The organism is Actinobacillus minor NM305 (genome assembly GCF_000175195.1).
GTDB lineage: Bacteria > Pseudomonadota > Gammaproteobacteria > Enterobacterales > Pasteurellaceae > Haemophilus_A > Haemophilus_A minor.
This window is the reverse complement of sequence record NZ_ACQL01000085.1, coordinates 1-115,343: the sequence shown is the minus strand read 5'-3', so window position 1 is coordinate 115,343 and position 115,343 is coordinate 1. Positions and strand designations below refer to the sequence as shown.

General features: G+C 38.3%; 120 protein-coding genes, 1 tRNA gene and 1 pseudogene (1 of these 122 running past the window's edge). 56 read left to right on the top strand and 66 right to left on the bottom strand.

From position 1 onward, the window contains the following. From ilvG to AM305_RS04820, 8 genes are all read left to right on the top strand, one after another. Positions 1-1,198, top strand: partial view of an acetolactate synthase 2 catalytic subunit gene (ilvG, locus tag AM305_RS04855; protein WP_005823586.1) — the 3' portion only. The gene continues 458 nt to the left of window position 1, outside the view; only the last 1,198 of its 1,656 coding nucleotides appear in the window; its start codon lies off the left edge, out of view; it ends in the stop codon at positions 1,196-1,198. Beyond that, positions 1,198-1,425: an acetolactate synthase 2 small subunit gene (ilvM, locus tag AM305_RS04850; RefSeq protein WP_005823584.1), complete on the top strand. Its 228-nt coding sequence runs from the start codon at positions 1,198-1,200 to the stop codon at positions 1,423-1,425. The genes ilvG and ilvM overlap by 1 nt, the downstream gene beginning before the upstream one ends. A gap of 60 nt (positions 1,426-1,485) precedes the next feature. Continuing rightward, on the top strand, positions 1,486-2,088 hold the full coding sequence (gene rsmD / locus AM305_RS04845; RefSeq protein WP_035293964.1) for a 16S rRNA (guanine(966)-N(2))-methyltransferase RsmD: 603 nt from the start codon (positions 1,486-1,488) through the stop codon (positions 2,086-2,088). Positions 2,089-2,091: 3 nt separating this feature from the next. Further along, positions 2,092-2,403, top strand: a complete 312-nt coding sequence (locus AM305_RS12225; protein ID WP_005823581.1) for an HI1450 family dsDNA-mimic protein — start codon at positions 2,092-2,094, stop codon at positions 2,401-2,403. 112 nt (positions 2,404-2,515) lie between these two features. After that, positions 2,516-3,388: an SAM-dependent methyltransferase TehB gene (gene tehB / locus AM305_RS04835; protein ID WP_005823579.1), complete on the top strand. Its 873-nt coding sequence runs from the start codon at positions 2,516-2,518 to the stop codon at positions 3,386-3,388. A 49-nt stretch (positions 3,389-3,437) separates the two neighbouring features. Then, entirely contained in the window at positions 3,438-3,743 is a 306-nt protein-coding gene (locus AM305_RS04830) for a DciA family protein (protein ID WP_005823577.1), read from the top strand. Positions 3,744-3,763: 20 nt separating this feature from the next. Then, positions 3,764-4,141 carry a copper resistance protein NlpE gene (locus AM305_RS04825; protein WP_005823575.1) on the top strand — a complete coding sequence of 126 codons (378 nt, stop codon included), beginning with the start codon at positions 3,764-3,766 and terminating at the stop codon, positions 4,139-4,141. Between the two features lie 250 nt (positions 4,142-4,391). Next, positions 4,392-5,978, top strand: coding sequence for a carbon starvation CstA family protein (locus AM305_RS04820; protein WP_005823573.1), 1,587 nt, complete (start codon positions 4,392-4,394; stop codon positions 5,976-5,978). Between the two features lie 95 nt (positions 5,979-6,073). Here AM305_RS04820 and dnaG read toward each other — a convergent pair whose 3' ends face one another. Continuing rightward, positions 6,074-7,819: a DNA primase gene (gene dnaG, locus AM305_RS04815; RefSeq protein WP_005823571.1), complete on the bottom strand. Its 1,746-nt coding sequence runs from the start codon at positions 7,817-7,819 to the stop codon at positions 6,074-6,076. A gap of 128 nt (positions 7,820-7,947) precedes the next feature. Beyond that, a complete protein-coding gene (rpsU, locus tag AM305_RS04810; RefSeq protein WP_005817878.1) occupies positions 7,948-8,163 on the bottom strand; it encodes a 30S ribosomal protein S21 in 216 nt (71 codons plus the stop codon). Positions 8,164-8,374: 211 nt separating this feature from the next. Here rpsU and AM305_RS04805 point away from each other — a divergent pair, with 211 nt between their 5' ends. Beyond that, complete coding sequence (locus AM305_RS04805) at positions 8,375-9,637, top strand: O-antigen ligase family protein (RefSeq protein ID WP_005823569.1); 1,263 nt, start codon at positions 8,375-8,377, stop codon at positions 9,635-9,637. Between the two features lie 55 nt (positions 9,638-9,692). Here AM305_RS04805 and rfbC read toward each other — a convergent pair whose 3' ends face one another. From rfbC to AM305_RS04715, 18 genes are all read right to left on the bottom strand, one after another. Beyond that, positions 9,693-10,235: a dTDP-4-dehydrorhamnose 3,5-epimerase gene (gene rfbC, locus AM305_RS04800; RefSeq protein WP_005823567.1), complete on the bottom strand. Its 543-nt coding sequence runs from the start codon at positions 10,233-10,235 to the stop codon at positions 9,693-9,695. 14 nt (positions 10,236-10,249) lie between these two features. After that, on the bottom strand, positions 10,250-10,846 hold the full coding sequence (locus AM305_RS04795) for a Uma2 family endonuclease (RefSeq protein ID WP_005823565.1): 597 nt from the start codon (positions 10,844-10,846) through the stop codon (positions 10,250-10,252). A gap of 15 nt (positions 10,847-10,861) precedes the next feature. Continuing rightward, complete coding sequence (gene rfbD, locus AM305_RS04790) at positions 10,862-11,740, bottom strand: dTDP-4-dehydrorhamnose reductase (protein ID WP_005823563.1); 879 nt, start codon at positions 11,738-11,740, stop codon at positions 10,862-10,864. Then, positions 11,740-12,618: a glucose-1-phosphate thymidylyltransferase RfbA gene (gene rfbA, locus AM305_RS04785; RefSeq protein WP_005823562.1), complete on the bottom strand. Its 879-nt coding sequence runs from the start codon at positions 12,616-12,618 to the stop codon at positions 11,740-11,742. Before rfbA ends, rfbD begins: the two co-directional genes overlap by 1 nt. A gap of 6 nt (positions 12,619-12,624) precedes the next feature. Next, positions 12,625-13,695: a dTDP-glucose 4,6-dehydratase gene (rffG, locus tag AM305_RS04780; RefSeq protein WP_005823561.1), complete on the bottom strand. Its 1,071-nt coding sequence runs from the start codon at positions 13,693-13,695 to the stop codon at positions 12,625-12,627. A 76-nt stretch (positions 13,696-13,771) separates the two neighbouring features. Further along, a complete protein-coding gene (locus AM305_RS04775; RefSeq protein ID WP_005823560.1) occupies positions 13,772-15,490 on the bottom strand; it encodes a DUF262 domain-containing protein in 1,719 nt (572 codons plus the stop codon). A 27-nt stretch (positions 15,491-15,517) separates the two neighbouring features. Then, positions 15,518-16,837, bottom strand: a complete 1,320-nt coding sequence (locus AM305_RS04770; protein WP_005823559.1) for a sugar transferase — start codon at positions 16,835-16,837, stop codon at positions 15,518-15,520. Positions 16,838-16,898: 61 nt separating this feature from the next. After that, positions 16,899-17,600, bottom strand: coding sequence for an NTP transferase domain-containing protein (locus AM305_RS04765; RefSeq protein WP_005823558.1), 702 nt, complete (start codon positions 17,598-17,600; stop codon positions 16,899-16,901). 18 nt (positions 17,601-17,618) lie between these two features. Continuing rightward, entirely contained in the window at positions 17,619-18,539 is a 921-nt protein-coding gene (locus AM305_RS04760; protein ID WP_005823557.1) for a DMT family transporter, read from the bottom strand. Between the two features lie 2 nt (positions 18,540-18,541). Further along, positions 18,542-20,074, bottom strand: coding sequence for an NTP transferase domain-containing protein (locus AM305_RS04755; RefSeq protein ID WP_005823556.1), 1,533 nt, complete (start codon positions 20,072-20,074; stop codon positions 18,542-18,544). A gap of 6 nt (positions 20,075-20,080) precedes the next feature. Next, on the bottom strand, positions 20,081-21,031 hold the full coding sequence (locus AM305_RS04750) for a capsular polysaccharide synthesis protein (protein WP_005823555.1): 951 nt from the start codon (positions 21,029-21,031) through the stop codon (positions 20,081-20,083). 21 nt (positions 21,032-21,052) lie between these two features. After that, positions 21,053-22,531 carry a murein biosynthesis integral membrane protein MurJ gene (gene murJ, locus AM305_RS04745; protein ID WP_005823554.1) on the bottom strand — a complete coding sequence of 493 codons (1,479 nt, stop codon included), beginning with the start codon at positions 22,529-22,531 and terminating at the stop codon, positions 21,053-21,055. Next, positions 22,512-23,612 carry a polysaccharide pyruvyl transferase family protein gene (locus AM305_RS04740; RefSeq protein ID WP_005823553.1) on the bottom strand — a complete coding sequence of 367 codons (1,101 nt, stop codon included), beginning with the start codon at positions 23,610-23,612 and terminating at the stop codon, positions 22,512-22,514. Before AM305_RS04740 ends, murJ begins: the two co-directional genes overlap by 20 nt. Positions 23,613-23,614: 2 nt before the next feature. Next, positions 23,615-24,745: an EpsG family protein gene (locus AM305_RS04735; protein WP_005823552.1), complete on the bottom strand. Its 1,131-nt coding sequence runs from the start codon at positions 24,743-24,745 to the stop codon at positions 23,615-23,617. Positions 24,746-24,757: 12 nt separating this feature from the next. Continuing rightward, positions 24,758-25,780, bottom strand: coding sequence for a glycosyltransferase family 2 protein (locus tag AM305_RS04730; protein ID WP_005823551.1), 1,023 nt, complete (start codon positions 25,778-25,780; stop codon positions 24,758-24,760). Positions 25,781-25,785: 5 nt separating this feature from the next. Further along, positions 25,786-26,640, bottom strand: a complete 855-nt coding sequence (locus AM305_RS04725; protein WP_005823549.1) for a LicD family protein — start codon at positions 26,638-26,640, stop codon at positions 25,786-25,788. Continuing rightward, on the bottom strand, positions 26,640-27,815 hold the full coding sequence (cps2T, locus tag AM305_RS04720; RefSeq protein ID WP_005823548.1) for a beta 1-4 rhamnosyltransferase Cps2T: 1,176 nt from the start codon (positions 27,813-27,815) through the stop codon (positions 26,640-26,642). Before cps2T ends, AM305_RS04725 begins: the two co-directional genes overlap by 1 nt. Before the next feature lie 5 nt (positions 27,816-27,820). Beyond that, positions 27,821-28,957: an LPS O-antigen chain length determinant protein WzzB gene (locus AM305_RS04715; RefSeq protein ID WP_005823547.1), complete on the bottom strand. Its 1,137-nt coding sequence runs from the start codon at positions 28,955-28,957 to the stop codon at positions 27,821-27,823. 165 nt (positions 28,958-29,122) lie between these two features. Between AM305_RS04715 and erpA the strand changes: the two genes are divergently transcribed. Continuing rightward, the gene (gene erpA, locus AM305_RS04710) at positions 29,123-29,464 is read left to right on the top strand and encodes an iron-sulfur cluster insertion protein ErpA (RefSeq protein WP_005823546.1); all 342 of its coding nucleotides are present in this window, start codon (positions 29,123-29,125) and stop codon (positions 29,462-29,464) included. Between the two features lie 67 nt (positions 29,465-29,531). Here erpA and AM305_RS12550 read toward each other — a convergent pair whose 3' ends face one another. From AM305_RS12550 to tsaA, 3 genes are all read right to left on the bottom strand, one after another. Continuing rightward, the gene (locus AM305_RS12550; RefSeq protein ID WP_005823545.1) at positions 29,532-29,672 is read right to left on the bottom strand and encodes a hypothetical protein; all 141 of its coding nucleotides are present in this window, start codon (positions 29,670-29,672) and stop codon (positions 29,532-29,534) included. Positions 29,673-29,687: 15 nt separating this feature from the next. After that, on the bottom strand, positions 29,688-30,398 hold the full coding sequence (locus tag AM305_RS04705; protein ID WP_005823544.1) for an SIMPL domain-containing protein: 711 nt from the start codon (positions 30,396-30,398) through the stop codon (positions 29,688-29,690). Positions 30,399-30,461: 63 nt separating this feature from the next. After that, positions 30,462-31,199, bottom strand: coding sequence for a tRNA (N6-threonylcarbamoyladenosine(37)-N6)-methyltransferase TrmO (tsaA, locus tag AM305_RS04700; protein ID WP_005823543.1), 738 nt, complete (start codon positions 31,197-31,199; stop codon positions 30,462-30,464). A 69-nt stretch (positions 31,200-31,268) separates the two neighbouring features. Here tsaA and AM305_RS04695 point away from each other — a divergent pair, with 69 nt between their 5' ends. Beyond that, the gene (locus tag AM305_RS04695; protein WP_005823542.1) at positions 31,269-32,177 is read left to right on the top strand and encodes a 1,4-dihydroxy-2-naphthoate polyprenyltransferase; all 909 of its coding nucleotides are present in this window, start codon (positions 31,269-31,271) and stop codon (positions 32,175-32,177) included. A 71-nt stretch (positions 32,178-32,248) separates the two neighbouring features. Here AM305_RS04695 and AM305_RS04690 read toward each other — a convergent pair whose 3' ends face one another. The 3 genes from AM305_RS04690 to argS form a co-directional block, all read right to left on the bottom strand. Continuing rightward, positions 32,249-33,886: an ABC transporter substrate-binding protein gene (locus AM305_RS04690; RefSeq protein ID WP_005823541.1), complete on the bottom strand. Its 1,638-nt coding sequence runs from the start codon at positions 33,884-33,886 to the stop codon at positions 32,249-32,251. Between the two features lie 235 nt (positions 33,887-34,121). Next, on the bottom strand, positions 34,122-35,297 hold the full coding sequence (gene cgtA, locus AM305_RS04685) for an Obg family GTPase CgtA (RefSeq protein WP_005823540.1): 1,176 nt from the start codon (positions 35,295-35,297) through the stop codon (positions 34,122-34,124). Positions 35,298-35,388: 91 nt separating this feature from the next. Beyond that, positions 35,389-37,116, bottom strand: a complete 1,728-nt coding sequence (gene argS, locus AM305_RS04680) for an arginine--tRNA ligase (protein ID WP_005823539.1) — start codon at positions 37,114-37,116, stop codon at positions 35,389-35,391. A gap of 33 nt (positions 37,117-37,149) precedes the next feature. Between argS and AM305_RS04675 the strand changes: the two genes are divergently transcribed. From AM305_RS04675 to AM305_RS04665, 3 genes are read left to right on the top strand one after another with little or no spacing between them, the layout of a single operon-like run. Next, positions 37,150-37,755, top strand: a complete 606-nt coding sequence (locus tag AM305_RS04675) for a VOC family protein (protein ID WP_035293942.1) — start codon at positions 37,150-37,152, stop codon at positions 37,753-37,755. A gap of 22 nt (positions 37,756-37,777) precedes the next feature. After that, positions 37,778-38,242 carry an outer membrane lipoprotein gene (locus tag AM305_RS04670; protein ID WP_005823534.1) on the top strand — a complete coding sequence of 155 codons (465 nt, stop codon included), beginning with the start codon at positions 37,778-37,780 and terminating at the stop codon, positions 38,240-38,242. Between the two features lie 25 nt (positions 38,243-38,267). Continuing rightward, entirely contained in the window at positions 38,268-38,543 is a 276-nt protein-coding gene (locus tag AM305_RS04665; protein WP_005823533.1) for a hypothetical protein, read from the top strand. Between the two features lie 77 nt (positions 38,544-38,620). Here the strand turns inward: AM305_RS04665 and panF are convergent, their stop codons facing one another. From panF to metJ, 3 genes are read right to left on the bottom strand one after another with little or no spacing between them, the layout of a single operon-like run. Then, entirely contained in the window at positions 38,621-40,063 is a 1,443-nt protein-coding gene (gene panF / locus AM305_RS04660) for a sodium/pantothenate symporter (protein ID WP_005823532.1), read from the bottom strand. Further along, positions 40,053-40,289 (bottom strand): YhdT family protein, encoded by a 237-nt coding sequence (locus tag AM305_RS04655; protein WP_005823531.1) that lies wholly within the window; start codon positions 40,287-40,289, stop codon positions 40,053-40,055. The genes panF and AM305_RS04655 overlap by 11 nt, the downstream gene beginning before the upstream one ends. Positions 40,290-40,334: 45 nt before the next feature. Beyond that, positions 40,335-40,652 carry a met regulon transcriptional regulator MetJ gene (gene metJ, locus AM305_RS04650; RefSeq protein WP_005817935.1) on the bottom strand — a complete coding sequence of 106 codons (318 nt, stop codon included), beginning with the start codon at positions 40,650-40,652 and terminating at the stop codon, positions 40,335-40,337. Positions 40,653-40,801: 149 nt separating this feature from the next. Here metJ and AM305_RS04645 point away from each other — a divergent pair, with 149 nt between their 5' ends. Beyond that, positions 40,802-41,551 carry an MlaA family lipoprotein gene (locus tag AM305_RS04645; RefSeq protein WP_005823530.1) on the top strand — a complete coding sequence of 250 codons (750 nt, stop codon included), beginning with the start codon at positions 40,802-40,804 and terminating at the stop codon, positions 41,549-41,551. A gap of 93 nt (positions 41,552-41,644) precedes the next feature. Here AM305_RS04645 and hflX read toward each other — a convergent pair whose 3' ends face one another. After that, positions 41,645-43,015: a ribosome rescue GTPase HflX gene (gene hflX / locus AM305_RS04640; protein ID WP_005823529.1), complete on the bottom strand. Its 1,371-nt coding sequence runs from the start codon at positions 43,013-43,015 to the stop codon at positions 41,645-41,647. Positions 43,016-43,044: 29 nt separating this feature from the next. Next, positions 43,045-43,329 carry an RNA chaperone Hfq gene (gene hfq / locus AM305_RS04635; RefSeq protein WP_005817966.1) on the bottom strand — a complete coding sequence of 95 codons (285 nt, stop codon included), beginning with the start codon at positions 43,327-43,329 and terminating at the stop codon, positions 43,045-43,047. A gap of 175 nt (positions 43,330-43,504) precedes the next feature. Here hfq and AM305_RS04630 point away from each other — a divergent pair, with 175 nt between their 5' ends. Further along, positions 43,505-43,828 (top strand): S8 family serine peptidase, encoded by a 324-nt coding sequence (locus AM305_RS04630; RefSeq protein WP_005823527.1) that lies wholly within the window; start codon positions 43,505-43,507, stop codon positions 43,826-43,828. Here AM305_RS04630 and yccS read toward each other — a convergent pair. Next, entirely contained in the window at positions 43,807-46,038 is a 2,232-nt protein-coding gene (yccS, locus tag AM305_RS04625) for a YccS family putative transporter (RefSeq protein ID WP_005823525.1), read from the bottom strand. The two genes, AM305_RS04630 and yccS, sit on opposite strands and share 22 nt — an antisense overlap. A gap of 275 nt (positions 46,039-46,313) precedes the next feature. Between yccS and AM305_RS04620 the strand changes: the two genes are divergently transcribed. From AM305_RS04620 to AM305_RS04605, 4 genes are all read left to right on the top strand, one after another. Further along, a complete protein-coding gene (locus tag AM305_RS04620; RefSeq protein WP_005823523.1) occupies positions 46,314-47,291 on the top strand; it encodes a mannose/fructose/sorbose PTS transporter subunit IIA in 978 nt (325 codons plus the stop codon). Positions 47,292-47,313: 22 nt separating this feature from the next. Next, positions 47,314-48,108: a PTS mannose/fructose/sorbose transporter subunit IIC gene (locus AM305_RS04615; protein ID WP_005817952.1), complete on the top strand. Its 795-nt coding sequence runs from the start codon at positions 47,314-47,316 to the stop codon at positions 48,106-48,108. 18 nt (positions 48,109-48,126) lie between these two features. After that, complete coding sequence (gene manZ / locus AM305_RS04610; protein WP_005823521.1) at positions 48,127-48,954, top strand: PTS mannose transporter subunit IID; 828 nt, start codon at positions 48,127-48,129, stop codon at positions 48,952-48,954. 100 nt (positions 48,955-49,054) lie between these two features. Continuing rightward, positions 49,055-49,429, top strand: a complete 375-nt coding sequence (locus AM305_RS04605; protein WP_005823519.1) for a hypothetical protein — start codon at positions 49,055-49,057, stop codon at positions 49,427-49,429. A 30-nt stretch (positions 49,430-49,459) separates the two neighbouring features. On the opposite strand, the gene mgsA is transcribed toward AM305_RS04605, so the two are convergent. The 3 genes from mgsA to pgtP all read right to left on the bottom strand — a co-directional run bounded on the left by mgsA (position 49,460) and on the right by pgtP (position 52,158). After that, on the bottom strand, positions 49,460-49,918 hold the full coding sequence (gene mgsA / locus AM305_RS04600; RefSeq protein WP_005823518.1) for a methylglyoxal synthase: 459 nt from the start codon (positions 49,916-49,918) through the stop codon (positions 49,460-49,462). An 11-nt stretch (positions 49,919-49,929) separates the two neighbouring features. Beyond that, on the bottom strand, positions 49,930-50,715 hold the full coding sequence (locus tag AM305_RS04595) for a Cof-type HAD-IIB family hydrolase (protein WP_005823517.1): 786 nt from the start codon (positions 50,713-50,715) through the stop codon (positions 49,930-49,932). 108 nt (positions 50,716-50,823) lie between these two features. Beyond that, positions 50,824-52,158: a phosphoglycerate transporter protein PgtP gene (pgtP, locus tag AM305_RS04590; RefSeq protein WP_005823516.1), complete on the bottom strand. Its 1,335-nt coding sequence runs from the start codon at positions 52,156-52,158 to the stop codon at positions 50,824-50,826. 374 nt (positions 52,159-52,532) lie between these two features. On the opposite strand from pgtP, the gene thrC reads away from it, so the two are divergent. The 11 genes from thrC (at position 52,533) to AM305_RS04535 (ending at position 64,170) form a co-directional block, all read left to right on the top strand. Then, entirely contained in the window at positions 52,533-53,807 is a 1,275-nt protein-coding gene (gene thrC, locus AM305_RS04585) for a threonine synthase (RefSeq protein ID WP_005823515.1), read from the top strand. A 170-nt stretch (positions 53,808-53,977) separates the two neighbouring features. Then, positions 53,978-54,886 carry a glycine--tRNA ligase subunit alpha gene (glyQ, locus tag AM305_RS04580; protein ID WP_005823514.1) on the top strand — a complete coding sequence of 303 codons (909 nt, stop codon included), beginning with the start codon at positions 53,978-53,980 and terminating at the stop codon, positions 54,884-54,886. Between the two features lie 14 nt (positions 54,887-54,900). Then, positions 54,901-55,518: a glutathione S-transferase family protein gene (locus tag AM305_RS04575; protein WP_005823512.1), complete on the top strand. Its 618-nt coding sequence runs from the start codon at positions 54,901-54,903 to the stop codon at positions 55,516-55,518. A 30-nt stretch (positions 55,519-55,548) separates the two neighbouring features. After that, a complete protein-coding gene (locus tag AM305_RS04570) occupies positions 55,549-56,196 on the top strand; it encodes an FABP family protein (protein ID WP_005823510.1) in 648 nt (215 codons plus the stop codon). 20 nt (positions 56,197-56,216) lie between these two features. Continuing rightward, positions 56,217-57,494, top strand: coding sequence for a histidine-type phosphatase (locus AM305_RS04565; protein ID WP_005823508.1), 1,278 nt, complete (start codon positions 56,217-56,219; stop codon positions 57,492-57,494). A gap of 11 nt (positions 57,495-57,505) precedes the next feature. Further along, positions 57,506-57,772: a hypothetical protein gene (locus tag AM305_RS04560; protein ID WP_005823507.1), complete on the top strand. Its 267-nt coding sequence runs from the start codon at positions 57,506-57,508 to the stop codon at positions 57,770-57,772. 148 nt (positions 57,773-57,920) lie between these two features. Then, a complete protein-coding gene (locus tag AM305_RS11820; RefSeq protein WP_005823506.1) occupies positions 57,921-58,727 on the top strand; it encodes a GIY-YIG nuclease family protein in 807 nt (268 codons plus the stop codon). Between the two features lie 40 nt (positions 58,728-58,767). Beyond that, on the top strand, positions 58,768-60,837 hold the full coding sequence (gene glyS, locus AM305_RS04550) for a glycine--tRNA ligase subunit beta (RefSeq protein WP_005823505.1): 2,070 nt from the start codon (positions 58,768-58,770) through the stop codon (positions 60,835-60,837). A gap of 81 nt (positions 60,838-60,918) precedes the next feature. Further along, complete coding sequence (locus AM305_RS04545) at positions 60,919-61,209, top strand: DUF5377 family protein (RefSeq protein ID WP_005823504.1); 291 nt, start codon at positions 60,919-60,921, stop codon at positions 61,207-61,209. Between the two features lie 6 nt (positions 61,210-61,215). Then, complete coding sequence (gene xerC / locus AM305_RS04540) at positions 61,216-62,118, top strand: tyrosine recombinase XerC (protein ID WP_005823503.1); 903 nt, start codon at positions 61,216-61,218, stop codon at positions 62,116-62,118. Between the two features lie 174 nt (positions 62,119-62,292). Then, entirely contained in the window at positions 62,293-64,170 is a 1,878-nt protein-coding gene (locus AM305_RS04535) for an SLC13 family permease (RefSeq protein ID WP_005823502.1), read from the top strand. 87 nt (positions 64,171-64,257) lie between these two features. Here AM305_RS04535 and AM305_RS04530 read toward each other — a convergent pair whose 3' ends face one another. From AM305_RS04530 to AM305_RS04505, 6 genes are all read right to left on the bottom strand, one after another. After that, positions 64,258-64,878, bottom strand: coding sequence for a beta-phosphoglucomutase family hydrolase (locus AM305_RS04530; protein ID WP_005823501.1), 621 nt, complete (start codon positions 64,876-64,878; stop codon positions 64,258-64,260). Positions 64,879-64,927: 49 nt separating this feature from the next. Continuing rightward, entirely contained in the window at positions 64,928-66,142 is a 1,215-nt protein-coding gene (locus AM305_RS04525) for an aromatic amino acid transport family protein (RefSeq protein ID WP_005823500.1), read from the bottom strand. Between the two features lie 82 nt (positions 66,143-66,224). Beyond that, positions 66,225-67,439, bottom strand: coding sequence for an aromatic amino acid transport family protein (locus AM305_RS04520; protein WP_005823499.1), 1,215 nt, complete (start codon positions 67,437-67,439; stop codon positions 66,225-66,227). Positions 67,440-67,707: 268 nt separating this feature from the next. Next, a complete protein-coding gene (gene nudF / locus AM305_RS04515) occupies positions 67,708-68,328 on the bottom strand; it encodes an ADP-ribose diphosphatase (RefSeq protein WP_005823498.1) in 621 nt (206 codons plus the stop codon). Between the two features lie 9 nt (positions 68,329-68,337). Beyond that, positions 68,338-69,042, bottom strand: a complete 705-nt coding sequence (locus AM305_RS04510; protein WP_005823497.1) for a 4'-phosphopantetheinyl transferase family protein — start codon at positions 69,040-69,042, stop codon at positions 68,338-68,340. A gap of 4 nt (positions 69,043-69,046) precedes the next feature. After that, positions 69,047-69,475: an EamA family transporter gene (locus AM305_RS04505; protein ID WP_005823495.1), complete on the bottom strand. Its 429-nt coding sequence runs from the start codon at positions 69,473-69,475 to the stop codon at positions 69,047-69,049. Positions 69,476-69,617: 142 nt separating this feature from the next. Here AM305_RS04505 and nhaA point away from each other — a divergent pair, with 142 nt between their 5' ends. Then, complete coding sequence (nhaA, locus tag AM305_RS04500) at positions 69,618-70,787, top strand: Na+/H+ antiporter NhaA (RefSeq protein ID WP_005823494.1); 1,170 nt, start codon at positions 69,618-69,620, stop codon at positions 70,785-70,787. A 73-nt stretch (positions 70,788-70,860) separates the two neighbouring features. On the opposite strand, the gene AM305_RS04495 is transcribed toward nhaA, so the two are convergent. The 6 genes from AM305_RS04495 to AM305_RS04465 form a co-directional block, all read right to left on the bottom strand. Beyond that, positions 70,861-71,643 (bottom strand): glycosyltransferase family 32 protein, encoded by a 783-nt coding sequence (locus AM305_RS04495; protein WP_005823493.1) that lies wholly within the window; start codon positions 71,641-71,643, stop codon positions 70,861-70,863. Between the two features lie 2 nt (positions 71,644-71,645). Continuing rightward, on the bottom strand, positions 71,646-72,089 hold the full coding sequence (aroQ, locus tag AM305_RS04490) for a type II 3-dehydroquinate dehydratase (RefSeq protein WP_005817831.1): 444 nt from the start codon (positions 72,087-72,089) through the stop codon (positions 71,646-71,648). A gap of 46 nt (positions 72,090-72,135) precedes the next feature. Then, on the bottom strand, positions 72,136-73,143 hold the full coding sequence (gene bioB / locus AM305_RS04485) for a biotin synthase BioB (protein WP_005823492.1): 1,008 nt from the start codon (positions 73,141-73,143) through the stop codon (positions 72,136-72,138). A 55-nt stretch (positions 73,144-73,198) separates the two neighbouring features. Further along, a complete protein-coding gene (gene dapD, locus AM305_RS04480; protein WP_005823491.1) occupies positions 73,199-74,023 on the bottom strand; it encodes a 2,3,4,5-tetrahydropyridine-2,6-dicarboxylate N-succinyltransferase in 825 nt (274 codons plus the stop codon). Between the two features lie 360 nt (positions 74,024-74,383). Continuing rightward, entirely contained in the window at positions 74,384-74,818 is a 435-nt protein-coding gene (gene dtd / locus AM305_RS04470) for a D-aminoacyl-tRNA deacylase (RefSeq protein WP_005823489.1), read from the bottom strand. Next, positions 74,793-75,647, bottom strand: coding sequence for a virulence factor BrkB family protein (locus tag AM305_RS04465; protein ID WP_005823488.1), 855 nt, complete (start codon positions 75,645-75,647; stop codon positions 74,793-74,795). Before AM305_RS04465 ends, dtd begins: the two co-directional genes overlap by 26 nt. A gap of 162 nt (positions 75,648-75,809) precedes the next feature. On the opposite strand from AM305_RS04465, the gene AM305_RS04460 reads away from it, so the two are divergent. The 6 genes from AM305_RS04460 to AM305_RS04435 all read left to right on the top strand — a co-directional run bounded on the left by AM305_RS04460 (position 75,810) and on the right by AM305_RS04435 (position 81,369). Then, positions 75,810-76,142, top strand: coding sequence for a MaoP family protein (locus tag AM305_RS04460; RefSeq protein ID WP_005817821.1), 333 nt, complete (start codon positions 75,810-75,812; stop codon positions 76,140-76,142). Positions 76,143-76,216: 74 nt separating this feature from the next. Further along, a complete protein-coding gene (gene trmA / locus AM305_RS04455; protein ID WP_005823487.1) occupies positions 76,217-77,326 on the top strand; it encodes a tRNA (uridine(54)-C5)-methyltransferase TrmA in 1,110 nt (369 codons plus the stop codon). A gap of 98 nt (positions 77,327-77,424) precedes the next feature. Then, positions 77,425-77,514, top strand: a tRNA-Ser gene (locus tag AM305_RS04450). A gap of 167 nt (positions 77,515-77,681) precedes the next feature. Beyond that, positions 77,682-78,494, top strand: coding sequence for an iron uptake system protein EfeO (gene efeO / locus AM305_RS04445; RefSeq protein WP_005823485.1), 813 nt, complete (start codon positions 77,682-77,684; stop codon positions 78,492-78,494). Between the two features lie 9 nt (positions 78,495-78,503). Further along, positions 78,504-79,697, top strand: a complete 1,194-nt coding sequence (gene efeB, locus AM305_RS04440; RefSeq protein ID WP_005823482.1) for an iron uptake transporter deferrochelatase/peroxidase subunit — start codon at positions 78,504-78,506, stop codon at positions 79,695-79,697. After that, the gene (locus AM305_RS04435) at positions 79,654-81,369 is read left to right on the top strand and encodes an FTR1 family iron permease (protein ID WP_005823480.1); all 1,716 of its coding nucleotides are present in this window, start codon (positions 79,654-79,656) and stop codon (positions 81,367-81,369) included. The genes efeB and AM305_RS04435 overlap by 44 nt, the downstream gene beginning before the upstream one ends. Positions 81,370-81,421: 52 nt before the next feature. Here the strand turns inward: AM305_RS04435 and corA are convergent, their stop codons facing one another. Next, the gene (corA, locus tag AM305_RS04430) at positions 81,422-82,375 is read right to left on the bottom strand and encodes a magnesium/cobalt transporter CorA (RefSeq protein ID WP_005823479.1); all 954 of its coding nucleotides are present in this window, start codon (positions 82,373-82,375) and stop codon (positions 81,422-81,424) included. A gap of 346 nt (positions 82,376-82,721) precedes the next feature. Between corA and tatA the strand changes: the two genes are divergently transcribed. From tatA to tatC, 3 genes are read left to right on the top strand one after another with little or no spacing between them, the layout of a single operon-like run. Next, a complete protein-coding gene (gene tatA / locus AM305_RS04425; RefSeq protein WP_005819161.1) occupies positions 82,722-82,943 on the top strand; it encodes a Sec-independent protein translocase subunit TatA in 222 nt (73 codons plus the stop codon). 3 nt (positions 82,944-82,946) lie between these two features. Continuing rightward, entirely contained in the window at positions 82,947-83,543 is a 597-nt protein-coding gene (tatB, locus tag AM305_RS04420; protein WP_005823478.1) for a Sec-independent protein translocase protein TatB, read from the top strand. Then, complete coding sequence (gene tatC / locus AM305_RS04415) at positions 83,533-84,273, top strand: twin-arginine translocase subunit TatC (RefSeq protein WP_005823477.1); 741 nt, start codon at positions 83,533-83,535, stop codon at positions 84,271-84,273. Before tatB ends, tatC begins: the two co-directional genes overlap by 11 nt. Before the next feature lie 79 nt (positions 84,274-84,352). On the opposite strand, the gene rph is transcribed toward tatC, so the two are convergent. Continuing rightward, a complete protein-coding gene (gene rph / locus AM305_RS04410; protein WP_005818465.1) occupies positions 84,353-85,069 on the bottom strand; it encodes a ribonuclease PH in 717 nt (238 codons plus the stop codon). A gap of 81 nt (positions 85,070-85,150) precedes the next feature. Between rph and AM305_RS04405 the strand changes: the two genes are divergently transcribed. From AM305_RS04405 to AM305_RS04385, 5 genes are all read left to right on the top strand, one after another. Then, positions 85,151-86,014 (top strand): YicC/YloC family endoribonuclease, encoded by an 864-nt coding sequence (locus AM305_RS04405; protein WP_005823476.1) that lies wholly within the window; start codon positions 85,151-85,153, stop codon positions 86,012-86,014. 6 nt (positions 86,015-86,020) lie between these two features. Beyond that, positions 86,021-86,908, top strand: coding sequence for a CAF17-like 4Fe-4S cluster assembly/insertion protein YgfZ (gene ygfZ, locus AM305_RS04400; RefSeq protein WP_005823475.1), 888 nt, complete (start codon positions 86,021-86,023; stop codon positions 86,906-86,908). Positions 86,909-87,065: 157 nt separating this feature from the next. Next, a complete protein-coding gene (gene prfC / locus AM305_RS04395; RefSeq protein WP_005823474.1) occupies positions 87,066-88,655 on the top strand; it encodes a peptide chain release factor 3 in 1,590 nt (529 codons plus the stop codon). 207 nt (positions 88,656-88,862) lie between these two features. Continuing rightward, positions 88,863-90,728, top strand: coding sequence for an RNA polymerase sigma factor RpoD (gene rpoD, locus AM305_RS04390; protein WP_005823473.1), 1,866 nt, complete (start codon positions 88,863-88,865; stop codon positions 90,726-90,728). 59 nt (positions 90,729-90,787) lie between these two features. Then, positions 90,788-91,783 carry a DUF3298 and DUF4163 domain-containing protein gene (locus AM305_RS04385; protein ID WP_005823471.1) on the top strand — a complete coding sequence of 332 codons (996 nt, stop codon included), beginning with the start codon at positions 90,788-90,790 and terminating at the stop codon, positions 91,781-91,783. Between the two features lie 60 nt (positions 91,784-91,843). Here the strand turns inward: AM305_RS04385 and AM305_RS04380 are convergent, their stop codons facing one another. After that, positions 91,844-92,545, bottom strand: a complete 702-nt coding sequence (locus AM305_RS04380; RefSeq protein WP_005823470.1) for a tRNA1(Val) (adenine(37)-N6)-methyltransferase — start codon at positions 92,543-92,545, stop codon at positions 91,844-91,846. 75 nt (positions 92,546-92,620) lie between these two features. Here AM305_RS04380 and ppa point away from each other — a divergent pair, with 75 nt between their 5' ends. Together ppa and AM305_RS04370 are read left to right on the top strand one after the other, a co-directional pair. Continuing rightward, positions 92,621-93,148, top strand: a complete 528-nt coding sequence (ppa, locus tag AM305_RS04375; RefSeq protein WP_005823469.1) for an inorganic diphosphatase — start codon at positions 92,621-92,623, stop codon at positions 93,146-93,148. A gap of 70 nt (positions 93,149-93,218) precedes the next feature. Further along, on the top strand, positions 93,219-93,971 hold the full coding sequence (locus AM305_RS04370) for a M48 family metallopeptidase (RefSeq protein WP_005823468.1): 753 nt from the start codon (positions 93,219-93,221) through the stop codon (positions 93,969-93,971). 79 nt (positions 93,972-94,050) lie between these two features. Here AM305_RS04370 and AM305_RS04365 read toward each other — a convergent pair whose 3' ends face one another. The 6 genes from AM305_RS04365 to yiaK all read right to left on the bottom strand — a co-directional run bounded on the left by AM305_RS04365 (position 94,051) and on the right by yiaK (position 100,132). Next, positions 94,051-95,511, bottom strand: coding sequence for an FGGY-family carbohydrate kinase (locus AM305_RS04365; protein ID WP_005823466.1), 1,461 nt, complete (start codon positions 95,509-95,511; stop codon positions 94,051-94,053). A 258-nt stretch (positions 95,512-95,769) separates the two neighbouring features. Next, positions 95,770-96,759, bottom strand: a complete 990-nt coding sequence (locus AM305_RS04360; protein ID WP_005823465.1) for a TRAP transporter substrate-binding protein — start codon at positions 96,757-96,759, stop codon at positions 95,770-95,772. Between the two features lie 68 nt (positions 96,760-96,827). Then, positions 96,828-98,105 carry a TRAP transporter large permease subunit gene (locus AM305_RS04355; RefSeq protein ID WP_005823464.1) on the bottom strand — a complete coding sequence of 426 codons (1,278 nt, stop codon included), beginning with the start codon at positions 98,103-98,105 and terminating at the stop codon, positions 96,828-96,830. Beyond that, the gene (locus AM305_RS04350; RefSeq protein ID WP_005823463.1) at positions 98,102-98,584 is read right to left on the bottom strand and encodes a TRAP transporter small permease; all 483 of its coding nucleotides are present in this window, start codon (positions 98,582-98,584) and stop codon (positions 98,102-98,104) included. Before AM305_RS04350 ends, AM305_RS04355 begins: the two co-directional genes overlap by 4 nt. A 3-nt stretch (positions 98,585-98,587) precedes the next feature. Continuing rightward, entirely contained in the window at positions 98,588-99,055 is a 468-nt protein-coding gene (locus AM305_RS04345) for a NanQ anomerase/TabA/YiaL family protein (protein ID WP_005823462.1), read from the bottom strand. Positions 99,056-99,133: 78 nt separating this feature from the next. Next, positions 99,134-100,132, bottom strand: coding sequence for a 3-dehydro-L-gulonate 2-dehydrogenase (yiaK, locus tag AM305_RS04340; RefSeq protein WP_035293955.1), 999 nt, complete (start codon positions 100,130-100,132; stop codon positions 99,134-99,136). Between the two features lie 216 nt (positions 100,133-100,348). On the opposite strand from yiaK, the gene AM305_RS04335 reads away from it, so the two are divergent. After that, the gene (locus tag AM305_RS04335; RefSeq protein ID WP_005823460.1) at positions 100,349-101,149 is read left to right on the top strand and encodes an IclR family transcriptional regulator; all 801 of its coding nucleotides are present in this window, start codon (positions 100,349-100,351) and stop codon (positions 101,147-101,149) included. A 192-nt stretch (positions 101,150-101,341) separates the two neighbouring features. Here AM305_RS04335 and AM305_RS04330 read toward each other — a convergent pair whose 3' ends face one another. Beyond that, a complete protein-coding gene (locus tag AM305_RS04330) occupies positions 101,342-102,220 on the bottom strand; it encodes an NAD(P)-dependent oxidoreductase (RefSeq protein WP_005823459.1) in 879 nt (292 codons plus the stop codon). Between the two features lie 275 nt (positions 102,221-102,495). Here AM305_RS04330 and AM305_RS04325 point away from each other — a divergent pair. Next, positions 102,496-103,055: pseudogene (locus tag AM305_RS04325) on the top strand (NADPH-dependent FMN reductase). A gap of 74 nt (positions 103,056-103,129) precedes the next feature. Here AM305_RS04325 and AM305_RS04320 read toward each other — a convergent pair. Both AM305_RS04320 and AM305_RS04315 read right to left on the bottom strand, forming a co-directional pair. Beyond that, on the bottom strand, positions 103,130-103,552 hold the full coding sequence (locus tag AM305_RS04320) for a DNA polymerase III subunit chi (protein WP_005823457.1): 423 nt from the start codon (positions 103,550-103,552) through the stop codon (positions 103,130-103,132). Between the two features lie 246 nt (positions 103,553-103,798). Further along, positions 103,799-104,251 carry a DIP1984 family protein gene (locus tag AM305_RS04315; protein WP_005823456.1) on the bottom strand — a complete coding sequence of 151 codons (453 nt, stop codon included), beginning with the start codon at positions 104,249-104,251 and terminating at the stop codon, positions 103,799-103,801. Positions 104,252-104,362: 111 nt separating this feature from the next. Here AM305_RS04315 and lysM point away from each other — a divergent pair, with 111 nt between their 5' ends. The 6 genes from lysM to cysE all read left to right on the top strand — a co-directional run bounded on the left by lysM (position 104,363) and on the right by cysE (position 109,227). Beyond that, positions 104,363-104,806 (top strand): peptidoglycan-binding protein LysM, encoded by a 444-nt coding sequence (gene lysM / locus AM305_RS04310; RefSeq protein ID WP_005823455.1) that lies wholly within the window; start codon positions 104,363-104,365, stop codon positions 104,804-104,806. A gap of 151 nt (positions 104,807-104,957) precedes the next feature. Beyond that, on the top strand, positions 104,958-106,253 hold the full coding sequence (gene tig, locus AM305_RS04305; protein ID WP_005823454.1) for a trigger factor: 1,296 nt from the start codon (positions 104,958-104,960) through the stop codon (positions 106,251-106,253). 94 nt (positions 106,254-106,347) lie between these two features. Next, positions 106,348-106,794 carry a rhodanese-like domain-containing protein gene (locus AM305_RS04300; protein WP_005823453.1) on the top strand — a complete coding sequence of 149 codons (447 nt, stop codon included), beginning with the start codon at positions 106,348-106,350 and terminating at the stop codon, positions 106,792-106,794. A 9-nt stretch (positions 106,795-106,803) separates the two neighbouring features. Then, a complete protein-coding gene (gene secB / locus AM305_RS04295; RefSeq protein WP_005823452.1) occupies positions 106,804-107,292 on the top strand; it encodes a protein-export chaperone SecB in 489 nt (162 codons plus the stop codon). A 103-nt stretch (positions 107,293-107,395) separates the two neighbouring features. Then, a complete protein-coding gene (gene gpsA, locus AM305_RS04290) occupies positions 107,396-108,406 on the top strand; it encodes an NAD(P)H-dependent glycerol-3-phosphate dehydrogenase (RefSeq protein WP_005823451.1) in 1,011 nt (336 codons plus the stop codon). Positions 108,407-108,411: 5 nt separating this feature from the next. Beyond that, positions 108,412-109,227 carry a serine O-acetyltransferase gene (cysE, locus tag AM305_RS04285; RefSeq protein WP_005823450.1) on the top strand — a complete coding sequence of 272 codons (816 nt, stop codon included), beginning with the start codon at positions 108,412-108,414 and terminating at the stop codon, positions 109,225-109,227. Between the two features lie 13 nt (positions 109,228-109,240). Here cysE and AM305_RS04280 read toward each other — a convergent pair whose 3' ends face one another. The 7 genes from AM305_RS04280 to AM305_RS04250 form a co-directional block, all read right to left on the bottom strand. After that, a complete protein-coding gene (locus AM305_RS04280; protein ID WP_005823449.1) occupies positions 109,241-109,618 on the bottom strand; it encodes a YbaN family protein in 378 nt (125 codons plus the stop codon). Position 109,619: 1 nt separating this feature from the next. After that, a complete protein-coding gene (locus AM305_RS04275; protein ID WP_005823448.1) occupies positions 109,620-110,411 on the bottom strand; it encodes a glycosyltransferase family 2 protein in 792 nt (263 codons plus the stop codon). Further along, positions 110,408-111,112: a UDP-2,3-diacylglucosamine diphosphatase gene (lpxH, locus tag AM305_RS04270; RefSeq protein WP_005823447.1), complete on the bottom strand. Its 705-nt coding sequence runs from the start codon at positions 111,110-111,112 to the stop codon at positions 110,408-110,410. Before lpxH ends, AM305_RS04275 begins: the two co-directional genes overlap by 4 nt. Before the next feature lie 120 nt (positions 111,113-111,232). Further along, entirely contained in the window at positions 111,233-111,757 is a 525-nt protein-coding gene (locus AM305_RS04265; RefSeq protein ID WP_005823446.1) for a DUF1523 family protein, read from the bottom strand. 11 nt (positions 111,758-111,768) lie between these two features. Then, complete coding sequence (locus AM305_RS04260) at positions 111,769-112,557, bottom strand: TatD family hydrolase (protein WP_005823445.1); 789 nt, start codon at positions 112,555-112,557, stop codon at positions 111,769-111,771. A gap of 116 nt (positions 112,558-112,673) precedes the next feature. Beyond that, entirely contained in the window at positions 112,674-114,050 is a 1,377-nt protein-coding gene (locus AM305_RS04255; protein WP_005823444.1) for a rhodanese-like domain-containing protein, read from the bottom strand. Between the two features lie 9 nt (positions 114,051-114,059). Next, complete coding sequence (locus tag AM305_RS04250; RefSeq protein WP_005823443.1) at positions 114,060-115,076, bottom strand: YeeE/YedE family protein; 1,017 nt, start codon at positions 115,074-115,076, stop codon at positions 114,060-114,062. Between the last annotated feature and the right edge of the window lie 267 nt (positions 115,077-115,343).

The following is a 115,343-nucleotide window of genomic DNA, read 5'->3' as shown; positions in this document are numbered from 1 at the left end:
GTTAGTTGATATTCCTAAAGATATTCAAGTTGCTCCAACGTCAGCACAAGCGGTTAAATATGAGAAAGATCTTGCAAATTCACAAGATCCCACAAAATTAACCATCGCTTTTGAATTGCTCAAGCAAGCTACTAAACCGATCTTATATGTAGGCGGTGGTGTTGGTATGGCTGGAGGGGTACAAGCGGTCAGAAATTTCCTTGAAGTAACTCAAATGCCTTCGGTTTCAACCTTAAAAGGCTTAGGAACTATTTCACCAGAAGACCCGTTATATATGGGGATGATAGGCATGCACGGCACTCGTGCGGCAAACTATGCGGTTCAAGAGTGCGATCTATTGATTGCCTGTGGTGCTCGATTTGATGATAGGGTTACCGGTAAATTAGATACCTTTGCACCTCATGCAAAAGTCATTCACATTGATATTGATGCTGCTGAAATCAATAAACTTCGTCAAGCAAATGTGGCATTAAAAGGCGATTTAATTGAAGCGGTAAATGCCCTTACCCAACCGTTAAACATTGACAACTGGCGTGACCATATCCGCCAATTAAAAAGCAGACTTGATTTTTCTTATGTGGAAAACCAGGGGGAAGGCGTTATTGAACCAACCGCTTTACTACACACACTTTCGCAGCGTAAACCGAAAAACGCCGTCATCACAACAGATGTTGGTCAGCATCAAATGTGGTCGGCACAGCATATGCAGCATTTTGCGCCAGAGAATTTTATTACGTCTGCCGGCTATGGCACGATGGGATTTGGTCTACCCGCCGCCATTGGTGCGGTAAAAGCACGCCCAACTGATCCTGTGATTTTAATCACGGGGGATGGCTCTTTTATGATGAATGTACAAGAGCTTGGCTCAATTAAGCGTGGAAATCTGCCGGTGAAAATTTTACTGCTGGATAATCAGCGTTTAGGCATGGTAAGACAATGGCAATCTCTCTTCTTTAAAGCACGTCACAGTGAAACCATTTTGGATGATAATCCTGATTTTGTGATGTTAGCAAAAGCATTTGATATTCCGGCTGAACGCATTGAAAAGGCTGGTGAAGTGTCTGACGCTTTAGACCGCTTGTTAAATGCTAAAGGCGCTTATTTACTTCACGTTTGTATTCCGGAAGAAAGCAACGTTTGGCCGTTAGTTCCACCGGGTGCTTGTAATACTGATATGCTTGATGAGGAGAAAAACTAATGCAACAGTATCATTTAACCTTAAAAGCACATCAACGCCCAGAAACGTTGGAACGTATTTTACGAGTGGTAAGACATCGAGGCTTTGAACTTTGTACACTAAGTGCGGAGATTCAACAAAAGGTGCTGGTATTATCGCTTGTTGTACAAAGTAGCCGAGAGCTTTCTTTACTGGTTACACAGCTTGAAAAATTGATTGATATAGTCGAAGTGGATTATAATCAGTAGATGATATGGGGTATTACCTTATTTTGGGGTAATACCTTTTCACTTTATTTTTTCTATATTATGAAAGCAAAATCAACACAAAAACAACAATCTCTCGGCGAAGTAAGAGTTATTGCCGGTTTATGGCGAGGGCGAAAACTTCCCGTCTTAAATGCCGAAGGGCTAAGACCGACCACAGATCGTGTAAAAGAAACCTTATTTAATTGGTTAATGAGCGATATCGCAGATAGTCGCTGTTTAGATTGTTTTGCTGGAAGTGGTTCTTTAGGCATAGAAGCCCTTTCTCGCCAAGCACAAGCGGTGGTTTTTCTTGAAAAATTTACCAATGCGGCGGCACAGTTGAAAAAAAATCTTGAGAAGTTAAAAACAGAAAAAGGCGTGGTCTTTAATGTAGATACGCTTCAATTCTTAGCGAAACCAAATCAAGACAAGCCTTTTGATGTCATTTTTATTGATCCACCGTTTCATCATCAACTTGTTCCTAAAGTGTTAGCATTGCTCGCCCAAAATCATTGGCTCTCAGCACAAGCAATTATCTATGTTGAAACGGAAAAAGATCACCCACCTTTAGTATTACCGGAAGGTTGGCAAATAATTAAAGAGAAATCAGCAGGTATGGTAACCAGTCGATTAATTCAATTAATCCCTTTAAAAAGTGAGTAAGACATGACGAAATTAACCCCAGATGAAGCAATTGATATTGCTTATGATATTTTCTTGGAAATGGCAGGAGAAAACCTTGATCCTGCAGATATTTTACTTTTTAACTTGCAGTTTGAAGAACGTGGCGCCGTTGAAATGGTGGAAACCGCTGATAACTGGGATGAAGAAATCGGAACATTAATTGATCCGGAGGCTTTTGCCGAAGTATGGGTAGGTTTAGTGAATGAAAAAGATGAAATGGATGACGTTTTTGCTAAATTCCTCATTTCTCATGATGCTGAAAACCGTGAATATCACGTTGTTTGGAAAGAATAATAAAAATTTGACCGCTTGAAATTTAAATCCGACTTTTTTAGTCGGATTTTTATTGCCTTCAGAAGATAGAGTGATAAAATGCCAAATATCATTTATTTTTGAAGGAAAAAACATGGAAAATCTTATCTGCTATAAACAGATGCCCGTTTGGACAAAAGACACCTTACCGCAAATGTTCCAAGAAAAACATAATACCAAAGTGGGGACTTGGGCAAAATTAACCCTATTAAAAGGCTCGCTCAAATTTTATGAATTAACGGAAGAAGGCGAAGTAATCAGTGAGAGTCTATTTGATGCAGAATATCAACCTCCTTTTGTTGAGCCTCAAGTTTGGCATAGGGTTGAAGCCACTTCAGACGATTTAGAATGTCAATTAGCATTTTATTGTACGGCAGAAGATTTCTATGCTAAGAAATATAATTTAACGACAACCCATTCTGAAGTCATCAATGCTGTGAATTATGTAAAAGGCGGGAAAGCCTTAGATTTAGGCTGTGGACGTGGGCGAAATTCTCTTTACCTCAATTTGTTAGGATTTGATGTAACGGCTGTCGATCATAATCAAGAGAGCATTGATTTCTTAAATTATGTGATAGAAAAAGAAGCGCTAACGAAGATTGATACAGCGGTTTACGATATTAACCAAGCAAACATTGGCACAGAAAATGCTGAATATGATTTCATTGTTTCTACGGTGGTTATGATGTTCCTAAACCGTGAGCGTATCCCTGCTATTATTGAGAATATGCAGAAAAATACCAAAGTTGGTGGTTATAACTTAATTGTTTGTGCAATGAGTACCGAAGATTACCCTTGTCCAATGCCATTCTCGTTTACTTTTAGTGAGGGAGAGCTTGCAAACTATTATCAAGATTGGGAATTGGTTAAATATAATGAAGATCTTGGACATTTGCATAAAACAGATGCTAACGGCAACCGTATTCAATTACGTTTTGCAACTATGTTAGCAAAAAGAGTAAAATAATCTATTCTTTACTTAATCTTGGCACGGCAATTGCTGTGCCACTTTTCCGATGAAAAATCACTCAATTAAAAATATAACGGATATTTTACAGAACTCAAGCCTGACAAAAATTGTCCAACGAGCAAATGAATTAAATGATTTAAATCAAAAAATTCAGAAATTATTGCCTAATCAATATCGTGGGCTTTACCGCATTGTGAATTTAGTTGATAATCAACTTATCTTTGATGTGCCAAATGCGACAATACGTCAAGGCTTACAATTACAACAAGCTGAAATCTTGGCACTCATTCGTCACGATTATCCTCAAGTAAGCGAATGCCTATTTAAAGTTAATCCGAATTTTAAACATTGATAAATGAAGAGGAAAAAAAGATGAAAAAAATCGCAGTGATTACACTGGCTACATTGTTAGGGGCTTGTTCAATGCTACCGAAAAAGAATGTGGCAGGGACTTATCAAGGAGTATTACCTTGTGCAGATTGCGATAAAATTCAGGCTGAGTTAATTTTAAATGCCGATAATACTTACCAATATAACACTATTTATTTTAAAAACAGTAAAGAGTATGCTTTTACAGACAAGGGTAAGTTTACTTGGGATCAAAATAAATCAAATGTTATCCGCTTAGAACAAGATTCTGGTAGCTTAGCATTCCAAGTGACAGATGGTTATGCAGAAATTTGTGATACAAGTGGCAATGTAGTTAAAAATAGCCAGTTGAATTATAAATTATTGAAAGTCACGAAATAATTTCTATAAGCCTCTTTGAATAAAGAGGCTTTCTTTTTGCTAAATAAACTTAAAAATTAACCGCTTTCCTTTAATTACCACATAAAAAATAAAGTGAATCCCTCTCCAAATGGATTGTGAAATTGTGATCTTTATCACATTTTTTACAAATTTTTTCATATATAGTTATCTTGATTTACTTTTTTAACATAAATCACTAGAATAAGCCGCCTTTTGGCTCATTTTCTATTTTTTAAATTAGGAACTCTATATGTTGTGGTTTTTTTTCTGTGTGGCCATTCTTGTATTGGGCTACTTCATTTACGGGAAAATTATTGAAAAAATCTTCGTAATTAACCCAAAACGTCAAACACCAGCTTACTCTGTTAATGATGGCGTAGATTATATGCCAATGTCAAAAACCAAAATTTGGTTAATCCAGTTACTTAATATCGCTGGAACCGGTCCGATTTTTGGTCCAATTCTCGGGGCATTATATGGACCTGTCGCCATGCTCTGGATTGTGTTAGGTTGTATTTTTGCCGGTGCAGTGCACGATTATTTCTGCGGTATGCTAAGTATTCGCCACGGTGGAGCAACAATGCCTTATTTAGCCGGTAAGTTTTTAGGACGTCCGGTAAAAGCCTTTATCAATACTTTAGCATTAGTATTATTACTTCTTGTTGGTGTTGTTTTCGTTGCAAGCCCAGCGCAGCTAATGGGAACAATTACAATGGACGTTCTTGGTGCTTCTCAAGGCGCATTACAATTAGGTGATGCGGAAGCAGTACATAAAGCGGTGGAAGCAGGTGGTTTAACTGTCTGGGGAATGGATAAAGCAACGGTTGTTGCAGTGTGGACGGCTATCATTTTTGCATACTATATTTTAGCAACCTTATTACCGGTTGATAAAATCATTGGTCGAATCTACCCATTCTTTGGTGCATTATTACTCTTTATGTCTGTGGGCATGGTTTATGGTTTAGTAACCTCTCACTTTAGTGCAACGGACCCAATTGAGTTCTTCCGTACTATCAATCAAGATGGGCAAGGTTTAACTTGGGAAAAATTTGCACAAAACTTCCAAGTAAAAGGTGATGTACCTGTATGGCCATTATTATTCCTTACTATTTCTTGTGGTGCATTATCTGGTTTCCACGCAACACAAACTCCGTTAATGGCTCGTTGTGCGGAAAATGAGAGTGAAGGTCGTTTTATTTTCTATGGTGCGATGATTACTGAAGGTGTAATTGCATTAATTTGGTGTATGGTGGGTCTTGCATTCTATGAAAGCCCTCAAGCCCTTCAAGATGCCATTTCAGCTGGTTCACCATCTAAAGTCGTTTATGATAGCTCATTACACTTCTTAGGCTTTATTGGTGGCATCTTTGCTGTATTAGGGGTTGTCGTATTACCGATTACTTCTGGTGATACAGCTTTCCGTGCTGCGCGTTTACAATTAGCAGAAATTTTCCATATTGACCAACGCTCATTACCGAAACGCTTAATGATTGCAATACCATTATTTGTGTTAGGCTTTATCGTTTCAAGAATCGACTTTAGCGTACTATGGCGTTACTTCACTTGGGCAAACCAAATGACTGCAATGGTTATGTTATGGACCGCTGCCGCATACCTCTATCGTTATAATAAATTCCACTGGGTATGTTCAATTCCAGCGTGGTTTATTACAACAGTATGTGCAACTTACTTAGCATATAACAAAATTGGTTTTGGTTTAGACTACCAACTCTCTGTTTATATTGGTTTTGCGATTACTATTGTTTGTATCGTTCTTTTCTTTACTATGCTTAAACCATTAGGTGAGCGTGATGAAGAAGCTTATGTGAACAATTAAAGAAATAGACAAAATAGTTGCTAAAAAGAGGCTTAAAGCCCTATAAAACAATACTTTAAGCCTCCTTTTTAGGATATGAACAAAGTCTGAAGAACTTACTGCGAAACAAGTAAAACAAGTTCTTGCTTTTCTTCATCGCTTAGCCCTTTCGTCCGTTCTTTGGCAATTAGAACCTCCACACGTTTTTCAACCAATTTGGTATATAAAAAACTAAGGGTTTCAATAAATTCTTTCTCAAGGTTTTCATCACTCACTAAGTGATCCCAACCTGCTAATCGTTCTAAAATCGTGTAATTAGGCGTATCTCGCCAATGTTCCAACAATGCCCCCATACTCACACCAACTTGTTCACGACAAACCTGAACAAGCTCGACAAAGAGGTCAAAACCGGCTTCATCTAATTCTTTTAGTGGCGATAAATCCGGCACATGTTTAACCAAATCCGGATTTTGCAATAGTAATGCAATCAACAAACGCATCGGCGTACGTTTAATGCCCTGTGCTTTGGGGGTATCTTGTTTAACTTGCAAACGATTTGGCAATAAGGCTTCTAATTGACTCGGATCTAAAATCCCCAACTTTTGCCCTAAAATGTTCCGTAAATAAACACGCAACATTTCCCCCGGGATGCGGTTAATAAGTGGAATCGCCAAAGAGGCTAGTTTGGATTTTCCCTCTTTACTGGAGAGATCCACTTGAACAAGCAGAGAATCAAATAAGAAATCGCTTAACGATTTCGCATTTTCTTGCAAATAGTGCTCAAAACCGGATTTTCCTTGAGAACGAACAAAAGTATCCGGATCTTCACCATCAGGTAAAAAGATAAATTTTAGTTGTCGCCCATCATATAAATAAGGCAACGCATTTTCAAAAGCACGCCAAGCCGCATCACGCCCTGCTCTATCCCCATCATAGCAACAAATAATCTGCTCTGTTACCCTAAACATTTGTTGAATCTGCTCGCCGGTTGTAGCGGTTCCTAATGAAGCGACCGCATTTTCTACCCCAAATTGAGCGAGCGCAACAACGTCCATATAACCTTCTACAACAAAGAGGTATTGCGGATTTTCATCTACTTGAAGTGCTTGATATAAGCCATAAAGCTCATTACCTTTATGATAGGTTGCAGATTCAGGCGAGTTAAGATATTTAGGGCGCTCATCTCCCATGACTCGTCCACCGAAAGCAATCACTCGCCCACGTTTATCCCGAATCGGGAACATAATACGATTGCGAAATTTATCGTAAATCCGACCGCTTTCACTTTCAGAAAGCATACCAGTATCTCGCAATTTCTGGACTTCTTCAGGATTTTTTCCAAATTTTCTTAATACCGCATCGTAAGCATTTGGTGCAAAACCAATCTCAAAACGAGCAATAATTTCCGGCGAAAGCCCTCGTTGCTGCAAATAGCTTTGGCTTGGAATATCTTGTTGTAGATTTTGTTGATAGAACTGTGTGATCTCTGAAAGCAAGCCGTATAAATCACGTTTTGCTTTATAACTCACTTGTGGAGAACGAGAGTCGGATTGCCTCAAGTTTTCACGAGGTACCTCTAATCCATGCAAAGCCGCTAACTCTTCGATCGCTTCTGGAAATTCAAGTTTGTCATATTCCATCAGAAAGCTAATAACATTCCCATGCGCACCACATCCAAAACAGTGATAAAACTGCTTAGAAGGGCTTACTGAAAAAGAAGGTGTTTTTTCATGATGGAAAGGGCAACAAGCGTGATATTCTCTCCCCGCTTTTTTGAGTTTAACCCGATGATTGATAAGCTCAACGATGTCGGTTCTCGCAATAAGATCATCAATAAATGAACGTGGAATAGTGCCTTTCATTGTTCCTCCATTGCAAAATCTGAGAAAAATCTCACCGCTTGTAAATAGATTAAAGGGGTAAAAACACTAAAACCGTGATTCCTAGAGGTTTCACGGTTTCAGTAAATTGGCTAAATAGCAAAAGCTAATTAGTATAAACGAGTGTTACGTGCATTTTCACGAGCATTACGTTTAGCGTGACGTTTAGCTAAAGATGCTTTTTCACGTTTACGAATTGTCGTTGGTTTTTCATAGAATTCACGAGCGCGAACTTCTGCTAAGATACCCGCTTTCTCGCAAGAGCGTTTGAAACGACGTAATGCAACGTCAAATGATTCATTTTCACGAACTTTAATTACTGGCATATGCCATCACCTCAGAAAAATATGATTAAATTAAACCGCACACTAAGTTGGCGGCATAGAACTAAAAAAGGTGGTTAATTCTACCTTAGCTAAATTGGAAAGTAAAGAGCCGATTCACGTTATTTCTAAAGAGTTCCATCACATAAATTCACTATTGTTAGCGCTCATTTTTCGTTAAAATAGGGCTTCTTCCATCTTCTAGGATTCAGGTATGCTAAACATTCTTTCTAAAAAAATAGAAACAAAACATATTTCTTACTTACTCAATATTCTTATATCACTGTTTTTTATCACTGTTTTAATGTTTAAAAAGGGTTACAGCTACATTCCTATGACATTAGGCGTGTTCAGCGTTATCTATCTTTTGCTCTATATTTTTAAATTCAAAAACAAATGGATTTTAGATAAAGAAGATAAATGGCTTATTTTTGCTTTTTTAGCCTATTTTTCTACTTTCTTTATGTCTGCTATCGCACATAGTGATGGATTTAGAGAAGTAGATAATCCAAGTAGAATTCTACTTTTTATTCCTATTATTCTTTTACTGACACAACTTCTTTATCATATTAATTTTATCTTCTATGCGATTCCCATAGGTGCTATTACTACGGGCATACTGGCTCTTATTCAGAAATTTTATTTAGGCTTACCTAAACCATTCCCTGGTATTATGCATATTCAGGCTGGAGATATTTCTATTGCTTTAGCCTCTTTTAGTATTGCAATAGCCATATTTTGGGGAAGCAAAAAAAATCATAAATGGATGTCTATATCTATTCTTGGCGCAATATTAGGTATATTGGCGAGTGTATTATCTGGTGCTAGGGGAGGTTGGGTAGGATTTCCTTTAGTTGTTTTGGCAATTTTATTTTGTTATCGAGATTTTCTAAATAAAAAACTTATTGTCATTTCACTGTCTGTGATTGCTATACTCATTATTACCGTTGCAAGCATTCCTAAGTTTGGTGTTACACAACGCTATAATGCGGCTAAAACAGATATTATTCGCTACCTAGAAAAAGGACACAAAAGCACCTCTTTAGGTGCTCGTTTTGATATGTGGGAAAATGCAATTTTAGGCATTCAAGAAAAACCTATATTAGGGTGGGGAAGTAAAGGTTACATTGAGCTGAAAAAACAACAAGTTGCTAATAAAACAATGGCAAAATCCACATTACATTTTAATGATACACACAATCAGTATTTAGACGCTTTTGTAAAACGAGGGTTTGTAGGATTTCTTGGGTTAATGTTAATTATACTTGTGCCATTACAATTTTTCTTAAAAAGAATGAGCTCAGCTCATTTAGAAGTAAAAGCGATAGCTATATTAGGGTTTATACATATATTCTCTACTATATTTTATTTCCTGAGCCAAACCTATTTAGCGCATAATTCCGGATCTATATTTTATTTCTTCTTAGTTATTATTTTTTATAGCTTAATTAAAGTTAAAGAAAATTCAAACGTCTAAAAAAACAAAAGCAGAAAGTTTTGTACTTTCTGCTTTTTATTCCTTAAGCACAGAGTTATTCAAATATAATTGTTTCAGATAAAATCTTGCCAGCAATATCTTTTACAGATAACCCTGGTTCTCCATCTAAAGGCCACTCAATCCCAACAGTTGGATCATTCCAAATTAAAGAATGTTCTGCTTTTGGATTGTAATAATCCGTGCATTTATAAGTAAATTCTGCGGTTTCAGTTAGCACGTAAAAACCGTGTGCAAAACCTTCAGGCACCCATAACTGGCGTTTATTTTCAGCAGAAAGAATTTCGCCTACCCATTGACCAAATGTTGGTGAGCTTTTGCGTAAATCGACCGCAACATCAAAAACTGCACCCTGCACAACACGGACCAACTTGCCTTGGGTATTCTCAGTTTGATAATGTAAACCACGTAAAACACCTTTGATTGATTTTGAATGGTTTTCTTGTACAAAAGTACGATCTGCGACATTTTGTTTAAACCACTCATCACGGAAGGTCTCCATAAAAAAGCCACGTTCATCACCAAAAACTTGTGGCTCTAATAATTTGACATCAGGAATTTTTGTTTCAATAATTTTCATTTTTTGCTCTTTATTTACAAATCGTATAACCCTGTGGTTGAAAAACTTAAATTCGGGAATTTAACCGAAGTAATCACATCATCTTCTACCACCGGTGCAATCCCAATATATCGCCCATTTTCAAGCACATAGATATGAATATTACGTTCTTCAGGGCGAACCACCCAATATTCACTTACCCCATATTCTTGATAAAGTTCATACTTATCTTTCATTTCTCGCTTGGAATTCCCAGGCGAAAGAATTTCCACCACTAAATCCGGCGCACCAAGACAACCTCGTTCATCTAATTTATTAGGATCACAAATCACACATAAATCAGGCTGCACCACTGTCTTAACGTTACCGTTCTCATCAGGAAAACGTACATCAAATGGCGCTACATATAATTTACAACCACCATTCGGAAATACTTTCAAAAACTCCGATGTTAATTTAAGAGAAATATCTTGATGCAATCGATTTGGCGCAGGCGACATTGCCATAATCTTACCTTTGATAATCTCTACACGCTCTTTCAGCTTCCAAAGTAAATAATCTTTATAGCTGTAACTGCCATTTAGATCTAATTGGTCTAAGCGAGTAATTTCATTCATTGGAATTAAGCTCATATCGCCTCCATTTATTTAACCTTGATACGCCTTAATATTCTTTAAAGCCTTTTGCCAATTACTTGGTTCAATGTTAAACACTTGTTTAATTTTCGTCAAATCCAAACGTGAATTTGCAGGGCGTTTGGCTGGAGTTGGGTAATCGCTGGTTGCAATACTGTTTACAAGCGGTGACTTTTCAAGAATATTTTGCAATTCTGCTTCAGCAAAAATGGCTTTAGCAAACTCATACCAACTCACATAAGGCTTACCTGTAAAGTGATAAACACCAAAAGCATCTTCTTTTCCTGCAAGAATTTGATTAGCGATTTCAATTAACGTTTTTGCAATATCCCCTGCGTAGGTTGGGCCACCAAATTGATCGCCTACAATACCTAAACTATCACGATCTTTCGCTAAACGAAGCATCGTTTTGACAAAATTATGTCCGTGTTCGCCAAATACCCAAGCGGTACGCAAAATAATAGAACGAGAATTTGCTTGTTGAACGGCGATTTCGCCTGCTAATTTTGTACGACCATAAACGCCTTGCGGATTGGTTTGGTCGTCTTCTTTATATTCCCCCGAGCCAGTGCCTTCAAACACATAGTCGGTAGAAATATGTAAAATCATGGCACCAATTTCATTTGCTGCTTCGGCTAGATATTGTGGACCTTTTACATTGATAGCTTCTGACAGCTCAACTTCGCTTTCTGCACGATCAACGGCTGTATGAGCAGCTGCGTTGATAATCACATCAGGTTTAAAGGTTTTAACGATTTTTTTCACCGCACTTTGATCGGTAATATCCAGCTCATCACGATCTACAGCTAAAATCTCAGCTTTGCCTGTTAATTGTTCTGTTAAACAATGCCCAACTTGACCTTTTGCGCCTGTAATTAAGAACTTCGCCATTATTTACCGCCTTTGACTAAACGTAATAAATACTGGCCATATTCATTTTTTGCCATTGGTTTCGCAAGGGTTTCAACTTGCTCAGAAGTTAGCCAACCATTACGCCATGCAATTTCTTCTAAACAAGCGACTTGTAAATTTTGAACGTGCTCAATCGTTTTCACAAAGGAAGCTGCTTCATGTAAGCTATCGTGTGTGCCTGTATCTAACCACGCAAAACCACGACCTAGTAATTGAACATTTAAGGTTCCGTCGTTTAAGTACATTTCATTCAATGTGGTAATTTCTAACTCTCCACGATCTGAAGGTTTCACTTGTTTGGCAAACTCTACAACACGATTATCATAGAAATATAAGCCTGTTACAGCATAATTAGATTTTGGTTTAGCCGGTTTTTCTTCGATTGAGATTGCTTTAAAGTTTTCATCAAATTCAACTACACCGAAACGTTCAGGATCTTTTACTTGGTAACCAAACACTGATGCACCTTTGTTATTTGCATGTTCAGCTGCTTCTTTGAGTGCCGCAGTAAAATGCTGACCATAGAAAATGTTATCGCCAAGCACCAAACAGACACTATCATTTCCAATAAACTCTTCACCAATCAAAAAGGCTTGAGCTAAGCCATCCGGACTTGGTTGAATTGCATATTGCAGATGAATACCAAAATCAGAGCCATCGCCTAATAAGCGTTTAAATGCCTCATTATCTTCTGGTGTTGTGATAACCAAGACATCACGAATCCCCGCTAACATTAATACCGATAGCGGATAGTAAATCATAGGTTTATCGTAAACAGGGAGAAGCTGTTTGGATACACCACGAGTAATCGGATAAAGTCGAGTGCCTGAACCACCTGCAAGAATAATACCTTTCATATAAGCCTACTTATTTGTACCTAAACGTTCTAAATTATAAGAACCATCTAATACACGGCTCCACCATTTTTTATTATTTAAGTACCATTCCACCGTTTTACGAATACCGGTTTCAAAGGTTTCCTGTGGCTTCCAGCCTAATTCATTGCCGATTTTGGTCGCATCAATGGCATAACGCACATCATGCCCTGGGCGATCAGTCACATAAGTGATTAAATCTTCGTATTTCGCTACGCCAGCAGGTTTATTTGGCACTAACTCTTCCAATAAACCACAAATCGTACGAACCACTTCAATATTCGCTTTTTCATTATGTCCACCGATATTGTAGGTTTCACCTACCACACCTTCCGTAACCACTTTATATAGTGCACGAGCGTGATCTTCTACAAATAACCAGTCGCGAATTTGCATACCATTGCCATACACCGGCAATTTTTTTCCTTCCAATGCATTCAAAATCATTAATGGGATGAGCTTTTCAGGGAAATGGAACGGACCATAGTTATTTGAACAATTTGTTACAATGGTTGGTAATCCATAAGTACGCAACCAAGCACGAACCAAGTGATCGCTTGATGCTTTTGAAGCGGAATAAGGGCTAGATGGCGCATAAGGTGTTGTTTCAGTAAAAAGATCGTCTGTACCTTCTAAATCACCATAAACCTCATCAGTTGAAATATGATGGAAACGGAAAGCTGATTTTCGTTCTTCAGGTAAGTTATTCCAATAACCACGAGCCACTTCTAATAAAGTGTAAGTACCAACAATATTCGTCTCAATAAACGCAGCCGGCCCGTCAATAGAACGATCTACGTGACTTTCCGCCGCAAGATGCATCACCGCATCAGGTTGATACTGATGAAATACACGTTCTAATGCGGCCTTATCGCAAATATCTACTTGCTCAAAAGCATAACGAGGGTTATTTTCAACAGATTCGAGTGACTCTAAATTACCTGCGTAGGTTAATTTATCGACATTAATAACCGAATCTTGAGTGTCGTTAATGATATGGCGAACGACTGCTGAGCCAATAAAGCCCGCTCCGCCTGTAACTAGAATTTTTTTTGTCATTTTATTTTTCTTGATATAATCATTATTTTTAATTTGTCATATAACTTATTTAAGTAATATTAATTTATATAATAAGCTAACTTAATTGTGCAACTCGCCAAATTGTTTTAGCTTGATTTGCAAGCCATCTTTGCCAAGATGATATTGTCTGAGGTGTCCACTCAGTATATTGTTCTGCTAATTTTTGGGTTAATGCAAAATGACTTTCTTTAAGAACATTCCTCTTCTGAGAATATTCAGCAACGCCTAAATCTCTATTAACATTTGATTGTAATAAAGTCATATTTCCCAAACGATAAGTTAATGCATTCATTTCTTCATAGCTAAAATCCCCCCAATTATCGGGTGCATTTTGCGGTAAGATATGTTCAATATTAAAAGTATCACTTGAGAAATCGACTTCTATACTATTTGAAATATAGCGCTCAATTTCACATAAAATGAAACGTACTAATTGAGTGCTTCTAGAGTCTGTCGTTTTAATAACTTTTTCTGCAAAATCTCTGCTGAAACGTTGATCGTCAATATAAACTGATTTTAGCAAGCCTAATGCTTGATTTGAATTAGTAATTTTTTTCTTATTTATATGTTCAACAACATTATTATAAGCTCGTTCTAATTCAGCTGGGCTGTATGTACCTATCGTATTATATCTAAAAGAAATGACCATAATAGCATAAAGCAATTTAGTAAAATTCTCTCTATCAAATTCGCGTTTTGCACTTAGTAATAAGGAAAATGGCTGACGAACTCGGAAAAGTTTCAATATATTTACCAAGCGCTTATCTTCTAGCGACCAATCAGAAATATCAGGGGAAGATAAAGACAAATAGGTATCTAAATCCTCTTCCATTCCTCTCAATAATGCAAAAACAGCTGCTCTATCTCGAATATTATTCCGAATTACTTTGAACAACTCTGTATGTCGAGTAAATTTATTTCGACTATTCCAATGAATACGCAAAAAATCAGGAAATTTTTCTGATTGCAGTCGATTTACTATATTTTCCCAACGCTCTTCTAAATTTCTTAATTCGTGGGTATTTTCTTGATTTTTATCTAAAATAGAAAAAAGATAATTTTTTAATAAATCAGTTGAAGAAAGACGAACACCACGAGAATTAAGTGTTTCAAATACTTTATAAGCATTTAGTTCATCAGAAACAGTAATCACCGTAAAAAATAAGTTATCGCTAATATATTCAACTAATTGTGCTAACCGAACACCTTCATTACCCTCTTCTTGTTTTAAATATTGATCTACCTTTTGATAAAACCAATCAAATGCTTTACGCAATAGGTGTTCTGAGGCTCTAAGCCCCCTTTGCGGTAATTTCGCTAATGGAACCAAATAATTCTGAAAATAATCATTATTATTACGGTTCAAGGTTAATTTAGGGCGAGAAACTAATGTAACAGGATCGAGGTAACCTATATAGGTTTGACGAATTTGCTCTAGACGTTTTGTATTAGTAGCAGCATCAATATTTTCATCAATTAAATCTTGCAGCTTTTTCAAAACCGCTAAAATTATTAATGTTGCTGTTGTTAAACGTTGTTGCCCATCAATCACATCAAATGATTTATCGTCCGTAGATTGAAGAACTAAATATCCCATATAATGAGCAGAATCTGTTGGGTCTTCAATAATCCCCATAATATCTACCCATAAATCTTCCCACTGTTCAGCCTCCCAACTGTAATCTCTCTGAAAACGGGGGATTTTATAAGTTAAACCATTTCCAATAAGCTTTCTTAATGTATTATTCTCTGTTTTAAAATTTGTCGCTGCCATATTACATATACTCAAAGTTATTGATTATTACGAAGCGCCATCACGCTTTAAAACAACGCCGATTGTTTTTAACAATATCACAATATCATTCCATAAAGACCAATTTTTAATATACCACGAATCAATATTTAGACGCTCATCAAATGAAACATCACTACGCCCGCTTACTTGCCATAATCCTGTAATTCCTGGCTTTGTTGCTAAAATAATATCGGCAAATTTCCCCATTTTCTTTTTTTCAGTAATCATATATGGGCGATTTCCAACCAAACTCATCTCGCCTTTTAACACATTGAAAAGTTGAGGTAACTCATCTAAAGATGTTTTACGAAGAAAATGCCCAAGCTTAGTAATTCTAGGATCATTCATATATTTATGATAAGTATCGTAGTAGAGTTTTTCATGTGGATTGTCAATTAACCACTGCTGCATGAATTTTTGATCAGAAATCATTGTTCTGAATTTATAGCAATAAAATACTTTTCCATTATTGCCTAATCGCTCTTGTAAGAAGAACACATTTCCCTTAGGCTCTCTAATTTTCATCATTATTGCAACGATAAGAATAACTCCGCCCCAAAGGGGAAAAGACATTAGGGATAATGTATAATCTAATACCATCTTTAAAAAATTATTTTTTTTACTTAACAGCCTATTTTTTAATGCAAATAAATTTACTCTGGCATTAAAATTATGATAAAGAACTGCTTGTGTGAAATCATATTGCTTTAACACAGGTATAAATAAAATCTCTTTATGATTTTTTACATTTGTTTCGATAATTTTATTTAATTTTATAGGTTCCACATTAGAACTAGAAAGAAATAAAGCTTCATAATCTCCTCCTTTAGTAAGTTCATAACCTATATATGGAGAAGTAATTAGTTTTTTATCTAGCTCATCTACTTCCCCAAAAATCTTTATTTTTTTCCTCCATATCCCAACCTCAAATAACTTATTTTTAACAACCTTTCTAGTTATGGGCAAAACTAAAGAAGCAAAAACAAACGTTAAAATCAATACAGTTCTTGAGTAATATTCAATATTTTTTCCTAACGCTAAGGTTGCAAACACAATAATGAAAGAAACAAAACATATTTTAAAAATAAAAAACATCTCCTGCCAAACATCATAGCGTCTATAATATAAGCCAAAGTAGGAAAATAGTACAATAATCATAACATAAGGGAAGGGATATATTAGATAATCCCAATATGACACAGGCTCAAAAGGTATAAAATTATTCAAAATATTATTACGAATATATATAGAAATTAAGATAGCTATAAATATTGAGATAAGATCAGAGCTCAACAACACTAAAAATGAAATATATTTCTTACTCATATCAATCCTTTTTTAGTAATAATTCAAAGAAATCATAATAAAATATGTCATTAACTATTTTTTAGCATTTAGGAAAAGATGCATCACAACAATATTCCCTTAAATTTTGTAAATCATCCAAGTTATCTACTTCAAATATTGAGTTTGTAGGGATATCTCTTTTATAGACTGTTATATTTGATATATAATCCTTAACTAAATCATCCCAATATAAATCAGCAAACTCTCCTTCATAGAATTTTTCTTCCAAAATATTTTGTAAAAACTCACCTGTTCTCTTATCCCAGTAAGAAACCCCTGACATAATTGAACCTTCGCCACTGGAAACAATAATTTCTTTAACTCTATTTTTAGAATCTGTTTTTAGTAACCACTCATTTTTAAAACCAATTTTATATGCTGAGAAATAAGTTGAACAAGTTATTTTTGCATCCAAAAAGTTATCAAATAAATAATTATCAGCATCAATCACATAAGCGTCACTTAAGAACTCTCTAACTAAATACATAGTATAGAAATTATTATATACATTATATTTATCATTATAAATTAATTTTACACCATACTTCTCAGCTAAGAAACTGAATTTATCGGCTAAATACCCAGTTACAACAATAATCTCATCTATTCCAATTTCCTTTAGAAACAGAATTTGTCTTTCAATCAGAGTTATATTATTGATTTCAATTAAAGATTTGGGTGTTGTTAAAGTTAATGGACGTAGCCTCGTCCCCATTCCAGCAGCTAAAATAATTGCACGCATATTATTCCTACTTATAGTTTAATTCTTAATTACAAATAATGTACCAATAATAATAAGCATTCCACAAATAACTAATTTAATATCTAAATTCCCACCAAAAATAAATAATGAAAAAATAGCTGTCCAAATAGAGTACGTAACATTCATCCCTGTTGCTTTAACTGGACCGACCTTATCTATTGCAGAATAATAACAAAGATAAGACATTGTGCCAATCATAGCCACAGCTAATATTAAAAAGATTATTTGGGTTTCAAAGATTATTGATAAGCTATACGAAATATTTCCTTCAAAAGACATAAGTCCCAAATAGGCTAGACAACAAGTCCATTGGCGAATCAATAATGCCTGTTTAGGTTGTAATTTCTCTTTTATGCCATAAGCAATAATAATACTTTCGGCCGCCCAACTGCCTGCACAAAGAAATGCGGCAATCCCCCCAAAAAATAAATTATTTGAAATATCCAATTGACCGGATCCTAATGCAATAACAGCTAGGATTACCAAGCTTAACCCAACCCCTCCCCGCTTTGTTAAATAATCTTTAAAAAAGATAGCACCTAAAAGAGCAGCAAGAGCCGGATAAATTGCAGAAATTGTAGCTGTTAAGCCTGCTCCTATTGAATTTACCGCATATAGATAAGCTTGCATCCCGATTGGTCCCGCAAACAAAGCAGAGAAAGCTACAAAATAAGTACTCTTATTTCTTAATATAGCGATAAATAATTTCTCTTTTTGGCGTAAAACAATATCTCCCGTCAAAAAAATTGCCGAAAAGAAATCATGAAAAAAAGCTAATAGTAATGCTGATGATATCAGTCTAGGATCATCTAGAATGAAAGGGTTAAGAGTTAAAACTAAAGCATTTAAACTAGTATCTAACCCCCATAGCATTCCCGATAGTAAACCTTGCAATACGCCACTAAGAGTCTCCGTCATAATCATTTTTCTTCATCTAATAATTGTATTACCAATGCACTATACTCTCTTGCATAGCTGTATTGGCGATGAGCATATTCACCAAACTCAATACCTAGTATCCGCTTATACTCACACCAATTACTCCATAGTAAACCGCAAGCAGCAACATAAGCATAAATTTTCAAACGAACTTCTTTAGAGCATTTATTTTCAAAATAAATGTCTATCAGATGATCAATATTCTTTCTATCATACCCAGAATAAATTGCAAACATAGCAATATCGACATGAGGATCTTGCATACCTGCATATTCCCAATCAATTAAACAAACCTCTCCTTTTCCATCTTTTGAATAAAGCAGAAAATTATCAGGAATAGCATCTATATGCGAAAGAACTTTTTTCTCAGTATATTTTTCAATAAATGAAGAGAAATTAAAAATACAATTTTTTATCTTTTGATAATCTTGATAAATAGATTGTTTTTCTTTTAATAAGCCTTGATAAAATTCAATTTGACCAAAAATATCAAACTCATGATCAACATGTAAGTTTAATTGATGAAAGCATTTTAATTTCATCATACAATTTTGTACATCTTGTTCACAATAAGGATTACAACTCCTAGCTTCCTCTAAAAATCTAGTAATTTTATAACCATTTTTGGGGTTAATATAAAGCACATCATCACAAACACCAGTATTCATCAGTACTGAATAAACAGAGGTTTCCTGATGCCGATTAATAAGCATATCTGTTCCTTCACCTGGGATTCGCATAATATATTGATTACCATTGCAAGAAAAAAGGAAAGAACGATTTGTCATTCCTTTTTTTAGTGCTTTAATTCCTATAATACTACTTGGATTAACCTGAAAAACTTTACAAATCACATCTATTGCATCTGATTGTAAATGTTCTGATTTACTATCTAACGCTCTCAAATCTTCAAAAGTATTGATTTGATGAATCATTTGTTTGGAAATAAAGTACGGTGAAAGCCATAGTTTATTTTCATCATATAAAGCCTCCTCCCAAAAGGCGAGATTATTTACATCATCTATTGCAACAGCACGCATAGAATTTCTTAATTTCTCAGCATCTTCTTGAGCAATATAAGCAATACCAGTCATCATTTTCCAATATTCTTTCTCGCAATGTATTTGCTCATCATACATTATATAGAAGGAATGTTGATAATCTGCTATAAAAGGATTTTTCAAGCACCAAATATCACAAGGCAGAATAAATGTATCAGAAATGTTTTCAGCAACCAAAGATAACGAATAAAGGTTGTTGCTATCGCTATATTGAGGGCTCTCTACTAAATCAATATCATATTTACTTTCTAGATACTGAAACATTTCTTTCATATAGCCAACAACAACTTTTATATCTTTAATACCAGCTTCATGTAACTGACAAATTAATCTTTCAATTAAAACTTCGCCATTCACTGATAATAATGCTTTCGGTTGTGCCGTATTAATTGGTACCATTCTCATACCAAAGCCAGCGGCTAAAATAATAGCATTTCGTTTTGAGTGTTTCATATATAATTACTGTTTTATTCTGTTTTTAATTACTCTTTCAAAAAAAGTATCTTTTTTTTGAAAATTTTCCTCAGAAAATTTGTATGATAATTTATGGATTGATGTGAGTCTTAATATATTATTTAATCGTTCTTCTGAATATTTTTCAAAGAGTTCTAACTGTAATAAGTGTGGTATGGAATTTGAATATTTAGGTACATTACTCCACAATTGATTAAAATACTCTTTTGAAATATTCATAAAATGATGTAATAAGAAATAATCAATTAAAAAAGTATTTTTTTTCCAATATTCATATAGCATTTGTTGCGTTGCTAATAAAATGGGATGATTTCTTTTTGATACAATAAACCAACTAGAAATGGGAAGGCTATGACCATCAGAACTAGGCTTTAGTTCTTGATATAAAAATAAGTCTGCCCTCAAAATTTCATTAGGTATATTAGACTCAGATACAAAAACGGTTGAATCAATCCAAATCCCCCCATATTTGATTAACAATTCTAGTCTTAATAAATCGGATAAGTGTGTAAGCGTAATTTGTTTATTTGAGATTTTCTCTTCAATAAAATCAGGAAATTGAACATAATCTTTTCGATTATGTTCAGTTATTACAACAATATCATACTCCTTAAAATTACGGTAAATACTATTAACGCATACTTTTACAATATCAGGAGCATTATCTATCCCCTGAAACCAACAAATCCATATTTTATTAGAACTATCACCTAAAGTAGAACTTGAAGAAATATTCCTAAGCGCAGCACTATATCTTCTTTTTAACTTTTGCTGGATTTTCAAACTCACAGCTTCACGCAACAACTCTAAAGCTTGCCTTGACGTACCTAATCTCAATAATTCAGTAATTGCAAATAGTAACACTCTTGCCCTTAAATATTGTTTCATAATATCAAAAGCCTTATATTTTCTTAATATATTTAATAATATTTTCATTCTCACCATCCAAATTAATATCTATAATCTAATTTGTTTTATTCTAGTTCTTAATAATAAAGAGAGCATTACATATACCAATATTGATAATATCCCATATACTAATATAGAAATTATTGTATCCGCAATAATGTAAATAGACTTCATCCATTGAATAATCAAAACAGTACCTATCATCGAAAACAAATTCTTTCCTAATTCAAGAAGAATAAAATGAAACCTAATCCCTAAACCAAATCTCTTTTTAAATCTTAAGAGAATTGTACTCAATGAGAAAAAACCAGTCAAGGATGAAACTAGCACAATACCATATATGCCCCAAAATTTTACAAGAAATAAAGTAAGAATAATATTTAAGCTACTAGCTGTAATACTATTTCTGAATGTATCCTTTGTATTACCATGAGCATAGAAATATTTATAAATTAGATCAATAAGGATATAAAATTGCTGAGAAAAAATAAATACACATGCACAAAAATATAAAATATTGACATTATCCTGTGTAAACTTCCCTCCTAGAAATAACAATGATACAAATTCTAATCCTACATTTATAAAACCGGCAATAATTAACATTAAAATAGCATGAAATAATATACAATAATCCCAAAAATAACTGAGAATACAGATGTCTTCTAACTTGGCTAGAATTTTGGGATATACATATGTAGTCAAATTTCCAATAATTACAGCATTGACTAGAGTGATAATTTGTGATGAGTAACTTAATATCGTTACTTGTCCTTCAGGTAAATTTGTGGCAACAGTCGTCCCTATAACAAGTTGAAACTGATAAACGCTTGAAGCTAGCAATACAGGAAAGAATGTTTTCATCATGTTCATAAGTTCTTTATTTTTTATATCAAAACACAATGTATATCTAAACCCGATTGTAACTGCACATATGATATCTAAAATCAAGTTCATTAGTGCAGCTATAAGTAAAAGAGAGAAATAGGCGCGAATATTATTTATTTCACCAAATAACAAAGTGATAAGTACAAATAAATTAACTAAAAGAACGATAAACTTAGGGGTGTTATACCTATTTTCACATTGATAATAAGCAGCCGTCACTGCTAAAAAAGCAGTAATACCCTGAATAATAAATGATATAATTAAAAGAGTTGAGGCAATAGAAACAAAATTATCACCGCGCTCTGTGAAAAAGGAGATGAAAGGAATACGAAAATTTAGAATAATTAATGCGATTAGAATAACGCTACCATAGGTAATAGTAATAAACGTATTGACTACTCGTAAAGATACTTTCTTTACATATGCAGGAATAATAATAGTGGTAATTCCAGCTGTAACTAGAGAAAAAACAAACGAAGCTATTCCCAATGAAAAATTGTAGGCATCCATATAATCTGTCGCCCCAAAAGTCACAGCTGTAAACTTAGACTTATAAAGAGCGACAATTTGCGAACAGCTAGTTAACAAAATCATTGTTATTAACTGAAAAACTTTTTTCCTATTTGTAGATTCTTTCATTATTCTCGCAACCATCTCCCAATAGGAGTTCATCTAATTTAATAAAATGTTTATTAGCATTATTGCTAATTTCTTCAATATTATTAAACAAAAAATAATCCATTTTCTCTGGTTTCTTGTTAACTAATTCTTCCATTGAGATACAATAAGAGGATAAATTAAAATCATCAAGAAACTGGCTAAATTTTTTGTTGTATGCGATAGGAAATACAGGTACCCTTGCTCCCCCAGCCAATATCATCGCATGAAATCTTGAAGCAATTACTAACATGGAGTTTTGAATCGCATTGACTAACTCTTTCCAATTATCACCAGTATAATTCAAAATAGAAAAGTTTATATCGTTAGTAATTTTATGTCTTAATCTTTTTATAGCCTCCTCATCGCCCTCCATTTTACAAAACGAAGATAAAATTACATCGTAATCTAACTGGCTATAATAATTAATGCAATTAAGGATAAACTGTTCATATTGAGTGACTTTATCTTCAGAGACACCAGGCTTTCTTGAATAATCTATTACGGAAATAAAAACTTGTTTTTTCACTTCTTTATTAAATGAAATAATATTATTAAGCCCCAGTACTATATCTGGTGCAAATCTAATATTTGATAGTTCTGAGAATTTTTCTTGAGACCATTTATCACGAAAACATACGTCCTTCGCTAAAGATAAATAGTCCTGAACAAGTAATCGATACTTCTCTGTCGTATAAGGTCCAAAATTAGCTCCCAAAATATAAGTTGGATTTAAACAAGGCATTTGTGCTAATCGTTCATACGCCCCAAAATCATTCTCCCCCTCCTGAAAAATAGAGCCGCCAATTACAACATTTAATTGGCATTTTTTCTCAATTGTTGTATAAAAATCTTGACCATATTTGATTAGAATACGGTCTAAGGCACGTCTTATTTTGTGATATGAGTGAATAATTATATTATCTTGATCTCGAAATACACTAGTATATTCACTATTAAGAATCACATGGAATTTATGTTGAGGATAACGCTTTGCTAGCATATATAAAAATAAATCATCACCTAAATTAATATGAAAAAAACCACGAACAAAAATATCCATTATTATTCCTCTAGCAGCATTAGATATGGTATGGTAGCATCAATACCATTTATTACATAATATTGGTACCAATAAATACCAAGATAAATAATCAAATAACTAATCATTAAAAAACGCTTTGTTTGGCTACGACTAGTGTAACAAAGAGAAGGGTAGATTAACACCGAAAAGCACCCAAAAAAGCTTGCAACTCTTCCTAAGTACATATTGATGCTTCTAAGTTGTAAACATACTAACATCAAAACAAATAGCGCTAGGAAAAATCTAGCATTATATTCGTAAGAATTCCATTTTTTCCAATTATAGCAAATAAGTAAAAAAATTGGGGCATGATATGCTAGTTGATTAGGAAGAAAATAAAATTTACCTTCTAAATAATTCAAATAGGAATCGTAACCTATTAGACTTAATAACTTTGCAATTAAATTTATTGAAAATAGTCCACAAACTGCCAATAAAATTACGATAAAGACCTTATAAAGCTCTGAATAGATAATCGTCTTGTGGTGTAATGATTTCAATCTTATCCAGTAATAAAGCGCCACAATTACCAATAATATAAAAGCCGTTTTATGAAATAGTACCGCTATTAAGAAACTAATAATGAAATACTTCTTTTTATTTTCCAAAAAGTAAACAATAGCCAATAATATAAAAGAAATAGCTATAGATTGCCTAATCATATTCAAAGTAGAATTATACATCATTAGGTAAAAAACCAACATCCCCAACCAGGCTGGGTATTTATTGTATTTTTTAATAGCAATATAAATAGGAAAAATGATTAGCAATTGAAGAATGAATTTAGTCCATGTCACTCCAAAAGAATTTGCAATAAAATATACGAGTGTGGTGAATCCTATCTCAAACTCACTAACCAAAACAGGTCGCCATTCTCCAAACCATTCAAAATTCAAATACTCATCAAAAGAGGAAGTCTCAAGTGCCGCATTTATGATGGGATTTAAATAGACTTCAACATCAGTACCAATATTATTCGCCCTAAAAGCTGCAAGTACAGCAGGCAAAATTAGCGCTAGAATAACAATATAATTTCTTTGATTTACTTTAACTCTATCGGAAAAAAACAATAGCAGAGTAGATAAAAGAAATGTAATTATGTAAGGAAACATACCGTCCTCATACTATCTATTTTTTAGATTCAAATAAATCAACCTTATTTTTCCAATAACAGTTAATAATGACCATTTCTGATTTAATAAAATAGATAAACGTATTGATGATTTTGAATATCTAGTTTTAGTTAGGGCTGTTATTATATTTTCATCTATTTGCAATAAGGATGTTCTAATCCCACATTTAGACTCTTTAGAAAATATTTTCATCGTAATTAAATCAGCAGCTGTATTAAAAAGTTGCTTAATCATTCTTTCCGTTGCTTTTACCTTATAATAGAATTGCTTTTCTATCGGTAAAGCATTTGATATTAATTTTATCATAGCTTGGTACATTTTATTATTATTATCAATAATGATGTTAGGTTTATTAATTAAACGACTATTGGATGTTTCATTATCCAAATTATAAATATATGAACACTGAGGAATATAATACATTTTAGGTGATTGCAATAAAAGATGAATAAGAAAAACCAAATCTTCCCCTGTAATCATTGTATAATCAAATCTAATTTCTTTTTCTCTCAACAAACAACCTCTGATGAATTTACAATACGGCCCATTTAATGTACCATTCTCTACAAGCCTAGCAATAACTGTTTCCAGCTCAATTTCTTTCTTCGTCCCTCCAGAAAAAGCAAACCAATTTTGTTGTTTATTTGTCTTTAAATCTGTAAATAATAAATCATACTTTTGAGATAATAAGTATTTTGATAAATCTTTAATAGGAAGTAATATATCATCTGAGTCAACAAAAGTTATATATTCTCCTTTAGATAATTCAATACCGGTATTTCGAGCAATACTAACACCTTCATTCTGCTTTTTATAAAATTTAAAATTAGAATAATTTGAAACAAATTCACAGCACCAATTAGAAATGGATTCTGTAGAACCATCATCAATAATGATGCATTCTATATTTAACTCTTTATTAAAATTTATAAACTTAATAATTGAATGTAAGCAGACTCTTAATTTATCTATCGGAGTGTTATAGACTGGGACAATTATACTTAAATTAGTCATTTCTTTTACCTAGTATTCTTTTTATATATTTTATAACCATGATGAGCAACTCGATCCTTCTTATCTGGTAATTTCATATAATCCCCATAAATATGAGTTAAAATATCATCATATTTAGCTGGAACTTTATAGTTTCTTCCTTCCATCTCCACATCTATACTATCCTCAAACCATTTTCTTTGGAAGATATCTTTCTCTCCGCCAGATAGCCAAACAATACACCCTACATACTTTGAACTATCATATTCTTTGCATTTTTGTATTAACTCAAAAAGCTTTTTTTGAAAATAGTCTTTTCCTATTAATTTAGTAATAAGAAATAGTGGAAATTTTAATAATTTCCGATACCATTTTTTAGTAGTTTCTACTTTATATTTTAATCTTGTTGCTTGATAACATGCTGAAGAAAGTCTATCGCCTTTCAAACCAAGTGATAATGCGTCTTCTTTAGTATCTCCTAGACCATAAAATGGATAAATATCAATAAAAGCGCCCAAACCATAGCTTTGTTCATTCTCTACATCAATAATATATCTAGTATCGCTGATACGGGTAATCATATATGGATATTCTTTCACGGACTGAGGATTGAAAACTTTAATATTTGGAATTTCATTTTCCTGTAGAAACGCCAATAACTTTTCATAATCATTCTGTGGCATCATAATATCAATATCATCATCCCATGGAATTAGTCCCTTGTGTCTGATTGCACCAATTAATGTTCCATACATTAAATAATAGCGAAAACCTTCCGCTTCACAAATATTTACAATAATGTTCAAAATATTAAGAGAAACCAACTGATTTTCTCTTAGTGATAATTCACTGAGGTTATTAAATGTATTTAAGTTCACCATTATAATTTTCCTCTAAATAATAATTCATACTTATCTACAATAAATTCCCAAGAGAAGTGTTTTTTTACTCTTGCAAAAGCTTTAGATTGTAACTGACTAATTTCATCAATATCTAGCAACTCTGCGTTTTCAATAACCATTGATAAATTATCTTTCTTCCAATAAATTGCAGAATCTTCCGCAACTTCACGGTTAAAACCAACATCAAGTAACAAATTTAGTTTTGTTGAGGCTAGGGCTTCTAGTAAAGAAGGATTTGTTCCCCCTACCTCATGCCCATGAAAATAAGCAAAAGCATTTTCTCGAATATATTTTAGTAAATTTTGATCATAAACCGTTCCAACAAATTTAACTCTAGAGTCTTGATCAAACTTAGTTTCTGCTCTTAATTTTTCAAAAAAACTATTTTTCTCTACATTCGTAATTAAAACAAAGTCTTTCTTGCTATTCGACTTAATAAATTCTCTCAACATTGATGCATAATTATTCTCTGGAACAAAACGGCCAACAACTAAATAATAGCCGTTTTCAGAAATATTTTTCTCTTGAAACCATTTTCTTACTATTTCACTATCTGATGAAAATGTTGATTTACTTAGATCTGTTCCATAAGCAATATATGTAGTTTTAGGTCTAAATCTTTTATATTCGTCCTGAATATATAACTCAATATTTTTACTATCACATACTAATAGATCTGCATGCTTTACCATGAGAGATTCAGAAAATTTCCAATATTTTCGTACCGGTAGACTCCATTTTTCTCTCAACCACTCATGACCATCAGGATTAACAAGTAAACGTCCCCCAATAGATTGGATTTTTTTCTTGAAATAATGAATAAATGGTCCAATACGGCATGCAAGCACATAAAAATCTGGTGCCACATCATTATTCTCTATAGCTAATTTAATAGCTTTATTTAAAGCTACAACATCATAGTAAATAGCCTTTGCAGGACCTATGTTAGGCACATCAACATTAAAGCAAGTTGCACCATTATGTTCGAAAACATCCAAATTTATACCTGACTTTAACGAGTTTTCTCGCATACATGCTACATAATATTTGATATTTTTGCATTGTTGATATTCAGTTAATTTCTCAACAAATGTCTCAAATCCGCCATAGTTAGCAGGAATCCCTTTTGAACCAATAATATATACATTTTTCACAATATTTACTCTTTATCTTCTAGACGTCGGTTTTGCTTAAATAAATAATTCATAATTAATACTAACGCTGATAATAATCCGCCAGCGACAGCGCCACCAAGTAAGATAAATAAGCGTTTAGGCTTATCTTTTACCACAGGATAATCCGGACTCGCCTGATAACTAAACGCATTCGCTTTGGCTTCTTTTACTTTTACTAGTAACGGCTCTAATTCTTTTAATAACTCACTTACTTGATAATATCTTGGTGGGTAGATCACACCTTTTTGAGTTAATACATCAATTTGAGCTTGAAGATACTTTTCTCCCAACATAAATAAATATGTTCCATCACTTAATTTTGAATCCGATAATGGAATTTTGGTCTCAGACATTGCAATTGCTTGAAGAGCTGTATCATTTGTTGCACCAAAAGCTTTCGCATAATCTTTGATTCCTGCTTCTTTCGCTATGTTAAGTGCATTATGTAAATTTTCAAGTTGTACTGAACGTTGAATAGATAAGTCTCTTTCAAATTTTGTTTTCTCATACGTTAAGTCAGAAAGCACTTCATTTAAATTAATCAGAAAGTTTTCTAATTCTAATTGATAGGCTGATTGACTCGTAAAAGCGATAAATTTCTCTAACGTTAATTGCGCATCTTCAGGCGTTTCTGCTAAAAAACTGATTCGGCGACCGATTAAATCTGGCTCTTTTTTAGGATCAGGTTTTGTGATTGCAATATTTTCACGAGTAAGATTCGACAATATAGATCTTTGGGATTTTTCATCCTTTCCTTCTATAAGTTTTTTATATACATCAGATTGGACAAAAAACTCATTACGTTCATCTAATGACTCCGATAACAGGTTAAATTTAGCAAATAAACCATTTGCTAATGCTCCAGCATCAAATTCTTGCCCTAAAATACGAGCATATTCTTTACGCACATTAAAATAACTCCCTAAATCTGTTACTTTAGGCGCAATCACTTCAGCTTTAGAAGTCCATTGTTCTTTTGCGGTAAAGGCATAAATACCAGCAATTGCCGTACAGATGACCGTAGAAATAATAATCCAAATTTTCTTGTCCCAAAGAGTTTTTACAAGTTCAATTAAATCAATTTCATCATTGGCTGAATTCATTTTTGATTGAGAAGACATAACTAATCCTAGCTTGTTTGTTGTAAGGCTTAAAATTAATCTATTTTACTACAACACTTAAAATTTAGCTACATGCTTTGCAACCTTATTCATCAAGAATTCTATTGCTCACTTTCTTAGATTTAGCGATAATATATAGCTAATTTTTGTTTTATGAGATTAAACATGAGCGATATTCAAATCCCTTTAACCTTTACAGATGCAGCAGCAAATAAGGTTAAAAGCTTAATAGAAGGCGAAGATAACCCTAATCTTCGTTTGCGCGTTTATATTACCGGTGGGGGCTGCAGTGGCTTCCAGTATGGTTTTACCTTTGATGATCAAATCAATGAAGGCGATTTAACCATTGAAAATCAAAATGTTGGGCTTGTTGTTGATCCAATGAGTTTGCAGTATTTAATTGGTGGTACTGTAGATTATACAGAAGGATTAGATGGTTCGCGTTTTGTTGTACATAATCCTAATGCAAGTTCAACTTGTGGCTGTGGCTCTTCATTTAGTATTTAATTGTAAAAAAATGACCGCTTGTAAATCTATTGAAATTACAAGCGGTCATTTTCTTTTAGAATTTAACCTAATCAACAATATCAGGGGTTACAGCATCAACAACATCAACAGCTGTGCCAACGACACCGCCAACAACAGAGGTAACTAAACAGCCACTTAATGTTGCGCAAATTCCCAAAAGACCTATGACTTTTAAACATTTTCTCATTTTTGTTCCCTTTCACTATTCAAAGCGCACTTTACCTGATGCAACAGCTGAAATAGTTTCTTTGCCGGCTTCAAGCGGTATATTATCGGAGTAACTGCTTGCCATTTTTGCCATTCTCATTGGTGCAGCTTCAAAGCTATTATTGCCATTTGGTGTATTTAATTGCACATCAACCAACAAGTAGCGCTTTGCACTTAATCCCTTTTGAATCACTGCTGCTTTATGTTGGAATTGCTGAATGACCTCTAAAGTCATCTCATCTTCAAGTGCTTTCATTTTTTCCGGCGATACGCTAAAACTAATGTTTGCAACTGCAACATCTTCGCCTAAATCATTTAGCACTTTTGCAATTGCATCAAAATTTTTGCTTTTTAAATTGATATAACCTTCCGCTATCCAACCATCAACTTTTTGTTTTTCATTGTAATTCACATAGTTGGTAATGCCTTCTGCTTGAACTTCAATATCTTGGTGAGCCTTTGCTTGCTCAATAACTTTATTTAAATTCGCAGAAACATCTTTCTTTAATGCTTCTAGTGATTTGCCATTTTTTCGGCTGTAAACCGTTGCTTGCATTAAATCTTTTTCAACGGTACGGCTAACTTCCGTAGAGAACTGAAAGGTTGTCGCCTCATTGGTTGATTGCGCTTCAACAGGACTTTCCGCAGAAACGCTGAGAGTCGCGACTGCAAGCGGTAAAATTGCGAAGATTTTTTTCAATTTCATATGTTATTCCTTTTGAGTTTTAAATTATCTCGATAAAAGCCTAGCGTTAGGCATAATAACCCCTTAAAAGTTCAGAACTTTAATCTCTATTACAATTGCTTTACAAATCTCTTGTTCATCAATTTTCCAGCGAACATTACAGCCGGCTAAATTCATACCATAAATACGATCCGATTTTTTCTCTTGTTGGTAAGCCGGACGAGGATCTTGTGCAATCACATCAGAGATAAAGGCTAACGGGTCTTGAATACCAAATTTAGCAAAATTTTTCTGTTTTTTAACCGCTTGCTCAACCTCCGGTAAAAAACTTACCGTTAATTTTGCTTGTGGCTTTTCTTGCGCAAAACCCGAAAAGGCTTCCGGTTCACTATCGGCATAGGCGATGTAAGGTTTTATATCTAAAACCGGTGTGCCATTCACTAAGTCGACACTGCCGAGATAAAGCCGCACTTCGCCATCTTTACATTCTATTTTTTCTAATTTGACTTTCGATAAACCAATCGGGTTCGGGCGGTGGGTTGCTCGAGAAGCAAAAACACCAATGCGTTCATTTCCGCCCAATCTTGGTGGGCGAACTGTTGCGTGCCAGCTTCGTTCAGGGATTTGATGAAATTGGAAAATGATCCATAAATGGCTAAATTGCTCTAATCCTCTTACCGCATCAGGCGAATTATAAGGCGGCAATAAACGTAAAATGCCTTTACCTTCTGCCACTAAATTAGGCTGGCGAGGCACAGAAAATTTTTCATCATAGGGGCTTTCGATCACACCAATAGGGGATAAAGTGATTGGACTACACATAACTCATCAGCACAGCTTCGTTTTTCTGTTAAAATAAATCATTCTATTATTTTAAATGAAATACACACAATGAACAAAGATTCGACTTTCTCTATTTGGTTTAGTACGGCTCGCCCTAAAACTTTACCCTTAGCCTTAGCTTCTATTATTATCGGCTCTGCGTTAGCGCATTGGGCAGGGAAGTTTAACGTGATTACAACACTTCTCGCTTTTTTAACCACGATTTTATTACAGATCTTATCTAATTTTGCCAACGACTATGGCGATCACGTAAAAGGCTCTGATACACAGGAACGCATTGGACCACTCCGAGCCATTCAACACGGTGCAATCACTGGTGAGCAGTTGAAAAAAGCAGTCATTTTGCTCAGTGTTTTATCCTTTATTTCGGGGGCGACCCTCAGTTTTTATGCTTATGAAGGCATACAAGATTTATTGGTCTTTTTAGGCTTAGGTATCATTTCGATTGTTGCCGCCATTACTTATACTGTTGGCAAAAAAGCCTATGGTTACTTAGGATTAGGTGATCTATTTGTGCTGATTTTCTTTGGTTTTGTCGCGGTTATCGGCGTATTTTACCTGCAAGCGCATAGCTTACCTTGGCTTATTTTTATTCCGGCATTTGGTTGCGGTTTACTATCTGTTGCCGTTTTAAATATCAATAACTTACGTGATATAAATCAAGACAGACAAGCTGGCAAAAATACCTTAATTGTGCGTATTGGCTCAAAAAACGGGCGAATTTATCACGCCTTATTATTGATACTAGCGGTCGTTTCTTATCTGATTTTTGCCATTTCTGAATTTCAACATTGGTATAGCTATCTCTTTTTACTTGCTGTGCCACTTTTGTTTAAACACGGACGCTTTGTATATCTACATCAAGATCCTATCGAACTCCGCCCAATTTTAGGGCAAATGGCAGGGTTAGCATTGCTGACGAATTTGTTATTTAGTTTAGGGATTGTGTTGGGGTAACCCAAAGAGTATAAAAAGAAAAGCCTACCAGTACTGTGAACTGATAGGCTTTTATTGTAACTGTTGTTTATTTAGTCAGTTAATTTTGTACCGTATAAATAGGTGTAACCAAACGGACTTTGTTTATAGTCTTGAACACGTTTACTTGTCGGCGCAAAGTTAATTGAGTGTGCAACGTTAATCCATGGTGCTTGCTCACGTAATAATACTTGCGCTTGCTCATAAAGTTTCGTACGTTCCGCTTTATCGGATAAACCAATCGCTTTATCTAATAAAGCATCTAACTCTGGGTTATTGAAACGAGCATAGTTGCTGTTACCAATGTTGCTTGAACCGAATAATGGCGATAAGAAGTTATCCGGATCACCATTGTCGCCAGACCAACCATAAGTCCCTGCAGTTAATTCACCTGCTTTAGTACGTTTAATATAGTCGCCCCATTCATAGGTTACTAATTTTGCTTTCACGCCAATTTTTGCCCAGTCTGCTTGGATAATTTCAGACATACGGCGAGGGTTCGGGTTAGAAGCACGAACAACCGGTTGAACCCATAATTCTGTTTCAAAACCGTTTGGATAGCCAGCCTCTGCTAACAACTGTTTTGCTTTCTCAATGTTATATTCTGAATCCGGCAAGCTGTTGTTATAGCCCCAAATTGTTGGCGGTAGAGGGTTTTTCGCGGCTACACCTGCACCTTGATATACGATATCAATGATCGCTTTTTTATCTACGGCAAGATTTAACGCTTGGCGAACTTTCACATTATCGAAAGGCGCTTTTTCAGTATTAAAGGCAACATAAGCAATGTTTAAACCTGGATTTGAAAGTAAATTCACTTTCGGATCGGTTTTCATTTTCTCAATATCTGTTGCATTTGGGAAATCGATTAAATCACATTGCCCCGCTTGTAATTTCGCATAGCGAGTTGTTGCATCCGGCACGATTTCAAAGATCAAGCGGTCGAAATCTGCTTTACCGTTCCAATAATCTTTATGCGCAACATAACGGCTTGCTTGATCTAACACATAGCCTGTAAACGCAAATGGACCTGTACCGATAGGCGTGCTATCAATCGTTTCCGGTTTACCAGCTTTTAACATCGCATCGGCATATTCAGCAGAGTAGATTGACGTAAAATCCATACCTAAACTTGAAAGGAAAGTTGCATCTTTCTTGTTAAGGGTAAATTTCACGGTATTTTCATCAACTTTTTCGACCGATTTTAATAAAGCAGGGAATTTCATTGCTTTAAAGTACGGATAGGTTGCTTTTGATACGTTGTGATATGGGTGATTTGGATCTAACTGACGATTAAATGAAAAGACCACATCATCCGCATTTAAATCACGTGTTGGCGTAAATTCTTTATTTGAGTGGAATTTAACCCCTTTACGTAAATGGAAAGTATAAGTTAAACCATCTTCAGAAATGTCCCAACTTTCAGCTAAAGCCGGCTCGATTTCGGTTGAACCACGTTTGAATTCCACTAAACGGTTATAAACTTGTTGTGAACTCGCATTATATGAAATACCGTCCATTGCTAAAGCTGGGCTAAAGTATTGTGGCGAACGGCTTACGCAGTTTACAAATGTTTTTTCCACAGCGGGTTTTGCTGCAGTTTTGTTTTCTGTATTTTTATCATCGCAAGCGGTTAAAGCAAAAGCCGCCACTAAGCCTGCTGCAACGGCAGTTAATTTATTTAATTTCATAAGAACCTCAAATAAAGGGAAAATTTAACGAGAGATTACCTTTTATTAACATTTGAGTAAAGAATAAAAGGTATGCACTTATAACCAAAAGATATAAAAAATAGCATTATACATCGCATGTACAGCCACTTTTCTTACCTATATTTATAACATTCTTATTCTCTATCCGTTTTCATCCTCTATACAATACTTAATAGGGATATTCACTTAGTTAACCGCTTGCAGATCAAAGCATTTATCGAGTATAAACGAACTCTACGCCTTCTTCATCTTCTTCAGACCAATCATCATCAAAATCGTCCCAATCATCTTCTTCAATTGGATTTTGCATAGCTTGCTGATGATAATCATCCCATTTGAATTTCACTTCTTCCGCTTCTTTATTTTCTTCTTCAAGCTCACGAGGGTTTGCTTCAATAAAGTCCATAATATCACGGGTTAGCTGTTGGACATTTTGACCTGTTGCAGCAGAAATAAGGTAGTAATCGCCTTCCCAGCCAATTTGCTCTGCAATCTCTTTAGCACGTTTTTCCGCTTCTTCTTCGCCGATAGTATCAATTTTATTGAAAACTAACCAAGTCGGTTTTTCTGAAAGTTTTTCGCTATATTGGTACAGTTCGCTTTCAATTACCGAAATATTATGTGCCGGATCGCTTTCATCGATAGGCATAATATCCACTAAATGGATCAACACTCGGCAGCGTTCTAAGTGTTTTAAGAAACGAATACCTAAACCAGCACCTTCCGCCGCACCTTCAATAAGTCCTGGAATATCTGCTACCACAAAGCTACGATCTGCACCAACACGTGCCACACCTAAACTTGGCACTAAGGTGGTAAACGGATAGTCTGCTACTTTCGGTTTTGCTGCAGAAACACTACGGATAAAGGTTGATTTTCCAGCATTTGGTAAACCTAGCATCCCCACATCAGCAAGTAACATTAATTCGAGTAACAAATCACGTTTTTCGCCCGGTGTGCCGTTGGTTTTTTGACGTGGCGCACGATTTACCGATGATTTGAAACGAGTATTACCTAAGCCGTGATAGCCACCTTTTGCCACTAGCATTTTCATACCGTGCTTGGTTAAATCGCCAATCACTTCTTGGGTATCGTTATCAATTGCACGGGTTCCAACCGGTACACGTAAAGTAATGTCATTACCACGATGTCCGGTACAACCTGCACTACGTCCATTCTCACCACGCCCTGCGGCATAGCGCTTCTCAAAACGGTAGTCGATTAAGGTATTTAGGTTTTCATCGGCAATTAAGTAAACATCGCCACCATCGCCACCATCACCACCGTCCGGTCCACCTTTCGGGATATATTTTTCACGGCGGAAGCTCACGCAACCATTACCGCCATCACCTGCTTCGACACGAATCAGGGCTTCATCAATAAATTTCATTTTGCTCCTCTCGGACGCACGTTGTGCGTCCCTACAATAAATTTTGAATAATGTAACCGATAGGGACGCACAGCGTGCGTCCGCAAAATTATTACATTTTCTCTACGGTTTTAATTCCTAAGAGATCTAAACCTTGTTTTAGCGTTTTCGCTGTTAATGCGGCTAAACGTAAACGGCTATTTTTTACCGCTTCTTCTGCATTTAGAATTGGGCATGCTTCATAGAAGCTTGAGAATGTGCCGGCTAACTCATATAAGTATTGGCAAAGAATATGCGGCATTCCTTCTTTTGCTACACCGTTCAACGCTTCTTCAAATTGTAGCAATTTGACCGCTAATGCACGCTCTTTATCTTCAGTTAAAAGAATATTGCCTGTGAGATTATTAGCATCAATACCGGCACGCGCAAAAATCGAACGGATACGAGTGTAGGCATATTGCATATAAGGCGCTGTATTACCTTCAAAAGTGAGCATATTATCCCAATCGAACACATAGTCCGTGGTACGGTTTTTGCTAAGATCTGAATACTTCACAGAACCAATTGCCACAGCCTCAACCACTGCTGCTTTTTCTTCAGCAGTTAAATCTGTTGAGCGAGCTGAAATAAGTTTATCTGCACGTTCTACTGCTTCATCAAGAAGATCTTTTAATTTAACTGTGCCACCTGAACGGGTTTTAAACGGCTTGCCATCTTTGCCTAACATCATACCGAAGAACGGGTGTTCAAGACTGAATGAATCCGGCACATAGCCTGCTTTACGGGTAATTAACCACGCTTGTTGCATATGTTGTGCTTGGCGAGAATCGGAGAAAACTAATGCGCGATCCGCTTTTAATGTTTCATAACGGTATTTTGCCGCTGCAACATCCGTTGTTGTGTAAAGGAAACCGCCATCTTTCTTCTGAACAATAACCCCCATTGGGTCGCCATCTTTATTTTTGAATTCTTCTAAGAAAACAACTAATGCCCCTTCATCTTCAACGGCAAGCCCTTTTGCCTTGAGATCGGCAACAATTTCAGGCAACATTGGGTTGTAAAGGCTTTCGCCCATCACGTCTTTTTCCGTTAGCGTGACATTCAAGCGGTCATAATTTTCTTGGTTATGGCGCATCGTAATATCCACCAGCTTTTTCCACATCGTACGACAATATTCATCGCCACTTTGTAGCTTAACCACGTAGTTACGCGCTTTTTCAGCAAAGGCTTCATCACTGTCGTAGTGTTCTTTTGCCGCACGATAGAACGCTTCTAAATCGCTTAATTCCATTTGGCTAGCGTGTTCATTTTCCATTTTTTCAAGATAAGCAATCAGCATACCGAATTGTGTTCCCCAGTCGCCAACGTGATTTGCACGAATGACGTTATTCCCTAAGAACTCAAGTGTACGCACAACCGCATCACCGATAATGGTAGAACGCAAATGTCCTACGTGCATTTCTTTTGCCACATTTGGCGAAGAGTAATCCACCACAATCGTTTGTGGATTTGCAGTTTGAATACCAAAATTAACCGCTTGCAATGCTTGATTTGCATTCTCCGCTAACCACGCTTTATTTAAGAAAATATTGATAAAGCCCGGACCGGCAATTTCTAATTTATCAACAATCCCGTCTAAATTCGCATTATCTAAAATTTTCTGAGCAAACTCACGTGGGTTCATGCCTAATTTTTTTGCTGCCCCCATAGCACCGTTTGCTTGATAATCGCCAAATTCAGGCTTGCCTGATTGACGAACAAGCGGTTCAACATTTGAATCCGCGCCTGCACTTATCATTGCTTGCTTGATTTTTTCCGATAAAATATGCTGAATATTCACTTTTAATAACCTATCAATTCTGTTTACAAAAAAATGGACAAAATTATATCAGAAACTGCAAATTTTTTCGAGGAAATGACCGCTTGTTTTGGCGATTTATCGCAATTTGAGCAAAATATTTTACAAATAGCCCAATTAGCCAAAATTGATTTAGCTAAATTAGAGATTGATCATGTTGCAATACGAATGAATGGCATTGAAAAAGCTGAAAAATGGCGAACACTTTTGTTAAGAAATGCAAAGTTACTTAAAGAAAGTAAAGTAAACGGTCGTCCCATTGGGCTTTTTTTATTGCCTTATTCATTAAATTTATGTGGCCAGCTTGTTCCCATTTTAGAGCTTCCTTTTCCGAAAGGAAAAAACTACCCCAAAGAAGGCTGGGAACACGTTGAAGCTGTATTTCCAATGCTAGAAACGGAAAATACCGCACAATGGATTACACGAACGTTAGCGACATTTAGCTTAACGGAACATCCAGACTTAGCACTAAAAATAAGTCAGCCTGAAGTGGAAGGGGAACGTTTGCCCAATCCAACTATTGCAATAACTGTCAAGAATGCAACTTTTTGCAATCATTCTTGTCTTAAGTTACACCCTTATGGTATAAATGACGTTATCCGTTCAGAAAGTGATTTCTGAATTTTCTTTATTGGAGTAAAATATGAAAAAATTTGGATTAGCTGCAGCTTTATTATCTAGCTTTGTGATGGTTGGCTGTGCCAATACAGATATTTATAGCGGTAGTGTTTATTCTAGCGATCAAGCTAAGGAAGCACGCTCAATTAGCTACGGTACTATTGTATCGGTACGTGATGTTAAAATTCAAGCAGATAACCAAGGCATAATCGGTACCGTTGGTGGTGGCGTGCTAGGTGGTTTAGCTGGTTCAACAATTGGCGGTGGTAGTGGTCAGGCGGTAGCAAGTGCAGTAGGAGCAATTGCTGGTGCTATGATTGGTAGCACAGTTGAAGAAAAAGCGAGTCAAGTTTCTTCTTTAGAAATGGTGATTCGTAAAGATGATGGCAAAGAAATCGTCGTCGTTCAGAAGAAAGAAGATGGTTTTGTTGCCGGTAAACGTGTAAGAATCGTTGGTTCTAATGCAGATTTAAACGTTTCTTTACTTTAAACTCTCGTTCTTTTAAGGATACATAATGAAAAAATTTTCTCTCGCTCTATTAGTAAGCATGGTTTTAGCGGCTTGTACTGCCGAAGTTTATTCAGATAAAGGTAATGCCACTGTATTAAGTAGCAAAGATTTATCAAAAGATGTTGTTGAATTAACAGTTCAAAAAGACAATGGTGAAATTGTTACTATGACTCGTCAATACGATGCTCATGCAGCTGTTGGTGCTCGTGTGAATGTAACTGATAATTACGAACATAAAGACGCAGATTTAAAAACAATTACGCGTTACGAGTTTAAATAATCCACGTTAAATAATCTAAATAATCCGGTTAAATCATTAACCGGATTATTTTTTATGTCATTATAGCCATTTTTACTCTATAAAAAAATCTTACCTTTTTTCATTCCGAACACATTCCCAACCAAAAAGCCAATTAACCCTATCACTAATGCAGGTACAATTGCATGAAAACCGAAAATGCTGATTTTAAAAGTAGCAATAATCACATAACTCACTAATCCGCAAATCATTGAGCAAATTGCACCGCTTGCATTAGCTTTTTCCCAGTAAAGTCCTAACACAATAACCCATAAGAACGTTGCCTCAAGCCCACCAAAGGAAAGCATATTTAGCCAAATCAACATATCTGGTGGGTTAAATGATGCAAATACCAATAAAATCGTAAAGCTCAATGTAATGACCGTTGAAAGCCATTGTATCTGTTTTTCGTTTTTCGCTGCACTTGGTTTAAAAGAGAGATATAAATCTTTAATTAAAGTTGAAGATGACTGAATAAGTAATGAGTCAATGGAAGACATAATTGCTGCCATTGGCGCTGCAAGAAAAATACCGGCTGCTAATGGTGGGAGTACTTGCACCATCAAAGTGGGAATAACTTGATCCGGAATTTTTAAATCAGGAATAACCGCTCGCCCAATAGCTCCGGTTAAGTGCATACCTAAAGATAAAACAGACACAGCAAGTGTGCCAATAACCAATCCTTTATGTAATGAAGCACTATCTTTATATGCCATTCCTCTAACCGCTAATTGAGGTAAGCCAATTAAACCAAAGCATACCAACACCCAGAAAGAGGTCATAAAAGTAAAATCTAGTGGTCTTTCATCAATGCCGTATGGCTCAAGAAGCTGCGGATTGATGCTTTGAATAGTGTTCATCGCATTCTCTACACCACCTGCGGCATAAAGGACGCCACCAAATAAAAAGGCTGTGCCGATAATCATCACTAGTCCTTGAATGGTATCAGTCATCACAACTGCACGGAAACCACCAATAAAGGTATAAATACCAACCGTACAGGCAAAAATGATGACTGCCATACGATAATCAAGCCCTAATGTCGTTTCTAATAAACGCCCTGCACCAATAAATTGCACCGTCATCATCGCAAAGAAAGAAAGCAACAAAGCAACGCTTGAGATCCAAACAACAAATTTATTTTGATAACGTGAAAGCAGTAAATCGTTGATCGTTACCGCTTTATATTTACGGGCTAATAACGCAAATTTTTTACCTAAAACACCAAGAGCTAATAACACCGCCGGCACTTGGATCATTGCGAGTAATACCCAGCCCAAACCATATTTATAAGCCGCACCTGGACCGCCAATAAAGGAACTTGCGCCAAGATAAGTCGCTGCTGTCGTCATTGCCAACACAAAGCCAGACATTGAGCGGCTACCAATATAGTATTCAGATAAAAAGCTACTTCCGGCTCGTTGGCGGTAAGCATAATAAGCTACCCCAAAGACAAAAAGCAGATAGGTAATAAGCGGAATTAACATTTCTTTATTTGTCATCTTGCTCTGCCTCCAAATCCATTTCTTGGTAAACAGTTTTGATCACAACATATACTGCCAGAGTGAAGACAAGCGGTAAAAATAAACAAGAAAGTTCAAACCAAATAGGAAAGCCTAATATCCCGGCTTTAACAGGGAAAAAATACCCAAAGAAAATCCAACAAGCTAAATAAGCTAAAGAAAGCCCGATTGCCCAGCGTGCTTCTCGAATCAGTTGTTTTTGCATAAAAGTTCCTTTAAAAAAGCCTCACAATCGTGAGGCTCCTGTTAGTTAATATTGCCAATTTTCTGGATCAATACCTAATTCTCGCATCTGTTGTTTTGCTTCTTCCGGAATTTCATCACTACGCTCTTTCATCAAATCTTCATCCGTTGGGAGCGGTTGTCCGGTAAAAGCGTGTAAGAATGCTTCACAAAGTAATTCGCTGTTTGTTGCGTGCCGTAAATTCTTAATTTGACGGCGAGTACGTTCATTCGTCAGGATTTCTAACACTTTAATTGGAATCGAAACGGTAATTTTCTTTACCTGTTCGCTTTTTTTTCCGTGTTCTGCATAAGGGCTGATATATTCGCCGTTCCAATTTGCCATTACTCATTACTCCTATAAAAAGTGATGTTATTGTAATCAAATCTGAACTATATCGCAATCTAGACGTCTAGATTTCTATCTTAATTTTTATTGGTGTTTTTTCTATCATCAGCTAAAATGCTCAAAAATCATTTTTATGAGATTAAAGAATGAAATTAAAATATATTGCATTACTTAGTAGCGTGCTCATTATCAGCGCGTGTTCTTCCTCAATTGATCCCTCAACGGGCGAGCGTAAAGATCCACTAGAAGGTTTTAACCGCGCTATGTGGAAAGTAAACTACGAATACTTAGATCCTTATGTCGTAAAACCTGTTGCCAAAGGTTGGCGTGATTACGTACCAAGCCCCATCAAAACAGGTTTAGTCAATGTTGCCAATAACCTTGATGAACCGGCAAGTTTTGTAAACCGTTTACTCGAAGGTGAAGGTAAAAAAGCAATGATCCACTTTAACCGCTTCTGGATCAATACGGTCTTTGGCTTGGGTGGTTTAATTGACTGGGCAAGCTTAACGCCTGATTTAAAACAAGAAGGTTCTCGTGAATTTGGAGATACGATGGGCAAATACGGCGTAGGAAGTGGTGCTTATATTATGGTTCCAGGCTATGGTGCAACGACACCTCGTCAAGCAATAGGACGTGTTGTTGATAATGCCTACCCAACACTATCTCTTTTAACGACACCGTGGTCAATTACCAAGTTTGCGGTACAAGGTGTTGATACACGTGCAAGATTGCTCGATCAAGATGCATTATTGCAACGCTCTTCTGATTCGTATGTTACTTTCCGCGAAGCCTATTTCCAAAACTTAGACTTTAAAGTTAAAGATGGCAAAGTTGAAGATACTAACGATGGTAAAGAGACCTTATCGGAAGAAGAATTAAAGAATATTGACTAGCTATCATATATAGAGGGGGAAGCCTCCCCCCTATTATTTCCTATAATTTAGCTTTTCAACCATTGCAAAATTCTAACTAAATTTTACCGCTTGTTAAACCTCTAAATACCATTGCGCAAATGCAAGATATTCAGTTAGTTCAGGATATTGCTTCAACCATTTATGCCACTGAATTTTATTAACCTCAATATGTACAATGCGATCGCCAAATTCATTAAACTTTTCCGATTTCAGGCAATTTTGCTGTTTAAATAATGTGTAAATTGCACCAGCGGTTGGCGGAAGAAGTACGGTTTCAGCAATCATTTCATTGCGTAAACGCTCACGGATTGCCTCATACAGTAAATCTATTCCCTCTCCCGTGTGTGCAGAAAGATAAACGGCTGTCACTCGTCCTTCTTCATTTCGTTCAATAAAAGGCGCTATGCCTTCTAATCGATCTACTTTGTTGAAAACTAAAATACTCGGGATTTCTAATGCGCCAATTTCATCAAGCACTTGATTGACAGCAGTAATGTTCTCGTTTTTGCGATCATCAGAAACATCAATCACGTGGAGCAATAAACTTGCTTCTATCGTTTCTTGTAATGTTGCTTTGAAGGCGGAAACTAAATCATGCGGCAAGAAGCGAATAAAACCCACGGTATCCGCTAAAATCGTTGTACCAACATCTTGGATCTGCATTTTTCGCAATGTTGGATCGAGGGTTGCAAAAAGTTGATCTGCTGCATAAACACCGGCTTGGGTTATCGCATTAAAAAGTGTGGATTTTCCTGCATTGGTATATCCCACCAAAGAAACTGTTGGAATATCTGCTTTTTGGCGTGTTTTACGATTTTGCTCACGCTGTTTACTCACTTTTGCCAAACGGTTTTGGAGCTGTTGAATGCGCACTTTAATTAAACGGCGATCCGTTTCTAACTGGGTTTCACCCGGTCCACGTAACCCAACTGCACCACCTTTTTGCTGATCTTGATTGCCTAAACGGCGTACTAAACGGGTTGAAAGGTGTTTAAGTTGGGCAAGTTCAACCTGTAATTTCCCTTCGTGGCTTCTCGCTCGTTGAGCAAAAATATCTAAAATCAGCCCCGTGCGATCCACAACTCGGCACTGACAAAGAGATTGTAAATTTCGGGTTTGGGAAGGGCTAAGTTCATGATTAACCAAAACTACCGTTGCGTTTAAATCTTCAACCGCTTGTTTGATTTCTTCTGCTTTGCCTTGCCCAACAAAATATTTAATATGCGGAGCAGCGCGTGTGGTGGTAAGGGTTGAGAGAATTTCAACACCGGCTGATTCCGCTAATGTTTTAAATTCTGCTAAATTTTCAACATCTTTATGTGAAGAGAAAAATAAGTGAACTAAAATTGCGCGATCTTGATCATGAGAATGTTCAATAACATCCCCATCTTCAGAAGACACAAAGCCAAGCGACTGACTTTCGTCATCACTTGGCTGTAACATTGGAATGGAAGTTTGCGTAGTAATAGTGATTATTCCGCGACTTTTTCTGCAACAACATCTGATTGTTGAGCTGCTTGCTGATGACCATTACCATTATGGTTAGAATGAGAAATCGCACGTGCAGGTACAACCGTTGAAATTGCGTGTTTATAAACCATTTGACTCACTGTATTTTTCAATAAAATCACAAATTGGTCGAATGATTCGATTTGACCTTGTAATTTAATACCGTTCACTAAATAAATAGAAACGGGAATACGCTCACGGCGGAGTGCATTTAAATATGGGTCTTGTAAAGATTGACCTTTTGCCATTTTTTCTTTCCTTTTGTTATTGTTATATAGAGATTTCTGAATCATTTTTGTGTTAAAAGCAGTTAAATTCTACCATAAATAACACATTACCTCATCTGATCTGTAATAGATATGATAAGGACTTTACTAAAATTGTCTAGTAAATTATTAGACATTTTCTTCATAAGGAATAACGATGAAATTCAAATTTGTTTTTTCAACATTTATTTTTAGCATGATAAGTGCTTGCTCATCTCCAACAAAATCAATGGCTTCTGCTGAAAATAATGCATTTTCTCCCCGCAATCTCATTATTTTCTATGACACACAAATTGGAGCAAAACCATTATATGAAGCTATCAAACAATATCACGCAGAGCTTATTTATGATTACCAAACACTCAAAGGGGTTGCAATCCGCGTCCCAAATAATAAAACGATTGAAGAAGCCACAACTTATTTTGAAAAGGTAAGTGGCGTACTTGCCGTTAATCCAGATCAAATAATCTCTTTAGATTGAGACTTAGTCACGTCATCTAAGGCTTTTTCTTTTATTAGCTCTTGTAATTGAGGTAAGAGCTGTACAATTAAACGCAATTGTTGCACAAGAATAAGACTTAGCTCATCGCATTTATCTTGATGAGAAAGTTCAAATTGCGCTAAATCTTCATCAATTGACGTAAGTTCAGTCGTCAATTTTGCCATAGAACGTTTGCCTGTTGCCATTTGCTCAATGAGCAGTGCGACTTCTCTAGCATGCGAGAAAAAGAGTGCTGAAAAATCCACTTGCTGATTTAATATTGGGCTTGCCATACGATAAGCACCCAAGGCAGAAATATATCCTAATAACGTGTAATTCATACCCAATAAATTCGGTGCAATCTCTAATAGCGATTTATATTTCTTCGGTTCACTATACATACTTGAAATTGCCGAATTGAGTGTTGAAAGATTGTTATGCACCTCATGTCGAGCCAAACGATATGGCAGTTGATCGTTATAGCCAAATTGTAATTGAGCAATAATATGACGTAAATAAACGCTACTTGCGATCAGTGTATTTTTGAGATTGGTATAAATGTTCAAATACTTCCAATCCGGAAAAATAAAGGATACAGCAAACCACGCTAATGAAGTCCCTAATAAGGTATCTATAATACGAGGTAAAATACCTTCCTCTGCGCCAATACCTGTAATATCCAGGCTAATTAACACCAATAATGTAATGTAAAAAGTGGAATAGCCATAATGACGAAAGCGGAAAAAGGTATAAAGCGTTGCTGTTAAAACAATCAATCCTAATTCAGCTTCTAATTTTGCGGTAAGATAATACTCTCTCAGTAACATACCAACGAATACGCCGAGAATCGTCCCAACAACACGCTGAATCAAACGTTTTTTGGTTGCGGTATAGTTCGGCTGGCAAACAAAAATCGCGGTTAATAAAATCCAATAACCTTTACTATCTAACTGAAGTATTGGCACTAACAGCCCACAAATGCCTACCACAACCGAAAGTCGAATAGCGTGGCGAAAGAGTTGGGAAGACAACGTGCAGTGATTACGGATTGCTTGCCACATATTTCTTAAGCCAGACACATTTTCAGCCGTAAGGCGATAGGATAAGCGGTAAGATTTTGCAAAATCATTACCAATTTCTACCGCTTGTGTTTCCATTCCATCTTGTTCAATTTGGCTTAATTGCCGTTCAATATTACGTAAATTTTCCGCAATAGATTGCCAACGATAAGCATTTTTCAAGCCTTGTTCTTGATGATAATTTAATGAGTTCAATAAGCCCTGCATAGCTTTCTCACCACGAGGACTATGTTGATAATGCTCAGCATAACGCAAGGCGGTGGCGATTTGTCGGCATGCCTGTGCTTGTAATTCTAACACTCGCTGAAAACGAAACATCAGATCACTTTGATGCAACTGCTGAAATAGTTCTTGATAACGATAATGACTGGAACTCGCACGCTCCAAAATATCTTGCGCCGTAAAATAATAACGAAGCATCTTTTGTGTCCGAGTTTGTCGATTATAACGTTGCAAGCGATAAAATAATGAAACTCGGGTTTGAACAAAAGCCTGCATCACTGCACTATTTGCTTGTGCAAGCGCTTTCTGTTTGCTAGCTAAATCATCATCGTCCGGATCAAAAAATGCTGATTTAGCTAATAAATACGCACTAATTGCCTCATAAGATTTAGCCAAATTCTCTTGAACTGTTCGATTCGGAAAGAGTAAATGAATAAGCATACCGACTATACCGTAAAGCGAAGCTCCGGCTAAAATCATCAGCATATTGTGATACCAAGGGATATCTGGTATGTAAGTTAAAGAAGCATAAACCGAGACCACCAATGTCCCAAATGCAATGGTACTATATCGCTGCCCAATTGCGCCCAACATAACCAAAACAAAGGTACTGAACATTGCAAGCGGTATAAAAAGCCAACCAAAATGCAAAGAGAGGGTTGCTCCTAATGATGAGACTGCAAAAGCAATCAAGGTAATGACTAAATTCTTAAAACGCCCCGATAAACTATTGTCTAAATCAACTAAACCACCGGCAATAATCCCTAAAATTAATGGCATAGCATGTTCAGAAATATTAAGTAACCAAATCGCAACGGCGGCGATATTCGTTGTAATAAAAATGGGTAAAGTATTAATGACATTAGCTGTTAGCCAATGAGCAGATAATTTCTTAATTTGCGTTCTCATAGCATTTATTCATTTGTTTTTATCTATCGGATTTTACGCTAATCTTTTTATCAGACAAGGGGCAAAAAACCTTTTGTTATCCATAGAAAAAATCCTCGCTCAGAAATATGATCTAGATCTAATAATCTTCACTTTCCCTCTAGCTTCATTTGACATTAAATTTATTCTAAATTTAAAATCCGAAAGCCTTTCGCAAACGTTTGCGAAAGATAAAAAGGTGAAACAAAAAATAACCATTGTTTCGTATATACTCCATTTTATAGAGGTCATTAAAAATGGTGAATTTGATCGTTGCCACTCACGGAAAATTTTCTGAAGAGCTGGTTAATTCGGCAAAGATGGTCTATGGCGAGGTAGATAACCTTCATGTCGTAACCTTCTTACCCGGTGAAGGACAAGATAATCTGGTTGAGAAGTATGAAGCTATTATTGCCGGCTTTGAAACTGACACGCCGGTACTATTCTTAGTCGATTTATTTGGAGGCAGTCCATACAACGCTGCTGCACGTGTTGTGGCTAAACGCCCTCAAGATGACATTGTAACAGGTGTAAACTTGCCAATGTTATTAGAGGTGATGGATGCATCAGCAGATGAAGATAACGCTTCTGACTTAGCCGCCATTGCGAAAGAAGTGGGTAACTTAAGTGTAAAAACTTTCCATGCAAAAGAGGAAGAGGCTCCTAAAGCAGCACCGGCTAAAACAGAAGAGGAAGAAGAAGCGCCAGCAGAAGATTTATCAAAATATGATCCAAACGGGCGAATGAATGTTTCCTTGTTACGTATTGATGATCGTTTAATCCATGGTCAAGTCGCAACTTCTTGGGCGAAAGCGGTGAAATGCGAAGCAATTTTTGCAGTAAACGATGATGTAGCAAATGATGATCTGCGCCGTGAATTACTTCTCCAAATTGTACCACCAGGTTTAAAAGGCTATGTGATTCCTGTTGAAAAAGCGATTAAGGTTTACCACAACCCGAAATACGTGGGTAAAAATATTTTATGGCTTGTAACTAAACCTGCCGATGCACTCCGCTTATTAGAAGCCGGCGTAAAATTCGACAAAATCAACGTAGGCGGTATGACATATAAAGACGGCAACCAAATGCTTTCAGATGCGGTTACCGTAAGTAAAGCTGATGTTGAAGCATTTAAAGCATTGCTTGATAAAGGCATTGAGCTAACCATGCAAAAAGTGGCAACAAACCCGAAAGTGGAAGTTACCAAAGCAAAATTAGATGCACTTAAATTCTAAAGCATAGTTCTAAGGATTAAATATGACAACGATTGAAATTATTTTAGTGACACTTGTCGCTGCAATCTGTGGTATGGGTTCTGTACTTGATGAACGCCAAACACACCGTCCACTTGTAGCTTGTACCTTAATTGGCTGGGTACTAGGCGATTTACAAACCGGTATCATCGTAGGTGGTACACTAGAGATGCTCGCGTTAGGCTGGATGAACGTGGGTGCAGCAATGGCACCAGATGCGGCTTTAGCGTCTGTTATTGCGGCAATTTTAGTGATTAAAGGCGGTCAAGATAAAGGTACTGCGATTGCAATTGCAATTCCTGTTGCTGCAGCGGGTCAAGTCTTAACCATCTTCGTACGCACCTTAACCATTTTCTTACAACACAAAGCCGATAAATTTGCGGAACAAGCAAACTTCCGAGGTATCGAATTCTGCCACTTTGCAGGTCTTTCTCTACAAGCATTACGTGTAGCAATTCCAACTTTCTTCGTAGCGCTTGTTGCAGGTACAGATACAGTAACTGAAGCATTAAATGCAATTCCTGAAGTTGTGACTCGTGGTTTACAAATCGCTGGTGGCTTCATTGTGGTTGTAGGTTATGCGATGGTTATCAATATGATGCGTGCAGGTGCATTAATGCCATTCTTCTTCATTGGCTTTGTAATTGCCTCATTCTCGAACTACAACTTAGTAGGTTTAGGTTTCTTAGGTGCATGTTTAGCGATGATTTACATCCAATTAAACCCACAATTTAACCAATCAGCCGCTGCACCTCGTGCAACAAAAAAATTAGCAGATAACGAATTAGAAGGTCTATAAGGCTAGAAGGAACATATTATGTCTGAGAAAAAACAATTAACTGCAGCCGATATTCGTGCAACATACTGGCGTTCAACATTCTTATTAGGTTCATTTAACTTCGAACGTATGCAATCTATGGGGTTCTGCGTTTCTATGATCCCAACGATTAAACGCCTTTACACTAAAAAAGAAGATCAAGCTTCTGCATTAAAACGTCACTTAGAATTCTTCAATACTCAACCATGGGTTGGTTCTGCCATTATGGGCGTAACTGCTGCGATGGAACAAGAACGTGCAAATGGTGCAGATATTGATGATGCAGCAATTAGTGGGGTAAAAGTTGGTCTAATGGGGCCTCTTGCCGGTGTGGGTGACCCAATCTTCTGGGGAACATTACGTCCGGTATTAGCTGCATTAGGTGCAGGTTTAGCGATTAGCGGTAGCTTATTAGGTCCACTTCTTTTCTTTATCGGTATTAACTTATGCCGTGCATTAACCCGTTGGTATGGCTTCAAATACGGTTACGAAAAAGGAACTGAAATCGTAAGTGATATGGGCGGTGGTCGTTTACAAAAACTCACGCAGGGGGCGTCTATTCTCGGCCTCTTTGTTATGGGCTCGCTTGTTTCGAAATGGACAAGTATTAACATTCCACTTGAGCTTTCTCGCTATACTAACCAAGCAGGTCAAGAAGTGGTTACCACAGTACAAAGCGTGTTAAATGACTTATTACCAGGCTTAGCTGCATTATTGCTCACCTTCTTATGTATGTGGTTACTCCGCAGAAAAGTGAACGCAATGTATATTATCTTTGCCCTCTTTGGTGTGGGGATTTTAGGTTATCACTTTGGTGTGTTAGCATAGTACTGATAAGCGGACACTCGCGTTGTGTCCCTACAAAATAAATGGTAGGGACACCACGCTGGTGTCCGCTAAGCGGTCTAATTTCAAGGAAATTTTGCAAATGAACTTCAAACAAGCACTCAAAGCACCTGAACAGCAATACATTAAAAATAGCTCAATGTTGGTCACCGGTTTATTTATCATCGCTGGTGTGCTGTATTACCCAACCAATGGATACGGCTCAGTTATCGCACTTGCTTTAGCCATCTTTGTGCTTATGGGACAAAAACTCTTGATTTCTCAAACCAAGAAATATTTTGCCGAAATGTATGCTGCCAAACAGCAATTTGTGGAAACACAAAATCCAGACTATCTAGAATTTATCCGTTTACGTGGAACACAGATGCTGGCAGATAACAAAGTATTATCAGACAAAGCAAAGCAAGAAATTCAGACTCTACTTAAATTTGTCAGCGAACAACAAAGTCAATCGTAATTTTTTATAAAAAATAGACCGCTTACTCTCTTATTTTAAACGTTCCTGTAAATAGCGTTCATAATCAGGGATTTCAATTTCTACGGGCTGTTGTAATAATGCCGTATGTAATAAGAAATCTGCCGAGGATTGATTGATCGCAACCGGTATATTCCATACCGTTGCAATTCGCATTAATGCTTTCACATCTGGATCGTGCGGAGCTGCATTCATTGGATCCCAAAAGAAAATCAGCATATCTATTTTCTTTTCAGCGATGAGTCCACCTAATTGTTGATCTCCCCCCATTGGACCACTAAGTAATGCCTTAATCTCTAATCCTGTTTCTTTTGCAAGTAAATTTCCTGTTGTACCTGTTGCATAAAGTTGATGAGGACTTAAAGCCTCACAATGCTTTTTCGTCCAAGCGACTAAGCTTTGTTTACAACTATCGTGTGCCACTAAGGCAATATGTTTACGTACGGGAATCGTTCTGGTTGTTCTATACATTTTTCTTTCTTTTAAAATAATTCATTTAAGACGATAGCAATACCATCTTCATTATTCGATAACGTAACTCGTTTTGCTACACGTTTAATTTCATCTGGTGCATTTCCCATGGCAACGCTTAATCCTGCATACTCAAGCATATCTAAATCGTTAAAGTTATCGCCAAAAGCAATCACTTCTTCGCCTTTTACAGCCAAAATACTTTCCATAAAACGAATTGCATTCGCTTTCGTTGCACTTTTATGCATAATTTCTAAATATTCTGGTAAGGAGCGATGAATCGAAAGTTGCGGAAATTGGACTTTAAGTTTAGTTTCTAACGCCAAAATTTCACTTGCTTCGCCCATAATTAATACTTTATTAGCTTGAATAAGTTCATCTGGCTTTTTCACGGATTTTAATTGGGTAATGCGTTCTTCACGCTGTACTGAAGGGAGGTTAGGATCGTTACTGTACCACTCACTTTGAACATAGTGGTTAATCCCCATATGTTGATAATCTTTCAGCACCTCATCTAAAGCAATTTGATCCGCTTTTTCAATCACCACATTATAGAGCGGTTCTAGATCTGCATTTAAAATTAATGCACCACTAAAGCAGATAATCGCACTTTTATTGCCTAATTGATCCATATAAGGGGTAATGGCAAGAGGTGGTCTTGCTGAAACAGGTATAAATGGAAGCCCTTTTGCTAAAACATTTTTAATTGCTAATTCTGTTTTAGGCGAAATTTTGTGATCGCTCGTAATCAATGTGCCATCAATATCGCTAAAAATGGCTTTGTAGTGAGTTTGCATAATACTCTCCTATTAACATACTTTAGTGTGATGATATGCCATTTTTCAATACGGTTTCAATAAAAAAAGCGGCTTAATTTCTAAGCCGCCCTTCATATAAACAAATAATTATTCTTTTGCTTTTTCAGGTCTATGGAATAAGGTAAAGGCAATAAAACCGAAACCTAAGAAGCAAGATGCGATTAAGGCATAGAAGCCACCGTCCCAACCATAAACGTCCACTAATTTACCCATTACCCAACCTGCACTTGCAGAACCAAGTAAGTAACCGAATAAACCAGTTAAACCTGTTGCTGTACCTGTTGCAACGCGTGGCACTAAATCTGCCGCTTGTAAACCGATCATCATTACTGGGCCGTAGATTAAGAAACCAATCGCTACTAAGCAGATGTTATCAACTAATGGGTTACCTGCTGGGTTTTTCCAGTAAACCACGATAGCAATTAATACACCCACTAGGAATAATAACATTGGCGGTGCACGGTGACCTTTGAAAACTTTATCGCTTAAGTAACCGCTTGCAAGCATACCGAAAATACCTGCGTATTCATAAAGGAAGTACGCCCAACTTTGTTTATCCACAGTAAAGTGTTTTACTTCTTTTAGGTAGGTTGGCGCCCAATCGATAATTCCATAACGGATGAAGTAAACAAACACGTTCGCAATTGCAATCGCCCATAGGAATTTATTGTTAATGATGTATTTGTAGAAAATATCTTTAGAAGAAAGGGTGTGTGCTGATTCCACTTTTTCTAATACTTTCTCTCCACGCCATTCATCTACCGGCGGTAAACCTTGTGATTCAGGTGTATCACGCATCAAATAGAACATAATAAAGGCTAATATAATTGCAATTAATGCCGGTAAATAGAAAAGCGATTGCCAAGCACCAAATAAAGATAAACCTAAAATTGCCAATGGACCAATTAATCCGCCACCAATATTATGAGAGACGTTCCACCAACTCCACCAAGCTCCACGCTCTGATTTAGAAAACCAGTTTGTCATCGTTTTTGCACCCGGTGGATAGCCCATACCTTGGAACCAACCATTTAACCCAGCAAGAATAATCATAAGTGGAATTGAAGAAAGCACACCCGGTACTAAACCGAAAATCAAGCTGATGATTGCAGAACCTAATAGACCAATAGTAATAAAATACTTAGGGTTTGAGCGATCTGAGACATTTCCCATAATGAATTTACTAAATCCATACGCTAAAGACAATGCAACACCCACAGTCCCTAGATCAGCTTTAGTAAAGCCATATTCATCAATTAAATAAGGAATCGCAAGTGAAAAATTCTTACGAATAAGATAATAAGCGGCATACCCAATGAAAACCCCAGCAAAAACTTGCCAACGTAATTTACGGTATTCTGCATCTGTACGAGAACTGTCAATTCTCGCAACAGGGGCAGATGCTTTTAAAAATGAAAACATATAAGCTCCTTTAAAATTTAATTAAAATTCATTTTTAACATCATATATGCGATTTATTATCAATTGGAGCAAATATATTGAACAACTATCTTTTGTAAATTTTATGATCTAAATCTAAGTTTTAAATATTAAATGCCTATAAAAACAACAACTTAGTTACGCAAACGGTTACGCAAATTCACATAATGAACAATAAATTTTCATTTTTAGTATGATATTTATCCTTCATTCATTTGTTAAAAATAAGTAAAATTATTTAATTTTTACAAAATCTTCAAAAAATCCAACCGCTTTTCTTGATGTTTGCATTGACTAACAAAGGGGAATAGCTAAAATCAGATTATTTCTCGATTAGCATATAAAGGACAACATTAATGAACCTATACAACATCAAACATCCTGAAGAACAAGTGAATTTTGCCCAAGGCGTTCGCCAAGGGTTAGGTAAAGATCAGGGCTTATTTTTCCCTGAAGTGTTACCTAAATTTGACGATATTGACGCTTTATTAGCATTACCGCTGGTTGAGCGTAGCCAAAAGATTTTATCGGCATTGATTGGCGATGAATTACCGCAAGAAACCTTAAATGCAATGGTAAAAAATGCCTTTACCTTCCCTGCTCCGTTAGCGAAAGTGAATGATGATATTTATGCGTTAGAGTTATTCCACGGACCAACATTGGCGTTTAAAGACTTTGGTGGTCGCTTTATGGCACAGGCATTAAGTGCGGTGCGTGGTGATGGCAAAATTACCATTTTAACAGCGACATCAGGCGACACAGGTGCGGCGGTAGCTCACGCTTTCTATGGTTTGGAAAACATCAATGTGGTAATCCTTTATCCGAAAGGTAAAATCAGCCCGCTACAAGAAAAATTATTCTGCACCTTAGGTGGCAACATTCGTACCGTGGCGATTGAATCAGACTTTGATGCTTGCCAAGCGTTAGTGAAACAAGCCTTTGACGATGCGGAACTTCGCCAAGCTATCGGCTTAAATTCAGCGAACTCTATCAATATCAGCCGTTTACTCGCTCAAGTATGCTACTACTTTGAAGCGGTGGCTCAGTTACCAAAAGAGAAACGTAGCGATGTGGTAGTTTCTGTACCAAGCGGTAACTTCGGTAACTTAACTGCAGGCTTAATTGCCAAAACCTTAGGTTTACCGATTAAACGTTTTATTGCATCAACCAATGCGAACGATACTGTGCCACGTTATCTTAAATCAGGTAAATGGGAGCCAAATGCAACGGTTGCAACATTATCAAATGCAATGGACGTTAGCCGCCCGAACAACTGGCCTCGCGTTGAAGAGCTATTTAAACGTAACGGTTGGAGCTTGAATGAATTAGGTTCAGATGCCTTAAATGATGCAGAAACCGAAGAAGCATTAAAAGCACAATATGCGGAAGGCTATTTATGTGAACCGCACGGGGCAATTGCTTACCAAGTGTTGAAAGATCAGCTACAAGTCGGCGAAACAGGTATTTTCCTTTGCACCGCACACCCTGCGAAATTCAAAGAGAGCGTAGAGCGTATTTTAGACATTGAACTGCCATTGCCTGAAGCCTTAGACAAACATAACAGAATGGAGCTGTTGTCGGACACAATGGCGGCAGATTTTGCAACTTTACGTGCATATCTACTGAAATAGTCATAAAAAAACAGAGGGACGAGAAATCGTCCCTTTCCTTTCTACCTAAATAGCATCCTATTGATGTAACACCATCTCAAATTTAAGAAAATTTGCAAAAAAATCACAAAAACCGACCGCTTACAGGCTATAATAGCCATATTTTTTAGAATGATTTTAGGAAAAAGACAATGACAGCGAAATTTAATGTTAAAACTTTCCAAGGTATGATTTTAGCCCTGCAAGATTACTGGGCAAACCAAGGTTGTACTGTGGTTCAACCATTCGATATGGAAGTGGGTGCGGGTACATCTCACCCGATGACCTGTTTGCGCGCGCTTGGCCCTGAGCCGATGGCGTTTGCTTACGTTCAGCCTTCACGCCGTCCGACTGACGGTCGCTATGGCGAAAACCCGAACCGTTTACAACACTACTATCAATTCCAAGTGGTAATCAAACCTTCGCCAGACAACATTCAAGAACTCTATTTAGACAGCCTAAAAATGTTAGGTTTCGACCCAACGCAAAACGACATTCGTTTTGTGGAAGATAACTGGGAAAACCCAACGTTAGGGGCGTGGGGCTTAGGTTGGGAAGTGTGGCTAAACGGTATGGAAGTCACCCAATTCACTTACTTCCAACAAGTGGGCGGTTTAGAGTGTAAACCGGTAACGGGCGAGATCACTTACGGCTTAGAGCGTTTAGCAATGTACATTCAAGGCGTGGATAGCGTGTACGATCTTGTTTGGTCGGACGGTCCGCTTGGCAAAACCACCTACGGCGATGTATTCCACCAAAATGAAGTGGAACAATCGACTTACAACTTTGAATATGCAAATACCGATTTCTTATTCTACTGTTTCGATCAATACGAAAAAGAAGCACAAGAGTTATTAGCATTAGAAAAACCGTTACCATTGCCTGCTTACGAGCGTATCTTAAAAGCAGCCCACAGCTTTAACTTACTTGACGCACGCAAAGCGATCTCTGTGACCGAACGCCAACGCTACATTTTACGCATTCGTACCTTAACCAAAGGCGTGGCAGAAGCGTACTATGCAAGTCGTGAAGCGTTAGGGTTCCCAGGTTGTAAAAAATAAGGAAGGAGGGAAAAATGAAACTTTGGTACTCAACAACGAGCTCATTTGCACGCAAAGCGGTGGCAACATTGAAATATCACCAACTAGAAAATCAAGTGGAGATGTTGCGTATTACCAACTCATTTGACCCCGACTCGCCACATAATAAAGATAATCCGTTAGGGCGTATTCCTGCGTTACAAATGGAAAACGGTGAATGGCTGTTTGGCAGTTTTCTAATCAGCCAGTATTTAGATGAAATGGGTTCACAACCAACGTTATTTCCAAAAGACGAAAAGCGTTGGCGTGTATTAAGTTTGCACGCATTGGTCGAAGGTATCTTGGAAAACACCACACCAACCATTGTTACCGAACGCCGTTTTCGCCCTGAAAATGAGTGGTGGAAAGCACGTCATCAACAGTTGATGGAGCGAAATATTCGTAGCTTTAAACAACTTGAAGAGAAGCTGGCAGAATTTGGCGATGAATTAAATATCGGCACGTTAACCGCCGTTTGTTTAATTGATTGGTGGCAGTTCCGCCCAGATAATACAGGCTATGATTTAGCAAAAGATTTCCCAAATCTGACCGCTTGGGCGGCAATGATGAATGAGAAATATCCTGCATTGCAAGCCACTAAACCGACTTTATAAGTCCAGATAAAAGAACAAAAAGAGGAAGAGATGGCAGATTATCAATATCCAAAAGATATTTATACAGAAGCGGAGCCGGATGTAAACACCTTAGCCAATTTAGGTCCTTTAACGGCAATGGCTGGCGTGTGGGAAGGTAAACGTGGGCTAGATGTTAATCCAAAAGCCGAAGGCGCAGAAAAAGATCCTTATATTGAGCATATTGAATTACAGCCTATTGATGCTCAAACAAATGGTCCTCAGTTGTTTTATGGCTTACGCTATCATACTCGTATTGTGCAGCCAAATGAGGTTGAAACCTTCCACGATCAAGTGGGCTATTGGTTGTGGGAACCCGCGACAGGTAACATTCTTTTTACGATCAGTATTCCTCGTGGGCAAACGCTGATGGCAACAGGAAATGCACCAGCTGATGCAAAAGAATTTACCGTGAAAGCCGTACGTGGCTCGCTGACAAATGGCATTATTTCAAACCCATTTATTGAACAGAACTTTACGACTGAAAGCTATACCATTAAGGTAAAAATCAATGATGACGGTACTTGGTCTTACGAACAAGATACAGTAATGACTATCCCAAATTATCCTGAACCGTTCCATCATACGGATCGTAACCGTTTGACTAAAATTGCTGAGCCTACGCCAAACCCAACAGCATTGGCGGCGAAATCCGAATAGAATAAATGAGGAGCCTAATGATGAAATGTTATCCTGCAAAAGTATTTCGATATTTAACCGCTATTTTCTGCACATCTGTGTTTGCAAATAGTGTCGTAGCCGAACAGCTAAATGATTTATCATTAGATGAATATGAGTTGGATAAAGTATTGATCTTTAGCCGGCACGGATTACGTTCACCAGTAGAAAAAGATCCTAAAGAAATGGAGAAATATTCTCCTTATTCATGGGCTAAATGGGATGTACCTTCGGGCTATTTAACGGCTAAAGGAACCATTTTAGAAACTTACTTTGGGCAATATATTGGACAATGGCTATCTCAACAAGCATTACTGACAACAGAACGCTGTGCAACGGGTAAAGGAATTTGGGCTTATGCTAATAGCGTGCAACGTACTGTTGCGACTGGGCAAGCTATTATTGCTGGAGCGTTTTCAGGTTGTTCTGTTAATTTACAACATCAAGGCGAAGTGGGGACAGAAAAAGATCCCATTTTTGATGCTGTGGCTCATCAACCAGATGAAATACTTATTGAACAAGCTAAGCGTAATATTGATTTAACTGCATTACAACAGCAACTGAAACCACATTATGCCTTATTAAGTGAACTGATTGATTACCGCCATTCAACGAATTGTCTCCAAAAAAATCAGTGTGATTTAGGCGAAAAATCCGGTGAATATAGTATCCAAGATAATAAATCGGTAAAAATTACAGGGTCAATTAGTACCGCAAAGAAAATTGTGGGTGCATTGCTTCTTGCTCATTATGTTGGTAAACCTAGTGCTGATATTGCCCATGGGAATATCGATACTCAAGAGAAATGGCAAGCGATTAACGAAATCAAAAATGCTTATTATCGAACCTTATTTAAAGGAAATCAGGCTCTAGCACAAAATGTTTCTCAGCCACTTTTACAACTTATTCAGCAACAATTAAACAGCGAAAATAAAATTATTTTACTGGTGGGACATGACTCTAATATAGTGGCTTTACTTGCAGCATTAAATGTAAAGCCTTATGAATTGGAAAATTCATTGGAAAATATTCCAATCGGTGGAAAATTATTCTTTGAGGTTTGGAAACATAAGAATAGCGGACAGAGAAAATTTCGCTTAGAGTACGTTTATCAAACAACAGAACAACTAATAAACCTTACTCCGTTAAATTTATCTACACCTCCTTATCGAGCAAGATTAGAATTAACGGATTGTTCATTGGATAGTAAAGGATTATGTGAATATGACCGCTTCCAACAAATTTTGCAGAACAGTTTAAAGGCTAAAGTGGAAAAATAATGGAGTTCAAGATGACCAAACCCGTTTTATATTTCGCCCACTGGTGTCCCGATACTGCCCCGTTTGTCGCTGAATTACAACGTCTTGGTATTGACTACGAAGAACGTGAAATGACAACAGGCGGTGTAAATTTAAAAGCTTTTTTAAAACTGCGTGATAACCACCCTGCGTTTGATAACGCCAAAGCAAATGGCTATATCGGCATTCCTGCGTTGCTGTTGGAAGATGAGAAAGTGGTGTTGGATTTAGCTGAGTTACCCCTAGCACTGACGTACTAGGTTAAGCATAGTGTTGTCGCTCTGCGACAAGCTAAACAGGTTGCGGAGCAACCGCACTATGCGTAACCCCATACGTCAGTATGGGGATATCAAGGTAAGATTTAGTGGTCGTGAAAATAAAGTGAGAGAATAATTAAGGAAAAGAATAATGGCAGGTTGGGTATATATTATTTCAAATAAGGCAATGCCTGATATATTAAAAATAGGCTATACCGAGCGAACACCTTATATTAGAGCATATGAGCTTTATAATACTGGTTGCCCATATCCCTATAAAGTTGATTATGCTATCTATGTGGATCGCCCTTATGAAGTAGAACAAAAAGCTCACGAGTTACAAAGAGCAAATAATGTTGGGAAAGAGTGGTTTAGCTGTTCCTTTGAAGAAGCTGTTTCAACAATTAATAAGGCTATCAATCTATTAGGAGCTAAAATAGAACCTGATAAAAAACCAGAAGCCCCAACGCCAGATGATATACGAGGTATTATTGCAAATAACCCAGATGCTGCAGTTATTATTGAACAGCCAAAAATTAATGTTGATGCTGAAATAGATAGAATAAAATCGGAATACCAAAATAAACGAAAAGAACTAGAGAGAAAAGAACTAGAAGCAGCAGATTCTTTTAAAATGATACTATCTTGGTTTTTTTTGCAAATAATTGGTGTTTATATACTATATTTATTATTTGGAGATAAATTAATAATTAGAGAAGGTATTTTAAGCACAACTATTTTTTTGATTATTGGAGGCTTTATCCTAGTATATCCAATTATGTTTATCATTCTTTTCATTACTATGATATGTCCATTTTTAGAAAATTGGTACGATAGACTTCTTTGTCTATTAAATAAAATATGTAGATATAAATCTATACTGAAATATCGATCAAATATGTCTTTATTGTATAGTGAAGAAAAATTTCAGCTAGAAAAACTCAATAAAGCTAAATGATTTTAAATCATATACAATATTTCCTTAGAGAGAACACAAAATGACAACACAAAACTTCCTAGCCGAGATCGGCACAGAAGAGTTGCCACCGAAGGCACTCAAAAAATTAGCGACTGCGTTTGCGGAGAATGTTGAAGCGGAATTAAACCAAGCGGGTTTGAGCTTTGACAAAGTGGAATGGTTTGCAGCACCTCGCCGTTTAGCGGTGAAAGTATTGGGGCTTGCGACTAGTCAGCCAAGCAAAGAAGTGGAAAAACGTGGTCCGGCGGTGTCGGCGGCGTTTGATGCGGAAGGTAAGCCGACCAAAGCAGCGGAAGGCTGGGCGAAAGGTTGTGGCATTACCGTTGAGCAGGCGGAGCGTATTGCTACCGACAAAGGCGAATGGCTGGTTCACCGTGCGGTGATTGAAGGTCAGCCGACCAAAAACTTGTTAGTCGGTATGATTAGCAATGCGTTGGCGAAATTGCCTATCCCGAAAACAATGCGTTGGGGCGATAAAACCGAGCAGTTCGTGCGTCCTGTTCACACGGTGACCTTATTGTTGGGCGATGAGCTGATTGAAGGCGAAATTTTAGGTATTGCAAGCGGCACGACTATTCGTGGTCACCGTTTCTTAGGCGAGCGTGAGTTCCAAATCAGCCACGCTGATCAATACCCTGCGCTGTTGAAAGAAAAAGGCTCAGTGGTTGCGGACTTCAATGAGCGTAAAGCGTTAATTCTTGCAAAAGCCCAAGAAAAAGCGACCGCTTTAGGTGGTGTGGCGGATATTGAAGAAGACTTGTTAGACGAAGTGACGTCTTTAGTGGAATATCCGAACGTGTTGGCGGCGAAGTTTGAAGAGCGTTTCCTTGCCGTGCCTGCGGAAGCCTTAGTTTACACAATGAAAGGCGACCAAAAATACTTCCCGATTTATGATAAAGAGGGCAAATTGCTACCGCACTTTATCTTTGTGTCGAACATCAACCCTGAAGATCCAAGCAAAATCATCGAAGGGAACGAAAAAGTAGTTCGTCCACGTTTGACCGATGCGGAATTCTTCTTCAAAACCGACTTAAAACAACGTTTGGAAGATCAGTTACCACGTTTAGAAACCGTGTTGTTCCAACAACAACTTGGAACATTGCGTGACAAAACCGCTCGCATTGAACAGCTTGCAGGCGAAATTGCAAAACAAATTGGTGCCGATGAAACCAAAGCGAAACGTGCCGGTTTGTTGTCAAAATGTGATTTAATGACCAATATGGTGTTTGAGTTTACCGATACGCAAGGCGTAATGGGTATGCACTATGCCCGTCACGATGGCGAAGATGAAGAAGTGGCAGTGGCGTTGAACGAGCAATATATGCCACGCTTTGCAGGCGATGAGTTACCGAAATCGTTGGTGGCAAGTTCTGTTGCGTTAGCGGATAAATTTGATACGCTCACGGGGATTTTCGGTATCGGTCAAGCGCCAAAAGGCAGTGCCGACCCATTCGCTTTACGCCGTGCAGCACTTGGTGCGTTACGCATTATTGTAGAGAAAAACTTACCGCTTGATCTGAGCGATTTAGTGGCAACTTCAGCGAAATTGTTTGGCGACAAGCTTACCAACAGCAATGTTGTAGAAGAAGTGGTGGACTTTATGCTCGGTCGTTTCCGTGCGTGGTATCAAGATGAAGGCATTGCGGTGGACGTTATCCAAGCGGTTCTCGCTCGCCGTCCAACTCGCCCGGCGGACTTCGATGCGCGTGTGCGTGCAGTGTCGCATTTCCGCACCTTAGACAGTGCAGAAGCATTGGCAGCAGCGAATAAGCGTGTGAGTAATATTTTGGCGAAAGTAGAAGGCGAAATTTCATCAGAAATCGACCGCACTTTATTAGTGGAAGCGGAAGAAAAAGCCCTTGCAGAACAAGTAATTACATTACAAGCAGAGCTTGCGCCACTATTTGAAAAAGGCGAATATCAAACCGCACTTGACCGCTTAGCCGGTTTACGTGAAGTGGTGGATAACTTCTTCGATAAAGTGATGGTTAATGCCGAAGATCCAAAACTTCGCCAAAACCGTCAAGCAATTCTAAACAACTTACGTAACTTGTTCTTACAGGTGGCGGATATTTCGTTGTTGCAATAATCTAAATAAATTAGACCGCTTGTTTAAGCGGTCTATTTCTAGTCATTTTTTGCAAATTTAACATCATCTTTAGAGGTAAACATGTCAATTAAAACCGAAGTTTTATTTAGTAATCATTGGAATGTTCGCGTGAGTGATCCAGGCGAAGAAGGCAATGTAAATCATTTTTTTGAAACCGTTTATATTACTCTTGAGGCAAAAATCTCAGAAACAAAAGCAATCTATTCATTTGTACGTAAAGTAGAAGATGATATTAAAGTGCAACGTGAATTCACAGATTTAGATGAATTATTTGAATTCTTGGGTCAGTATCTAAGCCCTGTGGCATTAGGTAATGTGGGCGTGAAAATTGGGCAATTAGGTTTAGCTTAATTTGTGATGGACAATACGCTTTACACTCAAATACAGCCTTATTGGGATTATCTTCGGGCAGAAAAACAAGTAAGTCCTCATACGTTGAGTAACTATCAACGCCAGCTACAAGCTGTCTGTGCGATGTTAAAGCAGCAGCAAATCAGCTCGTGGCAAGAGGTGGACGCTTCGGTTATTCGCTGGATTTTGAGCCAAAGCCATAAACAAGGTTTAGGCGCTAAAAGTATCGGTGTAAGGCTCGTTGCATTACGACAGTGGTTTGCTTATTTAGTCAAAAATGAACAACTGCAGGCAAATCCTGCTCTTGGGATTAAAGCCCCAAAAGTAGGGCGACATTTACCTAAAAATGTGGATGCTGAGCAGGTTGCTCAATTACTAAATACAGAAGCGACCAAGCCTTTAGAAATTCGTGATTTGGCGATGATGGAGCTGATGTACAGCTCGGGGTTACGGCTTTCCGAATTACAAGGGTTAGATCTTGACCGCATGGATTTATCCACTCGAGAAGTACGTTTACTCGGTAAAGGAAATAAAGAGCGTATTGTGCCAATTGGCTCGAAAGCACTTGAAGCGATACACCGTTGGCTTGAGGTGCGTATGCGTTTTAATCCTCAAGATAATGCGGTTTTTCTTAATAATCGAGGGGGACGCTTGTCTCATCGCTCAATTCAGCTCATTATGGAAAAGTGGGGGAGAAAGCAAGGATTGGAAACGCATTTGCACCCCCACAAACTTCGACACTCTTTTGCGACCCATATGTTGGAAGGCTCGGGCGATTTACGTGCCGTGCAAGAATTGCTCGGGCATAGTAGTTTGGCGACCACGCAAATTTATACCCATTTGGATTTTCAACATTTAGCAAAAGTGTATGATGCGGCTCATCCTAGAGCGAGAAAGAAAAAGGCATAGATTTTAAGCGTAGGTTGCTGACAAAATTGATTTTGCTGACCTAGCACGAGCCGTGCTAGGTTCGTTAAGCCCAGCCCCACTGGGGCTGAAAAAAGAGCCCTATACGGCTCGTATAGGGTTTGTCATCAATCTAAAGCGGTCTAATTTTTCTGATATTTTGCAATTGAGGTGGCTATGAATACCTTAAATTCTCTTTTTTCTTACCTGCCTGATATGGTATTCCAACCTTTATTTATTGTGTTGGCACTCCTTGCTATCGCTATTATTCTTTTCATTCAAAATAAGCTCAGAATGGATGTGGTGGCATTATTAGTGATGCTTGGTTTTAGTTTAAGCGGCATTTTAACCACTCAAGAAATCTTTGCCGGTTTGAGCGATCCAAATATCGTGTTATTGGCGTTGCTGTATATTATCGGCGAGGGCTTAGCCCGTACCGGTGTGGCAAATGGAATCAGCGATTGGTTAATGCGGGTTGCCGGCGCAAGCGAAACAAAAGTTCTTGTCTTATTAATGCTATCCATTGGTGTGCTGGGTTCTTTTATGAGCTCAACGGGCATTGTGGCGATTTTTATTCCTGTCGTTTTAGCGATTTGTGCCGGTATGAACATCTCCCCTCGCCGCTTAATGATGCCATTAAGTGTGGCAGGGTTAATCAGCGGTATGATGACATTAATTGCGACCGCACCAAACCTTGTTACCCATTCAGAATTGGTAAAGGCAGGTTATCAAGGCTTTCATTTCTTTAGTTTTACGCCTATCGGTATCGTGATTCTTGGGTTGGGGATTCTGTATATGTTAGTTGCTCGCCGTTGGTTAGATGATGGTGTTGCAAACAACATAAACAATAACAACGAAGATTCGATGGCGAAATTGATCGAAGAATATGGGCTTAATGGTCGAGCAAAAATGGTTATTTTGCAAGAAGATTCCCCTCTGATTGGCAAAACGATTGATGAATTAAAGCTTCGTTCAGTTTATCAGATGAACATTATTGCGATTCAGCGTTTTAAGAATTTCCGTCATATTACGATTGCCGCTTATGGCAATGATCAATTACAGAAAAAAGATATTTTATTGATCGATATTGGTGTCGATGAAGTGCGTTTTCTTGAATTATGCGAACTCTTTAAACTTCAACAAATTGAATTAAAAGGCAGCTATTTTTCAACACAAGCAAAATCCGTAGGCATGGCAGAACTTGCAGTTATGCCGGAAACAGAGACCATTGGCTGTACGATTCCTGAATTACGTTTTCGTTCTTCTTATGGATTAAGCATTATTGGCATTAAGCGTGAGAAAACGATTTTACATAACGATCTATTAAATGAAACGATCCAGTCAGGCGATATCCTGTTGGTCATGGGGATTTGGTCGAAGATAGCAACACTTGCTAAAGAGCGTAAAGACTTCTTTCTATTAGGGTTACCAAAAGAGAGTAAATTGGCAGTACCGGCCGCAAGCCAAGCGCCACATGCACTCTTTTCCGTATTCTTGATGGTGGTATTGATGATTACCGGCGTTGTACCGAATGTCATTGCGGCGTTAATAGCCTGCCTTTTACTCGGTAAGTTCCGTTGTATTGATATGAAATCTGCTTATGATTCTATTCATTTCCCAAGTTTGATTTTGATTGTGGGAATGATGCCGTTCTCCATCGCCATGCAAAAAACGGGCGGAGTAAGTCTGATGGTGGAAGAATTTATCCGCATAACCGGTGGAGCACAGACGAATGCTTATTTTATTCTATTAGGCTTATTTGCTTTAACCGCAGTGGTTGGCTTATTTATTTCAAATACAGCAACAGCCATTTTGATGGCACCGATTGCCATTGAAGTAGCCAAACAATTGGGCTATTCGCCAACGGCATTAGTAATGGTTATTGCGATTGCTTCTTCTGCCGCCTTTATGACCCCAATTTCTTCGCCGGTTAATACGATGGTAATAGGACCTGCCGGTTATCGCTTTATGGATTTTGTTAAAATCGGCGTGCCATTTACCATTTTGGTCATGCTTGCCACTGTATTCCTTGTGCCAGTTTTCTTTCCATTATAAAAATTCGACCGCTTGGTATATCTTTTACAAGCGGTCGTTTTTTCTAACATTTGCGATTTAGATAAAATCTATTTTTGGCCATCTGTTTCATTTCTGATCAAAGTATTTTCCAGCCTTCGTAATCTTCAGTGTTCTAACATCAAACACATCCATTCCGCCGGCTAATGCTGCTTGCACACCTAAATCAGCATCTTCAAAAACTAAACAATGCTCTGGCTTCACGCCTAATTTTTCTGCGCAACGTAAAAATGTTTCCGGATCAGGCTTGTGCTTTGTAACATCTTCGGAATCCACCACAACTTGAAAGTAAGGTGTTAATTGAAAACGATTAAATAGCAACTCGACTAATTTTCGATGAGAGCCTGTGCCTAATGCCATTGGTTTTTTACCAAATTGATTTTTCACGATATCAAAAGCGGGTAACAAAGTCGAATTTTCCAAAATCATTTGTGTTGCGATTTCTCGTTTTATTTGCACAAACTGTTCTAAATAATGTTCAGGCACTTGATATTGCTCCATAATCGCTTTTGCAATAGTAAAAGAGGTTGCCCCACCTAATTGATACATCACATCACCTTTTACATCATAGCCGAATACTTTTCCTGCTTTTTCCCAAGCAAGTGCATGGCTTGACATCGTATCAATCAAAGTGCCGTCCATATCAAAAATCAATGCTTGGTATTGTTCTAAAATCTCTTCTTTTAACATTTTTTCTGCCTCATAAAAAAGCCCCTCGCAAGGGGCATATTCAATAAAATTAACCGGCAACGCTTGGCAAAATACCTGCTTGAATTAGGAATGGGATCACAATAATGATAATCCCCATAATAAGAGCCAAAACTAAACCGATATTTCCACCTGCAACACGATAAGGCAAGTTAGGGTGTAATTGACGCGTTCTCCAGGCTAAGCCAATCGGTAAAATTAAGCCGTAGAAAGCAAAGAGTAAACCGGCGTAACCTAATGCGGCAATAAAGCCGTTTGGATAGAATAACGCAAAGACAAGCGGTGGAATAAAGGTTAACGGCGTAAGCATAAAGCGGTTATGCGGTAATCTTACGCGTTTTAATAAATCGCTGACCCCTTCAAAAATCCCCATAGCAACACCAAGGAAAGAGGTAATTAACGCAAGTGCGGAGAAAATTCGCACCATTTCGCCTAAGATTGTGCTACCTGTAATTTGGCTTGTTGCTTTTACTAAGCCGTTTAAGGTTGGATCTTGGTTTAGTAAGCCGACAAATTCATTTTGGCTTAATACCCCGTGGGTAGCTAATTGCCATAATAAATAAGCTGAAAGTGGGATCATTGTACCGATTAAAATTGCTAAACGAATTTTACGAATATCTGCTTCAAGGTAGCTGTTGATACTGCCCATAATCACGTGGAAACCAAATGATGTAAAGAAAATCGGCACTGCTGAAATCACAAGTAAATTATCTAATGGCACGGCGGTTAGATTTTCTAATTTTGCTTTTGGCAACATCATCAGTAAGACAAAGATAAAGGCAACGATTTTACCGATAAATAACAAGCGAGTTAACCCATCAACCCCTTTAATACCCACCACAACGAAGGCGCCTAAAATAAAGGTAAATAATAAAATCCCGATTTTAAGATTGGTGTCTCCTTCCGCTTCAGGGAGTAATCCAGATACTAACGAGCCACCGCCAGTGATATAAGCAGCTAATAAGGCATATAACAAAATCAGCAAACTGACTGTGGCTAAAACACGCCCTGCCATACCAAAGTATTGTTCTGCTAGACTTGCCACCCCAACATCAGGGCGTTTAGCAGTTTGATAGGCTTCCATAAAGAGCAAGCCTGTATAAGTAAGCAATAGCCATAACCCCACTAACAACACTAATGTCATACCAAAGCCCATACCTGCTGAAGTTAAAGGCATAGCAAGCATACCGGCACCAATGGTCGTGCCTGCAATCATTAATGCACTACCCAAAATTTTATTCTTCATTTTTTCTCCTACATTTTATTTTGTGCAGGCGGTCGAATTTTGCAGAAATTTCCCCAAATTCCACCGCTTGAAACCATAATCATTAACCCACAACCTGCGGTAACCAACCTTGTTCAATTAAGAATGGTACAATCACAATAAATACCCCGATTGCTAAAGCAATAATCAGCGAAGCATTGCCGCCTTTCACGCGATACGCTAACTCAGGCGATTGATTACGCAATTTCCAAACCATCGCAATCGGTAACACAATCGCATAGAAGGCAAACATTTGTCCTGCATAGCCTAACGCGGTAATAAATCCTTTTGGATAGAAGAATGCAAAAAGCATTGGTGGAATAAAGGTTAATAAGCCTAATGTTTTACGCCCTGCATTGATTTTCACTCGTTTGAGCAAATCTTCTAATGCTTCAAATAAACCCAATGCCACACCTAAGAAAGAAGTGACCAACGCTAAAGCAGAGAAAATTTTTACCACGACGCTAATCATCGTGCTGCCCGTAATTTGGCGTACTGCTTCGGCTAAACCATTTAAGGTTGGATCTTGTTCTAAGATTTTCAAAAATTCTGTTTGGCTTAATACACCGTGAGTAGCTAATTGCCACAAAATATAGGCGATAAGCGGAATAGACGTTCCCACTAAAATAGAAATGCGTAATGCTTTCACATTCCCTTCCAAGTATTTATTTAAACTTGGGATCGAGCCGTGGAAGCCAAACGCCGTGAAAAACACGGGGCTTGCAGAAATCAATAACGCATTGTTAATCGGCATTTCCAATAAGTTATCAAGAGAGACTTTTGGCAACAGCAAAAATAACACCAACACAAACGCCAAAATTTTTGTGGTAAACAAAATACGGTTGATTACGTCCACGCTGGTTGTGCCAATTACAATAAACGAGCCAAAAAACACCGTGAAAATCACACCGGCAATTTTGGTTGTGGTTTCTGCATCAACAATAGTTGGCAATATACTTGCCAAAATGGAGCTACCACCCGACACATAAGCGGACAAAATCGCATATAAGAAAACGATCAACACGGTTGTCGAAACAATACGCCCAAAAGTACCGTAGTATTTCTCCGCTAAAGTCCCAATCCCTGCATCACTTTCTACGGTTTGATAAACTTCCACAAACAACAACGCACTAAAGCACAACAATAACCATAAGGCAATTAACAACGCCACAGTAAAACCAAAACCCATCCCGGCTGAAGTCAGCGGCATAGCAAGCATACCCGCACCAATCGTTGTTCCTGCAACGATTAAGGTGCTTCCTAATGTTTTATTTTTCATATAAACACCTGTCAATAAAAATGAACAACCCGATTTTAATAGAAAAAAGCGTTTTTTCCACAAAAATATGAGAATTTTGTAAAATATTTTTGGTAGTGTAAAGATTAGTTTACAAATGGGGAATAAAAAAACCTGCATTGATATGCATCAAAGCAGGTTAAAATTCATAATACCGTACTACTCGTATCGTAATAACAAATAAATACTGTAATGATATTAAATTGAATAGAAAGCGAGTTTCTCCTGATATTCGCTCACTCTGTCGTCATTATTGATAACGCTGATAATTTAACTGTAACCACTGTAAACCAAGTACCGCAATTACATTATCAATTTTACCTTCTTGTACCCATTGATATGCCTGTTCACGACTAATCACGTGCACTAAAATGTCTTCATTCTCTTCTTCCAAGCCGTGAACCTCGCCGTTTCCTACTTTTGAACTATCCACTAAACCGAGGAAAAGATGTAAACGTTCAAGCTGTCCGCCAGGGCTGTCCCATACACTTAAGGCATATTCTACATTTTCGACAACCAAACCTGCTTCTTCTTTTGCTTCTCTGATCGCAACTTCAGCCGGGTCTTCATTTTCTTTATCAATCATTCCTGCCACTAGCTCTAGCAACCAAGGCGAGCGTGTTGAATTTGGCTCATAAGCACCGATACGAACCTGCTCCACTAATACCACATTATCTCTTACCGGATCATAAGCAATAAGTGCTGATGCTGCACCTTTTAGCAAAAGCTCGCGAACCACCTCACCGCTTACGCCACCAGAGAATAATTTATGGCGAAAATGGATTTTCTTTAACTCAAAATGCCCTTTATATACCGTTTCTTCTTTTAAAATTTCTAAATCCTGATGCCCGAATTGAAGCACATTACTCATATAAACTCCCTAATTAACACGATAAACAAGCGGTTGAAATTGCTCAATTTTTTGCAACTTTCCCGCTTTCCATTGAAATAAATGATGGATACTTTGTTCGCTTTCTTGCATAAAATAAGCCAAAAAGAAGGGAAATTGATGATAAAACATCAAATACCCTGATGGGCTATATGCGGTGTTGATTTGATAATCTGCCGGCAGATGTTGCACTTCGGATAGCTTAACGATGCCGACCCCTTGCGATTTTAATACAGCTTCTCGCAAGCACCAACTCAAATAAAAACGAGAGGCTAATTCCGGCAAAATAGTTATATTGGTTTCAAGCAGCTGCTCTATTTCCTCTGGATTAGCATAATGACGAATTAATGCTTCAAACCGCCGTATCTTTTGCGGATGCTCTAAATCAATGCCAACAGCTTTCTTTTCATTCGTAAAAGAGTAAGAAAAAATGACCGCTACCCAATCACCTGAATGGGTAATATTAAAATCAATATGTGGCAATGTTACATAAGGACGCCCACTTTCTGTACGCTGAATATTGACTAGCCAACACTCATCTAAATGATGCTTCTCAAATAATTTTCTCAACAAGAAATCCGCCATTTGACGGCTTTTCCAACGTTTTAATTGCCGTTCGGTTAAATTCGCAGGCGGTAAATTTGTAGCATCAATAGGCTCATCGTGATGAGCAAATACAACATCAAAAATGGTCATAAGTTTACCGTTTTAACGCTAACGTTAGCACACCAGCCGCCACTAAACCGATACCCAGCCAATCTTGATTACTCGGTCTTTCGCCTAAAAATATTACCGCAAAAACCGCAACTAAAACCAAACTGAATTTATCAATTGGCGCAACTTGTGAGGCATTGCCCATTTGTAAGGCTTTAAAATAAGCTAGCCAAGATGCCCCCGTGGCTAACCCTGAAAGCACCAGAAAAAGCCAGTTTTTACTACTTAATGAACTTAACGGTTGCCATTTTGACGTGTAGGTTAAAAATAAAATAAGCGCCAAAATAATCACAACGGTTCGAATAAACGTAGCAAAATCCGAGTCTACGCCTTGTAAACCTACTTTCGCAAAAATTGCTGTGAGTGAAGCAAATACTGCAGAAGCTAATGCCCAGTAAAGCCATTGGTTCGACATAATTCATCCCTAAGATGCATAAGAAAATAACGGTCGAGTGCTAGTTTAGCAAACTTTATACCTGAAATAGCTGATATTTTGCTAAAAAAATGTTATAAGATAAATTAAATTCATTGATGAATAAGCATAAAAAGGAGTGAAAATGATCAGGCAAATTCAAAATTTTCTTAAAATGGAATCCTCAGGAGGGATTTTATTATTAGTATCTGCCATTCTAGCAATGATTTTTGCAAATAGCAGTTTAAGCCCACATTACTTTAGCTTTTTACAAACTGAAGTTATCTTAAAAATCGGTGCATTTAGCATTGATAAGCCACTTCTTATGTGGATCAATGATGGCTTTATGGCGGTTTTCTTTATTCTTGTGGGATTAGAAGTAAAACGTGAGCTTTTTGAAGGATCTCTTTCTAGTGTGCAAAAAGCAGTTTTTCCTGCTTTCGCTGCTGTTGGTGGAATGGTTGTTCCGGCGCTGATTTATTGGTTCATTAACCAAAATAATCCAGAATACTTGAGTGGTTGGGCAATTCCAATGGCAACCGATATTGCCTTTGCTTTAGGTATTGTTGCTTTATTAAGCAAACAAGTGCCGCCAGCATTAAAAATGTTCTTACTTGCCCTAGCGATTATTGATGACTTAGGGGCAATTGTGGTTATTGCGCTTTTCTTCTCGCACGAGATGAGTACCCTTGCGTTAAGTATTGCCGCAATTGCTATTCTTATTTTATTTGCGATGAACCGCTACAAAGTGACGGGTCTAATCAACTATGCCATTATTGGTTCTATTTTATGGGCTTCGGTACTTAAATCGGGGGTGCACGCCACCTTAGCCGGCGTTATTATTGGTTTTTGTATTCCGTTACGTGGGAAAAATGGTGAAACGCCACTTTATCACTTAGAACATATTTTAGCACCATGGTGCTCGTTTGTGATTTTACCGCTCTTTGCCTTCTCAAATGCAGGCGTATCTTTTGAAGGGATGAGCCTTGAAAAACTAACTTCACCATTACCGCTAGGGATTGCATTAGGACTTATTATTGGTAAACCGGTTGGTGTTTTCCTTTTCAGTTATGCTTCTGTTCTACTGAGATTGGCAAAACTCCCTGAAGGAATCAATTTCAAACAAATTTTTGCGATTGCCGTTTTATGTGGTATCGGATTTACCATGTCCGTCTTTATTGCTTCTCTTGCTTTTGGCAATAATCAAACTGATGAAACCTTGTTGCCAATGGCTCAGTTAGGTATTCTTATTGGGACAAATATCTCGGCTATTGTGGGGTATTTCTTATTAAAATACACAACTAAGAAAGCTTAAAACGCTAAAGTTCCATAAAGTGAAACGGTCGGAATTTGCAATAAATTAGCCCATTCCGACCGCTTGTTTTTACCTACTTTAAAAGCTCTTCATTCTTCTTGTAGTTCCACTTACTACGAGGTTTATCAATATATTGAAAATGCTCGTTCGTAAATGTCCCTTGCGCACAAGTTACTTTATCTCGGCGTGTATTCACTTGTTGATTACCGATTGCGCTATTAAGTGTATCAGGTCCGGTCATCACAAAAACACCACCTTCAATTCTGCGATTTTCAATGTTACTGACGATAATTTCCAAGGTCTGTTGCATAATCGGATGACCTTTTTCACACGCTAAAAAGAAATTTGTGTATTTATCACGGCGTTTAATTAACACTTCGCTATCATTCGGCTGAATAATTTGTGAAAGAGGGAAAACTAAATGCCCATCGATATCAATATAAATACCGCCTTCTTTCCATAAAGTAAATACTCGCCAAAAATCAGCCTGAGCTGCGCCATCAGTTAATTTGCTATATGCGTTAAAAATGCGTTCATCAGCATTTTGTTTGATATAGGCTTCACGCGCTTCTGTACTCACATAGCGATAGTCATAACTCAATGACATTAAACGGTTAAACAAGTAGTTACAATACATTGGAAGTGTAACTTTATTTGAATAATTCGTTTGCCAAATGATTGGCGTAATTTTATCCGTTCTTTCTGATTTTAGCTTCGCAGGGCTAAATTCCGGAATGGTAAAACGTTTTTTGGGAAAAACCGCGTGAAATGGATAACTTAAAATTTTGACAATATTGCCTAATAAACGGAATAAGCCATTGCATACCACAATCAACTTTTCATATTTTACTGCCATAATTATTTCTCTTTTTCTAATTGGGAAATCACAAAATCCAGCGCATATTCATACCCTTTTGCCCCTAAGCCACAAATCACGCCTTTTGCCACATCGCTTAAATAAGAGTGATGACGAAACGGCTCTCGGGCGTGAACATTTGATAAATGCACCTCGACAAAAGGAATTGCAACCGCTAATAAAGCATCGCGAATAGCAACACTTGTATGAGTAAAAGCACCAGGGTTAATAATAATAAAATCGGTATTTTGGAATGCTTGATGAATACGGTTAATAATCGGCTCTTCCCCATTTGCTTGAAAATACTCTAGGCAATAACCTCTCGCTTCGGCTAATTGTTGGAGGTGGTTTTCAATATCGGCTAAGGTTTGTGATCCATAAATATGAGGCTCTCGCTTACCGAGCATATTTAAATTAGGGCCGTTTAATAACAAGATTTTTTTCATTGTATTTCCTTACAAGCGGTTAAAAATGAGCAAGATTTTGCAAGTATCATTCAGCATTCGAACAGCTTAATGGGTATAAATTCAATTTTTCCATTAGTACTCTATCGCCATCTTCTTCTGGGTTTTCGGTCGTTAATAATTTATCCCCGTAAAAGATTGAGTTTGCGCCGGCCATAAAACATAAGGCTTGCATAGCTTCCGGCATATTGCTGCGTCCAGCTGAAAGGCGAACATAACTTTTTGGCATCGTAATGCGCGCAACGGCAATGGTTCTCACGAATTCTGTCCAATCTAGGTCTTCTGCATTCTCAAGTGGTGTGCCTGCCACTTTAACCAATTGGTTAATTGGTACGCTTTCCGGTTGAGGATCAAGATTGGCTAAACTGGCGATAAGCCCTGCTCTTTCCGCTCTTGTTTCATTCATACCCACAATACCGCCGCAACAGATTTTTAACCCTGCAGAGCGCACTTTACCTAATGTATCCATTCGATCATCGTGAGAACGAGTATGAATGACCTGATGATAACGTTCCGGATCGGTATCTAAATTATGATTGTAGTAATCTAACCCGGCTTCTTTTAAATCTTCCGCCATACCTTCTTCTAACATACCGAAAGTACCGCAGGTTTCTAAACCTAGGGATTTGACCGCTTTAATGATGGCGGAAACCGTTTCAATATCTTTAGGTTTTGGACCTCGCCACGCAGCACCCATACAAAAACGGCTTGCGCCTCGAGCCTTGGCAATTTGGGCTTTCTCAACAATATAGTTCACATCAAGCATACTTTGCTTTTCAACACCCGTGTCATAGCGGGCAGATTGTGGGCAATACTCACAATCTTCAGCGCAACCGCCCGTTTTAATGGAAAGTAGCGTAGAAAGTTGAATGGCATTTGGATCAAAATGTTGTCGATGAATTTCTGCCGCCCGAAAAACTAAGTCCATAAAAGGCAAATCAAAAAGTTCTTCAACTTGGCATTTACGCCAATATTGTGCCGTTGGATGCGGCGTGAGCTCATTTTTGGCTTTTAAACGTAGCGAATAGGTCGTCATACAAGATCTCCAAAAAAGAGGCACAAGCCGTTGCTTGTGCCATTCAGTGCGAAAATTACTCTTCGATAGAACGTAATAAGTCGTTAAGACCCACTTTACCTAAGGTTTTCGCATCCACTTTTTTCACGATCACTGCACAGTATAAGCTGTGTGAACCATCTTTTGCAGGAAGGCTACCTGAAACCACTACAGAGCCGGCCGGTACACGTCCGTAGTAAATTTCGCCTGTTTCACGGTCATAAATTCGTGTTGATTGACCAATGAATACACCCATTGAGATCACACAACCGTCTTCAACAATCACACCTTCTACGATTTCAGAACGCGCACCAATAAAGCAGTTATCACCGATAATCGTTGGGTTTGCTTGTAACGGCTCTAACACACCGCCGATACCCACGCCACCTGATAAATGCACGTTTTTACCGATTTGTGCACAAGAACCCACTGTTACCCAAGTGTCCACCATTGTACCTTCGCCAACATAAGCGCCGATGTTTACGAATGATGGCATTAACACCACGTTTTTCTCAATGTGTGAACCTTGACGAACAACAGCACCCGGTACAGCACGGATGCCGTCAGCTTTAAATTGTTCTTCGGTATATTGACCATATTTTGTTGGCACTTTATCGTAATATTTTGTTTCTGCGCCATCGATCACTTCATTATCATTGATACGGAATGAAAGTAATACCGCTTTTTTCACCCATTGGTTTACAACCCATTCGCCATCAATTTTTTCTGCAACACGTAAAGAGCCGTTATCTAAACCTTTGATAACCTCTTCAATCGCAGTACGTGTTTCTGCATCAACTGTTTTTGGTGTAATTTCAGCACGGCGTTCAAATGCCGCTTCAATAATTGCTTGTAAAGACATTGTTGTGTTCCTTAATAACAGATAAATAAAAGGGAAAAGACGCCTAGTTTAGGGTCTGTTTAGCTTTCAATAAAAAGCTGCGTTGTCGTCTAAAAAAGCCCTCGGCTAGGCGTAAAACGCCGTTAATAGCGGGACTATTGACAAGTTTTACAACGACGGCGAGGGCTTTTTTAGGCACAACCCGAAGGGACGGGCTTCTTTTTTGCCCACTCTGCGTTAAAAAAACTTTGTTTAGAATAACTAAACGGCAGTTTTTTCGCCTTGATTGGGCAAAAAATAAGCTCCGTCGCTGCCTTTTATTGAAAGCTAAACAGACCCTAACATAGAACGCCATTCTTTTCCACTAGAAATTCAATCTCACTAAACCTGTAACCAAAAAGTTACAGGTCCATCATTTTGCAAACTTACTTGCATATCTGCCGCAAATTCGCCTGTTTGTGTTGTAATTTTTTCTGCAGATTGGCGGCAAAAGTACTCATATAATGCATTTGCCTCACTCGGATGCGCACCACGTGAAAAACTTGGGCGTAGCCCTTTCTGCGTATCTGCCGCTAACGTAAATTGAGAAACGACCAATACACTGCCGCCGGCTTGTTGAACATTCAGGTTCATTTTACCTTGATCATCAGCAAAGACACGATAATGTAGCACCTTTTCTAATAAACGGTCGGATTTTGCCTGATCATCGCCTTGCTCTACGCCCAATAAAACCAATAAACCGTGATCAATTTCGCCCACAATTCGGTCTTCTACCTCAACCTTTGCCCATTTAACACGTTGAATTAATGCTATCATTTTTGTCTTTTTTCTCCTGTTTAATCATTTCGAGTTCTTTTAATACGGCGGCAAATTGTCCGCCTAATAAGACCACTTGCCAGCTGAGGTGTATCCATAGCAACATAATGGGCAATACCGCTAATGCACCATAAATCGCCTGATAAGAAGGAAATGTTGTGATATACCAAATAAAGGCTTGTTTCCCTAACGTAAAGAAGATCCCTGCAAACAATGCTCCCATACAAGCGTGTTTAAATTTGACCGGTGTATTAGGAACAAATTTATAAATCAAAGTAAATAATAACCAAATCAGTAAAAAAGGCGTGTAGTTCAGTAATGTTGTGGTTAGCGAAAATGTTGCTACTTCATTAAATAAACTTAACGACATTATGTAAGAGGTAATTGCAATGCTAACCCCTGCAACAAGGGGAGCAAGCACTAAAATCACGGCATACAGTAAAAATGAAATGAAAATCGACCGCTTGCGTGGTTCGTGCCATAGCCCATTTAATGCTTTATCTACGTTGTGGATCAACATTAATGCGACCACCACTAAACCAATGGTACTCACAATTCCCATTTGCTTAGAATTATTCACAAAGCTATCTAAATTTTGTTGAACAACATCGCCTATATTCGGTGCAAAATTATCATAAATAAAAGATTTAAGTTGCTCGGTCGCCTCGGTAAAAAATGGAAAAATGGTAAACACTGAAAAAACCACCATAATCAACGGCACCATCGCTAACATTGTATTATAGGTTAAATACCCTGCCGTAACGGGTAATTGATTTTGTTCTGCACGTTTTATAAACACCCTGAAAAAGAGGAGCAAAGTATATTTCATAGAATAATTTAACCCTGAATTTCAACAAATAATGGCATTATATGTAAAATTTTAAGAGAAAACGACCGCTTACCAACATTAAATCTTGACCTTGTTTTTATTCCTTGCTTTAATGGACGACCGATTTTAGATTTTTGCATTTGTATAAAAAAGAGGCACATTATGGCAGAAAGTTTTAGCGTAACTCGTCGTTACTTCGATGATAAAAATTACCCACGTGGTTTTGCTCGCCACGGCGATTATACTATTCGTGAAGCGCAAACCTTAGAACAATATGGTCAAGCGTGTTTAGCATTAGAAACTGGGGAACGTAAAGCTAAAACCGCTGAAGAAGAACGTTTTGTTGCTGTGATGAAAGGCGATGAAATCGCAGAAAGCATCATTGAGAAAGCGTGGTTAAAATATCGTTCTCTAACCAGTAAATCTAAACGCATTTACACCCTTTCCGGTAACGCTGGTAGCGATGCTGGAGATGATTTCAGCGCAGCTGAATAAATTTGTTTTTCTTGAAGATAGGGTGCATTTTTGCACCTTGTTTTTTTATTAAATACCGCAATTCCATTTTTAATATGATCTTAGCAACCGAACAATACGCCGATTTACTTGCAAAAAAAGTAGCAAATTTAACCGCTTTACTTTCTCCTTTCCAAGCACCTGAGTTAGAAGTTTTTGCTTCAAAACCACAACATTTCCGCATGCGTGCTGAATTTCGTGTTTGGCACGATAAAAATGAAAAAGGGGAAAACGAGCTATATCATATTATGTTCGATCCTGAAACCAAACAGCGCTATCGTGTTGATCAATTCCCGATTGCTAATGAACTCATCAACAAAATGATGCAATCGCTTTTAGCTGAAATTCAAGGCAATGAATTACTAACCCGTAAACTGTTTCAGATCGATTACCTCAGCACTTTAAGCGGAGAAATTGCGGTTTCTTTGCTTTATCACAAAGCGCTTAATGAAGAGTGGGTTGAACAAGCCAAATTGCTGAAACATCGCCTCACTGAACAAGGATTTCGTATTCAACTGATTGGTCGTGCAACCAAACAAAAAATTGCTCTTGATTACGACTATGTTGAGGAAGTGCTACCTATTCACGGCAAAAATTATGTTTATCGCCAAGTTGAAAATAGCTTTACTCAACCTAATGCGGAAATGAACATTAAAATGTTGGAATGGGCAAGAAGTTGCACACAAAATAGTCAAGGTGATTTGCTTGAGCTTTATTGTGGAAATGGTAATTTTTCAATTGCATTAGCTGAGAATTTCAGAAAAGTGTTAGCCACCGAAATTTCAAAATCTTCGGTTCAATCAGCCCAATATAACATTGAGCAAAATGGTATTGATAACTTACAAATCATCCGAATGTCTGCCGAAGAATTTACTCAAGCGATGAATGGTGTGCGGGAATTTAATCGCTTAAAAGGTATTGATCTCAAAAGCTACGATTGCAATACGATCTTTGTTGATCCTCCAAGAGCAGGGCTTGATCCAGATACTCTTAATATGGTGCAAGGTTACGAGCGTATTTTATATATCTCTTGTAACCCAAATACGCTGGCAGAAAATTTACAACAACTTTCTCAAACTCATCGCATTGAACGCGCTGCATTATTTGACCAATTTCCATTTACTCATCATATTGAAAGTGGTGTTTGGCTCATAAAACGAAGCTAAGCTTATTAAAAGCTCAAAAAAATAGCAATTAGATAAACTTTATCAAGTTTTACTTGACCTGCGTGAAATAAATCGATAATATTTCGCTCGTTTTCAACGGAGGAATGGTCGAGTGGTTGAAGGCACCGGTCTTGAAAACCGGCGAGGGTTTACGCCCTCCGTGAGTTCGAATCTCACTTCCTCCGCCATCAAATTCTAACCGCCTTGTTATTGCAAAATAACAGGCGGTTTTTCTTTTGTCTCTTTTATCTCCTTCCGCTTTATTTTTATTCAATTTGCTTGCAAACGTTAAGTAAAAACCTTATTCTTATTGAGAATAAATTTCATTTCTTGATTGTAACTAAAGGAGCTTTCTATGCGTTTAAAATCTCTCACCCTTGCGATTTCAAGTTTATTTGTTGCTAGTTCAGTCTTTGCAACGGATTTATCGAAAGAAACCCAAACTTATAAGGAATTTGTCGTTGGGCAAATCGATCAATTAGTGACAGATACCGAGAAATTTGTGGAATATTTAAAAACCGGCGATGTGCAAAATGCGAAAAAAATCTATCCGCTTGCACGTATGTACTTTGAGCGTTCAGAGCCAATTGCAGAGAGTTTTGGCGATTTAGACCCGCGTATTGATGCCCGTCTTGCCGATTTAACTGAAGAAGGGAAAACCGAGAAAGATTGGTCGGGTTTCCATAAAATTGAAAAAGTGCTTTGGGAGCAAAATACCACAAAAGGCACAGAAGCGACCGCTGATCAGTTAGTTAAAGATGTGAAAGAGTTACGTGCGAAAATTCCAACGGCGGAAGTCACCCCTGATTTAATGATTACCGGTGCGGTGGATTTGTTAAATGAAGTCTCCACCACAAAAGTAACGGGCGAAGAAGAAATTTTCTCAAAAACTGACCTTTATGATTTCAAAGCCAACATTGAAGGGGCGGAAAAAATTTATGAGATCTTTAAGGCAAAATTAGAGAAAAAAGATGCAAAATTGGCAAAAGAGATTGCTGATCGCTTCCAAGATGTGAATGTGTTATTGGCGAAACATAATAAATCAAAAGACGGCTATGATTATGTGCCTTATACAGATTTAACCGATAAAGACATTAAAGCACTGGCGGAAGCGGTGAATAAATTAGGTGAGCCTTTAGCGCAAATGGGTATTCTTTTGGGTAAATAAGGATAAACAATGAGCGAAAAATTAACTGATCGCCGTGTGTTTCTTAAACAAGTGGCATTAGTGGGTGCTGGTGTAATGGCGAGCCCTGCTTTTGCCCTAGAACCACGTACCACACCGAAAATTAAAAATATCTATCCATTTTACGGAACACATCAACAGGGCATTGCCACGCCGGCACAAAAAAACATCTACTTTATGGTGTTAGATCTACATTCTACCGATCTCAATAAAATCAAAGAGATGTTTAAAATATGGACGGATTATAGTGCCAAATTAACGCAGGGGCTGAATGTAAAAAGCTATCCTGATAATGCCTACATTCCGCCAACGGATACGGGCGAAGCGGACAGCTTAAATCCGTATAATCTCACGCTAACCTTTGGTGTCACGGCATCTTTCTTTGATAAGCTAGGCATTGCTCAATTCAAGCCAAAACAGCTTAAAGATCTACCGCACTTTCCGCGTGATCAGCTCAAAGAGCATTACACGGGAGGCGACATCTGTATTCAAGCCTGTGCCGATGATCCACAAGTGGCATTCCACGCCGTGCGTAACTTGGTGCGAGCTGCTCGTGCGAACATTACGATGCGTTGGAGCCAAGCCGGTTTTAATTCCTTTGAAGGAGGCGACACGCCACGCAATCTGTTTGGTTTTAAAGACGGTACGGGTAATCCGCAAGGCAAAGCTCTTGATGAAACTGTCTGGTATCAGGACGATAACTGGTTGAAAAACGGTACATTTTTAGTCGCTCGCCGTATTCAGATGCACTTGGAAACTTGGGATCGCACAAATCTTAACGGGCAGGAAGAAACCTTTGGCCGCCATCGGGATAGCGGTGCGCCGATTGGTAAAAAACAGGAGTTTGATACGGTTAATCTTGAGCAGAAAGATGAAAAAGGCAATCCAGTAATTCCTGAAATTTCCCATTTGCATTTGGCGAAAAAGACAGGGTTACAGATGTTAAGACGTTCCTTCTCTTATGCTAGCGGTGTTGATCCGAAAACAGGGCAGTTTGATGCAGGCTTGTTGTTTATCTCGTTCCAAAAAGATCCGCAACAATTTATTACCATTCAAAACAGCCTTGGCAATATCGACAAGATGAACGAATACATTACCCATATCGGTAGCGGATTATTTGCGTGCTTTGCAGGAGTTAAAGATGAAAATGATTACTTGGGTAAATCATTGTTTGAACAACTTTAACCGCTTTTTTGTTGTATTTACGTTCAGCTTAACGCTGGGCGTTGCTTATGCAAAGGTGGAAACCGGCCACTTATTTGTGCATTTATCCGATGCAATGGCGGAAGTGAAAAAAGGGGAAAGTGCAAAATCTCAGCCCTATTTGACCGCTTTACAGCAAGATTTTGAAGCGATCCCAAGCCATCAATCGCAAGCAGGACAAGCGGTCAGTTCTTCGCTGAAAATTGCGATTGCTCAACCTGATTTAGCCCATTTTGAGCAACTTTCCAAGGATCTTTATGCTTTTGAGAAAGAGCAAAACCCCGTAGATTACGAACAGAAGCGTCAGCAATTTGCCAAACGAGTGATGCCTGTTTATCAGAAACTGTTACAAGCGGCACAGCAACAGGATTTAGATGCGGTTCAACAAGCCTATAAACGGTTTAACCAAACCTGGACGCTGAATGAAAAAGTGGTGCGAGAAACCAGCCTTGGACATTACGGGCAGATTGAAACGGCGATGACCTTATTGCGAATTGCGATGTTGTCTGAACCGGCAAATTTCCCTGAAATGCAAACACAAGCGGTCAAATTAGGCGATGCTTTAGCGGATTTTAAATCGGGCAAACAGTTACAACCGCAAGCGGTGCAAGCCGATGCCCCTACCACATTGAAAAACGGCATTGCGTTGCTGGAAAAAAGTTATCAAGCCTTTAGTGAGAACCAAATTTCGCAAGGGCAAGCGAACATTACGCTCTTTATTCAGCAATGGGCAGTCTTTGAAGGGGAAGTGCGAACACGGGACGGTGCGTTATATAATCGGGTGGAAAGCGATTTACCAGTCATTTTGGTGAAGGGCAATCAGGCGGAAAATCTAGTACATTTCAGAACCTTACTTGACGATTTACAACGGCTCGATTTAGCTTCAAGCTATGGCATTGTTGATGCAATGTTGATTTTATTGCGTGAAGGAACGGAAGCCTTACTGATTATTATGGCATTGCTTACCACCCTAAATGTTGCCAACCAACCCCAAGCAAGACGCTGGGTTTATGTTGGGGCTGGATTGGGCATTGTGGCAAGTATTGTCGGAGCTATTGCCTTGCAACAACTTTTCCCAGCCATTTCTGCAGGTACAAACCGTGAAATTCTCGAAGGTGCGGTGGGAATTGTGGCAGTTTTAATGATGCTCTTTGTCGGGGCGTGGCTGCATAGTAAGGCTTCGCTCAAAGGTTGGCAAAACTTTATCAATAAACAGGTTGCCCAAGCCCTTGCTACTGGGAGCTTATTCTCAATGTTGGCGTTGAGTTTCTTGTCGGTCTTTCGAGAAGGGGCAGAAACGATTTTATTTTACGCAGGAATGTTGCCGTTAATGACGATGCAAGATTTCTTGCTGGGCATTTTATCTGCCCTTATTTTGTTAGCGATAATGGCGTGGGCAATGCAACGCTTTTCCCACAAATTGCCGATCCATCATCTATTCAAAGTGATGACAGTCTTGATTTACGGGCTTGGCTTTAAAATCCTTGGAGTTAGTATTCAGGCCTTGCAACTGACACAAATGCTACCACGCCATATTATTGACGGGCTACCGAATATTACTGCTATTGGCTTTTATGCGTCAATGGAAGGACTGGCGGCACAGCTGGTTTATTTGGCGTTAATTCCTGTGGTGGTAAAAGTGATGGGAAAATAATTACCTTCCATAAAAAAGCCTGCTGAATTTTATTTCAGCAGGCTTTTATGTTTTACAACCACCCTTTCCGTCTAAAATAAATATATGGCGTTGCCGCAGCACAAATCATCAATCCAATTGCCATCGGGTAACCATATTTAAAATGTAATTCCGGCATAAATTCAAAGTTCATACCGTAAGTAGAAGCTACCAATGTTGCCGGTAAGAACATAACTGATACGACCGAGAAGAATTTCATAATTTTATTCTGCTCAATATTGATATAACCCATTGCCGCTTGCATTAAGAAGTTTACTTTTTGGAATAACGATTCATTATGCGGTTGGAGGGATTCAATATCTCGCATAATATCTCGGGCTTGTTCTAACTGGTTATTTGGCAAACGTGTTTTGCGAAGTAAGAAACTTAGCGCTCGTTGGGTATCCATCAAACAAAGGCGAACTTTAGAACTCACATCTTCTAATTCTGTTAAATCAGAAAGTGCTTCATTGAGGCTGTTACCTTCTTGTTTGCCATCTAAGATAATGTGGCTGAAATTTTCTAAATCTGCATAAACGGTTTCGATAACATCCGCCAACTGCTCAATTTTAGTTTCAAAAAGATCGAGTAATAATTCGTAAGCGTTGCTATCCAGCAATTTTGCTCGGCGAGAACGCATACGATATAAGCGAAAAGCCGGCAAATCACGTTCACGTAAAGTAAATAAACGCCCATCACGAATGGTAAATGCCACCGTTGCAATATCGGCATAATCGTCATCATCTAAACAGTAGAAAAATGAGTGAAGGTGTAAACCATCTTCATCTTCAAAAAAACGTGCGGAAGCTTCTAAGTCTTCCAATTCGTGTTCTTCTGCGAGGGTTTGGTCTAATCCGAGTTTTAAGACACTCCGTTCATCATCACTTGGATCAATCAAATCAATCCAAATAGAATCATTGAGTTGGTCTTTAGAAGTTTCATCAACACTGACTAAGCGTGCGTTATCTAATGCAAATGCACGAATCATTTTGTTTCTCCATGAGATTAGGAGGCGATGAACAAAAAGGAACAAAAAGATACTAGACAAAAGTTACCGACCAAGCCGGCAACCTGAGGGTTGGACAAGGCGGGTTAATTCATAAAGAAAATTGACGAGTATCGACTATGACTGTCCAAAATGTGTAATCCTCAAGTAAAAATAGTGTGCGAATGGTACAGATTTCAAGAGATATAGTCAAGCAAGCATTGGCTTACACAGGTGCTTTCCTGATATTTTTACCCCATCTACCAATTTCAAGGAGATTTCTTTTTTTTGAATTAGGGGTATAATGGACAAGATTTAATTTTAACCGACCTAAAAAGAGGAATTTATTATGGGTGGCATTAGCATCTGGCAACTACTGATTATCGTTGCAATTATTGTATTACTTTTCGGTACAAAAAAATTACGTACATTAGGTACGGATTTAGGTGAATCTGTTAAAGGCTTTAAAAAAGCAATGGCTGATGATAAGAAAGATGCTGAATTTGAAAAGGTTGAATCAAAAGCAGCAGAATCAACAGAACAAAAAGCAAAAGATAAAGAGCAGGCATAATCCGTGTTTGATATTGGTTTTTCTGAATTAGTGCTGATATTTATTGTGGGCTTGGTCGTTCTTGGCCCGCAAAAAATGCCTATTGCGATTCGCACCGTAATGGGGTGGATTCGCACCGTTCGGGGGCTGGCAGCTAATGTGCAAAATGAATTAGCGCAAGAGCTTAAATTGCAAGAGCTTAAAGAGAGCATCAAAAAAGCAGAGGAATTAAACTTATCTTCCCTTTCGCCTGAATTAAGCAAAACGGTCGAAGAACTCAAACAATCTGCTCAACAGATGCAAGAAAGTTTAAATACAGCTAAAAACGATATTACCAAATTAACAGACGAGCAAGTGGCAGAAATTCAGGCAAAAATTTCGGCTGAAAGTGAGCAACTTAACCAAATTTCTGAAAATCAAGTCGCAGAAAGTGCCTTGCAAAAAAATACAGAAAACTCACCGCTTGCATCAGAAAATGAAGCCAAAGAATTTTCACCGGCAGAGCAGGCTGAAATGGCTGAATTAGATGAAGAAAAATTAAGCGAGCAACTCTCTGCTTATTATCCGCCTGATGATGAAATTTCTCCGGCAACAGAAAAGGAGAAGAGCAATGCAAGCTGATCAATCCCAACCACTCATTAGCCATTTACTTGAATTACGAAATCGTTTATTGCGTTGTATTGTTTGTGTATTAGTTGTTTTCTGTACATTAGTGTATTGGGCAAATGATATTTATACTTTGTTAGCAACACCGCTTACAAGCAACTTACCGGAAGGGGCAACAATGATTGCAACCAATGTTGCAACACCGTTTTTTACCCCAATTAAATTGACGATTGTAACGTCTATTTTTCTCTCGGTGCCTTTTATTTTGTATCAGATATGGGCCTTTGTTGCACCGGCTCTCTATAAACACGAAAAGCGTTTAGTTTATCCACTATTAGTTTCTAGCACTTTATTATTCTACTGTGGTGTCGCCTTTGCTTATTATGTTGTTTTTCCGTTAGTTTTTGGTTTCTTAACCAGCACAGCCCCAGAAGGTGTGCAAATGGCAACAGATATTAGTAGTTACCTTGACTTTGTTTTAACCATCTTTATGGCATTTGGTATCTGCTTTGAAGTGCCTGTTGCGATTATCTTGCTCTGCTGGGCAGGTATAACAACACCGGAAGATTTACGTTCCAAACGCCCGTATATTATCGTGGCAGCATTCGTGATCGGTATGTTACTTACCCCTCCGGATGTGTTCTCTCAAACACTGCTTGCCATACCAATGTGCTTATTATTTGAAGTAGGTGTAATTTGCGCTAAATTCTATAAGCCAAAAGAAGATAGCGAGGAAATCGCTTAATTTACGATAGGTATCGTTTAGAAACAAGTTATTTAAAAGGCATAGTAAATACCGCTATGCCTTGTTATCTGTTCAAACACTATTCAGCTAACGCTTTGCGCTGTGCCTCAATCAATTGCTCAATCCCTTGATGCGCAAGATCTAATAATTGAAGCAATTCCATGTGAGTGAAAGGTTCGCCTTCTGCCGTACCCTGCACTTCCACTAAGCGACCATCATCAACCATTACCACATTCATGTCGGTTTCAGCGTTAGAATCTTCAACATATTCTAAATCACATACCGCATTGTTATTCACAATCCCTACCGAAATTGCCGCAACTAAACCTTTTAATGGATTGGTTTTTAATACGCCATCTGCCATCAATTTGTTAATCGCATCGTGTAATGCCACACAAGCACCGGTAATTGATGCGGTACGGGTGCCGCCGTCTGCCTGAATAACATCGCAATCAATGGTAATCGTACGCTCGCCTAATGCTTTAAGATCTACAATTGCACGCAATGAACGGGCAATAAGGCGTTGGATTTCCATTGTTCTGCCCCCTTGCTTGCCTTTCGCTGCTTCACGCTGGGTACGTGAATGGGTTGCACGTGGCAACATGCCATATTCAGCCGTTACCCAACCTTGTTGTTGTCCTTTTAAAAAACGGGGTACGGTTTCTTCAACAGTGGCGTTACATAGTACTTTGGTTTCGCCAAACTCAATTAACACTGAACCTTCCGCATATTTTGTATAATGACGGGTAATTTTTACGGGGCGGACTTGATTAAGTTCTCGATTATTCGGACGCATGGTTTTTCTTCCTTTTTACTAAAATTATTCTGCATTTTACAGTACAATAGGGCAATTTTCATTAAAAACAGGATAATAACAATGATTTATAGTATGACGGCATTTGCTCATTTAGAAATAAAAAAAGAGTGGGGAAATGCAGTATGGGAAATTCGTTCTGTTAATCAACGCTTTTTAGAAACCTATTTCCGCTTACCGGAACAATTCCGCAACCTTGAAATGACTTTACGTGAACGTTTACGAGCTTCTCTTACCAGAGGAAAAGTAGAATGTAGCTTACGCATTGAATTGGCACAAAATGAAAATAAAGCGTTAGTGCTAAATAACGAATATGCACAAACCGTCATTGCTTCATTAAAAACATTAAGAGAAATTGCCGGCGAAGGCGATATCAATTTAGTCGATGTGTTACGTTATCCGGGCGTAGTGGATAATCAAGCTCAAGATTTAGATCAAATAGGGCAAGATCTCCTTGAAGGATTTGAACAGATTTTAGCGGACTTCATCGCTATGCGTGGACGTGAAGGAGCGAATTTACAAACCTTAATTCAACAACGTTTAGATAGCATTGCGGAGATCGCACAAAGTGTTCAAACTCAAATGCCGGCTATTCTTCAATGGCAAAAAGAGAAATTACAACAACGTTTTGACGAGTTAAATTTACAACTCGATCCACAACGTTTAGAACAAGAGATGGTTTTAACCGCACAACGTGTTGATGTTGCGGAAGAATTAGACCGCTTGCAACTCCATGTAAAAGAAACCACTTCTATTTTGAAAAAAGGTGGGGCTGTCGGTCGTAAATTAGATTTTATGATGCAAGAGCTTAACCGTGAATCCAATACGTTAGCCTCAAAATCGATCAATGCTGATGTAACAAATTCAGCGGTTGAATTAAAAGTGCTGATTGAACAAATGCGTGAACAAATTCAGAATTTAGAGTAGGTTTTTATGAAATGTGAATGTAACCAAATCAGTAAACAATATCCAAATCTTTGTATTTTACTTTCACAATATCGTTTGATTGAAATTGCAGGGATTGATGCAGAGAAATATCTTCAAGGTCAATTAACTTGCGATGTATCAAAACTTGCCATAGGCGAACATACGCTAACAAGCCATTGTGATCCGAAAGGCAAAATGAGTGCTTTACTTCGTTTATATCGAGCTGAGGCAGAGCGCTTTTTTGCCATTATTCATCAAGATCTGCTACCTGAAGCGCTCGTCCAACTCAAAAAATATGCGGTATTTTCTAAAGTAACCTTTACCGAAAAAGAAACCGCTTTATATGGTGTAACCGATTTTGAACGACTTGCAAAACAGCAAGAAAATTCGACCGCTTTAGCACTCACTCAAGGGCAAAAACGGGCGATTGTTTGGGGCGAAGAATTTGCACCAAATGCAGATACAACATTATGGGATTTAATGGATATTCAAGATGGTTTGCCAATTCTATTAAAGGCTAACCAATTTGAATTGATCCCACAAGCTGCAAATTTACAAGCGGTTGAAAATGCAATCTCTTTTACCAAAGGTTGCTATATTGGGCAAGAAACTGTTGCGCGAGCGAAATACCGTGGCGCAAACAAACGAGCCATGTTTACCTTGGTTGGCAAGGTTGCCGAAGAAGTGGATTTACCACAGCCTGCAACGAGCATTGAAATGCAATTAGGCGAAAACTGGCGTTCAACGGGGACAATTATGACCGCCGTTCAACACCAAAATCAGTTATGGGTGCAGATCATTTTAAATAAAGATATTGAGCCAAACAGCCGATTCAGATTGAACGATATTGAATTAGCCATTTGTGATTTGCCTTACTCTTTAAGTGAAGAATAGTTAAACAGCCTTCCTAAATCATGATTTTTTCCAAGATTGGACTGACTTAAGGTTTTGTTGGTCTTTTTAAAAGCGGTTCAATTTTGGGAGATTTTTTGCAAAATCCCTCAATTTCAAGGATAATACGCCCATTTTTGCAGACGAATTAAGAGAAAATATGTCATTAAATAATTACCCTCAAGAAGTCAATAAACGCAGAACTTTTGCGATTATTTCTCACCCCGATGCCGGTAAAACGACCATCACCGAAAAAGTGTTACTTTACGGAAACGCCATTCAAACCGCAGGTTCGGTAAAAGGTAAAGGCTCACAAGCGCACGCTAAATCCGACTGGATGGAAATGGAAAAGCAACGTGGGATTTCGATTACCACCTCCGTAATGCAGTTCCCTTACAATGATTGCTTAGTCAATCTACTCGACACACCAGGGCACGAAGACTTCTCGGAAGATACCTATCGTACCTTAACGGCTGTGGACAGTTGTTTGATGGTGATCGACAGTGCAAAAGGGGTTGAGGAACGTACCATCAAATTGATGGAAGTAACTCGCTTGCGTGATACGCCGATTTTGACCTTTATGAACAAGCTCGACCGTGATATTCGTGATCCGATGGAATTGTTAGACGAAGTTGAGAGCGTGTTGAAGATCAACTGTGCACCGATCACTTGGCCAATTGGTTGCGGTAAGTTGTTCAAAGGTGTTTATCATCTCTATAAAGACGAAACCTATCTTTACCAAACGGGGCAAGGGCATACCATTCAGGAAGTGCGTATTGTCAAAGGGTTAAATAACCCAGAGTTAGATCAAGCTGTAGGCGATGATTTGGCTCAGCAACTGCGTGATGAATTAGAGCTTGTACAAGGGGCAAGCCACGAATTTGAACTAGACGCCTTCTTAAACGGCGAATTAACCCCTGTTTTCTTCGGTACGGCGTTAGGTAACTTTGGGGTCGATCACTTCTTAGATGGCTTAACCGAATGGGCGCCCGCTCCGCAAGCCCGTGAAGCTGATTTACGCAAAGTAGAGGCAAGCGAAGAAAAATTCAGTGGCTTTGTGTTTAAAATCCAAGCGAATATGGATCCAAAACACCGCGACCGTGTTGCCTTTATGCGTGTGGTATCGGGTAAATATGAAAAAGGAATGAAGCTCAAGCACGTCCGTATCGGCAAAGATGTGATCATCTCCGATGCTTTAACCTTTATGGCTGGCGACCGCTCCCACGCAGAAGAAGCCTATGCCGGCGATATTATCGGCTTACACAATCACGGCACGATCCAAATCGGCGATACCTTTACGCAAGGCGAAAACTTGAAATTTACCGGTATTCCGAACTTCGCCCCTGAGTTGTTCCGCCGTATCCGCCTAAAAGATCCGCTCAAGCAGAAACAGTTGCTTAAAGGCTTGGTGCAACTGTCGGAAGAAGGTGCGGTGCAAGTGTTCCGTCCATTGATGAATAACGACTTAATCGTTGGTGCGGTCGGTGTGCTTCAGTTTGATGTGGTGGTTTCACGCCTGAAAACCGAATATAACGTGGAAGCAATCTACGAAACTGTCAATGTAGCGACAGCACGTTGGGTGGAATGTAAAGATGCGAAGAAGTTTGAAGAATTTAAACGCAAAAACGAGCAAAATTTAGCCCTCGATGGTGGCGATAACTTAACCTATATCGCCCCAACAATGGTTAATCTCAACTTGGCTCAAGAGCGTTATCCGGATGTGGAGTTCTTTAAAACACGCGAGCATTGATTTCCTCGTTTCTACAAGCGGTCAATTTTTGATGCCATATTACAAATCATCGAAAAAAATTGACCGCTTAACTTTTTATGTTTTCTTGAAAATTTCCTTAAAATACCTATATAAAACGCACTTATTGAGATAAATCTTGCCAAAATAGGCTGAAAAAATGGTATAATCCACTACTATTTTTTTGCCTGCTCGAAAACGGAAATCATTATGGAACAACACGTAGATCAACAATTAGAACAACAATCTCAAATCGAACTTCTGATTGCTCAAGGTCGTGAACAGGGCTACCTTATTTTATCTGAAGTCCACGACCACTTACCTGAAGAATTGGTTGATGCAGAGCAAATTGAAGATATTATTCAAATGATTACGGATATGGGGATCCAAGTTTTAGAAACTGCCCCAGATACCGATGAGCTAATGCTTGCCGAAAATATTACCGATGAAGACGTGGTAGAAGAAGCTACAAAAGTGCTTTCTACCGTAGAGTCTGAGCTCGGTCGTACAACTGACCCAGTGCGTATGTACATGCGTGAAATGGGTACTGTTGAACTTTTAACTCGTGAAGATGAAATTCAAATTTCAAAACGTATTGAAGAAGGGATTAACGAAGTACAATGCGCTGTGGCTGAATATCCAGAAGCATTAGTTGGCGTATTAGAATGTTATGCGCAAGTTGAAGCCGGTGAAATGCGTTTAGTCGATCTTATTACAGCCTTCGTTGATCCTAACGCACAGGAAGAAGCACCAATTGATGAAGATGCGCATTTAGATGATGAAGAGAGCGACATTGTTGCCGATGTTGACGATGAATCTGAAGATGAAGATGGTGATAGCAGTTCAGATAACGCTGATGATAGCTCAATCGATCCAGAACTGGCCCGTGAAAAATTTGCGGCATTAAAAGCACAGCATGAAAAAGCATTACTAGCAATTCAGAAACATGGACGCACTCATGCAAAAGCTAGAGAACAAATTAATGCACTTTCTGATATTTTCCGTGAATTCCGCTTAGTTCCTAAACAGTTTGATTTACTTGTGGGTTCAATGCAAAAATTGATGAAGCAAGTTCGAGCAGAAGAGCGCCAAATTCAACGTTATGCCGTTGAATATGCCGGTATGAAAAAAGCGGATTTCTTAAAGGCATTCCAAAATAACGAAACCACAGAAGCTTGGATCGAAAAAGCGATTAATGCGAAAAAAGGTGGTGTGCCAAAATTAGCTAATTATGTTGAAAAAATCCGTATCAATATTGTGAATTTGCAAAATCTTGAGCAACAATCTGGCTTAACAATTGCACAAATTCGTGAAATCGGTGGACGTATTGCGAATGGTGAACTCAAAGCTCGCCGTGCGAAAAAAGAGATGGTGGAAGCAAACTTGCGTCTTGTGATCTCTATCGCGAAAAAATACACCAACCGTGGTTTACAATTCCTTGATTTAATTCAAGAAGGTAACATCGGTTTGATGAAAGCGGTTGATAAATTTGAATACCGCCGTGGTTATAAATTCTCAACCTATGCAACTTGGTGGATTCGTCAAGCGATTACCCGTTCAATTGCGGATCAGGCTCGTACCATCCGTATTCCGGTGCATATGATTGAAACGATTAACAAATTAAATCGTATTTCTCGTCAATGTTTGCAAGAAATGGGGCGTGAAGCAACGCCTGAAGAGCTGGCTGAACGTATGAATATGCCGGAAGATAAAATCCGCAAAGTGTTGAAAATTGCGAAAGAGCCAATCTCAATGGAAACTCCGATTGGTGATGACGATGATTCACATTTAGGCGACTTTATTCAAGACGAAAGCCTTGAACTGCCATTAGACTCTGCTACAGCAGAAAGTTTGCGTATTGCGACAAATGAAGTTCTCGAAGGCTTAACACCACGTGAAGCAAAAGTATTACGTATGCGCTTTGGTATTGATATGAATACCGACCATACACTTGAAGAAGTGGGCAAACAGTTTGATGTTACCCGTGAGCGTATTCGTCAGATTGAAGCTAAAGCATTACGCAAATTAAGACACCCAAGCCGTTCAGAAACCTTACGCAGTTTCTTAGACGATTAGTGCTAAATCCTCAGCTTTTTGGCTGAGGATTTTTCTCATTAGTGATAAGGAAAATAACAATGAAAAAATCACTCTTTGCAATGTTTATTGCAACAACCTTTATGATCTCTGCGTGTGATGATGCCAATTTATCCCAGAAAGTGATTGAAACAGAAAAGCAATTCGTTCAATTACAGGCTGATTATAAAAAAGCACAAACTGATTTAACCACCAAAGAAAATGAGCTTAACGCGCTTGAAGCTGATTATACGAAATTGAGTGCGGAATACAGCGAGCTACAAAAACACACAGCTTCATTTCCTACATTACAAGTTGAAATCACAAAGTTGATTGATAAATCCAAAACGTTAAAATTTCCGAAAGATCCAAAGGATGAATTTGCTCGTGAAGAATCTAAAGTGAGCGTGTTTGCAAATACCGCCATTACTCATATTGAGTGGTTAGATCAACTCTTATTACAAGAGTTATTAAAGCTTTATCTCACAAAAGATGAATCGGAGAAAGTGAACCTTACCGCAGTGAAGCCACAAGATATTGTTGAGCGCTTTGAAAAAATATACCAAGAGTTAGAAAAAGATGCAAAAGAGTATAAACCTTTTGCAATGGAAGAAAGTGCCTACACTCAATATTTAGGGCAACGTAATCATATTGTTTCATTTACACAGAGCACTTACTCTTTTACTGGCGGTGCTCATGGTATGGGTCATACAAATTATCTTAATATTGACACAAACAAAAAAGCATTGATTACCCTTAATGATGTGATCAATGAGAAAAACCAAGCAAAACTTAAAGCGCTGCTATGGGATACATATAGTTCAGAGCGTAGTGGCGAAGCCCCATTATTTGTCGAGAAAAAAGATTTCCGTATTTCCGATAATTTCTACTTTAACAAAGATGGAATTGTTTTCGTGTATCCGGTATATGAATTGGGGCCTTATGCAGAAGGTGAAATTGAGTTAGCCATTAACTACTATCAACTTAATGAGCTGCTTGCCCCAGAATTCAAACAAACGGAAAAAGATGGGTTTTATACCTTCCCAGAAAATCAATAAGCGCTTTCCCTCGTTTAAAAATCCGCAGGCTTCCTTCATTGGCGAAGGGAGCCACTTGTCTTACATGTTCAAATAAAATTCCCTCGTAAAATACTTAAATGCTTCACTGTATTGCTGATCTTGCTGATAAATCGTTAAGCGTTCTTCCTGACAAGGTGCAAAAGTCGGGCTAAAAGTTACAATCATACGCTTAGGCAAACTATTGACTTTAGGGCTAATCAACCAACGAGAAATACAATGAAGCGTTGTCTCTTGAATCAATTTGTCGCCGGCATCAACAGGCAAAATAAACGTAATTTTACCTGTTTCACTTAGCCATTTTCTTGCCTGATTAAGCCAATCTAAATGGCTTTGTACTACGGTACGTGCTAAATCACGCTGCGGGTTGCGTGTCGCCAAACTCTGTGAAAAATAAGGTGGATTAGACACAATTAAATCAAATTTTTCCAAAAAAGACGTATTCATCACATCGCCATGAATAACCTTAATTCTCGCAGTCCATGCAGAATTTTTTACATTTTCAACCGCTTGTTGATAGGCGTTTTCTTCTAATTCTAATGCCATGATTTGACAACGCTCTTCTGTTCGTTGCCCTAACATAAGTGCAATTAATCCTGATCCTGTGCCCATATCTAAAATACGTTGAACATTCGAAACGTCTGCAATGGCGCCTAATAAAATACCATCGGTATTCACTTTCATTGCACATTTATCATGGGCAACACTAAATTGTTTAAATTGAAAAGGTGCTGATTTTTTCATTTCTAAATACAAATTTGATTTGAGATACGCTATAATCTCATTGTTTTTTTACCTCTACAACAGAAGGAAATCAAAATGGGCTTAGAAAACGTACCAGCTGGTAAAGAATTACCAGATGATATTTATGTTGTGATCGAAATTCCGGCGAATTCAGATCCAATCAAATACGAAGTGGATAAAGAAACTGGCACTTTATTCGTAGATCGCTTTATGGCAACAGCAATGTTCTATCCGGCAAACTACGGTTATGTGAACAATACGCTTTCTTCAGATGGCGACCCAGTAGATGTATTAGTACCAACGCCATACCCACTTCAACCAGGTTCAGTGATTCGTTGCCGTCCGGTTGGTGTATTAAAAATGACTGACGAAGCAGGTGGCGATGCAAAAGTGGTTGCAGTTCCGCACACAAAATTAAGCAAAGAATACGATCACATTAAAGATGTTGGTGATTTACCTGCATTATTAAAAGCACAGATCCAACACTTCTTCGAAAGCTACAAAGCATTAGAAGCGGGTAAATGGGTTAAAGTTGAAGGCTGGGAAGGTGTTGAAGCTGCTCGCCAAGAGATCTTAGAATCTTTCGAACGTGCTAAAAAATAACCTTTAACAAAGAAATGAAAATGCCAGAGTTTTACTTTGGCATTTTTTATACTTCATTGAGGATATAAAAATGAAAATGATCAAACACCTTGCCCTTTCTGCTTTTATCATTACTGCGATTGCAGCTTGTGTGAATACACAACAAATGAACGCAAAAGCATTACAAGGCTATGCGCAAATGAAACAACAAAATGCCAATGCTATTGATACCTCATCATCAACGGCAAAACGCATTCATGCTGTCTTTAATCGCATGAAACCTTATGCGGAAAAAGCCAATAAAACAGGCGTACCTTTTAGTTGGGAAATTACCGTCTTTCGCACAAATGAGTTAAATGCCTGGGCAATGGCCGGCGGAAAAATGGGATTTTATACGGGGCTTGTTGAAAAACTCAAAATGACCGATGATGAAATTGCAACGGTAATGGGACACGAAATGGCTCATGCCTTGGAAGAGCATAGTAAATCTTCTTATAATTTTGAAATGACTACCGGTATTTTAGGTTCCATTGCAGATGCTGCTGCAACAGCAGCACTAGGTGTTGATACCGGGGGGCTTCTCAGCACAGGAACAGACTTGATCGCTAATAAGCCATTCTCTCGTAGTCAAGAAACAGAAGCAGATGAAATCGGTTTAATGTTAATGGCACAAGCTGGTTATAACCCTTCAGCTGCACCAAATGTATGGGTAAAAATGAGTCAAGCAAGTGGTGATTCAGGCTTATCCATTTTCTCAACTCACCCATCAAATGCAGATCGTAAAGAAAATTTAGAGCGCTTAATTCCTGAAGCGATGAAGGTATATCAAGCAAATAAACGCTAATTCAAGCGGTCAAATTCAACAGATATTTTACTATCGTAGAAAGTAATAGGGGCAATTTCAAATTGCCCCTTTATCTTTCTTAAATCATCACTTTTAATGCTTCTGTTAATTTTTGATAACGTTGGTATTTAGCCTGATACGCATCATAATGATTTGGGTTTGGCTCAAACACTTTCATTTCTGAGGTTAATGCTTTTAGCTCTGTGGTTTTTCTGCCTGTACCTTGCATCGCCATCATTGCTGCACCTAAACACCCCGTTTCTTCGACTTGCGGAATTTCTAATCTCATACCGCTAAGATCCGCTAGCATCTGCATCCATACCTCTGATTTTGCCGGGCCACCGGTTACCCGTAAAATGTTTGCGTGAGGAAAACGCTGTAACATTCGGTTTAAATGGTGCATTAAACTAAATAAAACGCCCTCATAAATCGCTTGTAGTAAATGCATTTGTGTATGATGAGCCTGTATGCCGTAAAAGCTCGCTTGCATACCCAAGCCTGCGTTTGAACCATATAGAAACGGAACAAATAAGATCGAGCTACTTGCTGGTGCAAGTTGAGTTATTCCTTCATTGATTTGTTGGTAGCTGAGATCGCTCCATTGCTTTAAAAACCATTCTAAATTTGCGGCAGAAGTCGGGCTGGCTTCGTGAACAATAAATTGATTTGCTTCTACGTAACGCCCATAAACAAAAGGAAGCGTCTGAGTTTCATCAATATGATCTGTAATACCACTTACCACCGACCAAGTCCCCAAAACTACATTTAATTTTGTTTCATCATTTAAGCCTGCACAATAAGCGGTAGAAACCACATCAAATAAGCCCCCTACAACAGGCGTTCCTGCTGCTAATCCTGTTTGTTGTGCAGCCTGCTCGGTTACATAGCCTGCAATTTCATTCGGTTTAATTACAAGCGGTAATTTTTCTAAAATGTTTTGCAAGCCTAACCGTTCGGCGAGGGAAGGATCATATTTTCCTGCGGACATATTATAGAGATTACTCTCTGAGATGTTTGTTTCTTCACAATGTAATTGTCCAGTTAAACAAAAACGAAGATAGTCGTGCGACATCAGCACTTTATCAATTTTCGCATAACGATCCGGTTCATTTTCTTGAAGCCATTTTAAGATCGAAACAGGGTGCCCCGTCCAGAGTGTTTGCCGTGTGAGAGGATATAATTGTTGTGGGATTTCTTCAGCCTGCCAACGTTTTACGTTCTCCAATGAGCGTTGATCCGAAGATAAAATGGCTCGCCCAAGTGGTTGCTGCTCTTTATCCAGTAAGAAGGCGCCTTTGCCTTGCGCTGAAATGCCAACCCCTTTAATGTCTTCAGCATTGATTTTACTTTGAATGATGACATTTTTTATCACATTGGCACAAACCGTCCATAACTGCAGCATATCACGTTCCGCATAGCCTGCTTGCTCACTGATAACGGAAACATTTTCTCGTGCAAGACTTTGCACGATGCCTTGTTCATCAAAAAGTGCGGCTTTCACAAAAGTGCCACCGCAATCAATGCCGAGATAGTAGTTCATAACAGTTCCTTTTCTACAAATCAAAATACAGAAAAGAAAAGCGGTCTGATTTTATTTCGTTTAACTTCTCCCCCTCCGTTTACGGAGGGGGGATAGGGGGGAGGGAAATACCTTAACTTCACTGATTATATGATTTTTTCCCCTCCCTCAGCCTTCGGCAGCTCCCTCCGTAAACGGAGGGAGCGAAGTTTTTGGGCTAAATTATTTTTTGTATAATTGTTACATAATATCAATAAAATCTAACCGCTTGTCTTGCCATTATTGTGCTAATGCATCCACTTTTTTCAACAGCTCATCACCGTGTTTTTCCACAAAACTTTTACGTACTTGTTCTTCAATAACCGCTTTAAACGGTTTGGTATCTACTTGTTCAATCACTTCGATACCTTGTTTACGTAAATTCGCAATGATCTCTTGTTCATTTTTCACATTAAGATCACGTTGGAACTGCCCAGCTTCTTTTGCTGCTTCAACAATAGCGGTTTGGAGTTCTGGTGCTAAGCTATCAAATTTAGCTTTGTTCATTACCACGATTAACGGGGTATAACCGTGATTGGTTAAGCTTAAATGTTTTTGTACTTCATACAGTTTTGAAGACCAGAAAATCCCGATTGGGTGTTCTTGTGCGTCCACTGCACGGGTTTCAAGTGCAGTATAAAGCTCCGCTAATGGCATTGGTACAGGGTTACCGCCTAACAATTTGAAGGCTTCGATATACATTGGGTTTTGGTTAGTACGAACTTTCAAGCCTTTAATGTCTTCCGGTTTTGTAACAGGGTGTTTTGAGTTAGAGAATGCACGGAAGCCAACATCCCAGAACGCCAAACCTTTTAAGCCTTGTGCTTCAAGATCTTTCAATAAACCTTGTCCGATTTCACCATCTAACACTTTATAAACGTGAGTGCGATCTTTAAAAATAAATGGAATATCAATCACATTTAATTTTGGCTCAATACCTGTAAAGTTTGGTGAACCGGACATTTCAAGATCAATGGTTCCACCACGAACGCCACTAATCATCGTTTGTGCATTACCTAAAGTGCTATCCGGGAAAAGTTTTAACTTAACTTCGCCTTTGGTTTTTTCATTTAATAAATCATTGAATTTTTTGGCAGCGATATGTTGGCTATCACTGCGTGGTGCTTCATAACCAAAACGTAATGAAACTTCTGCTTGCGCGACACCAGAAAATGCAACGGCTGATGCTACAACAGCAGCTAATGTTTTTAAATTAAAGAATGTTTTCATAGAGTTCTCCTTGTAATGCCCTGATGGGCGAAATTTTTTTGCAAAATTTACAGAAAATTGACCGCTTGTTACTGCATCCATTGTAATGGCACAAGAATAAGCTCTGGCACGAAGATAAAGGCAAATAACAATGCAATCATCATTATTAAATATGGGAATACTCCTTTTGCTGCTTGATCAAATGGTAATTTTGACACGCCAGTAATCACGTTTAATACATTACCAACTGGCGGTGTAATTAAACCGATAGAGGTATTTAAGATAAATAACACACCAAAATAAACAGGGTCGATACCAGCCTCTTCAACAAGTGGCATAAGCACTGGTGTTAAAATCAATACTGTAGGTGTTAAATCCATCACCATACCAATAATAAATACCGCTAACATAATCACAAGCAATAATGTTGTTGGACTTTCAATAAGAGGTTCTAACAATTCTGTTAGCATAGTTGGTAACTCAGCAACGGTAATTAACCAACCTGTTACATTAGCGGCCGCAACCAAGAACATCACCACAGCGGTTGTTTTTGCTGCTGCTAAAATCACTTTATACAAATCTTTGATTTTGAGTTCACGATAAACAAAGAGTGAAACCACAAGAGCATAGAAGGTTGCCACAGCCCCGGCTTCCGTTGGGGTAAACATACCTGAACGGAACCCACCAATGATGATAACAGGTAGCAATAATGCCCAAATACTGTTTTTAAATGAAATACAAAGTTCTTGCTTTGTTGCTTTAGAGAAGGTCATTAAGTCGAGGCGTTTTGCTTGCCACCACCATAATGCAGCTAAACAGATCCCCATCATAATGCCCGGGAAAATACCGGCTAAGAATAATTTGGTAATGGAAACACCACTAGCTACACCAAACACGATAAACGGAATGGACGGTGGGATAATCGGTGCAATAATACCTGCTGTTCCAATTAGACCGGCTGAACGATCTAACGGGTAGCCTGTGGTTTTCATCATCGGTAACAACATTGCCGCCACGGCTGCGGTATCAGCAACCGCTGATCCTGAAAGGCTTGCCATAATCATTGCTGCTAGAATGGCAACAAACCCCAAACCACCACGTTTATGTCCAACCAATTTCATTGGTAAATCAATAATACGTTTAGAAAGCCCGCCTTCATTCATAATTTCGCCGGCAAGAATAAAGAAAGGAATTGCCATTAACGAGAAACTATCTGCACCGCTCACTATTTGTTGAGCAAGAATTTGTGCATCGAAGAGATCTAAATGAAGCATTAATGCTACGCCACAAATCAATAAGGCGAAAGCAACAGGCACACCAAGAAGAATGGCGCCTAATAATACTGAGAGGAAAATAGCAACTGTCATTGTGCTTCTCCTTTTCCAAGGCTAACAATGGTTGTAAACATTCTCGCCAAAATTAAAATACCGATTAACACACCTGCAATCACGCTAGCTAAATAAGTAATCCCCTGCGGTAAACCGGAAATCGGGGCAAGATTATTGAGGTTTAGTTGAAATTGGATCCAGCTTCCATCCACAATCAGGTAGCAACAAAACAGCATTGCAGCATCGGTAACGAGGCGTAATAACGAGCGACCTACGGGCGATAATTTGTCCGTTAAAACTGTTACGCTCACGTGCTGATTTTCACTAAAAGCCAAAACCGCACCTAAAAACGCTAGCCAAACGAACATATAGCGAGACACTTCTTCGGTTACACTGATACTACTATTAAAACCGTAGCGTAAAACTACGTTCACAAAAACTAAAATAGACATTGCGGCAAGAATAAACACACATAATGCTTCAAGTGCTTTTCCAACCAGTTGAGCTAGAGATTTCATAAATCACTCCTCAATTTCACTCATCGCAATTTTAACGACAATTTTTCGGATCATCTCCGTACCATCATAAATTGCGGTTCTATGGGTATCTTCAGGGAAAAAGACAGCAAAATTGCCACTCACACAACGAAATTCATTTTCGTTTTCTGCTGTGGTGTAGTATTGAATATCACGAATTTCATCATATGCCTGTGCAATCGGGTTTGTGCCTAAATCCGTTGCTGCTGCCATCACTTCTTTCCCTTTGTGTAGATATTGCACATCAAGATAACGGCGATGAACTTCCGGCTGAAATGCCGATTTAGGTTGAGTTGCTAAGTCTAAAACTTGAACAAAAATTTCACGTCCTTTTAGCTCATATACACCGGCTTCCATCGCATCAAAATCGGTCTTTTTCAGATAATCTAAAGCAAAGGCGATTGCTTTTGGATATTGTTTGGGATTGTAATTTGAGATATGACCAAAAAACATCATTTGCTCCTTTGTGAAGCCGATTTGCAAAACATTTCAATATTTTGACCGCTTGCACTTCGGCTTTTCACATTTCAGTTATAAAGATTTCAATTTCGCCCAAACCGTATCATCAACAGGAATACCATTTGCTTTGTTATCCGCTAGAATGGTTGTAAATTCGTGCCCAGGTAAACGTACTTCCACATTTGGATCTGACGGTTCTGCAGTTTTTACATATTCCATAATGCGGTTAAGTTTTTCCTCTTTTGTTTTACCATCAATCAAACGATCAACCTCAATGGCAATAAAGACTTGTGATACACAGTACTCATCGCTTTTATCTTCAGTTACTGCGGCAGTGGATTCACCATTTGAAAGTAATGTCGCAATCATATCCAACACAATGGATAAACCTGAACCTTTCCAGAAGCCCATCGGTAACAAGCGGCGATTTTTCTCAACAGTTGCTGGATCTCGGGTTAAATTACCATCATCATCAAAACCAGCATCAACAAAAGTTTGGCGACCGGCTAAACGATGCACTTCTAACATACCGTAAGAGTACATTGAGCAGGACATATCCACCATTGTGATTGGTGTTGTCGGCACCGCGATAATTAACGGGTTTGTTCCAATACGACATTCTTTTGCGCCCCAAGGTGGCATAACGGCAAGCGCATTTGTCCAACAAATACCGATATAACCTTTTTCTGCTGCTTGCCAGCCATAAGAACCACCACGCATCCAATGGTTTGCATTTCGTAACGCGACCACACCAATACCATTCTGTGCCGCTAATTCCATTGCACGATCCATCATTTTCTTCGCTGTTAAATTACCAATGGCTTGATGTGCATCCCATTGCTCAACTGCACCTAAACCTAAAACTTTTGTAGGCTCGGCTTCAGGGATAATATCGCCATTTTCAAGCTGCTGAATAAAACGAGGGAAGCGGTTTACCCCGTGCGAATAAGCACCTGCTTGTGTTGTGTCGGTAAAAACCGTTGCACATTCTTCTGCGATTTCTTCGCGAACTTGGCGAGCAAGTAATACACGTTTAAACTCCGCTTTTAATTCATCATAGGATACACGAATAGTCATAATGGCTCCTTTTAGGCTATAATTTCATTTTATGAAATGCTATTTCATATTTGGATATTAAAAGGTTATTTACTAGACGTTAAGAGGGAAAATTCAATTTTGTGAGATCCCTCACATTTTGAATATTAAAAATGTGAACTCCATCACATTTTTTATTCGGAAATTCTCTTTTAATAAAAAAGACTAATCAAAAATCAATACGGAATGGATATGACAGAAGAGAAAGCAAACGGAAATCAAAGCCTAATTCGAGGACTAAAATTACTGGATATTTTAAGCAATTACCCTAATGGTTGCCCTTTAGCACAGTTGGCGGAAAAAGCAGGATTAAATAAAAGTACGGTCCATCGCCTCCTACAAGGGCTACAACAAGAAGGGTTTATTCAACCCGCAACCACGGCCGGAAGCTACCGCCTCACGACCAAATGCCTTTCGATTGGGCATAAAATGTTTTCGTCACTCAACATTATTCATGTGGCAGCCCCTTACCTTGAGCAACTTAATTTAAAAACGGGTGAAACAGTCAATTTTTCAATGCGAGAAGATGATCATGCGATTATGATTTATAAGTTAGAACCAACGACTGGCATGCTACAAACACGTGCTTATATCGGGCAACGTCTCTCGCTGTATTGCTCAGGTATGGGGAAACTCTATCTTGCTTACGATAAAAATTCACTCGCTTATTTAGAAAAATACTGGGAAAGCCATCAAGAGATTATTCAACCTCTCACGTGTAATACGATTACCGATATCCATACGATGCAAAATGAGCTTGCGGAAATCAAACAGCAACATTTTGCACTTGATAAAGAAGAAAATGAAATTGGCGTAACTTGCATCGCTTATCCCATTTTCAACTTTAAAGGCGAAGTTAAATACGCCCTCTCGGTCTCAACATCAGTATCAAGATTGCATCAAATTGGCACAGATTTCTTACATCAAGAAATTAAACAGACCGCTTTAGCGATTTCAAAAGAGCTAGGATGGGAAAAAGCAGATTTTGTCTAAAAATCATCTTAAAGCTAACTAGGATAGATTAACGAAAAAGCGTAATAAGTTATTTATATAAGATTTTTTTAAATAAAAGAGTTGGTAAGAATTAGTTTGAGTAATTATTACCAACTTTGTTTTACTATACCTCTTTATTATAGAGGTACGATGGTTAAATTTGTTTAATTTTGTAATAAAGAGTCACTTACGTTATTTTACTCTATTCGCTAAAAACTGATAAATCGCAGCCATATCCACTTCACTTAAACCAGCGTCATTTGCCTGATTGTAGCTAGTTGCGGCTTGTTCGATAAGTGGGAACGCTCGACCTTGTTTTAACATTTCTGCTTTAGCTAAATTAAAATCTTTCGTCATATGTTTCATCATAAAAGCCGGGCTAAAGTCGTCTTGTAGATACATTGGCACTTTCGCTTGGAAAATAGCTGTATTCATTGCTGAACCTGAGATCATCTCGATGACTTTTTCTTTAGGGATACCATACTGATCTGCAAATACAAGGGCTTCGCCATAGGCTTGAATGAAGATACCTAATAATGAGTTAATCATTAATTTCATTCCACCTGCTTTTCCAACTTCGCCGTAATAAAAAGTCGTGGTGCTAAACGCTGAGAATAATGGTTTAAGCTGCTCAACAATTTCCTCTTTACCTGCAGCTAAAACTAACAATTTACCTGCTTCAGCAACCTTGCTTGATCCAGAAACCGGTGCCTCCACAAATTCTGCACCATATTGTGCTAATAATGCTTCCACTGCTTGGTTTTGAACGGGCGAGATCGTGCTCATATTCACAATGAGCTTCCCTTTTAATGCTGATAAAACCTTTTCGTCTAATACCTGCTGTACCGCTTGATAGTCTGCAATCATTAAAAAGATAATCTCATTTGCTTGCACTAATTCTAAGACGGAATCGTAAGCCGTTGCACCTAATGCCACAACTGCCTCACATTTTGCTTTGCTACGGTTATAAACACCCACTTTAGTGCCTTGATTTAATAAATGCTTAACCATAGGTTCACCCATTTGACCTAAGCCAATCCAGCCAACTTGATTTGTATTAAATTTTTGCATAATTTTCTCCTTTATTATTTAACTATGCATTTCCTTGATTAAGGGCTTTCGCAAATCACTATACCCTGAGGATTTGCTGATAGCACTATAACATAATCGGTATCGTCATCTCAAAATTTGTACAAATTTGTTGCAAATCAATGCGATTGGTCAAAAACGATTATTAAGTGAGGGTAAAGAGTATTTTTACTGAATAGAGGTTTATCATCATTATACTTTTCATTAAAATAACCTAACTTTTTTATCCCGTATTTTATTTAAAAAGGAATCCGATTATGGCAAAACAAATCGCTGTACTTATTGGTAGTGCAAGCAAAACATCAGCAAGCCGACTTGTTGTTAAACACTTACAAAAAATTGCACCGACAAGCATTCAATTAAATATCGTTGAAATTGGCGATCTACCACTTTACGACCGTGATTTAGATGAAAATTCTCCAGCAGAATATACTCGTGTGCGTGAAGCGGTAGCAAACGCAGATGGCGTACTTTTAGTTAGCCCGGAACACAACGCGGCAATTTCAGCAATGTTAAAAAATGCGATTGATGTTGTTTCTCGCCCAATGGGTCAAAGTAAATGGATTGGCAAACCGGCAGGGATCGTAACCGTTGCAGCCGGTATGGCTGGCGGGGTGCGTGTAGCGGATCAATTACGTGCTATCGCATCAGGTACATTTATCAATATGCCGGTTTATTCACAAAATGCTTCTGTGGGAGGCGTATTTAATGGTGTGTTTAACGAGCAAGGCGAAGTGGTTCTTGAGCCAGTTGTTCAGTTGTTCAGTTGTTAGAGAGCTTTATTCAAGGCTACGCAAAATTTGTTGAGAAATTTTAATTTTCTTCGATAAAACAAGCGGTCGTAAATTTTTGATGATTTACGACCGCTTTGTGTTTTTATGCTTTATTTTTTTACGCTAAAGTTTCCGTACTTAACTGCCAGCCCATTTGGCGATATTGTTTATAACGTTCTCTCGCTTGAGCTTTTTCTGTTTCTTGAATAGGTACAAACTCAATCACTTGCGTAAAGCTTGCCACATATTCAGGAATCGCTTGTTGTAGCGAAATCAGCAGATCTCTACGCTGTGCATTGCGTTTCCCTTTCCAAGAAATCTCAATAGGCGTAGCGTATTGTGTCACTTCGCCAGACAAATTGTGTGGCACAAAGGAATCAGGTTCTCTCGCCCAAAGTCGTTCGTCAATTTCAAAGGCTTGCTGTTCCGTTTCACAAGCAATAAGTACTCGTTTTCCTAATCGCCACGCTTTTGCGGCTAAATCGCAAGCTTGTTCATAAATGTTATCTTGGGTTAAAACATAAAATTGTACTTGTTTCACATCATCTTCCTTCAAGCGGTCAGATTTTTATCTTTTTTACCACATTTCATAAAATACCCCTATCCCACCCATTTTTACTTCAATCAATACAGGGTTGTACAAACTACACGGTCACTTTACGCTTTAACTTGTACGGAGCTACACAGTATATCAATAAAGCTGCTCTTCACTTCTGTACAAATTTCGACGCTATATAACCTTAAGCGAGGTTTTGTATTCGCCTTGAAGTAAAAATTACCTTTTTAATCAAAGATCGTTTAACCAGTTAGCTTGCTGGATTTGTGTATCGAGCTCTCGATGTTGTTTTGCGATGTGATCAATGCGTTTACGCAGTTCTTTAACATCAATCGCAGATAACATTTTGATTTCACTACGGCTATAACGATCAAAGGTTGGCGTTGCGGCATTTGCTAATTCCACTAACATGGCATGTTCATTTTTCAATCTGTCTCGTTGAGCCAATGCAGACACCATCAACAAACCATTTTCTAAGCCAATACGATGGTTTGCCATATTAATTTTAATCACCATTTGCTCTAATAACTGCGTAATTTGATGATATTCATTAAGCAAGCTATTCGGATCTTCAGCAGGTTGTTCGCCCTCTTGATATTGGGCATTTTGGCGTAACCGTTGCTTTAATTGTTCTAAGCGGCGTTGTAAATCTGCACGTTCGATCAAGGCTTCTGCTAATTTCATTCCTTCCTCCTGAACTAAATTGAGTTGCAATACTCTAACATAAGAACTACATCATTTCGATGAATGATGTTAAATTTACTCTCTAATTTACCTAAACATGAGGATATGAAAATGGGTTTATTTGATTTCGCAGCAGATATCGGTCGCAAGTTATTTACAAAAGAAGAGGAAGCGTCAAGTGCAGTAACAGAACATCTTGCACAAGATAATCCTGGTGTTGAAAATGTACAAGTTACCGTTGAAAACGGCGTAGCAAGTTTAAGTGGTGTTGCTTCAACAGCAGCAGCGATTGAAAAAGCAGTATTAATGGCTGGTAACGTAGCGGGCATTGATACCGTTAATATCGATAATGTTCAAATCGCAAATGGCGAACAAATTGCTGGTGATGATGAATTCTACATCATTGCTAAAGGCGATACATTATGGAAAATCGCAGAAAAAGCTTACGGTAACGGTGCAAAATATACGGCAATCGTTGAAGCTAACAAAGAAGTTATTAAAGATGCGGATAAGATCTTCCCAGGTCAAAAAATCCGTATTCCAAAAGGTCTTTAATCCTTAAAATATCAAAATGGAGAATAGTATTTCACTATTCTCCATTTTTTATAACATAAACCTTGCGATTTTCTCTCGACAGATCTCGGATAGATCGCTACAATGTTCGCCTATTTCTCTATCTTTTATATACTCAAATTGAGGTTTAAGAATGTCAATTTCTATTGAAACTTTAGAAGGCTTACAACGCCGTGTAACAATTACCGTAGCAGCAGATAAAATCGAAGCTGGTTACAAAGAACAATTAAAAGGCTATGCAAAAAATGCTCGCGTAGATGGCTTCCGTAAAGGTAAAGTACCACACTCAATCATCGAGCAACGTTTTGGTTTAGCAGCTCGTCAAGATGTATTATCTGAAGAAATGCAACGTGCATTCTTTGATGCGGTTATCGCTGAAAAAATCAACCTTGCAGGTCGTCCAACTTTCACACCAAACAACTACCAACCAGGTCAAGATTTCTCATTCACAGCAACTTTTGAAGTGTTTCCAGAAGTTGAATTAAAAGGTTTAGAAAACATCGAAGTTGAAAAACCGGTTGTTGAGATCACAGAAGCTGATTTAGACAAAATGGTTGATGTGTTACGTAAACAACAAGCAACATTTGCAGAAACGGCTGAAGCAGCAAAAGCAGATGACCGTGTAACAATCGACTTCGTAGGTTCAGTAGATGGTGAAGAGTTCGAAGGCGGTAAAGCATCTGACTTCGTATTAGCAATGGGTCAAGGTCGTATGATCCCTGGTTTTGAAGAAGGTATCGTAGGTCACAAAGCTGGCGAGCAATTCGACATCAACGTAACTTTCCCAGCAGAATACCACGCTGAGAACTTAAAAGGTAAAGCTGCGAAATTCGCAATTACCTTGAAAAAAGTAGAAAACATCGTTCTTCCTGAATTAACGGAAGAATTCGTGAAAAAATTCGGTTCAGCAAAAACCGTTGAAGAGTTACGTGCAGAAATCAAGAAAAACATGCAACGTGAGTTAAAAAATGCCTTAACTTCACGTGTGAAAAACCAAGTAATCAATGGTTTATTAGCAAATAACGACATCGAAGTACCGGCAGCAGCAGTTGCTGAAGAAGTTGATGTATTACGTCAGCAAGCGGTTCAACGTTTCGGTGGTAAACCTGAAATGGCTGCACAATTACCGGCTGAATTATTTGAAGCAGATGCAAAACGTCGTGTTCAAGTAGGTTTATTACTTTCAAGCGTGATCGCATCTAACGAATTAAAAGTAGATGAAGCACGTGTTGAAGCGATGATCGCAGATATCGCATCAGCTTACGAACAACCAGCGGAAGTTGTTGCTCACTATGCGAAAAACCGTCAATTAACTGAAAATATCCGTAACGTGGTATTAGAAGAACAAGCGGTAGATGCAGTGTTAGCAAAAGCGAAAGTAACTGAGAAAGCAATGTCATTTGATGAAGTAATGGCACAACAAGCTTAATCTCTTTAAGTTTAAAAGGTGGGCAAATGCCCACCTTAAAAATAAATGGTCAATGACACCAATTTTTATTTGATAAGACTTAGAGAATTTAGCTATGGAACAACTTACTTTTACTCAACAGCTTCAACAATTCATTTCAGCACACCCTGTACTCGTGGCAGCGTGGGTTGCGGTTTTTGTTGCGGTTCTGTTTAGCATGTACAAAGGCTTAACCAGCAAATTTAAAGTGGTTAATAACGCACAAGCAACTGAATTGGTAAATCGTGATAATGCCATTTTCTTAGATATTCGTTCGGATGAAGAATTTAGAAATGGACATATTGCGGAGAGCCATAGCATTCACCCAAGTGATATTAAAAGCGGTAAAATCAATGCCATTGAGAAATTTAAAACTCAACCCGTCATTGTTGTTGATGGCAACGGTTTTAATGCAAACTCATCGGCAGAACAACTTGCCAAACTTGGCTTTGCTAAAGTTTATGTGCTAAAAGAAGGGCTTTTAGGCTGGAGATCAGCAAACCTTCCAACTGTAAAAAAATAAGGAAATCGTATGTCTGAAGAAAATCAAGTTGCGACTCAAGAAACTGAAGTACCTTTTGAGTTTCAAATTCAACGTATTTATGTCAAAGATGTTTCTTTCGAAGCACCAAACTTACCTAACATTTTCCACCAAGAATGGAAGCCACAATTAGGTTTTGAACTTGATACTGAAACACGTGAATTAGGTGAAGATCTTTATGAAGTTGTGTTACACATTAATGTTTCTACAACCTTAGAAGACAGCGGTGATACAGCCTTCATTTGTGAAGTTAAACAAGCCGGTGTATTTACCATTAAAGGTTTAGAAGGTATCCAATTAGCGCATATGCTTGCGGCACAATGTCCGGAAATCCTCTACCCTTACGCTCGTGAGTTAATCGCAAGCCTCGTAAATCGTGGTACATTCCCAGCGTTAAATCTTTCTCCGGTAAACTTCAACGCTTTATTTGCGGATTATCTTGCTCAACAAGAAGCGGCAGCAGAGCAACCGGCAAACTAATTACGCTCAGAAAAAATAGGTATGTGAAAACATGCCTATTTTTTTATTTTTAGCTATGGTATAAAGCGGTCTAATTGATCTTATTTTTTGCAAAGGAATATCTATGACATCAATGTATTCGGCACCTGTTACAATTTTAGGCGCAGGCTCTTACGGCACGGCGCTCGCCATTGCATTATCACGTAATGGACACAAAACTTACCTATGGGGTCATCAAGCCGAAGCGATGCAGGTATTAGCTCAAGATCGGGAAAATAAAGCCTTTTTACCCAACATTCCTTTCCCTGAAGCACTCGAAATTGAAAGTGATTTAGCGCAAGCCCTTTCAAAAGCGAATGATTTATTGATCGTTGTACCAAGCCATGTATTTGCTGATGTCTTAAAAACGATGAAACCTTTTATCCGCCCAGAACATCGCATTATGTGGGCAACAAAAGGGTTAGAGCGAGATACTGGGCGATTACTTCAAGAAGTCGCTTTGCAAATTTTAGGCGAAAATCATCCGCTTGCCGTGCTTTCTGGTCCAACTTTTGCGAAAGAATTAGCAGAAGGTTTGCCAACCGCCATTTCTTTAGCTTCAAACGATCCTCAATTTGCAGATGAAATGCAGCAACGCATTCACTGTTCTAAAGCATTCCGTGTCTATCTCAACACCGATATGATTGGCGTACAGCTTGGCGGTGCAATTAAAAATGTCATTGCGATAGGGGCAGGTATTTCAGACGGTATGGGATTTGGTGCAAACGCACGCACTGCTTTAATTACCCGTGGATTAGCTGAAATTAGCCGCTTAGGGCTTTCGCTCGGCGCTGATCCTAAAACTTTTATGGGAATGGCCGGGCTCGGCGATTTGGTGCTGACATGTACCGACAACCAATCACGCAACAGACGTTTTGGGCTCGCCTTAGGGCAAGGCAGAAAAGCAGAAGAGGCCATTGCCGAAATTGGACAAGTTGTGGAAGGTTTCTACAACACCAAAGAGGCCTATTTGTTAGCACAAAAACAAGGGGTTGAGATGCCGATTGTTGAGCAAATTTATCAAATGCTGTTTGAAGGAAAAAGTGCAACAGAAGTCACCAAAGAGCTACTTGGGCGTGAACGTAAAGGAGAGTGATCCGCATGAAAAATGAAAAAGCGCAACAGATTTGGCAAGAGATCCGTAAAGAAGCTCAGGAACTGGTGGATAATGAACCGATGCTAGCGAGCTTCTTTCATGCAACGATTTTAAAACATTCCGATTTAGGTAGCTCTCTTAGCTATATTTTGGCAAACAAATTAGCAAATGCGATTATGCCAGCCATTGCATTAAAAGAGATCATTGAAGAAGCCTATCTTGCCGATCCACAAATTATTAACAGTGCCGCCAGCGATATTGAAGCTGTCCGCACTCGAGATCCTGCGGTGGATAAATGGACCACGCCACTTCTCTATCTCAAAGGCTTTCATGCTTTACAAAGCTATCGTGTGACCCATTATCTTTGGAAACAAGGACGCAAAGCCTTAGCGATTTACTTACAAAATGAGATCTCGGTAGCATTTGATGTTGATATTCATCCAGCCGCTCGTGTCGGTTGTGGCATTATGTTTGATCACGCAACGGGGATTGTTGTCGGTGAAACAGCTGTTATTGAGAATGATGTTTCCATCTTACAAGGAGTTACCTTAGGGGGAACAGGAAAAGAGCATGGCGATCGTCATCCTAAAATTCGAGAAGGGGTAATGATTGGGGCGGGCGCCAAAATTTTAGGTAATATTGAAATCGGTCAATATGCCAAAATTGGGGCAAACTCTGTCGTATTACAACCCGTTCCTGATCATGCAACAGCAGCAGGTGTCCCTGCCCGTATTATCAGTAAATCTTCAGAACAAAAACCGGCATTTGATATGAACCAATACTTTGAAGATATCGAAGGCACCTATGGAGAAGGTATCTAGCATAAGCGCCAAGTTATGAGGCTTGGCGTGTTTTAATCGTTCTAATACGAAAGAAAAAATACCAATACTGAAATAAAACAAGAAGCATTAATGCACCTTTTGCCCAAATGCTATTCACAGTTAGAAAAGTAAAAAAACAAAATGGAAAGGCAATAGCTAAAATTGTGAGTTTTTGCCTCATGGTCATTGCTCGTTTTTCATCAAATTCCTTTAAATACTTTTGATAAAACAGGCTATTGACAAACCACTGATGCAATCTTTCTGAACTACGGCTAAAGCAGAATAGCGCTAGTAATAGAAATGGCGTGGTTGGAAGAACGGGCAAGAAGATCCCCAGAATGCCCAAGCCAAGCGCCAAACCACCGATGCTCATGTAAACCCACTTTTGCATACTAACCCCATTGTAATTTGACAGGCTGAATTCCAATCTCATCACTGTTCAACCCTATTTTTAATTGGTTAATCTGATGACAAATCTGTGCGGTAACTGCTTCGGCTTGCGCCATTTTTTCTGGTGTAACCCCCTTCGGCTGTATGCCAAATAATAGCGCATCGAGTAACCTTTCCGCATGCATACCTTCTCGGCAATAATGCAAGACGCCAACATCTTGAAAAGCGGTAGCAACTCTAGCCACTTTTGTGGTAGCGATCCCCAATGCCCCATCTTCTCCGCCCAATTCTCGGAACAATGCATGTTGTGGAAAACCGCCACAGGCTAAGAAAAAAGCACGGCGAAAAACAACGTTGCCGCCACAGGTCATCCGCATATGCTGCCAAGCGAAATCAAAGTCAGCGTGGGAAGCATAACGCTCCGGAATCCCCACCGGTTTTAATTCTAAGCGAACAACAGCCGTTTCAGGTTGGAACTCAAAAATCGCTTTGGCGACTTGTAATGCCCCATTTTCGTAAGCATCATCCGCATCCAAAAATGCAATAAACTCTGCCTCACTTTGCAAAGCCCCCCAATTTCTGGCTTTTGCAACACCACCATTTTGCGGCATTTTCTCCACCCGAATTTTATCTGGGAGTTGCGCTTCAAAAGATTTTGCAAGCGCAAAAGTCTGATCTGTGGAGCCATCATCAACAATCCACAATAGACCTAATTCAGGCTGATTTAATACGCTCTGCACAGCACGCTGTAATGTCGTAGCTGCGTTATAACAAGGAATAACAACATCAATCATATAAATTCCGCCCCTTGCTTATCCACTTTCAGAATAGAAGCATAATCTGCTTTCCAATCGCCTAGCACAATTCTTGTAAAATCAGGTTCAAAATGCACCGCTTGTCGGTGGGTATGCCCATGAATCAGTTGTGTAGCATTAAATTTTTTTACCATATTGACCGTAAATGCAGCATTAACATCCATAATCGTGTTGGATTTAGTCTGCTTATCAAGCTGGCTTTTCATTCGGATTTTCTGGGCAATTTTTAATCTTAATGATAATGGCAAGCGTAAAAATAACCATTGACGCCATTTTTGATGCACTTTTTGCCGAAATTGTTGATATTTCACATCATCAATACAAAGGGTATCGCCGTGGCAAAGTAAGGTGCTTTTGCCATAGAGTTCGATGCAATGATAATCCGGAAGCAATATCATACCTGTCTCATTCGCAAACCGCTTACCAATTAAAAAATCACGATTTCCGCAAATAAAATAGCATTTCACACCGCTTGCGGTAAGCGTTTTAATGGCTGACTTCACCTCGCTAATCAACGCAGATTGTTCATCATCGCCAATCCAAAAATCAAATAAGTCTCCCAAAATATAAACCGCCTCTGCAAGCGGTGCTTTTTGCTGCATAAATTGCAAAAAAAGCTGCGTTATCTCAGGTTGAGATTCATTAAGATGAAGATCGGAAATGAAATAAATCATAGGCATTATTCGCTTACCATGGAAATGCTCTAATTTAGCGAAAAGTAGGTAGGGTTGCAAATAAAAATCTTGGCGTTTTTAAAAACATTAGCCCACTTATTAAAGTGGGCTAATAGATAAAGCAACTTATTCTTTGCGGAAAATACCACGAATCAGTTGAAAAGAAAGGAAAAAGAGTAATGCGATTACTGCATAAAGCACATAGCTTACAATCGGGCGAGAAACAGTTTCATCGGCTTGTAGTGGCTTAATTGAAACAATGTTCCTAAACTCATTTAACCAGTTAATCCGCCAACCGTAGTATTTAATTTGCACACGTTGGTGCTCATTAGCATAGGCTTGCGCCTTAGCTTGAATATCCGCTGAACCAAATTTGAAATAAGGCGGCAAGCCCCAGCCGGTATCTTCATTACGGTAAACCATGATTTTTTTCGTTTCAGGGTTTTCTGTAAAAAGGAAATAAACATCACGGACTTCGCCATCTGCCGGATTGGATTTGCTGATAACACCATCTTTATCCATACGGCGAACTTCCATACCGGTTACAACCGTATCTTCATAACTTGGCATGGCGTAATTAACCGCACCACCTAAGACGATGAAAAAAGAAAGCGACACTAAAATCAGAAAATATTTAAGGATAGCTTGCATAGTCAATGTCCTTATAAGTTAATTTTGAATAAGTTTTGCACATTTTGCGTGGTAATGCGAGCAAATTCTTCTGTTGAAACCCCTTTGAGGGTCGCAACATATTCACAAGTTTCGCGCACATAAGCAGGTTGATTTGGTTTTCCTCGATAAGGAATCGGTGCCAAATAAGGCGAATCCGTTTCAATCAATAAACGATCAAGCGGTATTTTTCTCGCTACATCTCGCAATTCTTCTGCATTACGGAAGGTAATGATCCCAGAAATCGAGATATAAAAACCAATATCTAATGCTCGTTTTGCCATGGCATAATCTTCGGTAAAACAGTGCAATACACCGCCACATTTTTCTGCACCGTGTTGTTCTAACATATCCATCGTATCTTGACGCGCTGAGCGAGTGTGAATAATAAGAGGTTTATTCACTTTATTTGCTACTTCAATTTGTTGAGCAAATAGCTGCTGTTGTAGCACTTTTGTTTCAGGCGTGTAGTGATAGTCTAATCCTGTTTCACCAATCGCCACCACTTTTGGATCTTGTGCATATTGCCATAATTTTTCGTAGTCGAAAGGTTCTTCTTCCACATTTAATGGATGTACGCCACAGCTTAAAGACACATCATTACGATGAGCAGTTAATTGCTTCATGGCCTCAAATCGTCCTAATGTAGTGCACACAGAAAGAATATGCTGTACACCTCGTTTTTTGGCGTTCTCAATAACTTCGTCCACATTTTTATGACGCGTTTCATAGTCTAATGCATCTAAATGACAGTGGGAGTCAATAATAAATAAATCGTTCAAAATGCTTTCCTAATCTCACTAAATTGACTTGGCATTATACCGCAAATTTATTCGCAAAAAATGAAGAAAATGTTACCGCTTGCAACAAAAAAGGAGCTTTCGCTCCTTTCTGGTTTTTAACTTTTACAAGATGCGCCTGATTTTTGCACTTTACCGAAATCATTTTGGCTATCCGGCTTGCTCATGTTATTCGGGGCGCCTTTTTGCACGGGATATTTGGAATCCATTTGCCAAGCGTTCCAACCACCATCATAGACATAGCTGTTTTTCCAACCGGCTAGTTGTGTCATAAACCAAGAAACACTTGCACGCCAGCCTGTTCCGCAATAAAAGGCTAAAGGTTCATCTTTTTGAATGCCTTGTGTTTTCCATAAAGCAAAAATTTCATTTGGGTTACGTAGGGTACCGTCCGGATCATAATAATCCGCCACATTAGAGGAATCCGTACCGGCAAATCCCCAAATAGCACCTTGCGGCTCTCCTTTACCCGGAATATAGTCATAACCACTAACATTACCAAGATACTCTTCCCAAGAACGATTACTGATCAATTTCAATCCTTGCTCTTTTTGGGCCTTTAACACATCATCCGGCATAGAGATGTTAATACTCGGATTTGCAGGAATGGTTGTACCAAATGCTGTTTCAGGTGTAGGAATATTGACTTGTGTTTCCGTTGGTAAATCAAGATTTTTCCACGCCCACAATCCACCATTTAAGAAACGGACATCTTCTACACCTGCCCATTTCAATGCCCACAATACACGTAATGCAGCTAGCTGATTATCCGAATACAAAATAATGGTTTTATCTTTTGTGATCCCATTCTTGAGTAAATTGGCTTCAATCACTTTAGGATCGGATAAATTCCATACCGGGTCGTTTTCAATCCAATCCGTGTTAAAATGATATGCACCGACAATATGCTGTGTATAAGCTTTTACCGTTTCTAGCGGTCCCCAAGAAACTTCAAACACCATAAATTTATCATTTTGATAGCTCTCAGGTTTCTCCCCTTTCATCACCACATTCAGCCATTGAGGTGAAACACTTAACTGATAGTGCGCAAATTTTTCTAACGGATAACTCTCCACATTGCTATAACTTAAAATATCTTTAAACACCTTAACGTTATAACCTTTTGCCGCAAATTCCGCGCTCACTCGCTCTAAATTATCAGGATTGCTATCATAAAAGACGATCGTTTTGTCTTTCGTGATCCCTTTACCGGCAGCGAAAGTTTCAAATTTATCTGCGGCAATGTTATCTAACCATTCCGTTGTAAATTGCACCGCATTTTTAATATGCCCTCCTCGGCTCGCATTTGGTTCTTTGAAGCCATTAAAATAGCTATCAATTCGGGTATCCACAATCACATAGTTAGGGTTATCTAAATTCTTTAGTAATTCCTCTGTTTCAATGATTTGAACACTTTTTTCATTACAGCCGGCTAACGCTAATCCTAGCGCAGTTAATAACAAAGTCTTTTTCATTTTCGTCTCCTAAAGTGAACATTGCGTTGGTTTAACAATCGCAGAGGCAACCCAGCAACCTAACATTATCATGAATGTTGCAATCCAAGCTTGCCAAGAAAAATAAGCGGTTGCGACAAGGGAATTGGTTATTGTACAACCACCGGCTAATGCGGCACCTATCCCCATCATCACACCACCTAGAACACGTTGAATAAATTGCTTACCGTCTGGCATACGTAGCTGAAATTCACCACTCGCTTTTGCCGCAATAAAAGAGCCGAATATAATGCCCAGCACTAGATAGGTGCCCCAGTTCAAATAACGTTGCTGACCTGTCACAATATATTGCATAACATTTGCAGAAGGGATTGCAATGCCAAACCCAAAGTTCCGCCCCGTTTCAGCACTGAATAACCACGCAATAACCCCCAAACCACCTAATAAAACCGCACCGAAATAAGGATGCCAACGGCGTTCAAATAACCAATGAACCACGCCTGTTTTTTGATATGTCGCTACCGGTTGGAAACGAGGGTGACGAATTTGGTAGATAACAAGTGCTACCGTTACAGCTATTAACAAACCAACGAGAACCCAAGGCGATATCTGCCAAGTTAAATAAATGTTGTCCCAAGAGGAAGTTTGCTGAACCCAAGGCATTACCCAAGATTTCAACATGCCCGTTTGCGTTGCCGCCATCGTCAGAGCAAAACAGACTAAGGCGATTAAACTTCCTACGGCACCTTCCCCACCACGAAACCAACCACCACTGGCACAACAACCGGCAATAGACATCCCTGCACCAAAGACAAAGCCCCCGACTAATGTTGCAATAACAGGCAAAGTCGTTTGTGGAATCTCGATAAGCTGAAAATGAGCAAGTAAAAATAACCCAACCGATTGGATACTCACAGCAATCAGTAATGCAGTAAGGAAACGGAATTGGCGTTGATAGAAAATGTTTCGAAAGCCCGAAACAAAACAGAATTGACTACGTTGTAGAATGAACCCTAATAGGATCCCGATAAAAAGACCAGATAACATTGATTAACCCTTAATACAAATGTTAGAGATGTATATTTAATCGGCAAAATGATGTGCTGTCAAGCGGTAAGATTTTTATTGCATTTTACAATAGTAAAAAAGAGCCAAATCTCGGTATTATGTAGCACTTAATATGTAGGAATACCACACTGGTATCCGTTCCAAAATATTAGATATGAAATAGTTTACCTATATTGATTTAGGACGCCAGCGTGGCGTCCCTACTCTCATTTTATTGAGGCTGAATTTACAATCCAAGTGCAACAA

Coding starts and splice junctions, on each gene's coding strand:
- ilvM (WP_005823584.1), top strand. CDS start 1,198: ATGCAACAGTATCATTTAACCTTAAAAGCACATCAACGCCCAGAAACG.
- rsmD (WP_035293964.1), top strand. CDS start 1,486: ATGAAAGCAAAATCAACACAAAAACAACAATCTCTCGGCGAAGTAAGA.
- AM305_RS12225 (WP_005823581.1), top strand. CDS start 2,092: ATGACGAAATTAACCCCAGATGAAGCAATTGATATTGCTTATGATATT.
- tehB (WP_005823579.1), top strand. CDS start 2,516: ATGGAAAATCTTATCTGCTATAAACAGATGCCCGTTTGGACAAAAGAC.
- AM305_RS04830 (WP_005823577.1), top strand. CDS start 3,438: ATGAAAAATCACTCAATTAAAAATATAACGGATATTTTACAGAACTCA.
- AM305_RS04825 (WP_005823575.1), top strand. CDS start 3,764: ATGAAAAAAATCGCAGTGATTACACTGGCTACATTGTTAGGGGCTTGT.
- AM305_RS04820 (WP_005823573.1), top strand. CDS start 4,392: ATGTTGTGGTTTTTTTTCTGTGTGGCCATTCTTGTATTGGGCTACTTC.
- dnaG (WP_005823571.1), bottom strand. CDS start 7,819: ATGAAAGGCACTATTCCACGTTCATTTATTGATGATCTTATTGCGAGA.
- rpsU (WP_005817878.1), bottom strand. CDS start 8,163: ATGCCAGTAATTAAAGTTCGTGAAAATGAATCATTTGACGTTGCATTA.
- AM305_RS04805 (WP_005823569.1), top strand. CDS start 8,375: ATGCTAAACATTCTTTCTAAAAAAATAGAAACAAAACATATTTCTTAC.
- rfbC (WP_005823567.1), bottom strand. CDS start 10,235: ATGAAAATTATTGAAACAAAAATTCCTGATGTCAAATTATTAGAGCCA.
- AM305_RS04795 (WP_005823565.1), bottom strand. CDS start 10,846: ATGAGCTTAATTCCAATGAATGAAATTACTCGCTTAGACCAATTAGAT.
- rfbD (WP_005823563.1), bottom strand. CDS start 11,740: ATGGCGAAGTTCTTAATTACAGGCGCAAAAGGTCAAGTTGGGCATTGT.
- rfbA (WP_005823562.1), bottom strand. CDS start 12,618: ATGAAAGGTATTATTCTTGCAGGTGGTTCAGGCACTCGACTTTATCCG.
- rffG (WP_005823561.1), bottom strand. CDS start 13,695: ATGACAAAAAAAATTCTAGTTACAGGCGGAGCGGGCTTTATTGGCTCA.
- AM305_RS04775 (WP_005823560.1), bottom strand. CDS start 15,490: ATGGCAGCGACAAATTTTAAAACAGAGAATAATACATTAAGAAAGCTT.
- AM305_RS04770 (WP_005823559.1), bottom strand. CDS start 16,837: ATGAGTAAGAAATATATTTCATTTTTAGTGTTGTTGAGCTCTGATCTT.
- AM305_RS04765 (WP_005823558.1), bottom strand. CDS start 17,600: ATGCGTGCAATTATTTTAGCTGCTGGAATGGGGACGAGGCTACGTCCA.
- AM305_RS04760 (WP_005823557.1), bottom strand. CDS start 18,539: ATGACGGAGACTCTTAGTGGCGTATTGCAAGGTTTACTATCGGGAATG.
- AM305_RS04755 (WP_005823556.1), bottom strand. CDS start 20,074: ATGAAACACTCAAAACGAAATGCTATTATTTTAGCCGCTGGCTTTGGT.
- AM305_RS04750 (WP_005823555.1), bottom strand. CDS start 21,031: ATGAAAATATTATTAAATATATTAAGAAAATATAAGGCTTTTGATATT.
- murJ (WP_005823554.1), bottom strand. CDS start 22,531: ATGAAAGAATCTACAAATAGGAAAAAAGTTTTTCAGTTAATAACAATG.
- AM305_RS04740 (WP_005823553.1), bottom strand. CDS start 23,612: ATGGATATTTTTGTTCGTGGTTTTTTTCATATTAATTTAGGTGATGAT.
- AM305_RS04735 (WP_005823552.1), bottom strand. CDS start 24,745: ATGTTTCCTTACATAATTACATTTCTTTTATCTACTCTGCTATTGTTT.
- AM305_RS04730 (WP_005823551.1), bottom strand. CDS start 25,780: ATGACTAATTTAAGTATAATTGTCCCAGTCTATAACACTCCGATAGAT.
- AM305_RS04725 (WP_005823549.1), bottom strand. CDS start 26,640: ATGGTGAACTTAAATACATTTAATAACCTCAGTGAATTATCACTAAGA.
- AM305_RS04715 (WP_005823547.1), bottom strand. CDS start 28,957: ATGTCTTCTCAATCAAAAATGAATTCAGCCAATGATGAAATTGATTTA.
- erpA (WP_005823546.1), top strand. CDS start 29,123: ATGAGCGATATTCAAATCCCTTTAACCTTTACAGATGCAGCAGCAAAT.
- AM305_RS12550 (WP_005823545.1), bottom strand. CDS start 29,672: ATGAGAAAATGTTTAAAAGTCATAGGTCTTTTGGGAATTTGCGCAACA.
- AM305_RS04705 (WP_005823544.1), bottom strand. CDS start 30,398: ATGAAATTGAAAAAAATCTTCGCAATTTTACCGCTTGCAGTCGCGACT.
- tsaA (WP_005823543.1), bottom strand. CDS start 31,199: ATGTGTAGTCCAATCACTTTATCCCCTATTGGTGTGATCGAAAGCCCC.
- AM305_RS04695 (WP_005823542.1), top strand. CDS start 31,269: ATGAACAAAGATTCGACTTTCTCTATTTGGTTTAGTACGGCTCGCCCT.
- AM305_RS04690 (WP_005823541.1), bottom strand. CDS start 33,886: ATGAAATTAAATAAATTAACTGCCGTTGCAGCAGGCTTAGTGGCGGCT.
- cgtA (WP_005823540.1), bottom strand. CDS start 35,297: ATGAAATTTATTGATGAAGCCCTGATTCGTGTCGAAGCAGGTGATGGC.
- AM305_RS04675 (WP_035293942.1), top strand. CDS start 37,150: ATGGACAAAATTATATCAGAAACTGCAAATTTTTTCGAGGAAATGACC.
- AM305_RS04670 (WP_005823534.1), top strand. CDS start 37,778: ATGAAAAAATTTGGATTAGCTGCAGCTTTATTATCTAGCTTTGTGATG.
- AM305_RS04665 (WP_005823533.1), top strand. CDS start 38,268: ATGAAAAAATTTTCTCTCGCTCTATTAGTAAGCATGGTTTTAGCGGCT.
- panF (WP_005823532.1), bottom strand. CDS start 40,063: ATGACAAATAAAGAAATGTTAATTCCGCTTATTACCTATCTGCTTTTT.
- AM305_RS04655 (WP_005823531.1), bottom strand. CDS start 40,289: ATGCAAAAACAACTGATTCGAGAAGCACGCTGGGCAATCGGGCTTTCT.
- metJ (WP_005817935.1), bottom strand. CDS start 40,652: ATGGCAAATTGGAACGGCGAATATATCAGCCCTTATGCAGAACACGGA.
- AM305_RS04645 (WP_005823530.1), top strand. CDS start 40,802: ATGAAATTAAAATATATTGCATTACTTAGTAGCGTGCTCATTATCAGC.
- hflX (WP_005823529.1), bottom strand. CDS start 43,015: ATGTTACAGCCAAGTGATGACGAAAGTCAGTCGCTTGGCTTTGTGTCT.
- hfq (WP_005817966.1), bottom strand. CDS start 43,329: ATGGCAAAAGGTCAATCTTTACAAGACCCATATTTAAATGCACTCCGC.
- AM305_RS04630 (WP_005823527.1), top strand. CDS start 43,505: ATGAAATTCAAATTTGTTTTTTCAACATTTATTTTTAGCATGATAAGT.
- yccS (WP_005823525.1), bottom strand. CDS start 46,038: ATGAGAACGCAAATTAAGAAATTATCTGCTCATTGGCTAACAGCTAAT.
- AM305_RS04620 (WP_005823523.1), top strand. CDS start 46,314: ATGGTGAATTTGATCGTTGCCACTCACGGAAAATTTTCTGAAGAGCTG.
- AM305_RS04615 (WP_005817952.1), top strand. CDS start 47,314: ATGACAACGATTGAAATTATTTTAGTGACACTTGTCGCTGCAATCTGT.
- manZ (WP_005823521.1), top strand. CDS start 48,127: ATGTCTGAGAAAAAACAATTAACTGCAGCCGATATTCGTGCAACATAC.
- AM305_RS04605 (WP_005823519.1), top strand. CDS start 49,055: ATGAACTTCAAACAAGCACTCAAAGCACCTGAACAGCAATACATTAAA.
- mgsA (WP_005823518.1), bottom strand. CDS start 49,918: ATGTATAGAACAACCAGAACGATTCCCGTACGTAAACATATTGCCTTA.
- AM305_RS04595 (WP_005823517.1), bottom strand. CDS start 50,715: ATGCAAACTCACTACAAAGCCATTTTTAGCGATATTGATGGCACATTG.
- pgtP (WP_005823516.1), bottom strand. CDS start 52,158: ATGTTTTCATTTTTAAAAGCATCTGCCCCTGTTGCGAGAATTGACAGT.
- thrC (WP_005823515.1), top strand. CDS start 52,533: ATGAACCTATACAACATCAAACATCCTGAAGAACAAGTGAATTTTGCC.
- glyQ (WP_005823514.1), top strand. CDS start 53,978: ATGACAGCGAAATTTAATGTTAAAACTTTCCAAGGTATGATTTTAGCC.
- AM305_RS04575 (WP_005823512.1), top strand. CDS start 54,901: ATGAAACTTTGGTACTCAACAACGAGCTCATTTGCACGCAAAGCGGTG.
- AM305_RS04570 (WP_005823510.1), top strand. CDS start 55,549: ATGGCAGATTATCAATATCCAAAAGATATTTATACAGAAGCGGAGCCG.
- AM305_RS04565 (WP_005823508.1), top strand. CDS start 56,217: ATGAAATGTTATCCTGCAAAAGTATTTCGATATTTAACCGCTATTTTC.
- AM305_RS04560 (WP_005823507.1), top strand. CDS start 57,506: ATGACCAAACCCGTTTTATATTTCGCCCACTGGTGTCCCGATACTGCC.
- AM305_RS11820 (WP_005823506.1), top strand. CDS start 57,921: ATGGCAGGTTGGGTATATATTATTTCAAATAAGGCAATGCCTGATATA.
- glyS (WP_005823505.1), top strand. CDS start 58,768: ATGACAACACAAAACTTCCTAGCCGAGATCGGCACAGAAGAGTTGCCA.
- AM305_RS04545 (WP_005823504.1), top strand. CDS start 60,919: ATGTCAATTAAAACCGAAGTTTTATTTAGTAATCATTGGAATGTTCGC.
- xerC (WP_005823503.1), top strand. CDS start 61,216: ATGGACAATACGCTTTACACTCAAATACAGCCTTATTGGGATTATCTT.
- AM305_RS04535 (WP_005823502.1), top strand. CDS start 62,293: ATGAATACCTTAAATTCTCTTTTTTCTTACCTGCCTGATATGGTATTC.
- AM305_RS04530 (WP_005823501.1), bottom strand. CDS start 64,878: ATGTTAAAAGAAGAGATTTTAGAACAATACCAAGCATTGATTTTTGAT.
- AM305_RS04525 (WP_005823500.1), bottom strand. CDS start 66,142: ATGAAGAATAAAATTTTGGGTAGTGCATTAATGATTGCAGGCACGACC.
- AM305_RS04520 (WP_005823499.1), bottom strand. CDS start 67,439: ATGAAAAATAAAACATTAGGAAGCACCTTAATCGTTGCAGGAACAACG.
- nudF (WP_005823498.1), bottom strand. CDS start 68,328: ATGAGTAATGTGCTTCAATTCGGGCATCAGGATTTAGAAATTTTAAAA.
- AM305_RS04510 (WP_005823497.1), bottom strand. CDS start 69,042: ATGACCATTTTTGATGTTGTATTTGCTCATCACGATGAGCCTATTGAT.
- AM305_RS04505 (WP_005823495.1), bottom strand. CDS start 69,475: ATGTCGAACCAATGGCTTTACTGGGCATTAGCTTCTGCAGTATTTGCT.
- nhaA (WP_005823494.1), top strand. CDS start 69,618: ATGATCAGGCAAATTCAAAATTTTCTTAAAATGGAATCCTCAGGAGGG.
- AM305_RS04495 (WP_005823493.1), bottom strand. CDS start 71,643: ATGGCAGTAAAATATGAAAAGTTGATTGTGGTATGCAATGGCTTATTC.
- aroQ (WP_005817831.1), bottom strand. CDS start 72,089: ATGAAAAAAATCTTGTTATTAAACGGCCCTAATTTAAATATGCTCGGT.
- bioB (WP_005823492.1), bottom strand. CDS start 73,143: ATGACGACCTATTCGCTACGTTTAAAAGCCAAAAATGAGCTCACGCCG.
- dapD (WP_005823491.1), bottom strand. CDS start 74,023: ATGTCTTTACAAGCAATTATTGAAGCGGCATTTGAACGCCGTGCTGAA.
- dtd (WP_005823489.1), bottom strand. CDS start 74,818: ATGATAGCATTAATTCAACGTGTTAAATGGGCAAAGGTTGAGGTAGAA.
- AM305_RS04465 (WP_005823488.1), bottom strand. CDS start 75,647: ATGAAATATACTTTGCTCCTCTTTTTCAGGGTGTTTATAAAACGTGCA.
- AM305_RS04460 (WP_005817821.1), top strand. CDS start 75,810: ATGGCAGAAAGTTTTAGCGTAACTCGTCGTTACTTCGATGATAAAAAT.
- trmA (WP_005823487.1), top strand. CDS start 76,217: ATGATCTTAGCAACCGAACAATACGCCGATTTACTTGCAAAAAAAGTA.
- efeO (WP_005823485.1), top strand. CDS start 77,682: ATGCGTTTAAAATCTCTCACCCTTGCGATTTCAAGTTTATTTGTTGCT.
- efeB (WP_005823482.1), top strand. CDS start 78,504: ATGAGCGAAAAATTAACTGATCGCCGTGTGTTTCTTAAACAAGTGGCA.
- AM305_RS04435 (WP_005823480.1), top strand. CDS start 79,654: ATGAAAATGATTACTTGGGTAAATCATTGTTTGAACAACTTTAACCGC.
- corA (WP_005823479.1), bottom strand. CDS start 82,375: ATGATTCGTGCATTTGCATTAGATAACGCACGCTTAGTCAGTGTTGAT.
- tatA (WP_005819161.1), top strand. CDS start 82,722: ATGGGTGGCATTAGCATCTGGCAACTACTGATTATCGTTGCAATTATT.
- tatC (WP_005823477.1), top strand. CDS start 83,533: ATGCAAGCTGATCAATCCCAACCACTCATTAGCCATTTACTTGAATTA.
- rph (WP_005818465.1), bottom strand. CDS start 85,069: ATGCGTCCGAATAATCGAGAACTTAATCAAGTCCGCCCCGTAAAAATT.
- AM305_RS04405 (WP_005823476.1), top strand. CDS start 85,151: ATGATTTATAGTATGACGGCATTTGCTCATTTAGAAATAAAAAAAGAG.
- ygfZ (WP_005823475.1), top strand. CDS start 86,021: ATGAAATGTGAATGTAACCAAATCAGTAAACAATATCCAAATCTTTGT.
- prfC (WP_005823474.1), top strand. CDS start 87,066: ATGTCATTAAATAATTACCCTCAAGAAGTCAATAAACGCAGAACTTTT.
- rpoD (WP_005823473.1), top strand. CDS start 88,863: ATGGAACAACACGTAGATCAACAATTAGAACAACAATCTCAAATCGAA.
- AM305_RS04385 (WP_005823471.1), top strand. CDS start 90,788: ATGAAAAAATCACTCTTTGCAATGTTTATTGCAACAACCTTTATGATC.
- AM305_RS04380 (WP_005823470.1), bottom strand. CDS start 92,545: ATGAAAAAATCAGCACCTTTTCAATTTAAACAATTTAGTGTTGCCCAT.
- ppa (WP_005823469.1), top strand. CDS start 92,621: ATGGGCTTAGAAAACGTACCAGCTGGTAAAGAATTACCAGATGATATT.
- AM305_RS04370 (WP_005823468.1), top strand. CDS start 93,219: ATGAAAATGATCAAACACCTTGCCCTTTCTGCTTTTATCATTACTGCG.
- AM305_RS04365 (WP_005823466.1), bottom strand. CDS start 95,511: ATGAACTACTATCTCGGCATTGATTGCGGTGGCACTTTTGTGAAAGCC.
- AM305_RS04360 (WP_005823465.1), bottom strand. CDS start 96,759: ATGAAAACATTCTTTAATTTAAAAACATTAGCTGCTGTTGTAGCATCA.
- AM305_RS04355 (WP_005823464.1), bottom strand. CDS start 98,105: ATGACAGTTGCTATTTTCCTCTCAGTATTATTAGGCGCCATTCTTCTT.
- AM305_RS04350 (WP_005823463.1), bottom strand. CDS start 98,584: ATGAAATCTCTAGCTCAACTGGTTGGAAAAGCACTTGAAGCATTATGT.
- AM305_RS04345 (WP_005823462.1), bottom strand. CDS start 99,055: ATGTTTTTTGGTCATATCTCAAATTACAATCCCAAACAATATCCAAAA.
- AM305_RS04335 (WP_005823460.1), top strand. CDS start 100,349: ATGACAGAAGAGAAAGCAAACGGAAATCAAAGCCTAATTCGAGGACTA.
- AM305_RS04330 (WP_005823459.1), bottom strand. CDS start 102,220: ATGCAAAAATTTAATACAAATCAAGTTGGCTGGATTGGCTTAGGTCAA.
- AM305_RS04315 (WP_005823456.1), bottom strand. CDS start 104,251: ATGAAATTAGCAGAAGCCTTGATCGAACGTGCAGATTTACAACGCCGC.
- lysM (WP_005823455.1), top strand. CDS start 104,363: ATGGGTTTATTTGATTTCGCAGCAGATATCGGTCGCAAGTTATTTACA.
- tig (WP_005823454.1), top strand. CDS start 104,958: ATGTCAATTTCTATTGAAACTTTAGAAGGCTTACAACGCCGTGTAACA.
- AM305_RS04300 (WP_005823453.1), top strand. CDS start 106,348: ATGGAACAACTTACTTTTACTCAACAGCTTCAACAATTCATTTCAGCA.
- secB (WP_005823452.1), top strand. CDS start 106,804: ATGTCTGAAGAAAATCAAGTTGCGACTCAAGAAACTGAAGTACCTTTT.
- gpsA (WP_005823451.1), top strand. CDS start 107,396: ATGACATCAATGTATTCGGCACCTGTTACAATTTTAGGCGCAGGCTCT.
- cysE (WP_005823450.1), top strand. CDS start 108,412: ATGAAAAATGAAAAAGCGCAACAGATTTGGCAAGAGATCCGTAAAGAA.
- AM305_RS04280 (WP_005823449.1), bottom strand. CDS start 109,618: ATGCAAAAGTGGGTTTACATGAGCATCGGTGGTTTGGCGCTTGGCTTG.
- AM305_RS04275 (WP_005823448.1), bottom strand. CDS start 110,411: ATGATTGATGTTGTTATTCCTTGTTATAACGCAGCTACGACATTACAG.
- lpxH (WP_005823447.1), bottom strand. CDS start 111,112: ATGCCTATGATTTATTTCATTTCCGATCTTCATCTTAATGAATCTCAA.
- AM305_RS04265 (WP_005823446.1), bottom strand. CDS start 111,757: ATGCAAGCTATCCTTAAATATTTTCTGATTTTAGTGTCGCTTTCTTTT.
- AM305_RS04255 (WP_005823444.1), bottom strand. CDS start 114,050: ATGAAAAAGACTTTGTTATTAACTGCGCTAGGATTAGCGTTAGCCGGC.
- AM305_RS04250 (WP_005823443.1), bottom strand. CDS start 115,076: ATGTTATCTGGTCTTTTTATCGGGATCCTATTAGGGTTCATTCTACAA.